Origin of the sequence: Modestobacter muralis, assembly GCF_010682105.1 — a bacterium.
GTDB lineage: Bacteria > Actinomycetota > Actinomycetes > Mycobacteriales > Geodermatophilaceae > Modestobacter > Modestobacter muralis.
Window position 1 is genome coordinate 1 of record NZ_JAAGWH010000014.1, and the last position, 115,343, is coordinate 115,343.

The following is a 115,343-nucleotide window of genomic DNA, read 5'->3' on the forward strand; positions in this document are numbered from 1 at the left end:
CGGGGGCACCAAGGGACAAGAACGGGTTGGAGCGAGTCACAACCCGCGCAGTGTGCGTTCGAGTCGCACGGGGGCACCAAGGGACGAGAGCGGGGTCGGAGCGAGTCACGACCCGCGCGGTGTGCGTTCGAGTCGCACCCGGGGCACCGGAAGACGACGCCCGCGCCCGCCGGCCCGCGGACGGCCGGCGTCCCGGCCGCCGGACCTGCGCCCCCCGCAGGCCGCCGGGCGACGACCCGCCGGCCGTCAGTGCTGCGTGTCCGTGGGCCACCGCACCCGGGAGTCCCGAGGACGCAGCACGCGCCGCGAGCGAGCCCACAGACGGCCACCGGGACCTCCGGACGACGTCCCCGGGTCAGATCTGCGAACTCGTGGCCACCGCACCCGGGATTCCCCGGGAACGCAGATCTCGCGGCGGACCGCGGGCGCCGCAGGCCCCTCCGGGACGCCGTCGCCGGGCAGCCAATACCGTGGCTGCGTGACCGGCCACATGACCCCCGAGGAGTTCCGCCAGCACGGCCACGAGGTCGTGGACTGGATCGCCGACTACTGGGGCCGCATCGGTGAGTTCCCGGTCCGGTCGCAGGTCTCCCCCGGCGACGTCCGGGCCGCGCTGCCGCCCTCGCCGCCGGAGCAGGGCGAGCCCTTCGCGGCGATCATGGCCGACCTCGACCGCGTGGTCCTGCCGGGCACCACCCACTGGCAGCACCCCGGGTTCTTCGGCTACTTCCCGGCCAACACCTCCGGGCCCTCCGTGCTCGGCGACCTGCTGTCGGCGGGCCTGGGCGTGCAGGGCATGTCCTGGGTGACCAGCCCGGCGGCCACCGAGGTCGAGCAGCACGTCATGGACTGGCTGGCCGAGCTGCTGGACCTCCCCGCCTCCTTCCGCTCCACCGGCACCGGCGGCGGCGTCGTCCAGGACTCCAGCTCCGGGGCCAACCTGATAGCCCTGCTGGCGGCGCTGCACCGGGTCAGCCGGGGCGCCACGCTGCGCCAGGGGGTCCGCCCCGACGAGTACACGGTCTACGTCTCCGCGCAGACGCACAGCTCGATGGAGAAGGCCGCCCGCATCGCCGGCCTGGGCACCGACGCCATCCGCGTGGTCGAGGTCGACGCGGAGCTGGCGATGAGCCCCCGGGCGCTGGCCGCCCGGATCGAGCGCGACGTCGCCCGGGGGTTCGTCCCCGTCCTGGTCTGCGCCACGGTCGGGACGACGTCGACGACGGCGATCGACCCACTGGCCGAGCTGGGCCCGATCTGCCAGCGGTACGGCGTGTGGCTGCACGTCGACGCCGCGTACGCCGGGGTCGCCGCCGTGGCCCCCGAGCTGCGGCCGTTGCAGGCCGGGGTGGAGTGGGCCGACAGCTACACCACCGACGCGCACAAGTGGCTGCTCACCGGCTTCGACGCCACGCTGTTCTGGGTCGCCGACCGGGCCGCCCTGACCGGCGCGCTGGCGATCCTGCCCGAGTACCTGCGCAACGCCGCGACCGACGCCGGCGCGGTCGTCGACTACCGCGACTGGCAGATCGAGCTGGGCCGCCGCTTCCGGGCGCTGAAGCTGTGGTTCGTCGTCCGCTGGTACGGCGCCGAGGGGCTGCGGGCCCACGTCCGCGAGCACGTGGCGCTGGCCCAGGAGCTGGCCGGCTGGGCCGAGGCCGACGAGCGGTTCGACGTCGCCGCCCCGCACCCGCTGTCGCTGGTGTGCCTGCGGCCCTGCTGGGCGCGCGGTGTCGACGCCGACGTCGCGACGATGACGCTGCTGGAGCGGCTCAACGACGGCGGCGAGGTGTTCCTGACCCACACGACGGTCGACGGCGCGGCGGTGCTGCGGGTGGCCATCGGCGCCCCGGCGACCACCCGAGGGCACGTCGAGCGACTGTGGACCCTGCTGCGCGAGGGCCACGACTGGCTGGCGAACGACTTCGAGGAGCAGGCCCGCGAGCAGCGGGAGGCCGAGGCGGCCCGGCGGGCGCAGGAGGAGCAGGCCCACGCCGAGCGCGAGCTGGCGGCCCGGCAGGCCGAGGCAGCCGCCGCGGCACCGGCCGAGGGCGAGGTGCCGGCGGCCGACGCGGCAGCTGGTGAGAGCGGGGTCGGGGTGCAGGACGGGGTCCCGGCCGAGCTCGACACCCCTGGCGAGGAGCACGCGCCTGTCGCGGTCGAGCAGCCAGCCCTGAGCGGGACGCCGGTGCACGCGGAGGTCGCCCTGCAGGACCAGACACCGGCCGAGACACCTGTCGAGACCCCGGCCGCCTGGGACGAGAGCGCGGCCCAGGCAGCGGCCCAGCCGCCGGCCGGGGGCACCGACGCGGACCAGCCCGAGGGGCGCCCGCAGGACTGAGGTGGTGGTGGCGGCCGGGGAACCCGGCCGCCGCTCACTCCAGGGAGCGGATGAGCCCCTCCTGGACGGCGGTGGCGACGTGCGTGCCGTCCGCGGCCCAGATCTGCCCGAAGCACAGCGCGCGGCCGCTGGCGGCTGCGGGGCTGTCGGTCTCGTAGAGGAACCACTCGTCGGCGCGCACCGGCCGGTGGAACCAGATGGCGTGGTCGAGGCTCGCGCCGACCGTCGTCCCGCTCCAGCCGCCACCGATCCGGGCCAGCCCGGCCGACAGCAGGGTCAGGTCGCTGACGAAGGTCAGCGCCGCGGCGTGCACGGCGTCGTCGTCGGGCAGCCGGCCGGCGACGCGGAACCACACGCGGGAGGCGGTGTGTGGCGGCAGCCGCGGCGTCGGGTCGAACGGGTCGACCAGGTAGCGCTGCTCGACCGCCCGCTCCAGGGCCCGCAGCACCGCGCCCTGCTCGGGGTGGGCGGCGGCGACCTCGGCCAGCCCGGGCAGCGCCTCGGGACCGGGCACCTCGGGCATCGGGAGCGAGTGCTCGACGAGCGGCCGCTCCCCCGCGGTGAAGTCCGCGGTCAGGGCGAAGATCGCGACATCGGCGCCCTTGCGGGTCTGCCGGGCGACGACCCGCCGGGTGCTGAACGACCGACCCTCGCGGATCCGGTCGACCTCGTAGCGGATCTCCTCGTGCGGGTCACCCGGCCGCAGGAAGTACGAGTGCAGCGAGTGCACCGCCCGATCGCCGGACACCGTGGCGTTGGCGGCGGTCAGCGCCTGGGCGGCGACCTGCCCGCCGAAGATCCGCTGCAGGGGCGTGCGGGGCGTGGTGCCGACGTAGAGGTCCTGACCCCGCTCCTCCAGGTCCAGCACCACCATCAGCCCGGCGGCCGGGGTCTCCCCCGGCCGCGCGCCGCCGTCCCGCACGTCCCCGGCGGTCACGCCTCGGTCCCCACCTCGTGCACGCGCACCAGGTTGGTGGAGCCGGCCATGTTGGGCGGGCTGCCGGCGATGATGACGACCTGGTCGCCCTCGTTGAGCCGGCCGATCGACAGCAGCGAGAAGTCGACCTGCCCGACCATGTCGTCGGTGTGGGTCACCTCGGGGACCAGGAAGGTCTCCACGCCCCACGACAGCGCCAGCCGGCTGCGCACCCGCGGGTCGGTGGTGAAGGCCAGGATCGGCAGCCGGGTCTTCACCGACGCCAGGCGCTGCGCGCTGCGGCCGGTGGAGGTGAACGCCGCCAGCGCCGCCACGTCGAGGGCCTCGCCGACGTCCTTGGCCGCGCGCACCATGGCACCCGGGCGGGAGTGCGAGGCGTGCTTGAGCGGCGGGGCGAGGATCTCGTCGGTCTCGACGGCGGCGATGATCCGCTCCATCGTCTTGACCGCCACGATCGGGAACTTGCCGACCGAGGTCTCCCCGGACAGCATCACCGCGTCGGCGCCGTCGAGGACGGCGTTGGCGACGTCGGAGGCCTCGGCGCGGGTGGGCCGGGAGTTCTCGATCATCGACTCGAGCATCTGCGTGGCCACGATGACCGGCTTGTTGCGCTCGCGGGCGGCCTGGACGGCGCGCTTCTGCACCATCGGGACCTGCTCCAGCGGCAGCTCCACGCCGAGGTCACCGCGGGCGACCATGACGCCGTCGAAGGCGTCGCAGATGGCCTCGAGGTTCTCGATCGCCTCGGGCTTCTCCAGCTTGGCGATCACCGGGACCTCGACGTCCTCCTGGCGCATGACCTCGCGCACCAGCTCGACGTCCTTGGCGTGCCGGACGAAGGACAGGGCGACGAAGTCCACGCCGAGGGAGAGGGCGAAGCGCAGGTCGGCGGTGTCCTTCTCGGACATGGCCGGGACGCTGACGGCGACGCCGGGCAGCGACAGGCCCTTGTTGTTCGAGACCGGACCGCCCTCGAGCACCAGGCAGAAGACGTCGGGACCGGCGACCTCGACGACGGTCAGGGCGATCTTGCCGTCGTCGACGAGCAGGCGGTCACCGACCCGGGCGTCGTTGGCGAGGTCCTTGTACGTGGTGGACACGCGCTCGGCGGTGCCCTCGACGTCCTCGACGGTGATGCAGACGCGGCTGCCGGTGGGCCACACGGCCTTGCCCTCGGCGAACGTGCCGAGCCGGATCTTGGGGCCCTGCAGGTCGGCGAGGACCGCCACCGCACGGCCGACCTTGTCACTGGCCTGACGGACGAGGCGGTAGGCCGTCTCGTGGTCGGCGTGCTTGCCGTGGCTGAAGTTGAGGCGGGCGACGTCCATGCCGGCCTCGACGAGGGCGGTGATCTGCTCCAGCGAACCGGTCGCCGGGCCCAGCGTGCAGACGATCTTCGCGCGACGTGACATGGGGCTGAAACTAGTCGCCCCTCGGGAGGACTCCACGGACCGGGTCCGTCGTGTCCCCCCGAGGGGGCGTAGTCGTCAGGGACGTCTCGTCCCGGGCGGTGACCAGCGCGTCAGGACAGCGGGACGGCCCGCGGGGTCACCGGACGCGGCAGCATCGAGTTGCCGGTGAGCCAGTTGTCGACCGCCCCGGCAGCCGCCCGGCCCTCGGCGATCGCCCACACGATGAGCGACTGGCCGCGGCCCATGTCACCGGCCACGAACACCCCCGGCGTGGTCGACATGTACTCGTCGTCCCGGGCGACCCGGCCGCGCTCGTCGACGCCGCAGCCCAGCTGCTCCACCAGGCCCGTGGTCTCCGGGCCGGTGTAGCCCAGCGCCAGCAGCACCAGGTCGGCCGGCAGCTCGCGGGTGCTGCCCGGCTTGGGCTGCCGTCGGCCGTCCACGACCTCGATCTCGACGACCTCCAGCGCGCGGACGTTGCCGTGCTCGTCGCCGAGGAACCGCTCGGTGTTGACCGCGAAGAGCCGGTCGCCGCCCTCCTCGTGGGCCGGGGAGACGCGCAGGATCATCTCGTAGGTCGGCCACGGGTTGTCCTGCGGACGGGTGCCGGCCGGGGCCGGCTTGTAGTCCAGCTGGGCCACCGACGCAGCACCCTGGCGCAGCGAGGTGCCCAGGCAGTCCGCGCCGGTGTCGCCGCCGCCGATGATGACCACGTTCTTGCCGCGGGCGTTGATCGGCGGGTCGTCGAGCTCGCCGAGCGCCTCGAGGTTGCCCCCGGGCAGGAACTCCATGGCGAAGTGGACGCCGGCCAGGTCGCGGCCCGGCAGCGGCAGGTCACGAGCCACCGGGGTGCCGATGGCCAGGACGACGGCGTCGAACTCCGCCTGCAGCTGCTCGGTGGTCACCGCGCCCTCGCCGGTGCCGCCGACGTGGACGTCGGTGACGAAGCGGGTGCCCTCGGCGCGCATCTGGTCCAGCCGCCGGTCCAGGTGGCGCTTCTCCATCTTGAACTCGGGGATGCCGTAGCGGATGAGCCCGCCGATCCGGTCGTCCCGCTCGTAGACGGTGACCTCGTGCCCGGCCCGGGTGAGCTGCTGCGCGGCGGCCAGCCCGGCGGGACCGGAGCCGACGACGGCGACCTTGCGGCCGGTGAGCTCCGCCGGCGGCTGCGGGGTGACCCAGCCGTTGGCGAAGGCCTGGTCGATGATCTCCCACTCGATGTTCTTGATCGTGACCGGCGCGTTGTCCAGGTTCAGCACGCACGCCGACTCGCACGGCGCCGGGCAGAGCTTCCCGGTGAACTCGGGGAAGTTGTTCGTCGCGTGCAGCCGCTCGATCGCCTCCTGCCAGTCGTCCCGGCGGGCGAGGTCGTTCCACTCCGGGATCAGGTTGCCCAGCGGGCAGCCGTGGTGGCAGAACGGGATGCCGCAGTCCATGCAGCGGGCGGCCTGCTCGCGGACGGCCTGCACCGGGAAGACGGCGTCCTCCCCCCGGTCGCGGGTGAGGTACACCTCCTTCCAGTCCAGCAGGCGCAGCTCGACCGGCCGCCGCGGCGGCGTCTGCCGGTCGTACTTGAGGAACCCCGTTGCATCAACCACGTGCCGCCTCCATCACTGCTCGGTCCACGTCGTGCCCGGCAGCCTCGGCGGCCCGTCGGGCCTCCAGGGCACGCCGGTAGTCGCGCGGCATGATCACGCTGAACCGCTCGGACCAGCGGCCCCAGTCGGCGAGCAGGCTGGTCGCCACGGCGGAGCCGGTGGCCGCGCGGTAGCGGACCAGGACCTCGCGCAACCACTGGGAGGCCTCGGCGTCGAGCTCCTCGACCTCCACCATCTCCCGGTTCACCCGGTGCCGGGCGAGGTCCAGGACGTAGGCCACCCCACCGGACATGCCGGCGGCGATGTTGCGCCCGGTCTCGCCCAGGATGACCGCCGTCCCGCCGGTCATGTACTCCAGGGCGTGGTCGCCCACGCCCTCGACGACGGCCAGGGCACCGGAGTTGCGGACGCAGAACCGCTCCCCGACCCGGCCGCGCAGGAACAGCTCACCGGACGTAGCGCCGTAGCCGATGACGTTGCCGGCGATGACGTTGTCCTCGGCGGCGAAGGTCGCCTCCGGTGCGGGGCGGACGACGATGTGCCCGCCGGACAGGCCCTTGCCGACGTAGTCGTTGGCGTCGCCGACCAGGGTCATGGTGATCCCGCGCGGCAGGAAGGCGCCGAAGGACTGACCGGCCGACCCGGTGAAGGTCAGGTCGATCGTGCCGTCGGGCAGCCCCTCGCCACCGAAGCGGCGGGTCACCATCGAGCCCAGCATCGTGCCGACGGTGCGGTTGACGTTGCGCACCGGCAGCTCCAGGTGCACCGGGCGGGCGTCCAGCAGCGCGCCCTCGCAGAGCTGGATGAGCGTCTGGTCCAGGGCGACGTCCAGGCCGTGGTCCTGGTCGCGCACCTTGTGCCGCGGGGTGCCCTCGGGCATGTCCGGGACGGCGACGATCGGGCTCAGGTCGATGCCCGCGGCCTTCCAGTGGTCGACCGCCGGGGTGACGTCGAGCAGCTCGGCGTGCCCGACGGCCTCGTCGATCGAGCGGAAGCCGAGGGCCGCCAGGTACTCGCGCACCTGCTGGGCGATGAACTCGAAGAACGTCACCACGAACTCCGGCTGCCCGGTGAAGCGCTTGCGCAGCTCCGGGTTCTGGGTCGCGACGCCGACCGGGCAGGTGTCGAGGTGGCAGACGCGCATCATCACGCAGCCCTCGACCACCAGCGGGGCGGTGGCGAAGCCGAACTCCTCGGCCCCGAGGAGCGCGGCGACGATGACGTCCCGGCCGGTCTTCATCTGCCCGTCGACCTGGACCACGATCCGGTCGCGCAGGCCGTTGGCCAGCAGCGTCTGCTGGGTCTCGGCCAAGCCGATCTCCCACGGGGTGCCGGCGTGCTTGAGCGAGGTCAGCGGTGCAGCACCGGTGCCCCCGTCGAAGCCGGAGACCAGGACGACGTCGGCCTTGGCCTTGCTGACCCCGGCCGCGACCGTGCCGATCCCGGACTCCGAGACCAGCTTGACGTGGATCCGCGCCTCGTTGTTCGCGTTCTTGAGGTCGTGGATGAGCTGCTTGAGGTCCTCGATGGAGTAGATGTCGTGGTGCGGCGGCGGGCTGATCAGGCCGACGCCGGGCGTGGAGTGCCGGGTGCGGGCGATCCAGGGGTAGACCTTGCTGCCGGGCAGCTGACCGCCCTCGCCGGGCTTGGCGCCCTGGGCCATCTTGATCTGGATGTCGTCGGCGTTGACCAGGAACTCGCTGGTCACCCCGAACCGGCCGCTGGCCACCTGCTTGATGCCCGAGCGGCGCAGGTCGCCGTTGGCGTCGGGGACGAACCGGTCGGCGTCCTCACCGCCCTCACCGCTGTTGGACCGCCCACCGAGCCGGTTCATCGCGATCGCCAGCGTCTCGTGCGCCTCGGCGGAGATCGAGCCGTAGCTCATCGCCCCGGTCTGGAAGCGCTTGACGATCTCGCTGATCGGCTGCACCTCCTCGATCGGCAGCGCCGGGCGCTCACCGGTCTTGAGGGTGAACAGCCCGCGCAGCGTCGCCGCCTTCGCTGACAGCCCGTCGACGGCCTCGGTGTAGCGCTGGAAGACGTCGTACTGCCGCGACCGGGTGGCGTGCTGGAGCAGGAACACCGTCTCGGGGTTGAACAGGTGCACCTCGCCCTCGCGGCGCCACTGGTACTCCCCCCCGGTCTCCAGCCGGCGGTGCGCGGTCTCGGTCGCGTTCGGCGGCCAGGCCCGGCGGTGGCGCATGGCCACCTCCTCGGCGAGCACGTCCAGGCCGACGCCGTCCAGGGTGGCCGGGGTGCCGGTGAAGTACTCCTCGACGACGGCCTTCGACAGGCCCACGGTCTCGAAGATCTGCGCCATCGTGTACGAGCCGACGGTGCTGATGCCCATCTTGCTCATCACCTTCAGCACGCCCTTGCCCATGGCCTTGACCACGTTGCGGACGGCCTGCGCCGGCTGCACGCCGGTGAGGGTGCCGGTGCGGATCAGGTCCTCGACGCTCTCGAAGGCCAGGTAGGGGTTCACCGCGGCGGCGCCGTAGCCCAGCAGGAGGGCGACGTGGTGCACCTCGCGGCAGTCACCGGTCTCCACGACCAGGCCGACCTGCATCCGGGTGCGCTCGCGCACCAGGTGGTGGTGGACGGCGGCGGTCATCAGCAGCGAGGGGATCGGCGCGCGCTTCTCGTCGCTGTCGCGGTCGGACAGCACGATGACCCGGGCGCCGGCGGCGATGGCCTTGCTGACCTTGGTCCGCAGGTCCTCGATCGCCTGGGCCAGCGCCGCACCGCCACCGGTGACGTCGAAGTGGCCGGTGATCCGGACGGCGGCGAAGCCGGGGAGGTCCCCGTCGTCGTCGATGTGCAGGATCTTGGCCAGCTCGTCGTTGTCGATGACCGGGTAGGGCAGGTGCACCTGACGACAGGACGCCGGGCTCGCGCCCAGCAGGCTCTGCTCCGGGCCGAACGTGCGGCCCAGGCTGGTCACCAGCTCCTCGCGGATGGCGTCCAGCGGCGGGTTGGTCACCTGGGCGAAGAGCTGGCTGAAGTAGTCGTAGAGCTGCCGGGAGCGGTCCGACAGCGACGCGATCGGGGTGTCGCTGCCCATCGAGCCGATCGGCTCGGCACCGCTGGCCGCCATCGGCTGCACCAGGATGCGCAGCTCCTCCTCGGTGTAGCCGAAGAGCTGCTGGCGGCGGACGACGGACTCGTGGCTGGGCCGCGCGCGGCGCCGGTCGGGCAGCGTCGGCAGGTGCACCAGCCCGGCGTGCAGCCAGTCCTCGTAGGGCTCGGCCGCGGCCAGGTCGCCCTTGACCTCCTCGTCGCTGACGATCCGCCCGGCGGCGGTGTCGACGAGGAACATCCGGCCCGGCTGCAGCCGGCCCTTGGCCACCACGTCGCCGGCCGGGATGTCGAGCACGCCGGCCTCGCTGGCCAGCACGATGAGGTCGTCCTTGGTGCGCCACCAGCGGCCCGGGCGCAGGCCGTTGCGGTCCAGGACAGCGCCGATGAGCGTGCCGTCGGTGAACGCGACGCAGGCCGGCCCGTCCCAGGGCTCCATGATCGAGGAGTGGAAGCGGTAGAACGCGCGGCGGGCGGCGTCCATCTCGGCGTGGTTCTCCCACGCCTCCGGGATCATCATCAGCACCGCGTGCGGCAGTGAGCGGCCCGACAGGTGCAGCAGCTCGAGCACCTCGTCGAAGGTCGCCGAGTCGCTGAAGTCGCTGGCGGTGACCGGGAAGATGCGCTCCAGGCCGAGCTCGCTGGCCGGGCCGGCCGGGCCGTCGAACAGCCCGGTCTCCAGCTTGGCCTCGCGGGCCCGCATCCGGTTGCGGTTGCCCTTGATCGTGTTGATCTCGCCGTTGTGCGCGATGAACCGGAACGGGTGGGCCAGCGGCCAGCTGGGGAAGGTGTTGGTGGAGAAGCGGCTGTGCACCAGGGCGATCGCGGACTCGTAGCGCTCGTCGCGCAGGTCGGGGAAGAACGCCGGCAGCTGGTCGGTGGTCAGCATGCCCTTGTAGGTGATCGTGCGGGAGGACAGCGAGGCGATGTAGCAGCTGCTGCCGGCCTCCCGGGCAGCCCGCTCGACGCGCTTGCGCACCACGAACGCCCGGCGCTCGAGCCGGGTCACCCCGTGCGGTGCGGTGGTGCCACCGAACGCGGCCACGTCGGCGCGGGCGCCGGTGGTCTCGGCGACGAAGAGCTGGGCGAAGTGCGGCATGACCGCGCGTGCGGTCGGGCCGAGGTCGGCACCGTCGGGGTCGACCGGGAGCTCGCGCCAGCCGAGGACCGTCAGGCCCTCCTCGGCGGCCAGGCCGGTGACGGTCTCCACGACGGCGGCGCGCTCGGCCTCGTCGGTGGGCAGGAAGGCGATGCCGACGGCGTACTCACCGGCCGGTGGCAGGTCGAAGCCGACGCTGGCGCGCAGCAGCGCGTCGGGCACCTGGGTGAGGATGCCTGCGCCGTCACCGGAGTTCGGCTCGGAGCCCGCGGCGCCGCGGTGGTCGAGGTTGTGCAGCGCGGTGAGGCCCGCGGCCACGATCGACCGGGAACGGCGGCCCTGGGCGTCGGCGACGAAGGCGACACCGCAGGCGTCGTGTTCCCGGGCCGGGTCGTAGAGACCGGAGGCCGCCGGGAGGGCGGAGAACGGGACCGGCGAGGGGGCAGCCGGGACCGGCTGTCCTGCGGAGGGGGCGGCGAGGTCGGACATGTCACTCCCGTCGTCGGCTGGCCGCGGCGCCCGGGTCCGCGCCGTCCGCGAGGACGGCCCGGGGGCGCTGGTGCGGGGGGTCACGTCGACCCCGCCGGGTGGTCAGAGCGGTGGGGTGGAACAGGGAGGGTCGATCGGTGCGGTCCGTCGGGGTGGGGCAGCGGGGCCGGCGCACACGGTACGTCCGGCCTCGTGGATCCGCGCAGCCCGCGGACTGGTGGCCGCGGGGTGGTCGTGCGCGGGGCAGCGCTGGCCCGGTTCCGACGTCGCCGGCCGGCCCAGGATCACTGGTCGGCCGCAAGTCAGCGTACACAGCCAGGACACGTGAGCGACATGTCGAACAGGTCTCAGCGCGGTCTCGGCGGCGCGTCGCGGACGACGGTCCGCCGACACCCGCCGGTCAGCCGGGCTGCGGCCCGCCCCGGTCCTCGGCGGTGCTGCCGGTACGGCGCTCCCCCGGCTCGTCGGCGGTGCCGTCGGCCGGCTCGGTCCCCGCTGCGGCGGGCGCCGGCGCGGCGACCTTCGCGGGCGTCGCGAGGCGGTCGGCGGCGGCCTTCTCCTGACCCCGGGTGACGACCTCGCGCGGCCGTCCGCGGTGGGCGATGAGGTAGGCCACGGCCAGCAGGCCGACGATGACCGAGGTGAAGACGTTGAGCCGCAGCCCGAGGAACTGCTCGGCGGTGTCGATGCGCAGCGCCTCGATCCAGACCCGGCCGGCGCAGTAGGCGGCCACGTACAGGGCGAAGGCACGACCGTGCGAGAGCCGGAAGCGGCGGTCGGCCCAGATGACCAGTGCGGCGACGCCGAGGTTCCACAGCAGCTCGTAGAGGAACGTCGGGTGGAAGGTGCCCAGCACCTCCGCCTGGCCGTCGGGGCCGGTCAGGGCGCGCCCGGCCGAGGAGTCCCAGCGGTGGATGGTCAGCGCCCAGGGCAGGTCGGTGGCCCGGCCGTAGAGCTCGTTGTTGAACCAGTTGCCCAACCGGCCGACGGCCTGGGCCAGCACGATGCCCGGGGCGATGGCGTCGGCGAAGGCAGGCAGCTTGATCCCGCGGCGGCGGCAGCCGATCCAGGCACCGACGGCGCCCAGGGCGATGGCCCCCCAGATGCCCAGCCCGCCCTCCCAGATGGCGAAGGCCCGGACCGGGTCGCCGTTCTCCCCGAAGTAGGGCTCGGGGGTGGTGATCACGTGGTAGATGCGGCCGCCGACGATGCCGAAGGGCACCATCCAGACGGCGATGTCCAGCACGTCGCCGGGGGCCCCGCCGCGGGCGACCCAGCGGCGCTCGCCCAGCCAGCAGGCGAGCACGATGCCGGCGATGATCGCCAGCGCGTAGCCACGCAGCGGGAACGGCCCGATCTCCCACACGCCCACGGTGGGGCTGGGGAGGGCCGCGAGCTGCTCCAGGGCACCGGTCATGCGCCCACCCTGGCACGCCGGACGCCGGCGGCGAGCTCCTCGGACAGGACACGCACGCCGTCGGCGCCCCGGCCGTCGAGCAGCTGGCGGACGTAGGCCGAGCCGACGATGACCCCGTCGGCGAAGCCGGCCACCTCGGCGGCCTGGTCGCCGGTGGACACGCCCAGCCCGACGCACACGGGCAGGTCGCCGCTGACCTCACGGCTACGGTCGACCAGGCGCTCGGCGGCGTCCCCGACCGTCGCCCGGGACCCGGTGACGCCCATGGTGGAGGCGGCGTAGACGAACCCGCGACAGGACGCGATCGTGGCGGCCAGCCGGGCGTCGGTGGACGACGGCGCGACCAGGAAGACCCGGTCCAGGCCGGTCCGCTCGCTCGCCGACAGCCAGGCGGCGGCCTCGTCGGGGATCAGGTCGGGGGTGATCGCGCCCGCTCCCCCGGCGGCGGCGAGGTCGTCGGCGAACCGGTCGACGCCGTAGCGCTCGATGGGGTTCCAGTAGCTCATCACGACCGGCACCGCCCCGGCCGCGGAGACGGCCGCGACGGCGCGGAGCACGTCGGTCATGCCCACGCCGGCGGAGACGGCGACCTCGACCGCCTCCTGGATGACCGGCCCGTCCATCCCGGGGTCGGAGTAGGGGACGCCGACCTCCACGACGTCGGCACCGCCCTCGACGGCGGCGACCATGGCCGCGATCGAGGTGTCGACGTCGGGGTAGCCCACCGGCAGGTAGGCGATCAGCGCGGCGCGGCCCTCGGCCCGGGCGCCCTCGATGACGGTCTGCAGCGCGCTCATGCCTGCTCCCCCGCGTCCTGGCCGGCGACGGCCTCGTGGTTGGCGACGGCACCCTCGGTGGCGTGCTGCTCCTCGTCCAGGCCCGGGCCCGGGTCGGCGCCCCGGCCTGCCTCGACGGCACGCGCGTCCTCATCGGTCGGGGCGCCGTGCTCGCCCAGCCCGAACCAGGCGCTGGCGGTCTCGACGTCCTTGTCACCGCGGCCGGAGAGGTTGACCAGCAGCAGCGCGTCGGGCCCGAGCTCCTGCCCGACCTTCATCGCCCCGGCCAGGGCGTGCGCGGACTCGATCGCCGGGATGATGCCCTCGGTGCGGCAGAGCAGGGCGAAGGCCTCCATGGCCTCGGAGTCGGTGATCGGCCGGTACTCCGCGCGCCCCATGTCGTGCAGGTAGGCGTGCTCGGGGCCGACCCCGGGGTAGTCCAGGCCGGCGGAGATGGAGTGCGACTCGATGGTCTGGCCGTTGGCGTCCTGCAGCAGGTAGGACCGGGCGCCGTGCAGCACGCCCGGGTCGCCACCGGTGATGGAGGAGGCGTGCCGGCCGGTCTCGACGCCGTCGCCGCCGGCCTCCAGGCCGATCAGCCGGACGTCGGCGTCGGGCACGAAGGCGGTGAAGATGCCGATCGCGTTCGAGCCACCGCCCACGCAGGCCAGGACGGCGTCGGGCAGCCGGCCCTCGCGCTCGAGGACCTGGGCGCGGGCCTCGTCACCGATCACCCGCTGGAAGTCCCGGACCATGGCCGGGAACGGGTGCGGCCCGGCGACGGTGCCGAAGACGTAGTTGGTGGTCTCGACGTTGGTGACCCAGTCGCGGAAGGCCTCGTTGATGGCGTCCTTGAGGGTGCGCGAGCCGGTGGTCACCGGGATGACCTCGGCGCCCAGCAGCCGCATGCGGGCGACGTTGAGCGCCTGGCGGCGGGTGTCCTCCTCGCCCATGTAGACGGTGCAGGACAGCCCCATCAGCGCGGCGGCCGTGGCGGTGGCGACGCCGTGCTGGCCGGCGCCGGTCTCGGCGATGACCCGGCTCTTGCCGATCCGCTTCGTCAGCAGCGCCTGGCCCAGCACGTTGTTGATCTTGTGCGAGCCGGTGTGGTTGAGGTCCTCGCGCTTGAGCAGCACCCGGGCGCCGCCGCAGTGCTCGGCGAACTTGGGCACCTCGGTGACCGGGTTGGGCCGGCCGGTGTAGTCGCGCTGCAGCCGGGCGTACTCGGCGATGAACTCCGGGTCGACGCGCATGGCCTCGTAGGCCTCGCTGAGCTCGTCGAGGGCGGCGATGAGGGCCTCGGGCACGAACCGGCCGCCGTAGGGGCCGAAGTGCCCGGTGGCGTCCGGCCACTCCGGACGCGCGGTGAGGTCGCGGACGTCAGGGGCGGCGGGGTGGAGTGCGGTCACCCCTACAGCGTAGGGACCGTGGCGTCCTCGACCGTCCCGCAGGGTCCCGCGGTCCTCGGCCCTCTCGAAGGGGCCCGCCGCGAGCTCGCGAGCGGTGACGGGCGAGAGGGTCCTCTCTCAGCGCGTGGTGCGCGGGGTGGCGGGGTGCGAACCCGCGGTGACCAGGTCGGCCACGGCCTGGCGCGGGTCGCCGGCGGTGACCAGCCCCTCGCCGACCAGGACCGCGTCGGCGCCCGCGCCGGCGTAGCTGATCAGGTCGTGCGGGCCGCGGACACCGGACTCGGCGATCTTGACCACCTCGCTGGGCAGCCCGGGGGCGATCCGCTCGAAGGTGCTGCGGTCGACCGACAGCGTGGTCAGGTCGCGGGCGTTGACCCCGATGACCGAGGCGCCCGCGGACAGCGCGCGGTCGGCCTCGGCCTCGCTGTGCACCTCGACCAGGGCGGTCATGCCCAGGGACTCGATCCGCTCGAGCAGCCCGGTGAGCACCGGCTGGTCGAGCGCGGCGACGATGAGCAGCACCAGGTCGGCGCCGTGCGCGCGGGCCTCGTGCACCTGGTAGCTGCTGACCACGAAGTCCTTGTTCAGCACCGGGACGTCGACGGCGGCGCGGACGGCGGCCAGGTCGGCGTGCGAGCCACCGAACCTGCGGCCCTCGGTGAGCACGCTGATGACCCGCGCCCCGCCGGCGGCGTACTGCACGGCGAGCGCGGCCGGGTCGGCGATGGCGGCCAGCGCGCCCTTGCTCGGGCTCTTGCGCTTCACCTCGGCGATCACACCGACGCCGGGGGCGCGGAGGGCGGCCAGAGCGTCCAGCGCGGGGCGGGTGTCGCGGGCGACGGCCTGCACCTCGGCCAGCGGGGTGGCGGCCTGGCGTGCTGCGACGTCCTCCCGGACGCCGGCGACGATGTCGTCGAGGACGCTCATGACCCCTCCTCCGTGTGCCAGGACCTGTGCCGCCGGACGTTCCTGGGCAGCTGCGGTCACTCTAGAGACGCCTCGGTTCCGCTCCGCCCGGGGGTCCACCAGGACACCGACAGCGCCCGGCCACGGCGCCCGGCCCCGTCGCAGGGGCCCACCGCGAGCGTGCGAGCGGTGGGGGGCGACGGGGTCCTTGTTCAGACCGTCGGGTCGTCGCCCCGGTCGAGGGCCTTCCACGCGGCCTGGTGCCGGTCCTCGGGGGTCTCGGGCCGGGCCCGGCGGGCCGGCGCGGGTGCCGGTGCAGGGCCGGCGGGGACGGGAGCGCGCTCGTAGCGGCGGCTCATCCCCGGCCAGCGCCGGCCGCGCAGGACGACCAGGGCCCCGGCGAGCACCCCCAGGACGCCGGCGAGCAGCGCCAGCAGCGGCCAGGTGACCGCAGCGTCGGTGCGCACCTGGGCATCGCCGAGCCCGACCGAGGAGGTCACGTCGGCGAGGTCGACGCCCAGCCGGCCGGTCAGCCCGCGCAGCCCCGACCAGGCCAGCACCCCGCCGGCGACGGCCACCAGCAGGCCGACGACGACCCGGCCGGCGCCACGGACGGCGAGGACGGCGAGGGCGGCGGCCAGCAGCAGCAGCCCGCAGGCGCCGACCAGCGGCGCGGCCTGCCCGCCGGTGAGCGCCTCGACCGTGGACGGCAGCGGCGGCTGCCGGGTGATGGTGACCTCGGCCCACGGCGAGGACGACGACGTGAGCGCCAGCCCCCCGGCCGCGGCGCAGGCCAGGACCGCGACGGTGAGCTCCCGGCGGGTGGACGCCGGGCCCACGGTGCCCGTCGGTCCGCTCACGGCAGCTCCCGCAACCCCTCGGCGGTGGCGATCGCCGAGAGCACGGCCCGCGCCTTGTGCCGGGTCTCGGCCTCCTCGCTGGCCGGGTCGCTGTCGGCCACGACGCCGGCGCCGGCCTGCACGTAGGCGCGGCCCCCGTGCAGCACCGCGGTGCGGATGGCGATGGCCATGTCCATGTCACCGCCGGCGTCGAGGTAGCCGACGGTGCCGGCGTAGAGCGCGCGCCGGGTGGGCTCGATGTCCTCGATGACCTCCATCGCCCGGGGCTTCGGCGCCCCGGAGACGGTGCCGGCGGGGAAGGTCGCGTCGAACACGTCCAGGGCGTCGCGGCCCGGGCTGACCTGGCCGGAGACGGTCGAGACCATGTGCATCACGTGGCTGTAGCGCTCGATCCGCATGAAGTCGGCGACCTCCACCGTGCCCGGGACGCTGACCCTGCCCAGGTCGTTGCGGGCCAGGTCGACCAGCATCACGTGCTCGGCGCGCTCCTTGGGGTCGGCGAGCAGCTCCTCGGTGAGCCGGACGTCGTCCTCCGGGGTCGCCCCGCGCGGGCGGGTGCCGGCCGGCGGGTGGACGACGGCCCGGTCGCCGGTGACGGTGACCAGCGCCTCGGGCGAGGAGCCGACGACGTCGAAGGGCGTCTGCCGCCCGGCGAAGCGCAGCAGGTACATGTACGGCGAGGGGTTGCTGGCCCGCAGCACCCGGTAGAGGTCCAGGGCCTCGACGTCGGTGGCCAGCTCGAACCGCTGGCTGAGCACGGTCTGGAACACGTCGCCGGCCCGCACGTGCTCGCGCACCCGCTCGACGCCGGCCTCGAAGACCCCCGGGCCCATGTTGCTGGTGACCGGCGGGGCGTCGCGGGTCTCCAGCGTGGCCACGCCCGGCGGCACCGCCTTGGTCAGGTCCGCAGCCATCGCGTCGAGCCGGGTGACCGCGTCGTCGTAGGCCGCCGGGCCCGCGGCCAGGGCGTTGGCGATGAGCAGCACCGTGCCGTCGGTGTGGTCGAGCACGGCCAGGTCGGTGACCAGCATGAGCGCGATCTCGGGCATGCCGAGGTCGTCGGTGGCGGTCTCCGGCAGCCGTTCCAGCCGCCGGACGACGTCGTAGCCGAGGTACCCGACCAGCCCACCGGTCAGCGGCGGCAGCCCCTGAGGGTCGGCGAGCGCGTTGCGGGGTGAGCGCATCCGCCGGGCCAGGGTGCGCACCGCGGCCAGCGGGTCGGTGGGCAGGTCGTCCGTCAGCCCGGGCAGCGGGTCGCCCAGCCACGCCGTCGTCCCGTCGATCTCGGTCAGCACCCCGGCGCTGCGGACGCCGACGAAGCTGTACCGCGACCACTGCTTGCCCTGCTCGGCGGACTCCAGCAGCACCGTGCCGGGGCGGTTGCCGGCGAGCTTGCGGTAGATCCCGACGGCGGTCTCGCTGTCGGCCAGCAGCCGGCGGGTGACCGGGACGACCGGTGCGTCGAGCGCCGCGAACTCCTGCGCCGAGGGGGTGGTCTCACCGAGTCGCACGGGAAGCCTCCAGCGGGCGGTGGAAGCAGCTGCGCTCGCCGGTGTGGCAGGCGGGCCCCTCCTGGTCGACGAGCAGCAGCAGGGCGTCGCCGTCGCAGTCGAGCCGGACGTCGCGCACCCACTGGCGGTGCCCGGAGGTCTCGCCCTTGACCCAGTACTCCTCGCGGCTGCGCGACCAGTAGGTGGCCCGGCCGCTGGTCAGCGTGCGGTGCAGCGCCTCGTCGTCCATCCAGGCGACCATGAGCACCTCACCGGTGTCGTGCTGCTGGACGACGGCGGCGACCAGGCCGGCCGGGTCGCGGCGCAGCAGTTCGGCGACGGCGGGGTCGAGCGGGGAGACGGGGGCGGACATGCCCCTGATCGTCCCACCCCGCACCGGCGCGGCTCAGGCCCAGGGCGGCCGGGTGGGCTCGGGCTGCTGCAGGGGCTGGGGTTCCCCCGCCGTCCGGCCGCTCCGCCGGTGCAGCCACCGCCGGAGCTCGGGCAGGAACGGCAGCCCGCCGGCGAGCAGGGCGAGGACGGCGAAGACCGCCGGCAGCACGAACACCCCCTCGCTGAGGGTGGCCGGCGCGACGTCGTCGAGGACGGCGACCCAGTACAGGCTCAGCGCGAGCTGCAGGGCGGCCGCGCCGAGCAGCCACCGTCGGCTGCCGCCCAGCACCCGCACGCCCCCGGCGACGAGCAGGCCGGCCAGCACGAGCTGGATCAGTGCCGTCCAGCCGCTGATGCCGGCCGAGGACCCGCGGGCCAGGCTGGACAGGGCGGAGAAGGCCATCGCCCAGATCGTGCCGACCACGACCAGCACGGTGGAGACGAAGGCGAGCACGGCGGCGGCGACGTGCAGTCCGGGCCGCTCCGCACGCGCCGGCGGTCCCCACGGCTGCGGCGGCCCCCAGGGAGCCGGACCCCACGGCGGCTGGCCCCCCTGTGGCTGGGGCCACTGCGGCTGACCCCACTGCGGCTGACCGCACGCCGGCGGGTCCCAGGGCTGCTGCCCGTACGGCTGCAGCGCCCCGTACGCCTGCTGCCCGTACGGCTGCGGCGGCGGCCAGGACGGCCCGGACTGCGGTGCGGTGGTCGGCGGGCCGGCGTAGGGCGGGACGGCGTCCCAGTCCTGGGTGCTCACAGTGCGGCTGCCACGGCCCGGCCGGCGACCCGGCCGGAGAACAGGCAGCCGCCGAGGAACGTGCCCTCCAGCGAGCGGTAGCCGTGCATGCCACCACCGCCGAAGCCGGCGATCTCCCCGGCCGCGTACAGCCCGGGGACGGGGGCGCCGCCGCCGCGCAGGACGCGCCCGGACAGGTCGGTCTCCAGCCCGCCGAGGGTCTTGCGGGTGAGCAGGTTGAGCCGGACGGCGATCAGCGGGCCGGCGTCGGGGTCGAGCAGCCGGTGCGGCCGGGCCACCCGGATGAGCTTGTCGCCGAGGTAGGTGCGGGCCTGACGCAGCGCCGTGACCTGCTGGTCCTTGCTGAACCGGTGGGCGATCTCCCGGTCGCGGGCGACGACCTCCCGCTCGACGGTGGCCAGGTCCAGGTGCGGGGTGTCGCCGGTGACCCGGTTCATCCCGGTGACCAGCTCGGGCAGGGTCGGGGCGACCACGAAGTCCTCGCCGTCGTCCATGAACCGCTGGACCGGGGCGGCGGCGCCGGCGCGGAGGCGGGTGAGCAGCAGCCGGAGGTCCTTGTCGGTGAGGTCGGGGTTCTGCTCGGAGCCCGAGAGCGTGAACTCCTTCTCGAGGATCTTCTGCGTCAGCACGAACCAGGTGTGCTCGTGGCCGGTCGTGCCGATGTGCGCCAGCGTGCCGAGGGTGTCGAAGCCGGGGAACAGCGGCGCGGGCAGGCGGGTGCCGGTGGCGTCGAGCCAGAGCGAGGAGGGCCCGGGCAGGATCCGGATGCCGTGCCGCTCCCACACCGGAGAGTGGTTGACGATGCCCTCGGTGTAGTGCCACATCCGGTCGGGGTTGATCACCCGGCCACCGGCGTCCTCGGTGATCTGGAGCATCCGCCCGTCGACGTGCGCCGGGACGCCGGACAGCAGCCGCTGCGGCACCGGGCCGAGCCGGGCGGGCCAGTTGCGGCGCACCAGGTCGTGGTTGCCGCCGATCCCGCCGGCGGTGACGACGACGGCCTGCGCGGACAGCTCGAACTCCCCGACCTCGGTGCGTGAGCTGGCGACCCCGCGGGCGACGTCGCTGGGTTCGAGGACCGCGCCGCGCACGCCGGTGACGACGCCGTCGGTCATCACCAGCCCGTCGACGCGGTGCCGGTGGCGGACCTCGACCAGGCCGGCCTCCACGGCCCGGGCGACCCGGGCGAGGAAGGGCGCGAGGACGCCGGGGCCGGTGCCCCAGGTGACGTGGAAGCGGGGCACGGAGTTGCCGTGACCGGTGGCCGTGTAGCCGCCGCGCTCGGCCCAGCCGACGACGGGGAAGAACCGGACGCCCTGGGCGTGCAGCCAGGCGCGCTTCTCCCCCGCGGCGAACTGCAGGTAGGCCTCGGCCCACTGCCCGGGCCAGTGGTCCTCGGGGCGGTCGAAGCCGGCGGTGCCGAACCAGTCCTGCCGGGCGAGCTCCAGGGAGTCGTGCACCCGCAGCCGGCGCTGTTCGGGGGTGTCGATGAGGAACAACCCACCGAAGGACCAGAAGGCCTGCCCGCCCAGGGAGGCGGCCGGTTCCTGGTCCAGCAGGACCACCCGCCTGCCGGCGTCGGCCAGCTCGGCGGTGGCGACCAGCCCGGCGAGGCCGGCCCCGACCACGATGACGTCAGCGTCCGCGTGCACTCCTGCCAGGTCCACGTCCCGACGCTAGCCGCCCCGGGGCCCGGTCGTCCCGCGCCCGGCCGCGTCGGGTCCACTCCCGCACCGGACGGCGCAGCGCCAGCACCAGCCCGCCGAGCGGTCCGACGACGAGCACCAGCGCCAGCCACGCCGCCTCGCCGTCGCCGAGGGCGGCGGTGAACAGCGCCAGTGCCAGCAGGCCGAGCAGCGGGAGGACGCAGCTCCAGGCCAGCACCGCCGACCCGCTGACCGGTCCGAGGCCCCGGCCGCGCAGCACCAGCACCGCGCCGGCGAGCGCACCGGCCGCGAGCAGCAGCGGGACGAGCAGGTACCAGCTCCAGCTGCGGTCGGCGTCCCAGAGCAGCCAGCCCAGGAAGCCGTCCTCGACGGCGACCAGCCCGCCGAAGAGTGCGGCGAACGGCGCCTGGACCGGCCGGACCAGCGCTGGCGGAGCCGCCGATGGACCACGGCCGAGGGGACGACGGGGACGGTGCCGGGTCGCCGCCGCGCCCGGGCGGCGGCTGGAGGTGGACGGCATGTCGTCCAGGGTGGGGCCCCGGGCCGGGAACCGGCTGGCGATCAGCTGGGAGCCGGCTGAGAGCCCTCCGTCACGACGCCAGGAGGGCCGTCAGGCTGGTCCCGTGGCCGGCGCAGACCTGTTGGGGTCGTCGCACGGCTCGTCGTGGGGACTGCCGGTGACCACCAGCACCGGCCGAGCGCGCACCCCGGAGGTCAGGCCCGGCCTCGGTCAGACCGCGGGTTCGGCCTGCCGCCCGGAGCTGCGCCGCCACGAGGCGTGCAGCCGGCCGTAGGGGCCCTCGGCATCGACGAGCTGGGCGTGCGTGCCGCGCTGGACGACCCGGCCGGCGTCGACGACCAGCACCTCGTCGGCCCGCTCGGCGGTGGAGAGCCGGTGGGCGATGGTCAGCGTGGTGCGCCCGTCGGTGAGGGCGTCCAGGGCGCGGGTCAGCCGCATCTCGGTGGCCGGGTCGACCGCGCTGGTGGCCTCGTCGAGCACCAGCAGGTCGGGGTCGGCGACGTAGGCGCGGGCGACGGCGACCAGCTGCCGCTCCCCGGCCGACAGCGACTCACCGCGCTGCCCGACCCCGGTGGCGACGCCGGCGGACAGGCTCTCCAGCCAGTCACCGAGGCCGAGCTCGTCGAAGGCCGCGGCGATGTGCGCGTCGGTCATCCCGGGCTTGCCGTACCGCACGTTGTCGGCCACGGAGGCGTCGAAGAGGAAGCCGTCCTGCGGGACCATCACCACCCGCTGGCGCAGCGAGGCGAAGGCGATCTCGGTCAGCGGCACGCCGCGGATGAGCACCCGCCCCTCGGTGGGGTCCATCAGCCGGGTGACGAGCTTGGCGAACGTGGTCTTGCCCGAGCCGGTCTCCCCCACGATGGCCACCCGGGTGCGGGCGGTGATCGTCAGGTCGACGTCCTCCAGCGCCTTGCGGCCACCCTCGGCGTAGGCGAAGCCGACGTGGTCGAAGCGGACGTCGAGCGGGCCGGGCGGCAGCGTGCGGCCGTCCTCCGGGTCGGAGACGTCGGGTGCGGTGTCGAGCACGTCGAGCACCCGGCGGAACCCGGCGACGGCGTTCTGCGCCTCGTTGAGCACCTCGCTGGCGGTCTGCACCGGCGCGACGAACAGGGTCACCAGGAACAGGAAGGCGACCAGGGTGCCGGCGGAGATCTGCCCGCCGATGCCCAGCAGCACCCCGACCACCACGACCGCGGCGTTGGCGACGGCGGCGACGAGCTCCCCGCTGACGAACACCGCGGCCGTCGTCCGCTGGGCCTGCACGGAGGCGCGGTAGTGCCGGTCGATGGCGGTGTCGATGCGCGCCGCCGTTCGGGCGCGGATGCCGTAGGCGCGCACGGTCGGGGCGCCGACGACGGACTCGGCGACGGCGCCGAGGACGTCACCGACCCGCTCCCGGACGACGCCGTAGACGGTGGCGAGCCGGCGGGAGAAGTACCTGATCGCCAGCGCCAGCGGGACGAAGCAGACCAGCACCAGCAGGGTCAGCTGCCAGGAGTAGACGGCCATCACGATCGTGGCCACGACCAGCTGGCCGACGCTGATCAGGCCCAGCACGCCGCCCCACTGCATGAACACCGACAGCTGGTCGACGTCGCTGGTCACCCGGGAGACCAGCGAGCCGCGGCGCTGGCCCTGCTGGTGCAGCACCGACAGGTCGTGCACGTGCCGGAACGCGCGCACCCGCAGGTTGGCGAGCGCGGTCTCGGTGGTCCGGAAAAGCCGGACGTTCATCCGGTAGACGGCGAGGCTGGTGACCAGCACGACCACCACGCTGATCGCGACGAGCACCCGGACCAGGTCGATGTCCGGGCCGGTCGGCGCACCCAGCCCCCGGTCCAGGGTCTGCTGCACCGCGATCGGGACGACGACCCGGCCGGCGGTGGCGATCAGGGCGAGGGCGAAGGTCGCGGGCAGGCCCTGGCGGAACTCCGGCATCATCCGCAGGCCGCGGCGCAGGGTCTGCAGGGCGCCCTCGTGCCGCTCGTCGGCGGGCAGCAGCGGCTCGTCGGTCACGCCGGCACCTCCACGGGGTCGGCGGCACGGTCGTCGGCGGCAGGGTCGGGCGGCTGGTAGGCCTGCACCAGGCGGCCGTAGCCGGGCACCTGGGCGAGCAGCTCGGCGTGCGTGCCGCGGGCCACGAGCCGGCCGCGCTCGATCCACACGACCTCGTCGGCGAGGGCGATCGTGGCCTGCCGGTAGGCGACCACCACGACGGTGGCCGGGCGGTCGCTGTCGCGCAGCGCGTCGAGGATCCGGGCCTCGACCGAGGGGTCGACGGCGCTGGTGGCGTCGTCGAGGACGAGCAGCCGCGGGTGCCGGACGACGGCCCGGGCCAGCGCGAGCCGCTGCCGCTGGCCGCCGGACAGCGAGGCGCCGCGCTCGCCGACCCGGGTGTCGAGGCCCTCGGGCAGCTGGGCGACGAAGTCCTCGGCCGCCGCGGTGCGCAGGGCGGCGTGCACCTGCTCGTCGCTGAAGTCCGCGCCCAGGGTGACGTTGTCGCGCACCGTGTCGTCGAAGAGGAACGTCGACTGCGGGACGAACGCGACCTGGCTGCTGACCTCGCCCTCGCGCAGGGTGCGCAGGTCGACGCCGTCGAGCAGCACCGACCCGTCGTGCGGGTCCACCAGCCGCACCAGCAGTCCGGCGAGGGTCGACTTGCCCGCACCCGTGGGGCCGACGACGGCGACGGTGCGCCCGGCGGCCACCTCGAAGGTGACCCCGGACAGGGTGGGGCGGGCGGACTCGTCGTGCCGGAAGTCGACGTCCCGGACGCCGACGGCGGCACCGCCGGTCCCGGCGGGGGCGGCGTCGGGGCCGTGCGGGGTCTCCCCCCGGGCCTCCAGCACGGGGGTGACCCGGTCGAAGCCGGCCATCGCCCGCGGCAGGTCGGCCAGCACCCAGCCGATCGCGCGGATGGGCAGCGTGAGCAGGGTGAACAGGTAGGCGATGGAGACCAGGGCACCGGCCGCGGTCTCGCCGGCGGCGACCCGCTCGGCACCGATGAGCAGGACGGCGAGGGTGCCCAGGTTGGGCAGCGCCTCCATCATCGGGTCGAACAGGCCGCGCACCCGGCCCACGGCGACCAGGCCGTCGCGGAGCTCGTCGGCCTTGACCGCGAAGCGGGTGGTCTCGGAGGTCTCCCGGCCCAGGGTCTTCACGACCAGGGCGGCGTCGAAGCTCTCGTGGGCGATCTCGCTGACCTCGGCGCGCAGCTGCTGCGCGCGGGCCATCCGCGGGCTCATCACCTGGCTGTAGACGGCGTTGAGCGCGAAGACCAGCGGGAAGACGACCAGCCCGACCACGGCCAGCAGCGGGTCGGTGAGGAACAGCGCGACGACGGTGATCGCCACCATCACCAGCGCGCCGCAGGCGAAGGGCAGCGGCATGACGAAGAACCAGGCGGACTCGACGTCGGAGTTGGCGTTGGACAGCAGCTGCCCGGTCGGGTGCCGCTGGTGCCAGGACAGCGGCAGCCGCAGGTACTGCCCGGTGACGCGGCGGCGGTAGTCGGCCTGCAGCCGGTAGGCCATGATCCCGGCGAACAGCCGCCGGCCGATGATGCCGACGGTCTTCAGGACCGCGACGCCGATGATCGCCAGGGCGGCCAGCGTGAGGGCGGCGGCGGTCGTGGCGCCCTGGTCGAAGGCCGGCAGCAGGACCCGGTCGGTGATGCCGCCGATGACGTAGGCGCTGGCGACGGTCATGCCGCCGTAGAGGCTGCTGCCCAGCACGGCCCAGGTGAAGATGCCGGGTTGCTCGCGGATCCCCCGGGCGACGTGCCGGAGGCCGCGCCGGACGACGGCGTCTCGCGGCACAGCTGTCCTCCAGGTCGTCGTGCGGTCGGTGGGCCGAGCGTACCCGCGCTCGTTACCCGCTCTAACGGATCGGCCGGGCGCCGCCGGACTGGCTAGCCTCGGGGCATGCCGACCGCAGCCCAGCCCGTGTCGCAGTCGGAGCGGGCGGCGCTGGCCGACCTGCTGGAGCAGCTGGGGCCCGACGAGCCCACCCGCTGCGAGGGCTGGACCACCCGCGACCTGGCCACGCACCTGGTGGTCCGCGACCGCCGCCCCGACGCGATGCCCGGGGTGGTGCTCGGCGGCCCGCTCGCCGGCTGGACGGCGAAGGTGTCGGCCCGCACGGCACAGCGGCCGTTCGGCGAGCTGGTCGCCGAGGTGCGCTCCGGGCCGCCGGCGTGGGTGCCCACCTCCTGGGCGGCGGTGGACCGGGTGTTCAACACCGTGGAGATGGTCGTCCACCACGAGGACGTCCGGCGGGCGCAGCCGGACTGGGCGCCGCGCGAGCTGCCGAGGCCGGTGCAGGACCAGCTGTGGGCGAGCGTGCCGCTGATGGCCCGCGGCGGCGGGGTGCCGCGGACCGCGGGCGGGCTGGTCGTGCGGCGCAGCGACGTGCCCGACGGGGCCGCGGGCAGCGAGCGCCGACTGCGCCGGGGCAGCCCGGCGACGACCGTGACCGGGGCGCCGCTGGAGGTGCTGCTCTGGGTGAGCGGCCGCCCCGACGTCGCCTGCGTCGACCTCACCGTGGACTGAGTCCTCGCTCCGGCGATGACTTCGGCGGGTCCGGCCGGTCGGAGCCGGCATGACCACCATCGCGAGCATCAGCGTCTCCCTGGACGGCTTCGTCACGGGCCCCGACGACCGGCCGGGCCAGGGCCTGGGGATCGGCGGCGAACGACTGCACCACTGGGTCTTCGGCGGGCCGTGGACCTACGACGGCGAACGCCCCGGCTCCCCGACGGGTGAGGACGCGGTCTTCCTCGACGGCCTGGTGGCGCGCATCGGGGCGAGCCTGGTCGGCCGTGGCATGTACGAGGCAGCGGGCGCGTGGGGCGGGCGCAACCCCTTCCCCGGCACGCTCGTGGTGCTCACCCACCGCACCGGCGACCCGCACGACGAGAGCTTCCTGTTCGTCGACGACCTCGCGGAGGCGCTCCGACTCGCGCGGGCACGGGCCGGGGCAGGGCGGTGGGCGTCGGGGGCGGGGCGGACGTCATCCGCCAGTGCCTCGCCGCCGGCGAGGTGGACGAGCTGTGCCTGTCCTTCGCCCCCGTGGTCCTCGGGGCGGGGAAGCCGCTGTTCGACGGCGACCTCGACCTGGACCTGGAACCGCTCGAGGTCCACCAGTCGCGGTGGGCGACGCACGTGCGGTACGCCGTGGTCCGGTGACGCGGCCCGGCACCGGGGCCGCGGTCAGCCGAGCGGGCGGTCCGCCTCGTGCCGGATCGGGACGCCGGCGGCGGTGAGCGCGTCCTTGACGTCGCCCACGCGCAGCTGGCCGAAGTGGAAGACGCTGGCCGCCAGCACCGCGTCGGCGCCGGCCGCGACCGCGGGGGCGAAGTGGTCGACCGCACCCGCTCCCCCACTGGCGATGAGCGGCACGGTGACCTCGCGGCGCACGGCCCGGATCAGCTCGGTGTCGAACCCGGCGCGTGTGCCGTCGGCGTCCATCGAGTTCAGCAGCACCTCGCCGACGCCCAGCGCCGCGGCCTGCACGACCCACTCGACGGCGTCCCGGCCGGTGCCCTGGCGTCCGCCGTGGGTGGTGATCTCGAAGCCGGAGTCGGTGTGCGCTCCGTCGCGGACCCGGCGGGCGTCGAGGCTCAGCACGAGCACCTGGTTGCCGAACCGGTCGGCGATCTCGGCGATGAGCTCGGGCCGGGCGACGGCGGCGGTGTTGACCGCGACCTTGTCCGCGCCGGCCCGCAGCAGCTTGTCGACGTCGGCGACGCTGCGCACGCCACCGCCGACGGTCAGCGGGATGAACACGCTCTCCGCGGTGCGCCGGACGACGTCGTAGGTGGTCTCCCGGCTGCCGGAGCTGGCGGTGATGTCGAGGAACGTCAGCTCGTCGGCGCCCTCGGCGTCGTAGACCCGGGCCATCTCCACCGGGTCACCGGCGTCGACGAGGTCGACGAAGTTGACGCCCTTGACCACCCGGCCGGCGTCGACGTCCAGGCACGGGATCACCCGCACGGCCAGGCTCATGCCCCTGCTCCGCGCACGGCGTCCGCCTCGATCTCCACCAGCATCGCCGGGTCGATCAGGGCGGCCACCTGGACCATCGTCGTGGCCGGCCGGACGTCGCCGAAGACCTCGCCGTGCGCCCGCCCGACCTGCTCCCAGGCGCTGATGTCGGTCACGTAGATGCGGGTGCGGACGACGTCGCCGACGGAGAACCCGGCGTCGGTCAGGGCCCGTTCGACCGTCTGCAGGGCCACCCGGGTCTGTCCCCCGGCGTCCCCGGGGTGCGCGACGGTGCCGTCGACGGTGGCGGCCGTGCAGCCGCTGACCCAGGCCTGGTCGCCGACGGCGACGACCCGGCTGTAGCCGACGATGCCCTCCCAGGGCCCGCCCGAGCCCAGCCGCACGGCCGTCACGCCAGCTCCTCGGTGACCCGCAGCGCCTCGGGCAGGGTGAACTGCCCGGCGTAGAGCGCCTTGCCGACGATCGCGCCCTCGACGCCGATGCCGGACAGGCCCGCCAGGGCGCGGATGTCGTCGAGCGAGCTGACCCCGCCGGAGGCGATCACCGGGCGCGGGGTGGCGGCGCAGACCTCGCGCAGCAGCTCCAGGTTCGGGCCGCGCAGCGTGCCGTCCTTGGTGATGTCGGTGACCACGTAGCGGGCGCAGCCCTCGTCGTCCAGGCGGGCGAGGGTCTCGTAGAGCTCCCCGCCCTCCTTGGTCCAGCCGCGGGCGGCGAGCCGGGTGCCGCGCACGTCCAGGCCGACGGCGATGCGGTCACCGTGCTCGGCGATCGCCCGCGCGCACCACTCCGGTGACTCGAGCGCGGCGGTGCCCAGGTTGACCCGGCGGCAGCCGGTGGACAGCGCGGCGGCCAGCGACTCGTCGTCCCGGATGCCGCCGGAGAGCTCCACGTCGACGTCGAGCTGCCCGACCACCGAGGCCAGCAGCTCGCGGTTGGACCCGCGCCCGAACGCGGCGTCGAGGTCGACCAGGTGCACCCACTCGGCGCCGTCGCGCTGCCAGGCCAGCGCGGCCTCCAGCGGGTCGCCGTAGGAGGTCTCGCTCCCGGCCTCACCCTGCACCAGGCGGACGGCGAGACCGTCGGCGACGTCGACGGCGGGCAGCAGCTGCAGCTTCGGCACGCCCTCAGCCTAGGGAACGCCCGCTGGCGGCCCCCGTCACGTCCCGGCGGCGTGCCGGTCGGCGAACTGGCGGGGCGTCATGCCGGTCACCTGGCCGAAGTCGCGGGTCAGGTGCGGCTGGTCGGCATAGCCCAGCTGCGCGGCCACCTCGGCCAGGTCGACCGGGCCGGTCCGCAGCCGCTCGGCGGCCTCCTGCAGCCGCCGGCGCTGGATCAGCCACTTGGGCGTGAGCCCGAGCCGGCGGTGGACCAGCCGCTGCAGCGCCCGCTCGGGCAGGTCGAACTCCTCGCAGACCTGGCTCACCCGGACGACGCCGCGGTCGGACTCGACGAACTCCACGACCCGGTTCACCAGCAGCCCCTCCTCGTCGACGGGCAGGAAGGGCCGCAGCGCGTCCCCGAAGGCGGCCATCGCCGTGGCGTGCGCGGCCGGGTCGGCCGGGTCGGGGACCATCGCGCTGCGGACGCGGGTGACCAGCTGCTCGCCCGCCGGGCCCAGCACCTCGCGCACGTCGACGTGCCGGTCCGTGAACCGGGTCATGGAGCCCCGCGCCAGGAGGGAGCCGGCGGCCGGGGCGCACATGACGCCGACCGCCCAGCCGGTGCCGGTCAGCGTGGTCGTCGACAGGCCGGAGACGACGCCGTAGAACCGGGCGTAGTCGTGGGCGACGACGATCAGCGACACCGGGTACTGCAGGACCCGCTGCGGGGCCTCGGTGCCCGGGGGCAGCGACCACACCGGGATCCAGAAGCGCTGCAGGAGGTCGGCGAACTCCGGGCCGGCCGGGTAGCGGTGCATCACGTGCGAGGCGTCGCCGGGGTCCTTGAGGTGCGCGCGCTCGATCGCGTCGATCGACGCCGGCGGGCGGCCGCTGTCGGGTTTCATCAAGACCCAGCCTGCCGCAGGCTCCTACGTTCCGGTCATGAACCCCACCGCCGCGTTGCACGCCGCCGCAGACGCCCCGCTGACCCGGCTCCTGGACGCCGTCCCGCCGTCGGGCTGGAGCGCACCGTCGCCGTGCGAGGGCTGGACGGCCGCGGACGTGGTCGCCCACCTGGTCGGCACGCAACGGGACTTCCTCGGCACGCACGGGGCGGACCTGGGCGCGGAGCCCGACGTCGCCGCCGGCCCAGCCGGCGCCTGGCGCGAGCACGCCGCCCGGGTGGCCGCCGCGCTGGCCGACGACGACGTGTCGGCCCGGCAGTTCCAGGGCTTCTTCGGGCCGACGACGGTGGGCGAGGCGTTCGCGCGGTTCTACGTCTGGGACATGGTCGTGCACCGGTGGGACCTCGCCCGGGCGGTCGGCGCCGACGGCGGGCTCACCGACGCCGAGCTGGACCTGGTCGAGGCCGGCGCCGACACCTTCGGACCGGCGCTGCACATGGAGGGCATCTGCCGGCCGGCGCTCCAGGTGCCGGACTCCGCCGACCGGCCCACCCGCGTGCTCGCCCGGCTCGGCCGCACCGGCTGACCCGTCACACCCGGGTGACAGGGTGGCGGCATGGAGTTCCGGGACGTCGTCCGCCGCCGGCGGATGGTGCGCGACTACGACCCCGACCGCCCGGTGCCGGCCGAGGTGCGCGAGCGGCTGCTGGAGCACGCGATCCGCGCCCCGTCGGCCGGGTTCAGCCAGGGCTGGGCCTTCCTGGTGCTGGAGACCGCCGAGGAGCGCGACCGCTTCTGGGCCGCGACCACCGACGGCGGCACCCCCGACGGCTGGCTGACCCGGATGCGCCGGGCGCCGCTGCTGGTCGTGCCGCTGTCGCACAAGGCCGCCTACCTGGACCGCTACGCCGAGCCGGACAAGGGCTGGACCGACCGTGACGAGGCCCGCTGGCCGGTGCCCTACTGGGACGTCGACACCGGCATGGCCTCCCTGCTGATGCTGCTCACCGCGGTCGACGAGGGGCTGGCCGCGGCCTTCTTCGGCGTGCCACCCGAGCGGCTGGACTCCTTCCGGGCGGCCTTCGGCGTGCCCGCCGCCTACTCCCCCGTGGGCTGCCTCTCCATCGGCTACGCGGGTGCGGAGGACCGGCGGTCGCCGTCGCTGAAGCGCGGGCGCCGGGGCGTCGAGGAGGTCGTGCACCGCGGCCGGTGGTGACTGGTTGACTCCCGGCGTGACCGAGATCCAGCAGTCCCCGACCTCCCGCGCCGTCCTGGTGACCGGAGCCTCCCGCGGCATCGGCCGCGCCATCGCACTCGCCTTCGCCGCGCGCGGCGACCGGGTGGCGGTGCACTTCGGCGGTTCACGGGAGCGGGCCGAGGCGGTGCTGGCGGAGCTGCCCGGCGAGGGGCACGTGCTCGTGCAGGCCGACCTGGCCGACGCCGAGGCCGTCGGGTCGATGGTGGACGAGGCGGCCGCCGGCCTGGGCGGGCTGCACGTGCTGGTCAACAACGCCGGCGTCTTCACCGCCCACCCGCCGCTGGAGACCGACTACGCCGACTGGCAGGCCGCCTGGCAGCAGACCCTGGCCGTCAACCTGCTGGGCCCGGCCAACGCGACGTTCCGGGCGCTGCCGCACCTGATCGCGGCCGGCGGCGGCGCGGTCGTCAACGTGTCCAGCCGGGGCGCCTTCCGCGGCGAGCCGAACAACCCCGCGTACGGGGCGAGCAAGGCCGGGCTGAACGCCTTCGGGCAGTCGATGGCCCTGGCACTGGCGCCGCACGGCATCTCGGTGGGCACCGTCGCGCCGGGGTTCGTGCAGACCGAGATGGCCCGCGAGGTGCTCGACGGCCCCGGTGGCGACGCCGTGCGCGCGCAGTCGCCCTACGGCCGGGTGGCCCGGCCGGAGGAGGTCGCCTCGGCGGTGCTGTGGCTCGCCTCGCCGGAGGCGGCGTTCTCCACCGGCGCGATCATCGACGTGAACGGCGCCAGCTACCTGCGCAGCTGACGGAGGACCCCGCTGCGGCGGCGGTGGACCGGGTCGAGCCACGCCGCCGACCGTTGAGCCGCCCTGCGACGCGGCTGGACCGTCGCTCAGGTGGCTGAACCCGGTCCGCCTGACCTCGGGCCGTGCCCACGGCACGGCCCGAGGTGAGGTCGTCGGGCCCGACGGGCCTCGCGGCCGAGTGGGCAGAGCCCATGCGCCGGAGGCCGGCTCAGTCGAGGCTGTTCAGCCAGTTGGTGAGCAGCTGGGCGCCGGCGTCGCCGCTCTTCTCCGGGTGGAACTGGGTCGCCGACAGCGGCCCGTTCTCGACCCCGGCGACGAACCGGTCGCCGTGCTCGGCCCAGGTGACCGCCGGCGGGGTCAGCCGGCCGGTGACGCCGGGCTCGGCGAGCGGGAACTGCCGCACGCCGTAGGAGTGCACGAAGTAGAAGCGCTGGTCCTCCAGGCCGGCGAACAGCGTCGACCCCTCGGGCGGCTCGACGGTGTTCCAGCCCATGTGCGGCAGCACCGGCGACTCGAGCTTCTCCACGACCCCGGGCCACTCGCCGCAGCCCTCGGTGTCCTGGCCGTGCTCGACGCCGCGCTCGAAGAGCACCTGCATGCCCACGCAGATGCCCAGCACCGGGCGCCCGCCGGCCAGCCGCCGGCCGATGACCTTGGGACCGTCGACCGCGCGCAGCCCGTCCATGCAGGCGGCGTAGGCGCCCACCCCGGGGACGACGAGACCGTCGGCCTCCATGGCGGCGTCGACGTCGGCGGTCACCGTGACGTCGGCACCCACCCGGGTCAGCGCACGCTCCGCCGACCGCAGGTTGCCCGATCCGTAGTCCAGCACGACGACCTTCTTCACAGCTGCCACGCTACCCATCAGCCGCGCGGGGCCCCGCTGTGTTCCCGGCTGCACGCTGTTCCCAGGGCAGGACCGTGAGCTGCGGCCACTCCCCCAGCCAGCGGGCCGCCTTGTCCTCGTAGACGTCGCGCGGCGCCGGACCGGCGTTGGGCCGCACGACCATGCCGAAGAGGTCGGCGTAGCCATGGGGGGCGTAGACCTCTGGCCCGTCCGCGGCCGCTGTCACCCCGTAGCTGCCCGCACCGAGGTGCTCGCCGGGCTCGTCGTCGCCCTGGCGCTGATCCCCGAGGCGATCTCCTTCTCGATCATCGCCGGGGTCGACCCGCGGGTGGGCTCCTTCGCCTCGTTCACGATGGCCGTCACGATCGCGTTCACCGGCGGCCGGCCGGCGATGATCTCCGCCGCCACCGGCGCGGTCGCGCTGGTCATCGCCCCGCTGGTGGCCAGCCACGGCCTGCAGTACCTGATCGCCGCGGTGCTGCTCGGCGGGGTGTTCCAGGTGGCCCTGGGCCTGCTGGCGGTCGCGAGGGTCATGCGGTTCGTGCCGCGCAGCGTGATGGTCGGCTTCGTCAACGCGCTGGCGATCCTCATCTTCACCGCGCAGCTGCCGCAGCTGGTCGACGTCCCGTGGCAGGTGTACCCGCTGGCCGCCGTCGGCCTGGCGATCGTCTTCGGGCTCCCCCGGCGGACCACCGCCGTCCCGGCGCCGCTGGTGGCGATCGTGCTGCTGACCGTGTTTACCGTGACGGTCGGGCTCGACGTCCCGACCGTCGGCGACGAGGGCGAGCTGCCCGACAGCCTGCCGGGCTCGGCCTGCCCGACGTCCCGTTCACCACCGAGACGCTGCGGGTCATCGCCCCCTACGCGCTGGCCATCGCCCTGGTCGGGCTGATGGAGTCGCTGATCACCGCGAAGCTGGTGGACGAGGTCACCGACACCCCCTCCAGCAAGACCCAGGAGTCCGTCGGCCAGGGCATCGCCAACCTGGTCACCGGCCTCCTCGGGGGCATGGGCGGCTGCGCGATGATCGGCCAGACGATGATCAACGTGCGCTCCGGCGCCCGGACCCGGCTGTCGACCTTCCTGGCCGGGGTCTTCCTGCTGGTCCTGGGGCTCGTGCTCAGCCCGGTGGTCGCCGTCATCCCGATGGCCGCGCTCGTCGCCGTCATGGTGTTCGTCTCGATCGTCACCTTCGACTGGCACAGCCCGCGCACGCTGCGCCGGATGCCCTACAGCGAGAGCGCCGTGATGCTGGTGACGGTGGCGGTCGTGCTGGCCACCGGCAACCTGGCGATCGGCGTGGGCATCGGCGTCCTGGTGGCCTGCGTGCTCTTCGCCCGCCGGGTCGCCCACCTGGTCACCGTCACGCCCTCCGACGAACCGGACGGCAGCCGCCGCTACGTCGTCTCCGGCGCCCTGTTCTTCGCCTCGACCAACGACATGGTCGGCCAGTTCGACTACGCCGGGGACCCCGACCGCGTGGTCGTCGACCTGTCCGGCGCGCACGTCCGGGACGCCAGCTCGGTCGCCGTCCTGGACACGATCGAGCACGAGCACGCCGTCCGCGGGAAGACCGTGCAGATCACCGGGCTCACCGACGTCACCGGCCACTACCACCAGCGACTGGCCGGGCAGCTCGGCGGCGGCGAGTGAACACTGCGGGGCGGATGCAGATCGGCGAGGTCGCCGAACGGATCGGGCTGTCGCTGCGCACGATCCGCTACTACGAGGAGGTCGGCCTGGCCGTCCCTTCGGCCCGCTCGGACGGCGGCTTCCGGCTCTACGTGGAGGACGACGTCGAGCGGCTGCGGGTGATCATGCACATGAAGCCGTTGGGCTTCTCCCTGGAGGAGATGCGCGAGTTGCTGGAGCTGCTCGACGCCGGACCGGACGCCGACCCCGCCCGGCTGACCGTCTTCCGCGAGCAGGCCGCCGAGCGGGTGGCGACCCTGCGCCGGCAGCTGCGCACCGCCGAGGAGTTCGCCGCCCGCCTCGGGTCAGGCGCTGCCTGACTCCGGCCCCGTCCAGAGGCTCGCCCCCATCTCGCGAGGGGTGAGGAGGACGAGGTCCTTCATCCGACCAGGTAGAGGATGCCGCTGGCCGTGGCCAGCAGGGCCGCCACCAGCAGGATCCCGGCGAAGACCAGTTGCCCGCCGGTGCGGCCCTTGGTGTCGGAGTCGGCCTTGGAGATGCTGTAGGCGCCGCCCAGGAGGAACCCGCCGACCACCAGCAGTGCGACGCCGAAGTTCACAGCGCGCCCTTGGTGGAGGGCACGTCGGTGACCCGCGGGTCCAGGGCGACGGCGGTGCGCAGCGCCCGGGCGAGCGCCTTGAACTGCCCCTCGACGATGTGGTGGGCGTCGCGGCCGGCGTAGAGCACTCGCACGTGCAGGCTGATCTTCGCGTTGAACGCGAAGGACTCCAGCACGTGCTTGGTCAGCGACGTCGGGTAGTCCGGCCCGATCATCGGGGTCATGTTCTCGGGCTCGGCGTGCACGAAGTACGGCCGGCCGGACAGGTCCACCGCGGCCTGCACCAGCACCTCGTCCATCGGGATGGTCGCGTCGCCGTAGCGGGTGATGCCGCGCTTGTCACCGAGGGCCTCGGCGAAGGCCTGGCCCAGGGCGATGGCGACGTCCTCGACGGTGTGGTGGGCGTCGATGTGCAGGTCGCCGTCGGCGCGCACGGTCAGGTCGATCCCGCTGTGCTTGCTCAGCGCGGTGAGCATGTGGTCGTAGAAGCCGACCCCGGTGGCGATGTCGGAGGCCCCGGTGCCGTCGAGGTCGACCTCGACGACGAGGGTGGTCTCCTTGGTGGCCCGCTCGATGCGTGCAGTGCGGCTCACGTGTCCTCCTCGCTGGCGCCCGTCGGCGCGTTCGCCAGCTCGCTCTGTCATGGCTCCGCTCGCGAGCTCGCTCGCGGTCAGTCTCCCAGGCGGTGGCTCGGGGCCACCTCACCCAGGGCGGTGAGGAAGGCGTCGGTCTCCTCCAGCGTGCCGGCGGTGACCCGCAGCCAGCCGGGCAGGCCGACGTCGCGGACCAGGACGCCGCGGTCCAGCAGCGCCTGCCACGCCGCGTGCGCGTCGCCGAAGTGGCCGAACAGCACGAAGTTGGCGTCGCTGGGCACGCTGGTCAGGCCCAGCGCCGGCAGCGCGGCGACGATCCGGTCCCGCTGGGCCTTGACCGCCTCGACGGTGGCCAGCAGCTCGTCGGTGTGCGCCAGCGCGGCCCGGGCGGCGGCCTGGGTCAGCGAGCTCAGGTGGTAGGGCAGGCGCACCAGCTGCACCGCCTCGACCACGGCCGGGTCGGCGGCCAGGTAGCCCAGCCGCAGCCCGGCCATCCCGAACGCCTTGCTCATCGTGCGGCTGACCACCAGCCGCGGGCGGCCCGGCAGCAGGGACAGCGCCGAGACGGTGCCCGTGCGGGCGAACTCGGTGTAGGCCTCGTCGACCACGAGCACGCCGTCGGTCGCGTCGTACAGCGCGGCGATGGTGTCCAGGTCGACGGCGGTGCCGGTCGGGTTGTTCGGGCTGGTGACGAAGACGACGTCCGGGCGCACCTCGCGCACCTGGGCGACCGCGGCGTCGACGTCGATGGTGAAGTCCGCGCGCCGGTGCCCGTCGACCCAGGCGGTGCTGGTGCTGCCGGCGATGATCGGGTGCATCGAGTACGACGGCGTGAAGCCCAGCGCCGTCCGGTCCGCGCCGCCGAAGGTCTGCAGCAGCTGCTGGAGCACCTCGTTGGAGCCGTTGGCCGCCCACACCTTTTCCACGACGACCTGCTCGCCGCTGGTGCGGGTCAGGTAGGTCGCCAGGTCCGTGCGCAGGGCCACGGCGTCGCGGTCGGGGTACCGGTTGAGCCCGGCGGCGACCCCGGCCAGCGCGGTGCCCAGGTCGGCCAGCAGCGACTTCGGCAGCGGGTAGGGGTTCTCGTTGGTGTTGAGCTGGTGGGCGACCGCGAGCTGCGGGGCCCCGTAGGGCGACTTGCCCCGCAGCTCGGGCCGCAGCGGCAGCTCCTCGAGCGAGGTCACGACCGCTGCCGCACCCGGACGGCCGCCGCGTGCCCGGGCAGGTCCTCGGCGTTGGCCAGGACGTCGATGTGCCCGGCGACCTCGGCGAGGGCCTGCTCGTCGTACTCGACCAGGTGGATGCCGCGCAGGAAGGTCTGCACGCTGAGCCCGCTGGAGTGCCGGGCGCACCCGCCGGTGGGCAGCACGTGGTTGGACCCGGCGATGTAGTCACCCAGCGACACCGGCGCCCACGGCCCGACGAACACCGCGCCGGCGTTGCGCACGCGCATCGCCACCGCACGCGGGTCACGGGTCTGGATCTCCAGGTGCTCGGCGGCGTAGGCGTCGACCACCGCGAGCCCCGCGTCGAGGTCGTCGACCAGCACGATGCCGGACTGCGTGCCGTTGAGGGCGGTGGTGATCCGCTCGGTGTGCTTGGTGGCCGCCACCTGGGCGAGCACCTGGGCGAGCACGGCGTCGGCGAGCTCCTCGCTGGTGGTGACCAGCACGGCGCCGGCCAGCGGGTCGTGCTCGGCCTGGCTGATCAGGTCCGCGGCCACGTGCCCGGCGTCGGCGGTGTCGTCGGCGAGGACGGCGACCTCGGTCGGGCCGGCCTCGGAGTCGATGCCGATCAGGCCGCGGAGCAGCCGCTTGGCCGCCGTCACGTAGACGTTGCCCGGCCCGGTGACGAGGTCGACCGGCTCACAGGAGCCCGCGCCGTAGCCGAAGACGGCGATCGCCTGCGCGCCACCGACGGCGTAGACCTCCGTCACGCCCAGCAGCGCGCACGCCGCCAGCACGCCGGGGTCGGGAAGGCCGCCGTTGTCGCGCTGCGGCGGGCTGGCCACGGCGATCGACTCGACGCCGGCGATCTGGGCCGGGACGACGTTCATCACCACCGAGCTCAGCAGCGGGGCGAGCCCACCGGGCACGTAGAGGCCGACGCGGCGCACCGGGACCCAGCGCTCGGTGACGGTGCCACCGGCGGAGACCTGGGTGGTGACGTCGGTGCGGCGCTGGTCGGCGTGCACGATCCGCACCCGGCGGATGGACTCCTCCAGCGCGGCGCGCACGGCCGGGTCGATGGAGGCCAGCGCCTCGTCGAGGGCGGCCTGCGGCACGGCCATGTCCGGGACGTCGACGCGGTCGAGGCGGGCGGTGATCTCCCGGACCGCCTCGGCACCCCGCAGTCTCACGTCCTCACAGATCGGCCGGACGGTCGCGAGCACCGCGTCGATGTCGGTACCGGCACGCGGGAGCAGGTGGGCCAGCTCACGCGGTCCGGGCAGAGCGGACCCTCGCAGGTCGATGCGGGACAGCACGGGGCACCTCCGGGTACGAGCAGCAGAACGACCAAACGGTAGACGCCCGGTACGACGGCCCTGCTGCCCGTAGGCTCCCGGCGTGCGGGCGAGCGGCAACGATGAGGGTGCGGGCGGCCGCGAGGTCATCGCGCTGTTCCCCCTGGGGAGCCCGCTCTTCCCCGGCGTGGTGCTGCCGCTGCAGATCTTCGAGCCCCGCTACCGCCAGCTGGTCGCCGACCTGGTCGCCCTGCCCGAGGGGGCACCGCGCCGCTTCGGCGTCGTCGCGATCCGGCAGGGCTGGGAGGTCGAGCGGGTCGCACCGGCCGAGGCGCTGTTCGACGTCGGCTGCACCGCCACCGTGCGGGTGATCGCGCCGCAGAGCGACGGCGGCTACCAGCTGGTCGCCGTCGGCGGCGACCGGTTCCGGCTGCTCGACGTCCTCGTGCCCGCCGGTCCCGACGACCCGCCCTACCTGCAGGCGCTGGTGGAGTGGCTGGGTGAGGAGGAGGCCGCCGAGGAGGCGGCCGGGGACGCCGAGGGGCTCACCGGGCCCGACCACGGCGCGGGGATCGTGCCCGAGGACGTGCTCAGCGAGGTCGCCCGCGGGTCGCTGGAGGTGCTCGCCGGCAACGTCCGCGACCTGTTCGCCCGGTACGTCGCCGACGTGGCCGTCCGCCAGTCCGGCGACGCCGGCGGCCTGCCCGACGAGGTGCTCGACGCGCTCACCCCCGACGAGCTGCTCGGGGACGACGACGAGGGCGGCGGGGAGCTGGGTGGCACCGCGGCACTGCTGCGCGAGGTGGCCGACGACGCCCGCGGGCTGTCCTACCTGGTCGCCTCCGCCGCGCTGCTGACCACCGAGGACCGGCAGGCACTGCTGGCCGAGTCCGCCACCCGTCGCCGGCTGGCCCTGGAGTCACGGCTGCTGCGCCGCGAGCTCACCCTGCTGCGCACGCTGGGCGCCGTCCCGGTGCCGCTGGTGCAGTTCGCCGCCCCGATGACCCCCAACTGAGGAAGGACCCCCTTGCCCCCCACCACTCGCACGCTCGCGGCGGGACCCTGCGAGGGGGCCTGACCTCCGGTGCCCGGGACCGGGCCGGTCAGGACGCCGGCGGCGGGACGGGCGGGAGCGGGAGCCGGGGAAGCAGGTCCTCGGGCTCGGGGCGGCCGAGGTCCTGGCGGGAGGAGTAGGTGGCCCCGACCAGGTAGACCAGCACCGCGAGGAACGGGCCGACCGCCAGCGCCGCGGTGGCCCGCAGACCCAGCCCGGTGGTGACCGTGCGGCCGACCTCGGTCAGCTCGGCCTCGGTCGGGCCCGTGCCCAACGCCGTCCCCAGCTGCCAGGCGACGATGCCCGCCGCCAGCATCCCGGTGGCCAGCGCGACCAGGACCAGGGCGCCGCGCCGGCTCCGCAACCGCCACAGCACCAGCCCGGCGAGCAGCCCGATCGCGGCGAGGAGCAGCACGAAGACGCTGTCGTCGGAGACGAAGAGCTCGGAGTTGGGCAGCCCGCTCACCGGCACGACGTCGGTCCCGGTGACCCGGTACTCCGCCCGCGGCGCCAGCCACAGCCACAGCGCACCGGCGGGCAGCCCGGACAGGGCCAGCACCAGCACGGTGAGCAGCCCGGTCCGCAGGTCCTCCCGCCTCCCCTGCAGACCCGGGGCGCCGGCCCGGCGGGCCTGAGCCCAGGGCGGCAACAACTCCCCCGGCTCGGCACCCGGGGCGGGCTGCGCCGTCGCGCCGGGCACCGGGAGGTACGCAGGCCGGGAGGCCGGGAACCGCTCCGTGTCGGTCCCGGGAGCCGCGTCCGGCCCCTCCACGGGGCCGGGCCGCGCCGGGAACGGGGGCAGCTGCCCGGCGGATCGGGGGTCGGTCACCGGCCCATTGTCGACACAGTCGCCGGGGAGCTCCCTGGCAGGTGGGCCAGGACACGCGCCGCCGACCCGTCCCGGACTCCCCGGGACGGGTCCCCCGGCTACAGGAGGGCGACGCTCGTGGGGCCCAGGAGCGCCTTGATGTCGCCCATCAGCGCGGTGCTGGGCCGTACCCGCAGGCCCTGGTCCAACCGCAGCACGGTCTCCCGCCCACCGTTGAGCAGCTTCAGCTGCACCTCGGTCGTGCCCGGGTGGCTGCCCAGCACCTCGCGCAGCCGCTCGACCACCGGCGGCGTGCAGCGGGCCGCGGGCATGGAGACCAGCACCGGCCCGCGCGGGCCCTCGGTGATCTCCGGGATGGTCACCTCGGCGGCGAACAGCGACGGGGTGTCGTCCCGGCGGCTGATCCGGCCCTTGACCACGACGATCTGGTCGCGGACCACCTTGTCCGACACCTGCGCCCAGGTCTTGGGGAAGAACAGCACCTCCAGGCCGGCCTCGAGGTCCTCCAGCGTGGCGATCGCCCAGGGCGCGCCCTGCTTGTTGGTGCGCGGGCCGACGGCGGTGAGGATGCCGGCGATCGTGACGTTGGCGCCGTCCTCCACCCCGCCGGAGATGATCTCGGCCAGCGAGGTGTCGGCGTGCGAGGTGAGCACGTGCTCGACGCCGTGCAGCGGGTGGTCGGACACGTAGAGGCCGAGCATGTCGCGCTCGAAGACCAGCTTCTCCGACTTCGACCAGTCCGCGGTCGGGATCGGGATGTCCAGCGCGGCGCTCAGCGGGTCACCGAGCTCACCGCCGCCGTCCTCGCCGAAGCTGCCGAAGAGGTCGAACTGGCCCTCGGCCTCCTTGCGCTTGAGGCTCATCGCGGAGTCGACGGCCTGGGCGTGGATCGCCGCGATGCCCTGCCGGGAGTGGCCCAGGGAGTCGAAGCCGCCGGCCTTGGCCAGGGACTCGATGACCTTCTTGTTGCAGGCCACCGTGTCGATCTTGCGCATGAAGTCGGCGAAGTCCTTGAACGCGCCCTTCTCCTCGCGCGCCCGGACGATCGAGTCGACGACGTTGTGCCCGACGTTGCGCACCGAGGCCAGGCCGAAGCGGATGTCGTTGCCGACGGCGGTGAAGTCCCAGGAGGACTCGTTGACGTCGGGCGGGAGCACCTTGATGCCCATCCGGCGGCACTCGGCCAGGTAGACCGGCCGGCGCTCCTTGTCATCGCCCACGCTGGTCAGCAGCCCGGCCATGTACTCGGCCGGGTAGTTGGCCTTGAGGTAGGCCGTCCAGTAGGAGATCAGGCCGTAGGCAGCCGAGTGCGCCTTGTTGAAGGCGTAGTCGGCGAAGGGCACGAGGATGTCCCACAGCGTCTTGACCGCCGCGGCGGAGAAGCCGTTGGCCTTCATGCCGGCCTCGAAGCCGACGTACTCGGCGTCCAGGACCGACTTCTTCTTCTTGCCCATCGCGCGGCGCAGCAGGTCGGCCTTGCCGAGGGAGTACCCGGCGACCTTCTGCGCGATCGACATGACCTGCTCCTGGTACACGATCAGGCCGTAGGTGCCGCCCAGGATCTCCGCGAGCGGCTCGGCCAGCTCCGGGTGGATCGGGGTGATCTCCTGCTGGCCGTTCTTGCGCAGCGCGTAGTTGGTGTGCGAGTTCGCACCCATGGGGCCGGGCCGGTAGAGGGCACCGACGGCGGAGATGTCCTCGAAGTTGTCCGGGCGCATCAGCCGCAGCAGTGACCGCATCGGGCCGCCGTCGAACTGGAAGACCCCGAGGGTGTCACCGCGGGAGAGAAGGGCGTAGGTCGCCGGGTCGGTGAGGTCCTTGCTGATCTCGTCGAGGTCGACCGGGTCCTTGCCGTTGATGACGATGTTGCGCAGCGCGTCGTCGAGGACGGTGAGGTTGCGCAGGCCCAGGAAGTCCATCTTGAGCAGGCCGAGGGTCTCGCAGGTCGGGTAGTCGAACTGCGTGATGATCGCGCCGTCGGCCTCGCGCCGCATGATCGGGATGCTGTCGATCAGCGGGTACCGGCCGATGATGACGCCGGCGGCGTGCACGCCCCACTGCCGCTTCAGGCCCTCGAGCTTGCGCGCCTGGTCGACGACCTCGGCGGCACCCGGGTCGGACTCGTAGCGGGCGCGGAACTCCGCGGCCTCCTTGTAGCGGTCGTGCTTGGGGTCGAAGATCCCCGACAGCGGGATGTCCTTGCCCATCACGCCCGGGGGCATGAGCTTGGTCAGCTCATCGCCCACCGAGTAGGGCCGGTCGAGCACCCGGGCGGCGTCCTTGATCGCGGCCTTGGCCTTGATCGTGCCGTAGGTCACGATCTGGCTGACCCGCTCCTCGCCGTACTTCTTCGACACGTACTGGATGACCTCGCCGCGGCGGCGGTCGTCGAAGTCGATGTCGACGTCGGGCATGGAGACGCGCTCGGGGTTGAGGAACCGCTCGAAGAACAGCCCGTGCGCCAGCGGGTCGAGGTCGGTGATGCCCATCGCGAAGGCGGCCATGGAGCCGGCGGCCGAGCCACGACCCGGGCCGACCCGGATGCCGTTGTCCTTGGCCCAGTTGATGAAGTCCGCGACCACGAGGAAGTACCCCGGGAAGCCCATCTGGGCGATGATCCCGACCTCGTAGTCGGCCTGCTTGCGCACGGCGTCCGGGATGCCGTTGGGGTACCGCTTGTTGAGACCGCGCTCGACCTCCTTGACGAACCAGGAGGTCTCGTCCTCCCCCTCCGGCAGGGGGAAGCGGGGCATGAGGTCCGCGCCCTCGGTGAACTGGACCTCGCACTGCTCGGCGATGACGAGGGTGTTGTCGCAGGCCTCGGGCAACTCGCTGAACAGCGCGCGCATCTCCGCGGAGGACTTCAGGTAGTAGCCGTCGCCGTTGAACTTGAAGCGGTTGGGCTCGTTGAGCCGCGACCCGGTCTGGATGCACAGCAGCGCGTCGTGGGCCTGGGCGTCCTCGCGGTGGGTGTAGTGCAGGTCGTTGGTGGCCAGCAGCGGGATGCCGAGGTCCTTGGCGATCTTGAGCAGGTCCGGCCGGGTCCTCTTCTCGATGTTCAGGCCGTGGTCCATGACCTCGGCGTAGAAGTTGTCCTTGCCGAAGATGTCCTGGAAGTCGGCGGCGGCGGCGCGGGCCTTGTCGTACTTGCCGGCGCGCAGCCACATGTTCACCTCACCCGACGGGCAGCCGGTGGTGGCGATCAGGCCCGTGCCGTGCTTCTCCAGCAGGTCGCGGTCGAAGCGCGGCTTGCGGTACTGGCCCTCGAGGCTGGCCATCGAGGAGATGCGGAAGAGGTTGTGCATGCCCTCGGTGGTGCGGGCCAGCATCGTCATGTGCGTGTAGGCGGCCTTGCCGCGGTTGTTGCCGCCGTCGCCCTCTTCGTCGATGAGCTTGTCGCCGAAGTCGAACGGCGCGCGGTCGAAGCGCGAGCCGGGCGTGTAGTAGCCCTCCATGCCGATGATCGGCTTGACCCCGGCGGCGTTGGCCTGCTTGTAGAAGTCGTAGGCGCCGAACACGTTGCCGTGGTCGGTCATCGCCAGCGCCGGCATGCCCTCGGCGGCCGCCGCCTTGGTCACCTCACCCAGCTTCGCCGCCCCGTCGAGCATCGAGTACTCGGTGTGCACGTGCAGGTGTGCGAACGAGTCGGACGAGGGGGTGCTGCTCACGGTGGGTGGTGCTCCTCACGGTCGTGCGGCCGCCTGGCCACCGGGAGGTGGTCAGGGGCGGCGGGTCGTTCTGGGGTGACCGGCGGGGAAGGCCGTTCGGTGCTGCGGCGCGGACCCGGGCGGTGCACACGAGGTGCCCGGCGCCTGTCGATCCTCGCACCTCCGCAGTCCTACGCCGAGGGTCCGACAGAACGTGTCTCCGCGATCCGGACCACTCCGTCACACCCGGCCCAGGCCTCCCTGCGCATGGTCACCGGAGCTCCTTGCGCATCGTCACGTGGACGATGCCGGCCTCCTCGTACTCCTCCCCCACGGCCGCGTATCCGGCGCGGTCGTAGAAGCCCCGGGCGCTCACCTGGGCGTGCAGCTCCACCACCCGCTGCCCCCGGACGGCGGCCTCGGCCTCCAGGACGGCGAGCACCGCCGACCCGTGCCCGCGCCCCCGGACGGCGGCGTCGGCGGCCATCCGGCCCACGAGCGCCCGGCCCGGCCCGGCAGCGTCGGGCAGCAGCCTCCCGGTGGCCACCACCCGGCCGGCGTCGTCCCGGCTCAGGGCGTGCACGGCGGTCGCGTCGCGGTCGTCGTGCTCCAGCTCGGCAGGCACGCCCTGTTCGGCGACGAAGACCCGCGTGCGCAGTGCGGAGACCTCCGGCCAGTCGGCGGGCGTGGCGAGGCGTGCGGAGGGTGCGACCACACCGGCCATTGTCATCGCCGCCGTTCGCGCACCGGCCGTGGGTCGTCGTCCTCGAAGTAGTGCACCGCGACGTCCCACAGCTCGTCCTGCAGCTCCCGGGCGAGGGCCAGCCCGGTGGCGCACCACGGCTCGTCCAGCCGCTCGGGCCCCGGGAACGCGGCGTTCCAGGCCCGGAGCCGGGCGACCAGCTCCGGGGTCACGGACAGCACCTCCGGGTCGATGGCGGCGCACCGACCGAAGGGGGTGGTGAACAGCGGGTCGCGGGCGGTGGGGGCCGCCATCACGGTGACCGCGGTCGGCCGGTCGGCGTCCAGGGCATGGTCCTGCTCGGGCAGGCCCTCGTCCCGGAACGGGCGCGTCCCGGCTCCGGCGAACACGACGACGTCGACGTCGGGCAGCACGGCCTGCAGCTCGCGCGCCAGCCGGCCGACCTCCCGTTCCCACCCCGGCTCGACGCGGCGGGGAGACGGGTCGGCGGGGTCGAAGTCCTGCCAGCACCAGTCGTTCCAGGCGACCAACCGCTGGACGAGCTGCTCCGGCACCCCGAGGTCGACCAGATCGGCGACGGGCAGCGGGTAGCCGGTGCCGTACGGCCGGTCCCAGACCGGGGTCTCGACCAGGATCTCGTTCATCACGGTCAGCGCCCGCGGTCGCTCCCCCGGCTCGAGGACCTGGCGCGGCGAGGTCACCGGACCGGGACGACCGAGGCCGACGGGAGCGCGGAGGAGGGCACCAGCAGGAAGCGCAGGTCGATGGCGGCGTGCAGCAGCACCGGCAGCAGCAGCGACCCGGTGGACAGGTAGACCCCGGCCAGCAGCGCCCCGAGCACGCCGGTGGTGAGCACCCCGGTCAGCCCCTGGTAGGCGTGCGCCAGGCCGAAGGCGACGCCGGCCACCACCACCAGGGCCAGCGCGGGCAGCCCCGGGACCAGGGCGGCGACCACGGCCAGCAGGAACCCGCGGTAGAGCCACTCCTCGCACACCCCGGCGGTGACCCCGACCAGCGCGAACAGCCGGCGCTCGCCGGGGCTGCGCGGCAGCAGCGCGAGGGCGGCGTGCCCGGGCTGCTCGGCGTGCCGGGCGTCGCCGGGCCGGGTGCGGCGCAGCACCTCCGGCGGCGGACCGGCCAGTGCCCCGGACCGCAGCGCCCGGACCGACAGCGCGGCCAGCGCGAGCAGCGCGACCACGACGACCGAGGCGAGTGGACCGGGCCAGCTGCCCGGCAGGTCCAGGCCGACCTGGGCGGCGCCGACGTCCGGCGCGGCCAGCCAGACCACCAGCGTCACCGCCGCCAGCCCCCACTCCAGGACGAGCAGCCGCTGGTAGAACGACCGCCGCGCGGCCGGGTCGGCGCGCAGCCGGCCCTCGAAGCGGCGGTGCAGCACGTACCCGACGAACGGCTCACCGACGACCAGGTAGACGGCGATGATCGCCGCCGCCAGCTGCGCCGGACCGAAGTCGGCGAAGGAGGTGAGGTCGGGGCCGGTCACGAGGGGCGCGGCTCAGTTCTCGGCGCGCAGCACGGCCAGGGCGCCGGCCAGGTCGGCCGGGTAGTCGCTGTGGAACTCCACCCAGCGGCCGTCGGCCGGGTGGGCGAAACCGAGCCGGACGGCGTGCAGCCACTGCCGGGTCATCCCCAGCCGGGCCGCCAGCGTCGGGTCGGCGCCGTAGGTCAGGTCGCCCACGCACGGGTGGCGCAGCGCGGAGAAGTGCACCCGGATCTGGTGGGTGCGCCCGGTCTCCAGGTGGACGTCGACGAGGCTGGCCGAGGGGAACGCCTCGACGACCTCGTAGTGGGTCACCGAGGGACGGCCGCCGCTGACCACGGCGAACCGCCAGTCGTGCTTGGGGTGCCGGTCGATCGGGGCGTCGATGGTGCCCTTGGACGGGTCGGGGTGGCCCTGCACCAGCGCGTGGTAGCCCTTGTCGACGGTGCGCTCCTTGAACGCGGCCTTGAGCAGCGTGTAGGCGCGTTCGCTCTTGGCGACCACCATCAGCCCGGTGGTGGCGGCGTCCAGCCGGTGCACGACGCCCTGCCGCTCGGCCGCCCCGCTGGTGGAGATCCGGTAGCCGGCCGCGGCCAGCCCGCCGGTGACCGTGGGGCCGGTCCAGCCCGGGCTCCCGTGCGCGGCCACGCCGACGGGCTTGTCGATCACGACCACGTCGTCGTCGTCGTACACGACGGTCATCCCGGACACCGGCTGCGGCGGGGCCGGCTCACCCGGGGGCGGGGGCAGCTCCACCTCCAGCCAGCTGCCGCCGGTCAGCCGGTCGCCCTTGCCGCGCGGCCTGCCGTCGACGACCACGACCCCGGCGTCGGCCAGGTCCGCGGCCACCCCCCGGCTGATGCCGAACATCCGGGCCAGCGCCTGGTCGACGCGCTGGCCCTCGAGGCCGTCGGGCACCGGCACCGAGCGCAGCTCACCGCGCCGCCCGCCGGTGGAGGGCCCGTCGGGAGGGGTCGGGCCGGGACTGCTGGTCACCGGTCCATTGTGACGGGTGGGGCCGACGGGACAACGCCGCCGGGCCGGTCCCGGTCAGCCGGCGGCGGTCCCGGCGTCCCGGTCGGCGTCCCGGTCGGCGTCCCGGTCGGCGTCCCGGTCGGCGTCCCGGTCGGCCTTCGCGGCGGCCTCCTTGTCCTTGGTCCGGCTGCCGTCGAACTCGATGCCGCGGAAGGCCAGCAGCGCACCGAGCACGCCGCCGCAGACGATCGCGGAGTCGGCCACGTTGAAGATCGGGTAGTGCTCGCCGTTCGGCCCGAACACCGAGATCCAGTCGACGACGCCGCCGCGCAGGAACCCCGGGTCGCGGAACAGCCGGTCGACCAGGTTGCCCACCGCACCGCCCAGGACCAGCGCCAGCGCCACCGCCCAGCCCGTCGAGAACAACCGCCGGGCGCTGCGGATGATGACCGCCGCCACGACCAGCGCGATGAGGGTGAACACCACGGTCGCGCCCTCGGCGAAGGCGAAGGCCGCACCCGTGTTGCGCGCCTGGGTCAGGTAGACCGCCCCGCCCAGCGTGCGGATGTTCTCGCCGCGGTCGATGGTGGCGACGACCAGCAGCTTGGTGGCCAGGTCGAGGGCGAACACGACCAGCGCCAGGCCCAGCAGCAGCCGGGCCCGCGAACGGCGCCGCGGCGCGGGGCTGGCGCCGTCGCCGTCGCCGGACGGCGGGGTCGCCGGCCCGGAGGTGGGGTGGGACTGCTCGGGCACCGCGCCGTCCTCCTGTCCGCGACCCGGGCGGCCACGTCGGCGACGACGATAGCGGCGGGCCCTGCGGACCCGGTCTGGCACGCTGGTGACCCGTCCTGCGGCCGTGTCGTGCGGCCGTGTCTCGCGGCCACGCTGCGGCCGGGGTGACCACGGGGGACCCTCCACAGCGGCCACTGTGAGCCAAGTCATCCCCTCAGTTCGGGGAGACTGCCCGGTCCGGGACGTACGGCTCCTCGACTGGGGCGACCATGGGATGCAGCAGACAATCGATGCACGGAGGCACAACGTGACCAGCGACGCTCACAACCCCGACGTCGTCCTCGTCGGCGGCGGCATCATGAGCGCCACGCTCGCCGCCCTGCTGGGCATCGTCGCCCCGGACTGGACCGTCCAGGTCTTCGAGTCCGGCGCCGAGGTCGCCGGGGAGAGCTCCGGGCCGTGGAACAACGCAGGCACCGGGCACTCCGCGCTGTGCGAGCTGAACTACACCCCGGCCCGCCCCGACGGCACCGTCGACCCGGCCAAGGCGGTGGCGATCAACGAGCAGTTCCAGGTCTCCCGGCAGTTCTGGTCGCACCTGGTGCGCAGCGGGCTGACCGACTCGCCGAAGTCGTTCATCACCTCGGTGCCGCACATCAGCTTCGTCACCGGCCCCGACGGCCACCGGTACATGCGCAACCGGTACGACGCGCTGGCCCCGCTGCCGCTGTTCGCCGGCCTGGAGCACACCGACTCCCCCGGCGAGCTCACCGACTGGGTCCCGCTGATGATGGACCGTCGCGACCCCACCGAGGCCGTCGCCGCCACCCGCTCGCTGGCCGGCACCGACGTCAACTTCGGCGCCCTCACCGGGCTGCTCGTCGACGCCGCCGTCACCCGCGGCGTCGAGCTGCACCTGCGCCACCGGGTCACCCGGGTGCGCCGGGAGACCGACGGCCGCTGGGCGACCACGGTCACCGACCTCGCCTCCGGCGCCAAGCGCACGGTGCGCAGCCGGTTCCTCTTCGTCGGGGCCGGCGGTGGCGCGCTGCCGCTGCTGCAGGGCGCCGGCATCCCGGAGATCCGCGGTTTCGGCGGCTTCCCGGTCAGCGGGCAGTTCCTGCGCAGCCGCAACGCCGCGCTGGTCGCCCGCCACCAGGCCAAGGTCTACGGCCAGGCGAAGGTCGGGGCCCCGCCGATGTCGGTGCCGCACCTGGACCTGCGGCTCATCGACGGCGAGCAGTCGCTGCTGTTCGGCCCCTACGCCGGCTTCTCCCCCAAGTTCCTCAAGTCCGGCTCGATGTGGGACCTGCCGCGCTCGGTGCGCAGCGGCAACCTCGGCTCCATGGTGGGTGCCGGCATCGCCAACATCCCGCTGACGAAGTACCTCATCGGCCAGGTGCTGCAGTCGACCAGCTCGCGGTTCCGTGCGCTGGAGGAGTTCGTGCCCACCGCCGAGTCCGGCGACTGGGAGCTGATCACCGCCGGCCAGCGGGTCCAGGTCATCAAGCAGGACCCCAACACCAAGCGCGGCGTCCTGCAGTTCGGCACCGAGCTCATCGTCGGCGCCGACGGCACCATCGCCGGTCTGCTGGGCGCCTCCCCCGGCGCCTCGACGGCTACCGCGGCGATGCTCACGCTGCTGGAGCGCGCCTTCCCGGACCGGATCGACGGCTGGCGCCCGCTGCTGCAGGAGGCCATCCCCTCTTACGGCCACCAACTGTCGGAGAACCCGGACCTGCTGGCCGAGGTCCGCGCCGACACGACCAAGACCCTGGAGCTCCAGGGCTGACGCCGGCCCCCGCGTCCCCCGGCCCCCTGCAGGGGCCCGCCGCGAGCTCGCGAGTGGTGGGGGCAGGGGGCCTTCATCAATCGGTCTGGCTCGGGGCGCCGTCCTCGCCGCGCCAGGTGGCGAGGCGGCCGCCGCGGCTGACCGCGCGCAGCCGCCGCTCGGCCTCCAGCCGGGACCCGCGGGCGGTGACCAGCAGCGCCTGGTCCCCGCGCATCAGCCGGGTCGACCGGTCGGGCACGAAGGGCTGCCCGCCCCGGACGACGAGCACGACCGCGGCGTTCTCCGGCAGCCGCAGCTCGGGCAGGTAGACGCCGTGCAGCCGGGAGGTGTCCGGCACCCGCAGCTGCATCAGCTCCGCGCCCAGCTCGTCCAGCGGCGCGGACTCGACGTCGATGTCGCTCGGGGTGACCGGGGTGGCTATCCGCAGCCAGCGGGCGACGGTGGGCAGCGACCAGCCCTGCACCAGCGTGAAGACCACCACGAGCACGAACACGGTGTCGAAGACCCGGGTCGCGCCGGGCACCTGGGCGGCGACCGGGAAGGTCGCCAGCACGATCGGGACGGCGCCGCGCAGGCCCGCCCAGGAGACGAACAGCTGCTGCGACACCGGCATCCGGAACGGCGCCAGGCTCACGGCCACCGACAGCGGGCGGGCCACCAGCAGCAGCACGCCCCCGATCAGCAGCGCCGGCAGCAGCGCCTCGGGCAGCCGGGACGGTGAGACCAGCAGCCCCAGGAGGACGAAGAGCCCGATCTGGGCGAGCGAGGCAAGGCCCTCGGCGAAGCCGATCGTGCCGGCGCGGTGCGGCAGCGCGGCGTTGCCCAGCACCAGCCCGCACAGGTAGACCGCCACGAACCCCGAGGTGTGCAGCAGGTCGGCCGAGGAGAAGGCCAGCACGCACAGCGCGAGGGTGGCCAGCGGGTAGAACCCGGCCAGCGGCAGCGCGGCCCGGCGCAGCAGCCAGGCCCCGCCGAAGCCCAGCCCCACCCCGATCACCGCGCCTCCGGCCAGCTCGCCGACCACCTCGGCCAGCACCAGGTACCAGGGGTAGGTGTGGCCGCCGGTCAGCTGCTCGGACAGCGCCAGCACCAGCAGGATCACCGGGGCGTCGTTGAGCCCCGACTCCAGCTCCAGGGACGCCACCATCCGCCGGGGCAGCGGCAGCCGGCGCAGCGTGGAGAAGACCGCGGCGGCGTCGGTGGAGGTCACGACGGCGCCCAGCAGCAGCGCGAAGGGCCAGCTGGAGTCCAGCAACCAGACCGCGACCGCCGCGACCACGGCGACGCTGACCACCACCCCGACGGTGGACAGCGCGACGCCCGGGCCGACCGCGCGGCGGACGTCGGCCCAGCGGGTGGTCAGCCCGCCCTCGGCCAGGATGACCACGAGCGCGGCGACGCCCAGGGTCTGGGTGAGGGCGACGTCCTCGAACTCCACGCCCGCGCCGCTCTCCCCCAGGGCGATGCCGAGGGCCAGGTAGATCAGCAGCGACGGCAGGCCGATCCGGTCGGCCAGCCGCAGCGCGACGGCCGCGACGAGGACGACCAGCGCACCGACGGCCAGGGCGGCCGTGACCGTGGTGTTCATCGCCGGACCCCCATGGCGCGCAGTCTCCCGTACCCGCGTCTCCAGCAGATGACGGCGCTTGCGCGGCCGCCGCGGCGGGTCGGGGATGATGGAGCACGTGAGTGCACCCTCCGGGCCGTTCCAGGCCCTCCCGCCCCAGGTCGACCTGCCGGCGCTCGAGCACGAGGTGCTGGAGCAGTGGGCGACCGACAAGGTCTTCGCCCGCACGCTGGAGGGCTCCGCCGACCGCCCGCAGTGGGTGTTCTACGAGGGCCCGCCCACGGCCAACGGGCGCCCGGGCACGCACCACATCGAGGCGCGGGCGTTCAAGGACGTCTTCCCCCGCTTCAAGACCATGCAGGGCTACCACGTGCCCCGCCGGGCCGGCTGGGACTGCCACGGCCTGCCGGTGGAGATCGCCGTGGAGCAGGAGCTGGGCTTCGCCGGCAAGCCCGACATCGAGGCCTACGGGATCGCTGCGTTCAACGCCCGCTGCCGTGAGTCCGTCGAGCGGCACGTCGGCGCCTTCGCCGAGCTCACCGAGCGGATGGGCTACTGGGTCGACATGTCGACCGCCTACCGCACGATGGACGCCAGCTACATCGAGAGCGTCTGGTGGTCGCTGAAGCAGGTCTTCGACAAGGGTCTGCTCGTCGAGTCCCACCGCGTCGCCCCCTACTGCCCGCGCTGCGGCACGGGCCTGTCCGACCACGAGGTCGCCCAGGGCTACGAGACGCTCGTCGACCCGTCGGTCTACGTCCGGATGCCGGTCACCACCGGCGAGTGGGCCGACAAGGCCGACCTGCTGGTCTGGACGACGACGCCCTGGACGCTGCCGAGCAACACCGCGGTCGCCGTCCACCCCGACGTCACCTACGTCGTCGCCCGCCCGGCCGGGGACGACGACGCTCGCCCGCTCGTCGTGGCCGAGCCGCTGCTGACCGCCGCGCTCGGCGAGGGCGCGCAGGTGCTGGCCCGCACGCAGGGCCGGGACTGGGAGCGCACCCACTACCAGCGGCCCTTCGAGCTGGTGGACTTCCCGGACGACGTGGAGACGCACTACGTCGTCCTGGCCGAGTACGTCACCACCGAGGACGGCACCGGGCTGGTGCACCAGTCCCCCGCGTTCGGCGCCGACGACTTCGCCGTGGGCCGCGCCTACGGCCTCCCCGTCGTCAACCCGATCGACCCGACCGGGCACTTCACCGCCGACGTCCCGCTGGTCGGGGGGCACTTCTTCAAGGCCGCCGACCCGACGCTGGTGCAGGACATGGTCGACCGCGGCGTGCTCTACCGGGAGATGCGGTACGAGCACAGCTACCCGCACTGCTGGCGCTGCCACACCCCGCTCATGTACTACGCGCAGCCCTCCTGGTACATCCGCACCAGCGAGGTCAAGGGCCAGCTGCTGGCGCAGAACGAGCGCACGAACTGGTACCCGGAGAACATCAAGGAGGGTCGCTTCGGCGACTGGCTGAACAACAACGTCGACTGGGCGCTGTCCCGCGACCGGTACTGGGGCACGCCGCTGCCGATCTGGCGCAACGACGTCGACCCGTCCCGGATGGTCGTCGTCGGGTCGCTGGCCGAGCTGTCGGAGCTGACCGGCCGCGACCTGTCCGACCTGGACCCGCACCGGCCCTTCATCGACGACGTCACCTTCACCGTGGCCGGCGAGGAGGGCACCTACCGCCGGGTCCGTCAGGTCATCGACGCCTGGTACGACTCCGGCTCGATGCCCTTCGCCCAGTGGGGCGCCCCGCACCGCAACAACGCCGAGTTCCAGGCCGCCTACCCGGCGCAGTTCATCGCCGAGGCGATCGACCAGACCCGCGGCTGGTTCTACACGCTGATGGCCGTCGGCACGCTGGTGTTCGAGCAGAGCTCCTACGAGAACGTGCTGTGCCTGGGGCACATCCTGGCCGAGGACGGCCGGAAGATGAGCAAGCACCTGGGCAACATCCTCGAGCCCATGCCGCTGATGGACCGGCACGGCGCCGACGCCGTCCGCTGGTTCATGCTCGCCGGCGGCTCGCCGTGGTCGGCCCGCCGGGTCGGGCACGAGACGCTGTCCGAGGTCGTCCGCAAGGTGCTGCTGACCTACTGGAACACCGCCAGCTTCTTCACCCTCTACGCCGAGACCAACGGCTGGGACCCGGCCACCACCCCGGCTCCCCCGCGGGCGGAGCGCCCGCTGCTGGACCGCTGGGCGCTGGCCGAGCTGGCCTCGGTCACCGACGGGGTCACCCGGGCGCTGGAGGACTTCGACACCCAGACCGCCGGCCGGCTGATCGCCGAGTTCGTCGACGACCTGTCCAACTGGTACGTCCGGCGCAGCCGCCGCCGCTTCTGGGACGGCGACCCCTCGGCACTGGGCACGCTGCACGAGGTGCTCGACGGCCTGACCCGGCTGATGGCGCCGTTCACCCCGTTCGTCACCGAGCGGGTGTGGCGCACCGTCGTCGCCCCGGGCCTGCCCGACGCCGTCGACTCGGTGCACCTGGCGACCTGGCCGACCGTCGACACCGACGCCCGGGACGACGCCCTGGTCGAGCAGATGACACTGGTGCGCCGGCTGGTGGAGCTGGGCCGCTCGGCCCGGACGTCGGCGAAGTCGCGCACCCGGCAGCCGCTGGCCCGTGCCCTGGTCGCGGCGCCGGGCTGGAGCCAGCTGCCCCGCGACCTGGTCGCCGAGGTCGCCGACGAGCTGAACGTCGCCGAACTGACCGAGCTCGCCGCGGTCGGCGGCTCGCTGGTCGACGTGTCGGTCAAGGTCGACTTCCGGGCGGTGGGCCGACGGCTGGGCAAGCAGGTGCAGGCCGTCGCCGCGGCCGTGGCCGCCACCGACGCCGCCGGGCTGGTCGCCGCCTACCGGGCGGGGACGGCGACGGTGCCGGTCGACGGCGCCGACGTCCCGCTGGCCGAGGGCGACCTGATCGTCACCGAGACCCCGCGCGAGGGCTGGACCGTGGCCTCCGCCGGCGGGCTCACCGTGGCACTGGACCTCACCCTCACCCCGGAGCTCGAGCGCGCCGGGCTGGTGCGCGAGGTGGTCCGGCTGGTGCAGGAGGCCCGCAAGACCACCGGCCTGGCGGTCAGCGACCGGATCGAGCTGTGGTGGACCGGCGAGGACACCGTGGCCCAGGCGCTGACCGAGCACGGCGAGCAGGTGGCCGGCGAGGTGCTCGCGACGTCGGTGCACCCGCAGACCGCCGGGGACGGCGAGGGCCTCGAGGGCCCGGCCGGCTCCCGGGTCTGGATCGCCCGCGCGTGAGCCGCGGCCCGACCTCCCGGCGCACGCAGGCGGGGAGGTCGGGAGGGCTCAGGTCGCCCGGCGGGCCCGTTCCCGGGCGGCGAGCACCCGATCGGGCGTGCAGGTCGCGCACGGCGTCCACCCGTGGGCGCGCGCCTCGTTGACCGGCAGCAGGATCGAGGGCAGGCCGCTCAGGTGCGGACAGCGTTCGAGGTGGTACCGCGGGCGCGTGTCGACGACGAGGACGTCGTCCACGAGGTCCAGCACCAGCAGCAGGTCGACCAGCTCGACCTCCTCGACGTCCGGCTCCCCGGCTGCCTGGGGCGGTCGTCCCGCGGTCTCCTCCCAGGCGACCGGCGGGGTGTGCCGCGGCACCGGGTCGAGGTCGGGTGCGCTGTGCAGCCCGCCGGTCCGGGCCGGGCGCCCGTACGGCGATCCGCCGTCGCCGGGCGACCGCGTGGACCCCGGCCAGCCGCCCGGGTCGGCGAGGTCGCCCAGGCCGCTGCCGGTCGTCGGGCCCACCCGCGGCAGGAACGGCGAGCTGGGCGGCACGGGTGGGGGCGCCACCCGGCGCACCGGCTCGTCGTCGGCACCGGGCTCGGTCGGGGCTGCTGCGATCGGACCGGTCGCCGGGGCGCCCCACGGGTCACCGGCCGCCCGCGCGGCGGGACCAGGTGCGTCCCGACGGCGCCGCCGCTGCGCGGCGCTGACCAGCTGGAGCACCCCGGCGAGGACGCTGGCAGCGAAGGAGGCCCACTGGAGCGTGGGCGAGTCCTGCAGCAGGCCGACGCCGAACAGGCCGACGGCGACCACCAGCAGCAGTGCCGCAGTCAGGAGCACAGCCGCATGGTAGCGGCGCCGGCTCCGGCAGACTTCCGGAACGCCGGACAGCCCCTCCGGACCGGGGTCCGGAGGGGCTGTCCTGCGTCGGCCCGTGCGGGCCGGCGATCAGGCGCTGACGTGCTGGTTCTGCCGGTTGTTCGAGGCCGGCTCGGCGGAGCCGCGGCTGTCGAGGTCGCGCAGGTGGGACTCGAGGTAGGAGCGCAGCCGGGTGCGGTACTCGCGCTCGAAGGTGCGCAGCTCGTCGACCTTGCGCTCCAGGCTCGCCCGCTTCTCCTCCAGCGAGCCCATGGCCTCGACGTGCTTGCGCTCGGCGTCCTGGGCGAGGGCGGTGGCCTTGGCGCGGGCCTCGCGCTCCATCGTGTCGGCGCGGGTGCGGGCGTCGCCGAGCATGGCGTCGGCGCGGTTCTTGGCCTCACCGACCATCTGCTCGCTCTTGGCGCGGGCCTCGCTCATCATGCGGTCACTGGAGCTCTTGGCGCTGCCGACCATCTGGTCGGCCTGGGCCTTGGCCTCGTTGACGTGCCGCTCGGCGGTCTCGGTGGCCAGCGCGAGCATGCGGGAGGCGCGGATGCTGTCGTCCTCGCGGACCTGTGGCGAGGTCTGGGCCGGCGGGGGCGGCGGGGCCGCCACCGTCATCGGCGCGGACTCGGGGCGAGAGCCGGAGCTGCGCAGGTCGTTGTTCTCCTCGATGAGGCGGGCCAGCTCGGCCTCGACCACGTCCAGGAAGGCGTCGACCTCGTCCTCGTCGTAACCGCGCTTGCCGATCGGCGGCTTCTTGAAGACGACGTTGTGCACGTCGGCGGGAGTCAGTGGCATGCGGCTCACCTCAGGTGGGACGGGGGACGGGGACGGACTCAGACCGGCGGCGACCCGCACGGGGTCCCCACTCCGCTCCGGGGTGGATCAGAGCGAGAGCGCCAGGTTGCGCAGCAGGACCACGGCGATCAAGAGCACCATAAACCCCAGGTCCAGCCTGATGGACCCCAGGTTCAACGGCGGGATGACCTTCCGCACCGCCTTCAACGGCGGGTCGGTGGTGGAGTAGACGACCTCGAGCCCGGCGGCGACGAGACCCTGCGGACGCCAGCTGCGCGCGAGCACCATCACCCAGTCCACGACGAACCGGGCGAACAGCAGGATCAGGAAGACGAGCAGGACCGAGGCGACGATGTCCAGCAGTACGTTCACGGTCCTCGTTCGTTGAAGGGCACGTCGTGCGCGGTGGACGGGACGTGCAGTGGATCAGGGCTGCTGGAAGAACCCGCCCTCACGGATGCGGGCCTTGTCCTCAGCCGTCACGTCCACGTCCTGCGGGCTGAGCAGGAAGACCTTGGCCGTGACGCGCTCGATACTACCGTGCAGACCGAACGTCAGACCGATGGCGAAGTCCACCAGGCGCTTCGCGTCGGCGTGCTCCATCTCGGTCAGGTTCATGATCACCGGCATGCCGTCGCGGAACCGCTCACCGATGGTGCGCGCCTCGTTGTAGTCCTTGGGGTGCACCGTGGTGATGCGGTAGTTCGGGGTCTTGGGCGCCGGGGTCGGGGCCGGGGCGGGCTCCGGTGCCGCCTGCACCGTCAGCGGCTCGCTCATCGCGAGGCCGGCCGAGCCGGACACGCCTCCGCTCATGCGGCTGCGCGCGGGGCTGCCGGAGCCGCCCGCGCCGATGCCGGCCCCGCCGACCAGTCGCGCCGAGGTGCTGCCCAGGGTCGGGGCCGGCGCCGGGGCCAGACCCAGGGTGCGCGGCGCCGGGCTGCGGCGACCCAGGGACACCTCGGGCTCCGGCACGCGCTCGGGGCCCCGGTCGTCGAACCGGTCGCCGGCGTAGCGGTCCGCGGCGTGCTCGGTGTCGTAGCCCGGCGCACCGTAGCCGGAGGCGCCGTAGCCGGCCTCACCGAACTGGCCGGCGCCGTAGCGGCTCTCGGCCACCGCGGGCTCCGGCTCGCCGTAGGCGTCGTCGTGGTCGGCCGCGTAGCGGTCGTAGCCGCCCCGGTCGTACCCGCGCTCGTCGCGCTCGTAGTCGCCCTGCCGCGACGCGTAGCGGTCGTAGCCGCCCCGGGTGTCGTCGTCCTCGACGAGGCCGAGGTAGACCCCCATCTTTCGCATGGCTCCGGCCATCGGACGTCTCCTCAGTTCTCGTCGGCGCCGGCGGCTCGCGCTGGCCGGGCGGGTCGTACGGGGCGGGTCGGTGGTGCGCGTGGTGCTGGTGTGACTCAGGAGCGCGCAGTGGTGCCGCGCGGGTCCTCCGCATCGGAGGCTAGGGGCCGGGCACCGAACAACGCGGTACCGACACGCACCACGGTGGCACCGGCGGTCACGGCGGCCTCGAGGTCGCCGCTCATGCCCGCCGACAGCTCCGAGGCACCCGGGTGGTCGGCCCGCACCCGCGCGGCGAGCGCGGCCAGCCGCCCGAACGCCGGAGCCGGGTCACCGCCGCGCGGCGCCACCGCCATCAGCCCGCGCAGCCGCAGCCCGGGTGCCGCGCCGACGGCGTCGGCCAGCCGGGGGACGTCCTCGGGCGGGGCGCCGCCCCGCTCCCCCAGCTCGCCCTCGGGCCCGCCGAGGTCGACCTGGACCAGGACGTCGACGACGCGTCCCTGGGTGCCCGCGGCCCGGGCCAGGGCCTGGGCCAGCTGCTCGCGGTCGACCGAGTGCACGGTGGCCCCCAGCCGGACGACGGCGGCGGCCTTGTTGCGCTGGAGCTGGCCGACCAGGTGCCAGCGCAGCGCGGGGACCGCCGGGTCCTGCGCAAGGGCGGCCGCCTTGCCCGAGAGCTCCTGCACGCGGTTCTCGGCGAAGTCCAGCTGGCCGAGCGCGGCGAGGACCGCCACGGCCTCGGCGGGGTGGGTCTTGCTGACCGCGAGGAGGGCGACCGCGGCCGGGTCGCGGCCGGCGGCCCGGGCCGCGGCGTCGATCCGCGCCCGCACGTCCCGCAGGTTCGCGGCCAACCGCTCGGCCTCGGCACGAGGCTCGCCCCGAGCCTGCGAGGGGTGAGGAGGACGAGGTCCTTCCACCGTCATCCGAGCCAGACGACGCCGGCCTGACGGCCGGTCACACCGTCCCGCCGGTGGCTGAACAGCCGCGGGTCCTCGACGGTGCACCGCGGGTCGTGCACGACCTGGCGGACACCGGCGCCGCGCAGCACCTCGGCGAGGCCCGCCCGCAGGTCGAGCCCGGGCGTGCCCTGCCGGGTGCGGACCGCGCTGGCCGGGGCGACCCGGGCGACCTCGGCCTGCATGGCCGCGGGCACCTCGTAGTCCAGCCCGCAGACCGCCGGGCCCAGCAGCGCCTCGACGTCGGCCGGGCGGGCACCCAGCCGGGTCATCGCCGCCAGCGCCGCCGGGACGACGCCACGACGGACGCCCTCGCGCCCGGCGTGCACCGCGGCGACCACCCCGGCGACCGGGTCGGCCAGCAGCACCGGCACGCAGTCGGCGACCAGCACGCAGAGCACCAGGCCTGGCGTCGCGGTGACCAGGGCGTCGACGTCGGCGACCGGGTTCTCCTCGGCGTCCTCGACGATGGCGACCCCGGTGCCGTGCACCTGCGTCATCCAGACGACCTGCTCGCCGGGCACGCCCAGCTCACCGGCCAGCCGCGCGCGGTTGGCCGCGACGTCGGCCGGGTCGTCCCCGACGTGACCGCCGAGGTTGAAGGAGTCGTAGGGAGCGACGGAACGGCCGCCCCGACGGTCGGTGACGACCCGTCGGGGTCGCACCGCCGCCGGGACGGCCGGTCCAGCGCTCACTCGGCCCCCGTGCAGGGACCCGCTGCGAGCGTGCGAGGAGTGGGGGGCACGGGGGTCCTTCTACTGGGAGCGGAGGAACTCGGGGATGTCGAGCTCCTCCTCGAAGTCCTCGGAGCCCAGCGGACGACGGGCGGCGCTGTTCGGGCCGGGGACGGGCGGCAGCGGCGGGACGGTGATCCCACCGCCCTGCGCCGGGGCGGCGGGCTGGCCCGGCCGCGGCGCACTGGCCGCCGCTGCCTGGGCCGGCACCGCCTGGGTGGCCGGGACCGCGGGTGCTGCGGCCGGGGCCTGGCTCACCGGGCGCTCGCCGGTCTGCACGGGCGCGGCGGCCCGGGCAGGCGCGGGAGTGGTGACCGGCGTGCTGGGTGCGGCCGGCGCCACGGGGGCGGCGGTCGCGAGCAGGGTCGTGCCGGCGTCCTTGCGGTTGCTCGGCCGGCCGCTGTCGAACCCGGCGGCGATCACCGTCACCCGCACCTCGTCGCCGAGGGCGTCGTCGATGACGGCCCCGAAGATGATGTTGGCGTCGGGGTGGGCGGCGTCGCTGACCAGCGAGGCGGCCTCGTTGATCTCGAACAGGCCGAGGTCCGAGCCACCGGAGATCGACAGCAGGACGCCGTGGGCGCCCTCCATCGAGGCCTCCAGCAGCGGGGAGGCGATGGCCTGCTCGGCGGCCAGCAGCGCCCGGTTGTCACCGCGCGCGCTGCCGATGCCCATCAGCGCCGAGCCCGCACCGGACATGACCGACTTGACGTCGGCGAAGTCCAGGTTGATCAGGCCGGGGGTGGTGATGAGGTCGGTGATGCCCTGGACACCGGACAGCAGCACCTGGTCGGCGGTGCGGAAGGCGTCCATGACGCTCACGTTCCGGTCGCCCAGCTGCAGCAGCCGGTCGTTCGGGATCACGATGAGCGTGTCGCACTCGTTGCGCAGTTCTTCGATGCCCGACTCGGCCTGGACCGCCCGCCGCTTCCCCTCGAAGGAGAACGGACGGGTGACCACGCCGATGGTGAGGGCACCGAGCTTGCGGGCGATGGAGGCGACGACCGGCGCACCACCGGTGCCCGTGCCACCACCCTCGCCCGCCGTCACGAAGACCATGTCGGCGCCCTTGAGCACTTCTTCGATCTCCTCGCGGTGGTCCTCGGCGGCCTGGCGACCGACGTCGGGCTGGGCGCCGGCGCCCAGGCCACGGGTGAGCTCGCGGCCGACGTCGAGCTTGACGTCGGCGTCGCTCATCAGCAGCGCCTGCGCGTCGGTGTTGATCGCGATGAACTCGACGCCCTTGAGGCCGACCTCGATCATGCGATTGACCGCGTTCACGCCGCCGCCGCCGATGCCGACGACCTTGATGACCGCGAGGTAGTTGTGCGGAGGTGTCATGCCGCGCTCCCCAACTGGACCTTCATCCTCAGGTTAAGCCTTATAGTTATGTCAACTGGTGGGTGTGTGGTCGAAGTTAGGTGTGCCCTCGACTGCCAGCAAGCACCTCCCCGGCGTCGGCGTGTCCTGACTGTGATGTCGCACGGGGAACGGGCGACCCGCCTGTCACATCTGACTCACTCGGCGTGACGACCCGCGCCTGGATGTCTCACGCAGGGGTTCAGACGTCCGCTCGGTGCCCGCCGACCGGACGGTCGCGGAAATCCCAGAACCCGTTCGGGGCCCGGGCGTGTCGTCCGGCCCGTCGCGCCCCGGCCGTGCCCGTGGTCGAGGTCGAGGGTCAGCGGAGGACGACGGCGTCGGGGGTGCTGACGTCCAGCAGGGCACCGGGCTCGATCGCGCCGGCGTCGATCTGCTGCAGCAGCGCCCCGAGCACCTCGGCCTTGCGATCGGTGAGGTCCGCGCTCCCCCACCGCACGGTCCGCCCGTCGGTGAGAGTGAGCGTCACGTCGTCGGCGGTGCGCGCCGCGACCCCGGTGAGCTCCGCCCGCACCGCCGCCGGCAGCGCCGTGACCGCTCCGAGCGCCGCCCGGGTCGCGTCGTCGTCCGGCCCGGGTGCGGACACCTCGAGCGGGACGACGCCGTCGGGCGTGCTGCCGGTGATCGTCTCGAACACCACTCCCCCGGCGTCGACCAGCCGGCGGGCGCCGTCGGACCGCACGACCGCGACCGGCACCCGCTCCTGCACGGTCACCACCACCGTCCCCGGCCAGCCCCGGGTGACCTCGACCGAGGCGACCTGCGCCAGCCGGCCGACGCGGAGGGCGGCCGCGTCGGTGTCCACCCGCGCCAGTGGGGTGCCGACCTCGACGCCGGCGACGCCGACGACCTCCTCGGCGGCCAGCCGCGCGGCGCCGTCCACCTGCACCGTGCGCACGGCCAGCAGCGGGCTGGCCAGCAGCACCCAGCCGGCGACCGCGAGCAGGAGGACGGCCACGCAGAACCCCACGACCAGCCGGCGGCGCCGGGCCAGGGTGGCGCGGGCGCCACGGCGGCGGCGCCGGGGACCCAGTGGGGTGACCGGCGCCGACTGCTCCTGCGGGACCTGCCGCCGGGACGACCCGCTCCTCCGCCGGGGCGAGCCCGCCCGGTCGTTGGTGGTCGTCCCGACCCGGCTCACCGCGACGGCCCCGTCCCGTCCGCGGCCGCGTCGACCACCTCCGGGTCGCCGGCCGCGGGGTCCTCCAGTGCGGCGAGCACCTCCGGGCCGACCATCGACACGTCACCGGCGCCCATGGTGACCACGAGGTCACCGGGCCGGGCCAGGGCCGCCACCCGCGGCGCGGCCGCCGACCAGGACGGCTCGAACCACACGCGGTCGGGGCCCGGGACCGCGTCGGCGACCAGCCGGCCGGTCACGCCGGGCACCGGGTCCTCACGGGCGCCGTAGACGTCCATCACGACGACCAGGTCGGCCAGGCCCAGGGCCTCGCCGAAGCCCGCGGCGAACTGCGCCGTCCGGCTGTAGAGGTGCGGCTGGAAGAGCACGACGAGCCGGCCGGACCCGACCACCGCGCGCGCGGCGTGCAACTGGGCGGCGACCTCGGTCGGGTGGTGGGCGTAGTCGTCGTAGACGCGCACGCCGGCCACGGTGCCCTTGAGCTCGAACCGCCGGTGCACGCCGCCGAAGCGCTCGAGCCCGCTGATCAGCCCGGACGCCGGCAGGCCCAGCTCCAGCCCGGCCAGCAGGGCGGCGGCACTGTTGAGCGCCATGTGCGCACCGGGCAGCTGGATGTGCACCTCGCCGAGCTCGCGGCCGTCGAGGACGGCGGTGTAGCGGGTGCCGTCGGCGGCCACGCGCAGGTCGACCAGCCGCAGGTCGGCGTCCGGGCCCTGGCCGTAGGTGCGCACCCGCGCGACCCCGCCCACGCCGGCGAGTCTGGCCGCGCCCGGGTCGTCGGCGCAGAGGACCAGGAAGCCCTCGGCCGGCACGGTGTGCACGAAGGTGTCGAAGGCCGCCTCGACCGCGGCCAGGTCGCCGTAGTTGTCCAGGTGGTCGGCCTCGACGTTGGTGACGATGGCCCCGAGCGGGGCCAGCAGCAGGAACGACCGGTCGCTCTCGTCGGCCTCGGCCAGGAAGACGTCGCCCTGCCCGGCGTGGGCGTTGGACCCGGACTCGTTCAGCGTGCCGCCGATGGCGAAGGACGGGTCGACCCCGCACGCCTGCACCGCGACGGTGAGCATCGAGGTGGTCGAGGTCTTGCCGTGCGTGCCGGCCACCGCGACGCTGCGCCGCCCGGCCATGACCGCGGCCAGCGCGACGGCCCGGGGCAGCACCCGCAGGCCGCGCTCCCGGGCGGTGACGAGCTCGGGGTTCTCGTCGCGGATGGCGGTGGAGACCACCACGGTCGCGGCGTCGCCGAGGTGCGCGCCCTCGTGGCCGACCTCGACCCGCGCCCCGAGGGCGGCCAGGGCCCGCAGTGTGGAGGAGTCGCGGCGGTCGCTGCCGGAGACGGGCACGCCGCGGGCCAGCATGATCCGCGCGATGCCGCTCATCCCGGCGCCGCCGATGCCGATGAAGTGGACCGCGCCCAGCTCGTCCAGCGCCGGGATGGGGCCGGTCCAGGCGGCGACGTCGTCGGCGCTCATCGGGTTCCTCTCCGGGTGGCGACGTCCAGCACCAGGTCGGCCAGCCGTTCGTCGGCGTCGGGGGTGCCCGCGGCGGCGGCGTGCGCGGCCAGCGCGGACAGCGCGGTGGGGTCGGTGAGCAGCGGGACCAGCTCGGCGGTGATCCACGCCGGGTCCAGGTCGGCGTCGGCCACCAGCAGCCCGCCCCCGGCCTCGACCACCGGCAGCGCGTTGAGCCGCTGCTCGCCGTTGCCGATGGGCAGGGGCACGAAGGCGGCCGGCAGCCCGACCGCGGACAGCTCGGCGACGGTCACCGCGCCGGACCGGCACAGCGCCAGGTCGGCGGCGGCGTAGGCGAGGTCCATCCGCTCCAGGTAGTCCACGACGACGTAGGGCGCCGACCCGGCCGGGCGGGCGGGGACGGCGACGTCGGTGTTCTTCGGGCCGCGGGCGTGCAGCACCTGCACCCCGGCGGCGGTCAGCGCGTCGGCGGCACCGACCGCGGCCCGGTTGAGCGAGGCCGCCCCCTGCGAGCCGCCGAAGACCAGCAGCGTCGGCCGGTCGGCGTGCAGGCCGAAGGCTGCGCGGGCCTCGGCCCGGCGCGCGGCCCGGTCCAGGCCGGTGATCGAGGTGCGCAGCGGCATGCCCACGTGCACCCCGCCGTGCAGCGGCGTGCCGGGCACGGTCAGCGCGACCCGCGCCGCGACCCGGGCACCGATCCGGTTGGCGAGCCCGGGCAGCGCGTTCTGCTCGTGCACGACGACCGGGACGCCTGCCCGGCGGGCGGCGAGGTAGGCCGGCAGCGCCACGTAGCCACCGAAGCCCACGACCACGTCGGCGCCCAGCTCGGTGAGCAGCGCGCGCGTCTCGGACACGGCGCGGACGATCCGGCCGGGCACCCGGAGCAGGTCCGGCGTGGGCTTGCGGGGCAGCGGCACCGGCGGGATGAGCCTCAGGTCGTACCCGCGGGCGGGCACCAGCCGGGTCTCCATGCCGCGGGAGGTGCCCAGGCAGGTCACCCGGGGGGTGCCACCGGGGGCGGTGCTGCGGCGGGTGAGGGCGTCGGCGAGGGCGAGCATGGGCTCGATGTGCCCACCGGTGCCACCGCCCGCGAGCACCACGTGCACGCGGCGGTGGGCCGGGCGGGTCGGCCCGGCGTCGTTCGAGGAGGAGGTCACTGCAGGCGTCCTGGCCGTTCCGTTCGCGGGGGGTGGGACCGCGGCGTCGGCCGGACCCGCGCGGACGGGGGCTCGGTGCGCTCGCGGGGGACGTCGCGCGGGGCGGGTCCTGCAGCCGACGACGGCCGGCGGAGCGCGGACGGGCGGTCACCGGCGGGCTGCCGGCCGCGCACAGTCTCCCGGTCCCCCGCGCCCCAGCGCTCCTCCGGGGTCGGTGCCCAGCCCTCGGCCCGGCGGGCCCGCGCGGGTGCACCGCCCGGCGTCCGGCGCGCGGCGCGCAGGTCACGAGAGGCGGCAGGCTCCGGGCGCACGCCACGCAGCGGCTCGCCCCGGCGCTCGGACCGCCCGGGGCGCTCGACCGGCCGGGCGGTGGTGCGACTGCCCGACCGGCGCCGGGAGGGCAGCGGGTCGACTGCGGTGGACGGCGCCGGGGAGAGCAGCCGGGCCAGCCGGCCGCGAGGCTGGGCCTGCAGGTGGGCGACCGCGGCGGGCTCGGCACGGGCGAAGCGGACCAGCAGCCCGACGATGACGAGGGTGAGCACCAGCGAGGTGCCGCCGGCGGAGATCAGCGGCAGGGTCACCCCGGTGACCGGCAGCAGGCCGACGACGTAGCCCATGTTCATGGTGGCCTGGCCGATCAGCCACACGGTGATCGCGGTGCTGGCCAGCTGCACGAACCGGTCGGCCGAGCGGCGGGCGATCCGGAACCCGGCCCAGGCCAGGACGGCGTAGAGGCTGATCACCACCAGGCAGCCGAGGAAGCCCATCTCCTCGCCGATGATGGCGAAGATGTAGTCGGACTCGGCCTGCGGCAGCAGGTTCCACTTCATCGCGCTGTTGCCCAGCCCGACCCCGGCGACGCCGCCCGAGGCCAGCGCGTAGAACCCGCGAATGGCCTGGTATCCACCGTCGGAGGGGTCGGCGAAGGGGTTCATGAACGAGGTGATCCGGGCCATCCGGTAGGGAGCGGTCACGATCATGAGGGCCACCAGGACAGCTGCGAGACCAACAGCCCCGACGATGTAACGGCGGGCGAGTCCACCTGCCCACATCAGCCCGGCCACGACCAGGGAGAGGCTGACCACCGCGCCCATGTCCGGCTCCTTGAGCAACAAGAGCGACATGAGCACGAAGGTCGGCAGCACCGGCACCAGCAGCGCCCGGGTGGTCAGGTAGCGCTCGCGCAGCGCGATGACGTGCGCGCCCCACAGCGCGAAGACCAGCTTGGCGAGCTCGGAGGGCTGGAAGTTGGTCACCTTGAGGTCGAACCAGGCGCGGGAGCCGTTGAGCTCCAGCCCGATGCCCGGGACGAGCACCAGGGCGAGCAGGGCGAAGGAGACCAGCATGCCCCAGCCGGCGAACTGCCGGATCCGGCTGATCGGCAGGTGCATCGCCACCAGCATCGCGACCAGGCCGAGCCCCGCGAAGACGATCTGGCGCACGCCCGGGAGCCAGGCCGGCTGATCGTCCAGGACGGCCTCGATCGAGGAGGCGGAGAAGACCATGACCAGCCCGATGGCCAGCAACATGCCGGCCGAGCCGAGGACCAGGTGTGAGCTGGTCATCGGCGCGTCGAGCCACTCGGGCCCACGCAGCCGGAAGCCGCCGCCGGTGCGGGCGACCGGGGGCGTGCGTGGCTCGCGGACGGTGGCCGAGCTCCGGCGTTCCCGGGTGCTCGCGGTCATCGTCGGCTCAGCCCAGCGCGCGGACGGCGTCGGCGAAGGCGCGGCCCCGGTGGGCGTAGTCGGTGAAGACGTCCATCGACGCCGCGGCCGGGGCCAGCAGGACGGTGTCACCGGGACCCGCCAGCGCGGCGGCGGCGGCCACGACCTGCGCCATCACGGTCTCCCCGTACGTCCCATCCGCACCCATGGCCCCATCGTCGCCGCTGGGGACCACCGTGCGCGGGACCGACGGGGCGTGTCGCGCCAGTGACCGGGCCAGCTCCTCCCGGTCCCGGCCCAGCAGCACGACCCCGGCCAGCCGCGGCGCGACAGCGGCGACCAGCGGGTCGACGTCGGCGCCCTTGAGCAGGCCACCGGCGATCCAGACCACCCGCGGGTAGGCCGCCAGCGAGGCGCCGGCCGCGTGCGGGTTGGTGGCCTTGCTGTCGTCGACGAAGTCCACTCCCCCGACCCGGCCGACCAGCACGTTGCGGTGGGCCCCGCCGGTGAAGGCGGTCAGCCCCCGGCGCACGCCGTCGGCGTCGACCCCGGCGACCCGGGCGAGGGCCGCCGCGGCCATCGCGTTGACCAGGTTGTGCGGGCCGCTGACCTGCAGCTCACCGGTGCCGACGAGGACGTCGCCGGCCGGGTCGGTGCTGAACGCACGGTCGACCAGGTCGCTCCCCCGCACCCCGAACTGGCCGGTCGCGGGCTCGTCCAGCGTCACGGTCACCGGGTGCGGGTGGGCGGCGACCAGCGCGGCGGCGACCAGGTCACCGGCGTCGGCGACCGCGACCGGGGCCAGCCGCAGCAGCCGGGCCTTGGCGTCGCGGTAGGCGGTGAAGGAGCCGTGCCAGTCGACGTGGTCGTCGGCGACGTTGAGCACGCACGCCGCGGCCGGGGCGATCGAGCTCGACCAGTGCAGCTGGAAGCTGGACAGCTCCACGGCGATCGCGTCGAAGCTGGGCCGGCCGTCGGCGTCGCGGGCGGTGACGACCTCGACCAGCGGACGGCCGACGTTGCCGGCGGCCACCGCGCGCAGGCCACCGGCCAGCAGCACCTGCTCGAGCATCGTCACGGTGGTGGTCTTGCCGTTGGTGCCGGTCACCGCGTACCAGGGCGCCGGCTGGCCTCCCGGGGCCGCGATGCGCAGCCGCCAGGCCAGCTCGGGCTCACCGATCACCTCGATGCCGCGCTCGGCGGCCGCGACCAGGAGGGGGTTGTCCGGCCGCCAGCCCGGGGAGGTGACCACCAGGTCGACGTCCTCGGGCGGGGTGGAGACCGCGCCCAGCCAGTGGGCCCCGGCGGCGACCAGCTCGGCGAGCACCACCGGCTCCCGCGCGTCGGTGAGCGCGACGTCGTCCCCGCGGGCCAGCAGCACCCGCGCAGCAGCGACCCCGGAGACGCCGAGCCCGGCGACGAGGACGGCCATCACAGGCCCGCGAAGGAGAGCCAGTCGGCGTAGAACAGCCCCAGCCCGAAGGCCACGGCCATCCCGGTGACCAGCCAGAACCGGACGATGACGGTGTTCTCCGCCCAGCCGGCCAGCTCGAAGTGGTGGTGCAGCGGCGCCATCCGGAACACCCGCCGCCGGGTGGCCCGGAAGAAGGCGACCTGGATGACCACCGACAGGGTCACCGCGACGAAGAGCCCCCCGAGGACGACCAGCAGCAGCTCGGTGCGGGTGACGATCGCCAGACCCGCCATCAGCCCGCCCAGGGCCAGCGATCCGGTGTCGCCCATGAAGATCCGCGCCGGTGAGGTGTTCCACCACAGGAAGCCCAGACAGGCGCCCATCGCCGACGCGGCGATCAGGGTGACGTCCAGGGGGTCGCGCACGGTGTAGCAGCCCTCGATGGCCAGAGCCGAGCTGCAGTCGTGGCCGAACTGCCAGAACGAGATGATCACGTAGGAGGCGAACACCATCGCCGAGCAGCCGGCGGCCAGCCCGTCGAGGCCGTCGGTCAGGTTCACCGCGTTGGAGAACCCGGCGATGAACAGGTAGGCCACCGCGCAGAACAGGAACGCCGGCATGGTCAGCGGAGCGATGTCCCGGACGAAGGACACGGTCGTGGTCGCCACCGCGGTGCCGTCGGCGCCGTCCTCGATGAGCGCCAGGACGGCGAAGGTCAGCCCGATCACCAGCTGGCCGACCAGCTTGGCCGTCTTGTTCAGCCCCAGGCTGCGCCGGTAGCGGATCTTGAGGTAGTCGTCGAGGAACCCGACGGTGCCCATGCCGATGAGCAGGAACAGCAGCAGCAGGCCGGTGGCGGTGACGCCCCGGCCCTCCTGGTTGATCAGGAACAGGTGGGCGACCAGGTAGCCGAGCACGGTGGCCAGCACCATGACGGTGCCGCCCATGGTGGGCGTGCCCTTCTTGGCCAGGTGGCTCTCCGGGCCGTCGTCCCGGATCTCCTGACCGAAGCCCTGACGCCGGAAGGCCTTGATGGCCAGCGGGGTCATCAGGATCGACACGATCAGCCCCACGGCGGCGGCGACCAGGACCGACTTCACGCGGTCACCCCCGAAACGGTGCGGAGCAGCTCGCGCAGCACCGCGCGGTCGTCGAAGGGCAGCACGGAACCTCCCACCTCCTGGCCGGTCTCGTGGCCCTTGCCGGCCACCAGCAGCGTGTCACCCGGTCGCGCGAGGCCGACGGCCGCGGCCAGCGCGGCCCGCCGGTCGCCGATCTCGAGCACCTCGGCCCGCTGCGGGGCCGGCACCTCCTCCGCCCCGGCGCGCATCGCGGACCGGATGGCCCCGGGGTCCTCCGAGCGCGGGTTGTCGTCGGTGATCACGAGCACGTCGCTGCCGGCGGCCGCGGCCGCGCCCATCGCGGGGCGCTTGCCGGCGTCGCGGTCACCGCCGCAGCCCAGCACGGTGACCAGCCGGCCCGTGGTCGACCCGCGCAGCGCCGTGAGCGCGGTGGCGACCGCGTCCGGGGTGTGCGCGTAGTCGACGACGGCGACGAAGGGCTGGCCGGCGTCCACCGGCTCCATCCGCCCGGGGACGACGGTGTCGGCGAGCCCGGCCAGCGCGGTCTCCACCGGCACCCCCACGGCGTCCAGCAGGGCCACGGCCAGCACCGCGTTCGCCACGTTGAAGTCGCCGGGCAGCCGCAGCCGGGCCGGCCAGGTGCGCCCACCGGGGCCGCGCAGGGTGAACGTCGAGCCGCCCGCGGGGGCGGGGGCCACGTCGGTGGCCGACCAGTCGGCAGCTGCGCCCGCGGTGCTCACGGTGACCGTGCGGGGTCCGACCAGCCGGCGTCCGTGCTCGTCGTCGACGTCGACGACCTCGACCTCGGCGCGCCCGTCGAACAGCAGCGCCTTGGCCTGGAAGTAGCTCTCGACGTCGCCGTGGAAGTCCAGGTGGTCGCGGGAGAGGTTGGTGAACCCGGCGGCGGCGAAGCCCACGCCACCGACCCGGCCCTGCACCAGCGCGTGGCTGGAGACCTCCATGACCACCGCCTGCACGCCCGAGTCGACCATCGTCGCCAGCAGCGCGTGCAGGTCGGGCGCCTCGGGGGTGGTGCGGACGCTGGGCAGCTCGGTGGTGACCGGCTCGCCGTCGGCGCCGCGCCCCCGGGTACGGGTCTGCACGGTGCCGATCAGGCCGCTGGGCCGGCCGGCGGCGGCCAGCCCGGCCTCGACCAGGTAGCTCGTCGTCGTCTTGCCGTTGGTGCCGGTGATGCCCAGCACGGTCAGCTGCTCGCTGGGCCGGCCGTACACCCGGGAGGCGACCGGGCCGAGCACCGCGCGCGGGTCCTCGACCACGCAGACGGCGACGTCCGGGTCGGTGATCGCGGCACGGCCGGCGGCGTCGGTCAGCACCGCGACCGCCCCCTGGGCCAGCGCCTCGGGGACGTACGCGGCGCCGTGCGTGCGGGCGCCGGGGAGCGCGGCGTAGAGGTCGCCGGGCCGGACGGCGCCGGAGGCGAGGGTGACGCCGGAGACGGTCACCGTGACCTCTCCCTGCACGGGGGTGCCGGTCAGGTCGGCCAGGTCGGCGAGCGGGACAGGGCGGTTCCCCGCAGGTCGGGGAGCCGACCCGGAGGCGGTCGGGGTCACGACCGCCCAATCTACCGGCGCGGCACCCCGGCGCCCCTCCACCGGGCCACCTCGTGTCGCCCGGGGCGGCCGGTCGGCGGTCGGGACGGGGATCAGTCGGCCAGGAGGGTGAAGTCGGGCCGCGGGGAGCCCGAGGGGACGACGCCACCGGCGGTCAGCGCGAACCGCATGACGTCCTTGAACACCGGCGCGGCGACCTGGCCGCCCTCGGCGTCGCTGGTGGGCCGCTCGAGGTCGACGGCGACGACGTACTGCGGGTCGTCGGCCGGGGCGTAGCCGACGAAGGTGGTGAAGTAGCCGCCGCCGGTGTAGCAGCTGCAGTCGGGGTTGGCGCGCTGCGCGGTGCCGGTCTTGCCCACCACCCGGAAGCCGTCGACCGCGCCCAGCGGCGCGGTGCCGCCCTTGCCGACGACGGCCTCCAGCATGTACGTCAGCTGGTCGGCGGTGTCCTCGCTGACCACCCGGACGCCCTCCGGGCGCGGGGCGGTGGTGACGGTGCCGTCGGGGGCGGTGACCGAGGAGACCACCCGCGGCGGGATGCGCACGCCCCCGTTGGCCAGGGTCTGGTAGACCGACGCCATCTGCAGCGTGGTCACCGACACGCCCTGCCCGATCGGCACGTTGGCCGCCCGGCTCTGGGTCCACTCCGCGGAGCCCTCCAGGATGCCGGCGCTCTCCCCCGGCAGCTCGACGCCGGTCTGCGCGCCGATGCCGAAGGCCCGCAGGTACTCCTCGAGCTTCCCGTCGCCCACCTCGCGGGCGAGCATGATCGCGCCGACGTTGCTGGACTTGGCCAGGATGCCGGTGAGCGTGTAGCCGCGCGGCGGGTGCCGGCCGGCGTCCCGGACGGTGACGTCGCCGGCCTCGATCGAGTCCGGGACGGTGAGCACGGTGTCCTTGGTGGCCTTGCCCTGGTCGATGGCGGCGGCCAGGGTGACCGCCTTCATCACCGAGCCGGGCTCGTACACGTCGGAGACCACCGGGTTGCCCAGCAGCTCGGGGTCGGTCTCGTTGTAGCGACCGGGGTCGTAGCCGGGGCACGCGGCCATCGCGACGACCTCGCCGGTGTGCACGTCCTGGACGACGGCCGAGCCGGAGGTGGTCGCCCCGTCGGCGCAGGCGGCGTCCAGCCGCTGCTGCACGACGTACTGCAGGTCCTCGTCGATGGTCAGCGCGACCGTGCTGCCGTCGACGGCCGGGGTCGTGTCGTCGATGCCCGAGGGGATCGGGTTGCCGCTGCCGTCGACCTCGGTGCGCTCCTCGCCGTCGGTGCCGGTCAGCTGGTCCTCGAAGGTCCGCTCGACGCCGGCCAGCCCGGCGCCGTCGGTGCCCACGAAGCCGACGACCTGCCCGCCCACGGCGCCGGCGGGGTAGAGCCGGACCGGGTCGGGCTCGAAGACGATGCCGGTCCGGTCCTCCCGCGGCAGCTCGCGGATGCGGTCGGTGACGTCGGTGGGCACCTTGGGCTTGAGCACCACGTAGCGACTGTCCCGGGAGAGCTTCTCGGTCAGCTCCCCGGCCGGGACGTCGAGCAGCGTGGTCAGCGCCAGCGCGGTGCGGGTCGGGTCGGTGACCGCCTCCGGGTCGGCGACGACCCGCTCGGCGGCGACCGAGTAGGCCAGCACCCGGCCGGTGCGGTCGGTGATCTGGCCGCGGACGGCCTCGATCGGCGAGACCGACATCCGGTCGGCCTCGGCGGCCTTGGCGTAGGCGGCACCGTCGACGCCCTGCAGCAGGACGAGCTTGCCGACGACCACCACCAGCAGTGTGATCAGCAGTGCCAGGCCCCACCGGTTGCGCTTGTCCCGCTGGTGCAGCCCCAGCGTCGGGCGGCGCCGGCGCGCACCGGGCTCCCGGCCGGGTGCCGAGGACCCCGAGCGGCGGGCCGGGCCGGACGCCCGGTCGCCGTCGCGGCGCGCGGCGGCGGGGCGGATCGGCGGCAGCTGGCCTGCAGGGGGCACGGATCAGTTCCCGGGGGTCGGTGCGGCGGGGTCGGTGGTGGCGGGGTCGGCCTGGGGCGGTGTCGTGTCGGTCGGTGTCGTGTCGGTGGGTGCCGGCCCGCCGGCTGCGGGCGGGATGTCCGCCGGCTGCGTCGCTGCGGGCGGGGTGGTCGCGGGCGGGGCCGGCGCGGCCGGTGCCGGCGCGTTGGGGTCGGGGGCGTTCGGGTCGGGCGCCGGGACGGCCGTGCCCAGCAGCACCGAGGTGCCGTCGGGCTGCAGCACCAGGTGTGCCGGGGAGCCCGGCTGGACCAGCCCGGCCGCTGCGGCGGCGCGGGCCAGCTCGGTCGCAGTGTCGGCAGCGACGACCTGCTGCTCCAGCCGAGAGACCTCCTCGGCCTGCTGCGCGTTGGCGGTGCGCTGCTGGTTGGCCTTGAGCGAGTCGACCGCGATGGCGGTGTTCAGCGCGAGCAGCCCCAGCGTGGTGGCGACCAGCAGGGCCACGAGCAGCGCGACGAAGGGCGCGCGACGACGGCGGCCGGCGGTGTCGCGTCCCGGGGTCCTGGTGCCTGCGGGCACCAGCCGCAGCTGTGGCCCGGTGGTCACCGGGCCGGTCCGGCGGCTGGGCGCGCTGCGCGGCACGTGCACCGGGCCGGTGGTGGTCCGCGGCGCGCCGGCCCGGGCGACCGGGGCGCTGCGCGCGGGGGTGCCCCCGACCGGCCTGCGGGCGGCCGGCGGCCGGGGGCTGCTGGAGCCGGCGGTGGCGGTCACGGGGGGCGTCGTGGTCCGCGCCAGCGGCGTCCGGGGCAGCGGCGGGTGCGGGGTGGTCCCCCGCGTCGTGCGGGCCGGCTGGCTCACGACGACGCCTCGCCGGGGCTCGTCCGCGTCGTCCGCCGGGCGGCGGTGCCCGCAGGGGAGCCGACCCGCGCGCTCACGAGGCCCGCCGGACGCGCTCGGCGGCGCGCACCCGAGCCGAGGCGGCCCGGGGGTTGACGGTCAGCTCGGCCTCGCCGGGGGCCTCTCCCCCGCGGGTGACCAGCTTCAGCACCGGGGCGTGCTCGGGCATCGGGACCGGCATCCCGGGCGGGGTGCGGTCGGTCGCCTCGGCGGCCAGGGTCTGCTTCACGATGCGGTCCTCGAGGGAGTGGAAGCTGATGACGGCGATCCGGCCACCGACGGCGAGGGCCTCGATGGCCGCCGGCAGTGCCCGGGTGAGCACGCCGAGCTCGTCGTTGACCTCGATGCGCAGGGCCTGGAAGGTCCGCTTGGCGGGGTGGCCGCCGGTGCGGCGGGTGGCGGCGGGGATGGCGTCGCGGACCAGCTCGGCCAGCCGCGCCGTGCCGGTGAACGGCTCCCGGGTGCGCTCGCGCTCGATGGCCGAGGCGATCCGGCCGGCGAAGCGCTCCTCGCCGTAGACCCGCAGCACCCGGGCGAGCTCGCCGTGGGTGTAGGTGTTGACCACGTCGGCGGCGGTGCGCGGGCCGCTGGGGTCCATCCGCATGTCCAGCGGGGCGTCGGTGGAGTAGCTGAACCCGCGGGTGGGCCGGTCCAGCTGCAGCGAGGAGACGCCCAGGTCGAACAGCACGCCCTGCACCTCGGGGACGCCCAGGCGATCCAGGACGTAGGGCAGCTCGTCGAAGACGGCGGGCACGAGGGTGGCCCGGTCGGTGTGGCCGGCGGCGGCGATCCGGGCGGCGGCCTCGGCGCGGGCGTCGGGGTCACGGTCCAGGCCGATCAGCCGCAGCCGGGGGTGGGCGGCCAGCAGCGCCAGGGAGTGGCCGGCCAGGCCCAACGTGCAGTCGACGAACACCGCACCGGGGGCACGCAGCGCGGGGGCCAGCAGCTCGGTGACCCGGTCGAGCAGGACGGGGACGTGCAGCGCGGGCCCGGTGGGCTCGGGGCTGCTCATCGACGGGTCCTCTCCGGGGCGGCTCGGTGGCGCAGGGTGCTGCGGACCCGGGGTGGGGTGCAGTGGGGGCGGTGGTGGGAGGTGGCGCCCCCGTGGGGCGCCGACCCTGGCCCGCCGCCCCGCAGGGTCGCCTGGCGCCGGGGAAGCGGTACCAGGTGGTGCCCTGCTGGGGCGGCCGGGCAGGTGGGGCGGTCGTGCCGGTGGGGCGGTCGTGCGGCGGCGTCGAGCCGGGGGGAAGTCGGCTCGCTGCCGCGGGGTGCCGTCGAGCCGCGGGGAAGCAGGCTCGAAGGCGACAGGTGCGTCAGGGGTGGGCAGAGGCGGTGGAGCTCAGGAGAGGGTCGGCATCCCCTCGCTCTCCATCGCGGCGAACACGGCCTCCTGCTCGGCCACGTAGGCCTCCCAGGTGCCGGAGTCCCAGATCTCGAAGCGGGTGTCGACACCGACCACGACCACGTCGCGGTCGAGGCCGGCGTACTCGCGCAGGCTGGCCGGGATGGTGATGCGGCCGGTCTTGTCGGCCTCCACCTCGACCATCGAGCCGAAGCTCATGCGGGCGTGCATGCGGGCGCCGTTGGTGTCCGAGGGCGCCATGGCCTTGAGGGCGGCGCTCTGCTCGGCGACCCGGGCCATGGTCAGCCCGTAGATGCAGCGCTCCTGACCCTTCTTGATCACCATGCCGTCGGCCACGAGGTCGCGGTACCGGACAGGGAGGGCGAGCCGGCCCTTCTCGTCGAGGCGCAGGGGGTAGCTGCCGACGAACACCGGATCACCCCCTGCATCTGTCCTCCTGTGGTGTCGCCGGACACCATCCGTGGGCCCGGCCTCCCCATTCCGCGACACAGTAACCCACTGGCCCCCACCGAACACCACTCCGGCACGTGTCGCCCCCTGTCCTCCACACGGCCCCACAGGCACCCCACAGCAGGCTCCCGACCAGCGCGGCAGCCCCGGCAGCACCCCGCCGCGGGGACGGCGACGGCGACCGCGCGACCACCCCCCCGCGGTTGCCATCTGCACGTACCGTGGGCCGGGTGAGCGAGAGCACGGCAGGGCTGCGTCCGGACCGGGGCACGACGGAGCTGCGCTCCGCGCCACGGCACGGTGCCGACCCCGACGCCGCACCGGGTCCCGATCTCGACGTCGCGGCCGAGGGGGCCCGGCTCGCCGAGGCGATCGGCCGGGTCGTGGAGGGCAAGCCCGACGTCGTCCGGCTGGCGCTGGTCGTGCTGCTCGCCGAGGGGCACCTGTTGATCGAGGACGTGCCCGGCGTCGGGAAGACGACGCTGGCCAAGGCGCTGGCCCGCACGATCGACGGCACGGTGCGCCGGATCCAGTTCACCCCGGACCTGCTGCCCAGCGACGTGACCGGGGTGGCCGTGTACGACCGCGACTCCCGGGCCTTCGAGTTCAAGCCCGGGGCGATCTTCGCCAACGTGGTGGTGGCCGACGAGATCAACCGCGCTTCGCCCAAGACGCAGTCCGCCCTGCTGGAGTGCATGGAGGAGCGGCAGGTGACCGTCGACGGCGTCAGCTACGAGCTGGCCCGCCCCTTCATGGTCGTGGCCACCCAGAACCCGCTGGAGATGGAGGGCACCTACCCCCTCCCCGAGGCCCAGCGCGACCGCTTCACGGCCCGGGTGTCGATGGGCTACCCCGACCGGGACGCCGAGCTGGCGATGCTCGACGAGCGCGCCACCGTCGACCCGCTCACCGCCCTGACCCCGGTGGTGGACGCCGCCCAGGTGCGCGCCCTGGTCGCCGCCGTGGGCCGGCTGCACGTGGCCGAGCCGCTGCGCCGCTACGTCGTCTCGCTGGTCGAGGCCACCCGCCGCTCCCCCGAGCTGCGCCTGGGCGCCTCGCCCCGGGCCGGGCTGCAGCTGCTGCGGGCCGCCCGCGCCGCCGCCGCGCTGGCCGGGCGCGACCACGTGCTGCCCGACGACGTCCAGGCCATGGCGGTGCCGGTGCTGGCGCACCGGCTGCTGCTCACCCCCGACGCCGCCCTCGCCCGCCGCGACACCCAGCGCGTGGTGGCCGACCTGCTGACCTCCGTCCCCGTCCAGCGCGGGCACTGAGCGACCGCACCGGACGTCTGCGACCCATGGCCCGTACCCGGCTGGCCGACGCCGCCTCCTCACTCACCCTGCGCGGGCGCTGCCTGGTCGCCGCGGGGGTGACCCTGCTGGCGCTGGGCGCGGTGCTCGGTGAGCGCGCGCTGGTGCAGCTGGCGCTGTTCGTCCTCGCGCTGCCGGTCGTCTCCGCCGTCGGCGTCGCCCGGCAGCGCTTCCGGGTCGCCACCCGGCGCACGGTCACCCCGGCCCGGCTCCCGCGCGGCGAGAGCGCCGAGGTCCTGGTCGAGGTGGCCAACACCGACCGCCGGGCGGGCGGGTTGTGGCTGCTGACCGAGCAGCTGCCGGCCGAGCTGGGCCGCCGTCCGCAGTTCGTCGTCGAGCGGCTCTCCCCCGGCGCCACCGCCCCGCTGCGCTACCGGCTGCACGGTGCCCGGCGCGGCCGGTTCGCCCTCGGTCCGCTGCGGCTGCGGCTGGTCGACCCCTTCGGCCTGGTGCTGCGCACGGCCGCCGGCACCGACACCGCCGCCCTGCTGGTGGTGCCGCGGGTCCGGCCGCTGCAGGGCACCGGCGGGCTCAGCGGGGCCGGCGGCACCGGCGGGGAGGGCGCGCGCCGCTCGATCGCCGTCCACGGCGAGGACGACGTCAGCACCCGCGAGTACCGCTACGGCGACGACCTGCGACTGGTGCACTGGCGGGCGACCGCGCGCACCGGCGAGCTCATGGTCCGTCTGGAGGAGACCCCCTGGCAGTCCGCGGCCACCCTCTTCCTGGACACCCGGGCCAGCGCGCACCTGGCCGGGAGCCGGACCCGGGGCACCGCACCGTCGCCGGACTCCCTGGAGTGGGCGGTGGAGGCCGCGGCCAGCATCGGGGTGCACCTGCTGCAGCGCGGCGCCGCCCTGCGGGTGGTCACCGACGCCGGTGAGCTGACCACTGCGCTGGGCCGGGGCACCCTGGGCCCCGACGAGCTGCTGGACCGGTTCGCCGAGCTGGAGCCCTCCCGGTACCCCGGCCTGCAGGTCGGCGTGGAGACGCTGCGCCGCGCCGCCGTCGACGGGCCGGCGATCTGCCTGCTCGGGCTGGTCGGCCCCGAGGACGTCACCGCACTGGCCCGCGCCCGCTCCGGCCCGGGCAGCGACGTCGCGGTGGTCCTCGACGCCGGCGCCTGGCTGGACGCCGGGTCCACCCGCAGCCGCCGTCCGCTGGCGGCCGGCGCCCGCACCCAGTTGGTCGAGCGGCAGGCGCAGGCGGTGGCGCTGCTGCGGTCGGCCGGGTGGCAGGTCCTGCCCGTGCGCCCGGATCAGACGGTCGACCAGGTGTGGGCCCGGCTGGGCGGCCAGCCGACCGCCGTCGGGGCCGCCACCGGCTCGGTGCACCCCGCCCCGACGTCCACCCTGTCGACAGGAGCACCAGCATGACCTCCGACACCGACGAGCTGGCCCGACCGGGGCGGAGCCGGGCCGGCACCGCCGTCGCCGCGACCGGCGCCGTCCTGCTGGGCTCGCTGGCGCTGCAGCCGGTGTTCGCCACGCTGGCCTGGGTCCCGCCCGTCGCCCTCGCGGTGCTCGCCGTGGGGTTCGGTGGGGTGGCACTGCGCACCGGCGCCGCGCGGTTGACCGAGCGGGCGCCAGGGCTGAACGCACCGGCGCGGGTGCTCGTGCCGATCGGCCAGCTGGTGCTCGTGCTGGTGGTCCTGACCACCGTCTTCGCCCCCACCGATGCCTTCGCCGGCCTGGTGCCCACCCCGTCCAGCCTCGGCGACCTGGCCGGGCTGCTGGGCGACGGCGCCGACGAGGTCCAGGAGCAGGGCACCCCCGCGCTGCCGCTGACCGGGCTGGTCGCGCTGACCACCGTCTTCGTGGCGTTGATCGCCCTGGCCGTCGACCTGCTCGCCGTGGCCGCCCGCCAGCCCGCGCTCGGCGGCCTGGGCCTGTTGGTCCTCTACTGCGTGCCGGTCAGCACCGTCACCGGCGACGTCGCGCCGATCTCCTTCGCTGCCCCCGCCGCCGGGTTCGCCGTCCTCCTGTGGGCCGACCAGCGCGGTCGGCTGGTCGAGGGCGCCCGGGCCGGCAGCGGCTCGGCGCTGGGCACCGGCACCCTGCCCGCGCTGCGCACCGGCGTCGTCGCGCTGGTGGCCGGCCTGCTGCTCCCGGTGGTCGTGCCCACGCTGTCGGAGGGGTCGCTGGCCGCGGGGCTGGGCGGCTCGGGCACCGGCAACGGCCTGGGGACGGCGCTGGACCCGGTCGCGGAGATGGCCGGGCAGCTCACCCGCCCCGACCCCATCGACCTGTTCCGGCTGGACGCCTCGGTCCCCGACCCCGGTTACCTGCGGTCGGTCGCGCTGGACCAGTACACCGCCGACCGCGGCTGGGGGCTGACCAACCTCAACGGCACGGAGTCGATCGCCGACGACGCCACCCTGGCGCCGCTGACCGGCGGGCAGACCGCCCGGCCGGTGACCGCCACCGTCACCGTCCTGGAGCACGACGACGTCTTCATGCCGGTGCTGTACTCGCCGCTGGCGGTGCAGCTGGACGACGGCGACGCTGAGGACTGGCGCTTCGACGCCGACGCCCGCACGGTCTTCGGCCGCGACACGACCACCGCCGGGCTCACCTACCGGATCAGCGCGCAGCAGCCCGAGCCCTCGGTCGAGCAGCTGGACGCCGCCCCGGACTCCCCCGCCGACGCCGACGCGATGGAGCGCTACACCCAGCTGCCCGACCTGGACCCCAGCGTCACCGACCTGGCCCGTGAGCTGACCGACCCCGACCAGGCGCCCTACCAGCGAGCCCTGGCCGTCCAGCGGTACTTCACCGACGACGCCAACGACTTCATCTACAGCCTGTCCACCACCCCGGGCACCACCGGCGACGACCTGGTCGACTTCCTGCGGCTCAAGCGCGGCTACTGCGAGCAGTACGCCGGCGCGATGGCGGTGCTGGTGCGGGCCGCCGGGGTGCCGGCGCGGGTCGTGCTCGGCTACACCCCGGGCCAGGAGCAGGAGGACGGCACGCGACTGGTCACCACCGACGACGCGCACGCCTGGGTCGAGGCCTGGTTCAGCGGCCTGGGCTGGATCCCCTTCGACCCCACCCCGATCGCGGCCAACCGGGCCGTCGACCTGCCCTGGGCGCCGCGCACCGACGCCACCGAGGACACCACCGTCGACCCGGTCACCCCTCAGGTCGAGGCCCCCGTGCCCGCCGCCCCGACCGCCGAGCTGGACCGGGACGACGAGGCGGTCCCCTCCGCGGCACCGCTGACCCGGTCGGGCCCGGACCTGCGGCCGTGGCTGACCGGGGGCGTGGGCGCCCTGCTGCTGCTCGGCCTGGCCGCTCTGCCGTTCGCGGCACGCCGGCGGCGGCGCTCGGCCCGGCTGGCCGACGGGCGGCCGGGGGCGCTGTGGGACGAGCTGCTGGACACCGCCACCGACCTGCGGATCGACCTGCCCGGGACGACGACCTCCCGTCAGCTCTCCCGGCAGCTGGCCGAGCGGCTCTCCGGCGCCGAGCCCGCCGCGGTGGCCGCCGTCCGCTCGCTGGCCCTGGCCCAGGAGCGCGCGGTCTACGGGCCGCCCGGTGCCGGCGCGGAGCGGGACCCGGCGCTGGCCGGGGCACTGCAGACCGTGCGGCGGGCGATGCTGCGGTCGGTGTCCCGGTCGCAGCGGCTGCAGGCAGCGGTGTGGCCGGCGTCGACGCTGGGCGCGGCGCTCCGGTGGCTGGCCGAGCACACGCCCGGCAGGCCCCGTCCCGCCTGAGCCTGCGGGGCGCGCGCCCGCCCCGCAGGTGGCGACCGGGCCTGACTACGGTTGCCCCGCCGGTGACCGTGGCGCTGCCGGCGTCCCCGATCAGCACCCGGAGTGCCCCTGTGCGTGAGATAGCCGTCTTCGCCGGCAGCTCCCATCCCGAGCTCGCCGCAGAGCTGTGCGCCCAGCTGGGCGTCCCGCTGCAGCCCGTGCGCGTCACCCGGTTCGCCAACGACTGCCTCGAGGTGCAGCTGCAGGCCAACTGCCGGGAGCGTGACGTCTACCTGGTGCAGTCGCTGGTGACCCCGGTGCAGGAGAACCTGGTCGAGCTGCTGCTGATGATCGACGCGGCCCGGGGCGCCTCGGCCGCCCGGATCACCGTCGTGATGCCGCACTACGCGTACGCGCGGTCGGACAAGAAGGACGCCCCGCGGATCTCCATCGGCGGGCGGCTGGTCGCCGACCTGATGGTCGCTGCGGGCGCGAGCCGGGTGCTGGCGATGACGCTGCACTCACCGCAGGTGCACGGGTTCTTCAGCGTCCCGGTCGACCACCTGCACGCGCTGCGCGAGCTGGCCGACCACTTCCGTGCCCTGGACCTGTCCCGCACCACGGTGGTCTCCCCCGACCTGGGCAACGCCAAGGAGGCCGCCGCGTTCGCCCGGCGGCTCGGGGTGCCGGTGGCCGCCGGGGCCAAGCAGCGCTACGCCGACGACCGGGTGCAGATCAACGCGATCATCGGTGACGTCGCCGACCGGGACGTGATCGTGCTCGACGACGAGATCGCCAAGGGCAGCACGGTGCTCGAGCTCATCGACCGGCTGCGCGACGCCGGTGCCCGCTCGATCCGGGTGGCCTGCACGCACGGGCTGTTCGCCGCCGGCGCGCTGGAGCGGATCGGCGCCCAGCCCGACGTGCTGGAGATCGTCTGCACCAACACGGTGCCGGCCCCGGTCGACCCCTCGGGGAAGCTGACGGTGCTCTCGGTGGCCCCGGCGCTGGCCCAGGCGGTGCAGCGGATCCACGACGGGGAGTCCGTCAGCGCCCTGTTCGACACCCTCCCCACCGCCTGAGCGCCGACAGCCGCCGTCCGGGTGCGGACGGCGGCTGTCGCGAGGTGCTCGTTCGGTGGGGAGCCCGATGGCTGCTACTGGTCGTAGCGGCGGCGGAAGCGCTCCTCGAGCCGGTTCTTCATCGGCTGGCGGCGGGCCTTGCCGACCCGGCTCGAACCACCGGGGCCGGGGCGGCCACCGCTGACCGGACCGGTCTCGACGGCGCCGGTGGCGCCCTTGTAGTTGAGCAGTGCCAGCGTGGCGCCGCCGAAGGCGATCAGGAAGCCCAGGACGCCGACGACCACCTGGGCCACCGAGGCCGAGGGGATCGCGACGCCGGCCACGACGATCGCCAGGCCGACGACGACCATCAGGACGCCCAGCTGCAGCTTGCGGCGGGCCTTCTGTCGCCGGTCGCCGGTTCGGACCGTCGAGGCGAACTTGGGATCGTCGTCGACGAGGGCGCGCTCGATCTGCTCCAGCAGACGCTGCTCGTGCTCGGAGAGCGGCACGTCGACCTCCAGGTGCGCAGTGCAATCAGCCACTGGCGGCAGTCCGCCCGCGGAACACCGAGGATACGAGGCGATCGCGGGCTGCGAAAGGTGAGTTGTCCGCGACACACCGTCCGGGGCTGTTCTCATGAGCACAGGCGCGACTCGCCCGGGACGGGAACTCCTCCGCGGCGGGGATCGCAGCAGGTCAGCGGCCTGCTGCGGGACGGGGTCCGCGGCCGGCCGGACCGGTGCCCGGGGTGCGCCCGCGACCCAGCAGCGTGGCCGGCCGGACCGCGCCGGCACCGAAACGCCGGGCGGCGGCGTCGGCGGCCAGCTCGGCGTCCCGGCGGCCGTGCTCGCGGGCACCGAGCTCGAGCTGGCGGGCGGTGGCGTCGGCGTCGACCAGACCCTCGGCGCGCACCCCCACCAGCCGGATCCGCGCCCGGTCCAGACCCAGGGCGTCGAACAGCGCGCGGGCGGTGTCGTAGAGCTCCTGGCCGACGTCGGTGGGGACCTTGAGGGTGCGCGAGCGGGTGATGGTGGTGAAGTCGGCGAAACGGACCTTGATGCTCACCGTGCGGGTCAGGGAGCCGGTGGAGCGCAGCCGCCCGGCCGTGCGCTCGGCCAGGTGCAGCAGCTCGCGGTGGATGACCTGCGGGTCGTCGACGTCGGTGCCGAAGGTCTCCTCCGCCCCGGTGGAGCGGTCGGGCTCGTCGGGCACCACCCGGCGCGGGTCGCGCCCCCAGGCCAGCTCGTGCAGGTGCGCCCCCGCGGCCTGGCCCACCGCGCGCTGCAGGGTGCGGGCCGGCACGTGCGCCAGGTCGCCGACGGTGCGCAGTCCCAGCCGGAGCAGCACCTCCTCGGTCTTGGCCCCGACCCCCCACAGCGCGCCGACCGGCAGCGGGTGGAGGAAGTCCATGACCTCGGCCGGGCGCACCACCATCAGCCCGTCGGGCTTGGAGCGGGTGGAGGCCAGCTTGGCCACGAACTTGCTCCCGGCCACCCCCACCGAGCAGGTGATGCCCTGCTCGTCGAAGACCCGGGCCCGGATGTGCTCCCCGATGGCCACCGGGTCGCCCAGCCGCCGCCCGGAGCCGGAGACGTCCAGGAACGCCTCGTCCAGGCTCAGCGGCTCCACCAGCGGGGTGATGGTGCGGAACAGCGCCATCACCGACCGGGAGACCTCGGTGTAGAGCGCGAGGTCGCCGGGGAGCACGGTGGCCGTCGGGCACAGCCGCAGGGCCCGGGAGGTGGGCATGGCGCTGTGCACCCCGTACGCGCGGGCCTCGTAGGTGGCCGAGGTGACCACCCCCCGGTTGCCCGCCCCGCCGACGATGACCGGCGTCCCGGCCAGCTCGGGGTGACGGCGCACCTCGACGCTGGCGAAGAAGGCGTCCATGTCGACGTGCAGCACCGTGCAACCGGCAGCCCGATCGGGCACGCGCGTCCCCTCTCCCGAGCCGCACCGGCTTCCCCCGGCGCGGCTCCCCCGTCAGCGGCCGTCCCCACGGCCGTCGAACACCTGTTCGAGAGGTTAGCGGGTCGTGTCCGGCAGGACCGCACCGCCGGCAGGCCGTCCCGAGACGGCTCCTCGGAGGGCCGGACGCCGTCCGGCGCGGCGGGCGCCGGCGGACCCCCGGCCGGATGTGTAGCGCACGACCGATCGCACCACCACCGGATGTGTGCCGAGTGGATCACTGCGGTAGGAAGTGCCGGACGGCCGCCTCCCGGCGACCGCCACCAGCGACGAGCGGAGCAGCCCCATGGCACTCGACGACGACGACATGACCAGCACCGAGGGCCCGGCCGACTCCGGTGCCGGCGAGGGCACCCCGGGTCAGCACGACGGCGGTGCCGACGGTGGCGCCGAGGGCCCGGCCGACTCCGGTGCCGGCGGCGGCACCCCCGGCCAGCACGACGGTGGCGCCGAGGGCCCGGCCGACTCCGGTGCCGGCGGCGGCACCCCCGGCCAGCAGGACGGTGGCGCCGATGGCGGCGCGGACGGCGGCGCGGACGGCGGTGCCGACGGTGGGGCTGACGGCGGTGCCGACGGTGGCGCCGAGGGCCCGGCCGACTCCGGTGCCGGCGGCGGCACCCCCGGCCAGCACGACGGCGGCGCGGACGGCTCGGCCTGACCGTGCCCGACCCTGATCTGCAGGACCGGGCGTCGTCCTCCTCCGAGGGCGACGCCCGGTCCCGGGCCGATGACACCGCCCGTCCGGCGCTGCAGCGCTGCATCCGCGTCGACCCACAGTTCTTCGCCGACGAGCACTGGTCCCGCCGGCCGCTGCTGTCCACCGCGGCGGAGCTGGGCGGCACCTTCACCGACCTGCTCGACCTGGCCGCGGTCGACGAGCTGCTGAGCACCCGCGGGCTGCGCACCCCGTTCCTGCGGATCGCCAAGGACGGCGCCGTCGTCGACCCCTCGCGCTTCACCAGCCCGCAGGGCGCCGGCGCCGAGATCGGCGACCAGGTCTCCTCCGACGCGGTGCTCCGGCTCTTCGCCGAGGGCAGCACCGTCGTCCTGCAGGGCCTGCACCGGCTGTGGCCGCCGCTGATCGCCTTCGCCAACCAGCTCGCCGCCGACCTCGGGCACCCCACGCAGGTCAACGCCTACGTCACCCCGCCGTCCTCGCGCGGGTTCTCCCCGCACTACGACGTGCACGACGTGTTCGTGCTGCAGGTCGCCGGGGAGAAGCACTGGACCATCCACTCCCCGGTGCTCACCGACCCGCTGCGCACCCACCCCTGGACCGACCGCCCGGCCGAGGTCGCCGCCGCCGCGGCGCGCCCGCCGGTGATCGACACGGTGCTGCGCCCCGGGGACGCCCTCTACCTCCCGCGCGGCTACATCCACTCGGCGGTCGCGCTGGGCGAGATCAGCGCCCACCTGACCATCGGCGTCCACCCGGTGACCCGCTGGGGCGCGGTGGAGTCGGCGCTGGACCTGGTGCGCGTGCTCGCCGCCGAGGACCAGACGCTGCGCAGCTCGCTGCCGCTGGGCATCGACCTGGCCGACCCCTCGACCACCACCGAGGACGTCGCCGCGGTGATCACCGGCCTGCAGCGTGCGCTCGCCGAGGTCGACCCGGCCGCGGTGGCCGACTCGCTGCGGTCCCGCGCCTGGGCGCAGGTGCGCCCGGCGCCGGTGTCACCGCTGGCGCAGTCCACCGCGCTCGCCGCGCTGGACGCCGGCACCGTGCTGCGGGTGCGTCCGCTGCTGCGCGCCCAGCTGCGCGAGCCGGTGGGCGACCGGGTCGCACTGGTCGCCGGTCGCCGGACCCACGACCTGCCCGCCGACACGCACCCCGCGCTGGCCGCACTGCTGGCCGCCGGTGAGCTGGAGGTGGGCGACCTGCCCGGCCTGGACGCCGCCGGCCAGCTCACCCTGGCCCGCCGGCTGGTCACCCAGTCGATCGCGATCGTGCCCGACGCCCGGCCCGGCGGAACGGCGCATCATGGGGACAGTGACGACCGCACCGGAGCCTGAGACCACGGGCGCCGACCCCCAGTTCTGCCAGGACACCGGGGAGGTCGCGCCGCCGCGCTCCACCCCGGCGGGGCGGCTCGCACCGGACCGCTGCTCGGTGCAGGCACTGCTGCGCGGCGACTCCCCTGTGGCCACCGCGCCGCCGGCCCGGCGCTGGCTGCTGGTCGAGCAGCCCGGGCCGTGGGGGCGGGACGCGCTGCTGGAGTCCCGCTTCGACCGGCACGTGGCCTCCCGGCTGGCGACCCGCGCCCGCGAGCTGGGCATGCGGATCCAGATGGTCCGGCGTCCCGGCGAGCGGCTGTCGGACTCCGGCATGCGCTGGGCGGTGGCCGACACGACCCCGGGCGTGGAGACCGTGCACTGGTCGACCCGCACCTCCGACGCCGAGCTGCTGCAGCTGCCCTGGGACGGCTCGGTCGGCGAGGCCAGCACGCTGCCCACCTACCTGGTCTGCACGCACGGCGCGCACGACGCGTGCTGCGCGGTGCGCGGACGGCCGCTGGCCCGGGCACTGCCGCTGAGCGGGGCACCGGTCGACGTGTGGGAGACCAGCCACCTGGGCGGTGACCGGTTCGCCGCGAACGTCGTCGTCCTGCCGTGGGGGTTCGTCTACGGCCAGGTGCCGCAGGACGGCGCCGAGCTGGTCGCCGCGCACGCGGCCGGTGAGGTCGCGCTGCCGTGGCTGCGCGGCAAGGCCGGGCTGACGCCCGCGGCGCAGGCCGCGCAGCACCACGCCCGCAGCGAGCTCGGGCTGCTCGGCGTGGCCGACCTCCCGGTCCAGCGGGTGCGCACCCTGGAGTCGGCCACCGCCGGGGTGGAGTGCTTCGAGGTCACGCTGGCCGGCCCGGACGGCGATGTGGTGGTCACCGTGGAGAGCCGGCTGTCCGGCGAGGCCCAGCGACTGACCTGCGCCGCGGCCCGCCCGGGACACTGGCGGACCTGGCACCCACTGTCGCTGCAGGTGGCCGCGCGCGCCTGAGTCATGCTGGCCCGGTGCAGGACCACGGATGGGTGCTCGAGGCGTTCCCGTCCACCTTGCGAGCCGAGGCGGCAGCGGTGTCGCGGCGGCTGCCCCTGTTCACCTCAGCCTCCCCCGAGGCCGGGGTCGTGACCGTGGCCGGCGAGCCGCTCCGGATCCCGTATCGCCTCTACAGCCGCGGCATCCGCCCCGACCCGTCCCGGGACACCCCTGTCGAGCAGCGGATGCTGCACTGCCTGGGCACCCGACACCACGACGGCCACACCCGGGAGCGTCACCTGCGGGCCGTCGTCCGGGACCTCTCGCCCTGGGTCGTGCCGTACGTGGTGGCGCTGGTCGGCGAGTACGTCGTCGAGATCGTCCAGGTCGTCGAGCAGTCGCTGACCGAGCTGACGGTCGCCGGCTCGGCCCAGCAGCGGGCGTACGGGAGCTACCTGGCGCCCAACCCCCGGGTGCTGCAGGTGACCCGCTCGCGAGTGGTCAGCTACTGGGACTCCTCCCACCGGTCGAGCTGGCCCACGCTGGCCGAGTACCCGGGGCAGCGGCTGGCCAAGGCCCTGCAGGTCGCCGCGCAGGCCTGAGTCAGCGCAGCGCGCGGCCGCGGGCGGCCAGCAGCGGGATGTCCAGCTCGGCCGGGGTGAGCGAGCCGTGGAAGGCGCGCAGGCCCGCGGCGTGCGGCTCGGTCCCGGAGTCCAGCAGCGCCCAGCTGCCGCGGGCCAGGGCGAGGACGTCGCCGACCCGGTCGGCCAGGCCCGCGTCCACGGCCCCGAAGAGCCCGGCGTCGAACGCCTCGGCCCGGCTGAGGACCCACGCGCGGTCGCCGAGCACCGCGCGCCAGGTGGCCAGGACGTCGTCGGCGGCGCCCGGCTCGGCGTGCACGTAGCGGGCCCGCGGCTCGCCGGTGAGCAACCGGACGCCGTCGGCGAGCCCGTCGATCGTGCTGGTGTCCAGCCGGGTGGCGGCGGGGACGTCGACCATCCCGTGGTCGGCGGTGACCAGCAGGACGCCGTCAGCGGGCAGGCCGGCGACCAGCTGCTCGACGAGCCGGTCGACCTGACGCAGCTGCGCCCGCCAGGCCGCCGAGTCGACGCCGCGGACGTGCCCGGTCAGGTCCAGGTCGGCGGTGTAGCCGTAGACCAGGCTGCGGCGGCCCTCCCACAGCCGGTCGAGCATCCCGGCGACCAGGTCACCGGCGCTGACGGCGGGCACGTACTCCGCACCCCGGTAGGCGGCGCGGGTGAGGCCGGAGGTCGCGAAGGCGTGCGGGGCGACCACGCTGCAGGTCACGCCCGCGGCGGCGGCCTGCTCGAACACGGTGGGCCGCGCCTGCCACAGCTCCGGGTCGGGGTCGTCGCGCCACTGCACGTGGTTGAGCGTGCGGCCGGTACCGGGCACCTCGGTGACGAAGCCGAGCACGCCGTGGCTGCCCGGCGGCAGCCCGGTGCCCAGCGTGGTCAGACTGACCGGCGTGGTGCTGGGGAACGGCGCGGAGAGCACACCGGCCGGGCTGTCGAGCGCGGTGAGCACGGGGGCCTGCGCGGGATGGCCGGCCACCAGCTGCGCGCCGAGACCGTCGACCAGCAGGACGGCGACCCGGCGGGCCCCGGCGAGCGCGGCGACCAGGTCGAGCGGGTCGGCCGGGAGGTCGCCGCGGCGGACCGGCACGCCCAGGGCGACGGCCACACCGGGCAGGACGTCGGCGAGGCCGGCGGCACCGTGGGCCGGCAGCGCAAGGCCGGCGGGGAGGCGGGCCCCGTCCGCCACAGGCTCGGTACGGGGCCGGGAGGTCACGGCCGGGTGGCCAGCACGTGCAGGCCGATGGCGACGTCCCGGTAGGGCGAGGCCTCGGCCAGCGCCAGCTCGAGGGTGCGCAGTGCGGCCTGGTCGGCGCCGCTGGAGGCACCGAGCAGGTCGGCCACCACCGACACCCCGCGCCACTCCCCCGGCTCCAGCCCGGTGGCGGCCAGCAGCGAGAGCAGCTCCTCGGGGCTGAACCGCCGCCGCGCCGGGCCGGACCGGGCGGGCGCCGGGTCGCGGTCGGCGAGCAGCGCGCGGGCCTCCACCGGGTGGCCGCCGACGGCCCGGGCCAGGACCGCGCCGGCCCGGTTGGCCGAGGCGATGGACAGCTGGCCGCCCGAGCGGAGCACCCCGGCGATCTGGGTGAGCGTGCTGGCCGGGTCGTCGACCACCTCGAGCACGAAGTGGCACAGCACCAGGTCGAAGAGGTCGCCCTCGGGCAGCGCGGTGAGCATCCGGTCGCCGTCGCCCTGGATGCCGCGCACCTGCTCGCCCGCGCCGGCGGCCGCGGCCCGGCGGTGCAGCGTGGCGAGGGCGTCGGCGCTGGGGTCGACGACGGTCAGCTGGTGGCCGAGCTGGGCCAGCGGGACGGCGAACATGCCGCTGCCGCCGCCCAGGTCGAGCACGCGCAGCGAGGGGCCGGAGGTGACCAGCGGGTCGAGGGCGGCCCAGATCGCCGCCGTCCGGGCCGGAGCCTGCGCGGTGACGGCGGAAGGGTTCGACACCCCGGGGAGCCTAGTGCCGCCGCGGGCGCGCAGCAGAGCGCCGTCGCGGAACGACACCGTCCGTCGCGAGTGGTGCGAGTGGCGGATGGGGTGCCGGAGGTGCGGGCCGCGCGCGTGTCCCTTCCGGGGTGGGCTGCTGCTGCCTAGGTTGCCGCCATGCCGAGTTACCGCCTGCTGGACGGGGACGGACGCCCGACCGACCTCTTCACCGCCTCGTGCGACGACGAGGCGCGGACCTTCGGGGTGCTGCGCGCCCACGAGCTCCCGCGTCCCGAACCCCGGTTCGGGTCCCGCCGCGACTTCCAGGTGCAGCGCCAGGACGGCGAACGCTGGCAGCTGCTCGTCGCCTTCGCCCCGGTCTGAGGGAGGACCCCGTCCCCCTCGTCCCTCGCACGCTCGGGACGAGGCCCTGGACGGGGCCGGCGGGACCGGCCAGGGTGACCAGATGGTGCGGCGCGTAGCGGTCCTGTCCGACGTCCACGGGGTGCTGCCCGTGCTGGAGGCGGTGCTCGCCGAGCCGGACGTCGCCGGGGCGGACCTGGTGGTGGTGACCGGTGACCACGCGGCCGGGCCCCAGCCGGTGGAGGTGCTGGACCGGCTGACGGCGCTGGGCGACCGGGTGCTGCTGGTGCGCGGCAACGCCGACCGCGAACTGGTGGCGCTGGCCGGCGGGGCGGACGTCGAGGTGCCCGACCCGGTGAGCAGGTGGGCGGCGGCACAGCTGCGCCCCGACCAGGTCGAGCTGCTGGCCGGCCTGCCGCACCCGGTGACGCTGGACGTCGAGGGCTTCGGGCCGACCGTCTTCTGCCACGGCACACCCCGGGACGACGAGGAGGTCGTGCTGGTCGACACCCGGCTGGAGCGGTGGGCCGAGGTGTTCGCCGACCTGCCGGCGGAGGTCGCGACGGTGGTCTGTGGCCACACCCACATGCCGTTCCTGCGGCTGGTGGACCGGCGGCTGGTGGTCAACCCCGGCAGCGTCGGGATGCCCTACGGGCGCGCGGGCGGGCACTGGGCGCTGCTGGCCGACGGGGCCGTCACCCTGCACCGGACGCCGCTCGACGTGGACGCCGCGGTGGCCCGGGTGGTCGCCGAGTCCGGCTACCCGGACCGGCAGGAGTGGGCCGACTACTTCCTCCGCTCGGCCGCCAGCGACGCCGAGGCGCTCACCGTCTTCGGCCCCCGCGACGGCCGCGCGGCCGGCTGAGCCGGCACCGGTCAGCGCACCCGCTGGCCCCCGGTCCGGCGGCCGTCGACATCGGGACCGTGTCGGGCAGCCGTCACCGCTGCCAGCGATGAACCCGCACGGCCCAGGACTCGGCGGGTCCTGGGCCGTGCGGGTTCAGAGCCCTCGACCCCGAGGTCAGTGGCCGGAGCTGCCGGGGCTGGAGTGCCAGAGCTTGCGCGGGGGTTCGGCCGCCGCGCGGCGGACAGCGGTCGCTGCATCGTCACCGGCGGGCTTGACGTCGGCGTAGGGCGACATCCGGAAGCCGGTCGGGTGCACCAGCACCGGGCGCACCACCACCGGACGCGGACCGTAGGAGGCAGCCGCGCCGCTGATCGCCTGGTCGGTGCACTGCCCGGGGGTGGCCATCAGGTCGGCGACCGCGGCCAGCCCGCCGGTCTCCCACGCCTCGTGCAGCGCCGGCAGCTCCCAGGCGCCGGTGGCCCGCATCGACACCCCGCGCGGCCCGGTGCGGCGCATGACCCCGCGGACCACCAGCAGCCAGGAGTGGAAGACGGTGGAGGCGTAGGTGCCCTGGACGTCCTCGAAGAAGGTCGAGTCCGCGCACCCGGTGCCGTCGTCGAGGGTCACGAACACCACCCGCTTGCCGGACCGGACCGGCGGGGTCTGGGTGGCCACCTTCACCCCGGCCACCAGCACCTCCGCACCGCTGCGGCACTGCAGCAGCTCCCCGGCCGGCACCGCACCGAGCGCAGCCAGGAACGGCCGGTAGAACTCGATGACGTGCCTGCTGGCGTCCAGCCCGAGCACCTCGAGCTCGGCGCGCACCCGCTCGGCGTCGGTGAACTCCGGCAGCCCGGAGCTGACGAACTCCGGCTGGCCGGTGTCCCCGCCGCCCTCATCGACGTCGAACAGCCCAGGCTCGGGCCCACCGTCGGCTCCGGCCCCACCGTCGGATCCGGCCCCGAAGAGGTCGAGCCCGAGCTGCCCGGTGCTGCTGGCCCGCGCCCCGCTGCGGCTCCACCGGTTGAGTTCGCCGATCTGCAGCAGCAGGTCGCGGCGGGTCAGCTGCTCGCGCCGCCGGGCCGGCCGGCCGCCCTCGCTGTCGCGGACCCCGAACCCGTAGATCGAGTCGAACCCCCCGGCCAGCACCAGCCGCTCCACCACCGGCCGGGACACCTTCGCCCGGTTCCAGAAGTCGGTGAGCGACCGGTAGGGCTGCCCGTCGACGATCCGGGCGACCTCCTCGTCGTTGATCCCCTTCACGTCGGCCAGCGACAGCCGGATGCCGTACCGCCCGGGCTCGGGCATCGCCGCGGGCATCCACGGTGGCCGGGGCACGAGCTCCACCCCGCCGTCCTCGTCGGGCCCGCCGTCGTCCAGGCCGCCGTCGTGCGAGCCCTTGTCGCCCGGGTCACCGTCGTGCGAGCCCTCGTCGTGCGAGCCCTCGTCGTGCGAGCCACCGTCGTACGAGCCACCGTCGTCCGGACCGCTGTCGTCCGGGCCGGCGTCGACCCGCTCGATCCGGTAGCTGCCGGCCGAGGCGTTCACGTCGAGCCCCAGCACGGCCACCCCGAAGTTCCGGGCGTCGTCGAGGATCAGCCGCTTGGGGTACATGCCCGGGTCGTGGGTGAGCACCCCGGACAGGAACGCCGCGGTGTGGTGGGTCTTGAGCCAGGCCGACTGGTAGGTGGGCAGCGCGAACGCCGCGGCGTGGGCCTTGCAGAAGCCGAACGAGCCGAAGGCGACCAGCACCTCCCACACCTTCTCGACCACCGCGACGTCGAAGCCCTCCTCCAGTGCCCGCGGGGCGAACCAGGCCTTGACCTCGGCGTGGGCGTCCTTCTCCCCCAGCGCGCGGCGCACCTCGTCGGCGCTGGCCAGGTCGCAGCCGGTCATCACCGACACGATCTGCAGCACCTGCTCGTGGAAGACCACCACCCCGGCGGTCTCCTCCAGCGCCGGCTGCAGCGCCGGGTGCAGATAGACCGGGTCACGCCAGCCGTTCCGGGCCATCAGGAACGGGGTGACCATGTCGCTCTTCACCGGGCCGGGCCGGAACAGGGAGATGTCGACGATGAGGTCCTCGAAGGTCTGCGGACCGAACTTGCCGACCAGCTCCCGCTGCCCCGGTGACTCGATCTGGAACATGCCCAGCGTGCGGGTGCTGCGGATCAGCTCGAACGTCGTCGGGTCGTCGCGGGGCACCGCGTCGATGTCGAGCTCCTCGCCATCGACCCGGGCCACCTCGTCCATGGCGTGGGCGATGGCCGACTGCATCCGGATGCCGAGCAGGTCGAGCTTGAGCAGCCCCAGCTCCTCGACGTCGTCCTTGTCGAACTGGCTCATCGGGTAGCCGAGGTAGCTGCTCTCGACCGGGGTGCGGTCGAGCAGCGTGGCGTCGGACAGCAGCACGCCGCACGGGTGCAGCGCGATGTGCCGGGGCAGCCCGTCGAGCCGGGCGACCAGGTCGAACATCAGGTCGAGGTCACCGCTGCCGCCCCCACGCCGGGAGCCCATCCGGCTGGCCCGCAGCTCCGGCAGGTCGCGCAGCGCGGCGTGCACCTGGTTGGCCCGGATGTGCGGGAACGCCTTGGCCACCGCGTCGATCTCGGCCGGCGGCAGGCCGAGCGCGGCGCCGACGTCGCGGATGGCGTGCCGCACGCGGTAGGTGTCCATCATCGAGATGCAGCTGACCCGGTGGGCCCCGAAGCGGTCGATCACCGCGTCGTAGACCTCCATCCGCCGGGCGGACTCCACGTCGATGTCGATGTCGGGCAGCTGGTGGCGCAGCGGGGAGAGGAAGCGCTCCATCAGCAGGCCGTAGCGGATCGGGTCGACGTCGGAGATGCCCAGCAGGTAGGTGACCAGGCTGCCGGCGCCCGAGCCGCGGGCGGCCGCCCGCACCCGCAGCTCCTTGATCAGGGCGACCACGTCGGCGACGGTGAGGAAGTAGGAGGGGTAGCCCAGCTGCTCGATCACCGCCAGCTCGGACTCCAACCGCTCGCGCACCGGACCCGACGGGGTCATCCCCCGCCGGCCGAACCCGGCCTCGCAGCGGGCCCGCAGCACCTGCGCCGGGCCCATGCCCCGCTCGGCGTCGGTGGTGACCACGTCGAGCTCGGGGTAGCGCACGGTCCCGATGCCCAGGTCCTCGCGGACGTCGACGGCGCACTGCTCGGCGATGCGGGCGGTGGTCTCCAGCAGCCGGAGCGCGACGTCCCGGTCGGGGCCGGCGATGTCCTCGGCGACCTCGGCCATCTCCTTGCCCGACTTCAGGTGCCCCTCGGCGGTGCGCCGGTCGACGTGCCGCTCCCCCAGCGGCACCAGCCGGCGGGCGGCGTCCAGGACGTCGGCGGTGGGGGCGTCGAAGGCATCGACGTAACGGACCGCGTTGGTCAGCACCGCCGGGACACCGGCCTCGGTGGCCAGTGCCAGCAGCGCCTGCGCGCGGGACCGGTCGCCCTGCCCGCGGTGGTGCACGATCTCGACCACCAGCTGGCCGGGGCCGAACACCGACCGCCAGGCGGCCAGCCGGGCACGGGCGAGGTCACCGTGGCCGTCGGCCAGCGCCCGGCCGACCGAGGAGCCCGGGCCGAGCACCGCCAGCAGGCCGGTCGCGTGCTCCCCGGCCAGGGTCAGCGAGCTGACCGGCTCACCGCGGGTGCCTCCGAGGTGGGTGGCGCTGGTGAGCCGGCACAGCGACCGCCAGCCGGCGCCGTCCTTGGCGAGGAAGGTGACCCGCGGCAGCCGCGGGTCGACCCCGGCCCCGCCCCGCGCCGGTGCCCGGCGACCGGAGGGGTGGCGCGCCCGGTGCAGGTCGGCGGCGCGGACGCGGCCGGGCTCACCGCCGGCGACCGGGTCGACGGCCAGGTCGACGCCGAACAGCGGCCGGATGCCCGCCGACCGGGCGGCGAGGGCGAACTTGACCGCGCCGTAGAGACCGTCACGGTCGGTCAGCGCCAGCGCCCCCATGCCGTGGTCGGCCGCCCGGGTGACCAGGTCGGCCGGGTGGTTGGCGCCGTGCCGCATCGAGTAGCCCGAGGCGACGTGCAGGTGGACGAAGGGGTCACTCACGAGCCGGGCTCGCTGGCGTTCACCCGGCGCGTTCGCGCCACTGCTGTGCTCATGCGTGAGCTCGCACGCTCGCTCACGAGGCGGCAGGACGGCGACGGCCGCCGTCCATCGACCGCAGCCGGACGGGGGCCGGCGGGGAGGCCGGCCGGCTGATCGTGGTCTCCACGACGCCGAGGAAGGTGCGCACGTCGCGGACGAGGTCGTCGGCCTCCCGCTCGGTGACCGCGTGCGAGAGCCCGGCCTCGGCCGCGGCCCGCTTGGCCGCGCCGGCGGCGAAGAACGCCGCCCACTCACCCAGCTCGGGGGCGACGCGGGTGATCAGCACCCAGGCGCTGCGCGGCCGGTGCCGGCCGGCCTCGGGCTGGGTGCGGGCGGCCAGCACCGCCGCGGCGGCGCGCAGGGCGGCCAGGTGCGCGGTGGCGTACCGCCAGCCGGCGTCGGGACTGCCGGTCGCCTCGGCCAGCCCGCGGTGGGCCTGGCCGAGCAGCTGGGCGGCGGCGGACGGCAGGGCCGGGGGCAACGGGAGCTCCTCCTGCTCGGGGGCCGGCAGGGCCCGGACGGCGCCCATCAGTCGTGCGCCCGCACGAGCAGCCACTGCCCGGCCGTCGGCTCCCAGGACAGGTCGAAGACCCCTGCGAAGCTCATCCGGGACCGCCCGGCCCGCGAGGCCTCCACCCGCCAGACCTGCCGGGTCGCGACCAGGTCGGCCGAGGCGCCACGACCGGCGGGGTCGGGCTGCCACCACGGGGCGGTCTCGAGCCAGGAGTCGAGCAGCTCGCCCACCACGTAGCGGGTCTGGCCGCGCCAGAACTGGGCCGGCCCCGTCGGCCCCTGCTCGACCTGCACCTCTTCACCGACGCGGCCACCGGCCCCGACGAGCACTCGGCTCATGACAGACTCCCCAACTCCTCGCCCCACCGGCCGACCCGCACCCCCGGCCCGGCGGGGAAGCGCATGCGGGGAAGGCATGACGGCCCGGGCCGGTGAGCGGACCCACCGGTGTTCGAACACGTGTTCGAACACGTCGAGTAGACCGGAGACGGAGCGGGGACGTCAAGCTGGGACGGGCGCGTCCACGAGCGTGTCCTTGCAGCCACTGCACCGACGGTCGGGGACAACTCGTTTGCACCGCGCCCCACCGCCGGTGTCGACTGGACCGGTGCCTGCCCTGCCCCGTGCGCTGACGCCCCTCCGGCGTCCGGGCTACCGCTGGCTGGCCGTCTCACTGGTGCTCACGCTGACCTCCTCGGGCCTCTACCTGCTGGCCGTGGTCTGGCAGGTGATCGAGCTCGGTGGCGGTCCGGCGGCGCTGTCCCTGGTCAGCGCCGGCACGGCCGTGGGCATGCTGCTGACCACGCTGCTCGGTGGCGCCCTGGCCGACCGGGTGCCGCAGCGGCGCCTGCTGCTGGTCGTCGCCGTCGCCGAGCTGGGCGCGACGGGCGTGGTCGCCGGGCTCTCGCTGGCCGGGCTGCTGCAGCTGTGGCACCTGGCCGCGGCGTCGCTGCTCATCGGGCTGGCCCAGGGCCTCTACTACCCGGCCTATTCCGCGCTGGTGCCCGCCCTGCTGCCCGCCGACGAGCTGCTGGCGGCCAACGGGCTGGAGGGCGTGCTCCGGCCGCTGCTCACGCAGGCCGCCGGCCCGGCCGCGGCCGGGGCGATCGTCGCGGCCGCCTCACCCGGCGCGGCCCTGCTCGTCACCGCGGTGGCCGCGCTGGGCGCGGTCCTGGCGCTGCTGCGGCTGCCGGCCACGCCGCTGCGCCGCGACCTGGACGCCGAGGCCGCGGCCGCCGGCGGGCCGGCCCGGCACCCGGTCGCCGCGCTGCTGCACGACGTCCGGGTCGGCTTCTCCTACATGGTCGCCACCCCGTGGCTGCTCGCGACGCTGGTCTTCGCCTCGCTGCTGGTCCTCGTGGTGCTCGGCCCGCTGGAGGTGCTCACCCCCTTCGCGCTGCGCGAGCAGACCGGCGGCGGGCCCTCGGAGCACTCGCTGGTGCTGGCCTCGTTCGGGATCGCGGGGGCGGTGGGCTCCCTCGCCGTTGCCTCGCGCCCGCTGCCGCGCCGCTACCTGACGTTGATGATCATGCTGTGGGGCGCCGGGTGCCTGCCGCTGGCGGTCTTCGGCGTGGCCACCGAGCTGTGGCTGTTCGTGCTCGCCGCCGCGGTCGCCGGCGCGGCCTTCCAGGGCGCCACCGTCATCTGGGGCACGCTGCTGCAGCGCCGGGTGCCCCCGGCGATGCTCGGCCGGGTGTCCAGCCTGGACTTCTTCGTCTCGCTGGCCTTCCTGCCGGTGTCGATGGCACTGGCCGGCCCGGTGAGCGGGGCGATCGGGGTGCCGGCCACCTTCGCCCTCGCCGGGCTGGTGCCCCCGGTGCTGGCGGTGGCCGCGATCGTGGTGGCCCGGCTGCCCGCCGACGAGATCGCCCACCCGCTCGACACCCCGGCCCGCACGACGGACGGGACGACGGACGGCACGACCGGGGAGACGACCGAGGACACGGCCGCCCTCGGTCGGAGGTGAGCACCGGGCGGTGCGGCGGGCTCCCCCGGCCGGTGGCAGGATCGCGCGCATGACCTCAGCGGAGATCCCGCAGCACCCCCGGGTCGCCGAGGTCGTGCAGCTGCTGCGCGCCGCCGGCGTCCCCGGTGAGGTGCGCGTGCTGCCCGACAGCGCCCGGACGGCGGCCGAGGCGGCCGCCGGGCTCGACGTGCCGGTCGGCGCCATCGCCAACAGCCTGGTGTTCGACGTGGGCGGCCAGCCGCTGCTGGTGCTGACCAGCGGCGCGCACCGGGTGTCCGAGCCGCTGGTGGCCGAGCTGCTCGGCGTCCCGGCGGTCGTCCGGGCCACCCCAGAGTTCGTCCGGCAGCACACCGGGCAGGCCATCGGCGGCGTCGCCCCGGTCGGGCACCCCGAGCCCATCGGCACGCTGGTCGACGTCGAGCTGGCCCGGCACACGCAGGTCTGGGCGGCCGCCGGTCACCCGCACACCGTCTTCCCGACCAGCTACACCGAGCTGCTGCGGCTGACCGACGGCACCCCCGCCGAGGTCGGTCCCGGCCCGTCGGTCGAGCTCGGCACGGCGCCGCACCCCGAGGCGGTGGCCTCGTGACCGGCACGACCCCGGCGACCCGGGTCGTCGAGCTGCCCACCCCCTGGATGCGCGAGCACCTGCACGATGCGCTGGCCATCTACGGCGCGGCGATGGGCTACGGCGACGCCGTCGTCGCCGGTCGCTACGGCTACGCCGTCCAGCACACCGAGCGCACCGGCTTCCGCGCGGTCGGGGCGTTCGTGGAGACGCCGGACGGCGAGCGGCTGGTCGGCTTCGGCTACGGCTACCTGGTCGCGCCCGGCCAGTGGTGGCACGACCAGGTGCGCAACGCCCTGGACCGGCGGACGGCGAAGCAGTGGCTGCCCGGCGCCTTCGAGGTCTGCGAGCTGCACGTGCACCCAGACCACCAGAGCCGCGGGCTGGGCCGGCAGCTGCTGCACGCCCTGGTCGCCGACGCCGACTCCCCGGTGGCGCTGCTGAGCACGCCCGACACCGACACCAAGGCGTTCCGGCTCTACCACGCCGACGGCTTCGTCGACCTCGCCCGGGGCCACCACTTCCCCGGCGACTCCCGCCCCTTCGCCATCCTGGGTGCCCGCCTGCCGCTGGCCCCGCCTGTCCGGAAGGACTGATCGCCGTTCCCAGCTCGCCGCAGGACACCGCCGTCCCCGCGCCGCCCGGCGACACCACCGTCGACGCCGTCGTCATCGGCTCCGGGCACAACGGCATGGTCGCCGCCGCCCACCTGGCGAAGGCCGGGCTGCGGGTGGAGGTGGTGGAGTCCGACGAGGTGCTGGGCGGCGCGGTCTCCACGGTCGAGCGGTGGCCCGGCGTCCGGGTCGACCGCGGGTCCAGCGCGCACGTGATCATCCGGCACAGCGGGGTGGTCGAGGAGCTGGAGCTCGACCGGTTCGGGCTGCGCTACATCGACTGCGACCCATGGGCCTTCGCGCCCGCCCCGGTGCCCGGCGACCCCGGCCCGGACGGGCAGCCGCTGGTGTTCTCCGTCGACCTGGACGCCACCTGCGCCTCCATCGCCGCTGCGTGCGGGGAGGCCGACGCCACGGCCTACCGCCGCTTCGTCGAGGTGTGGGGCCCGCGCAGCGCCGCCGTCGTCAAGGCCTTCGGCGACCGGCCCGGCCCGGTCCAGCTGGTTCGGCACCTGTGGCCGGTGGGCGCCCCCCGCCGCGGCCAGCCGCGCACCCCGGGCGGCGAGATCGCCACCGACTTCATCGGCTCCGGCGACGCCCTGCTCGACCGCTGGTTCACCCACGAGCGGCTCAAGGCCGCCCTGGCCTGGTTCGGCGCGCAGTCCGGCCCGCCGATGTCCGAGCCCGGCACCGCGGCGATGGTCGGCTGGGTGGCGCTGCTGCACGACGTCCCGCCCGGCCACCCGGTGGGCGGCTCCGGCGGGCTCACCCAGGCCCTCGCAGCCCGGCTGACCGCCGATGGCGGCCGGGTCACCCTCGGCGACGGCGCGGCCCGGCTGCTGGTCGAGGGCCCGGACGGCGCCCGGCGGGTGACCGGTGTGCAGACGGTGTCCGGACGGCGGATCACCGCCCGCGTCGTCGTCGCCGCCTGCCACGTGCTCGCCACGAAGGCCCTCGCCGGGGACGACGCCCCGCCGGCGCTGGCCGACGCGGACCCGCCGCTGGGCAACGGCTTCGGCCTGGTGCTGCGCTGCCAGACCGACGCCCTGCCCGACTACCCCGGCGTCGGCGAGGAGGCCCTGCAGGGCCTGCAGCTGCTGTGCACCGACCGCGCCCAGCTGGCCCGGGCGCACGGTGACTACCTCGCCGGGGAGCTCCCCCGCGAGCCGGTGCCGCTGGCCATGTCGTTCTCCGCGAGCGACCCGACGCTGGCCCCCGAGGGGCAGCACGTGGTCACCATCTGGGGCCAGTGGTACCCCTACGCCCTCGCCGACGGCAGCCACTGGGACGACCTGGCCGAGGACGCCGCCCAGCAGCTCGTCGCCGCGGTCGACCGGTACGCCCCCGGCTTCGCCGGCTCGGTGCAGCGGATGTACGTCCAGACCCCGCTGAAGCTGGAGCGGGAGCTGTCGCTGCTGCGCGGCAACGTCATGCACGTGGAGATGAGCCTGGCCAGCATGTTCGGCTTCCGGCCCACCCCCGCGCTGTCCGGCCACCGGGTCCCCGGGCTGGACGGGCTGTACCTGGCCGGTGCCTCCACCCACCCCGGCGGCGGGGTCTCGGGCAACTCCGGGCGTACCGCCGCGCGGATCGTGCTGGCCGACCGCCGTCCCGCCGCGCGGCTGCGCGCCGGGCTGCGGGCGGGGGTGCGGAGCCGGCTGGCGGCCAGGACGGGGCGGTGACGGCCACCGCCGTCCCCGGGCGCACCCGGCCGGCGCCGGGCTGGCTGCCGCTGGCGCTGACCGTGGCGCTGCTGGCCACCGCGATCGCCTACCCGCTGTCCGGCGGCTCGGCCCGCACCGGCATCAGCTGGGTGATCGTGCTGCTGGGCTCCGCGGCCGCGATCAGCCACGCCTGGGTCAGCCGCGGCGCCCGGACCGGCCTGGGGGTGCTGGTGCTCGTCGCCGTGGTCGCCGTCGGGTTCGAGGCGCTGGGGCTGTCGACCGGCTTCCCGTACGGCACCTACGACTACAGCGACGTGCTGGGCCCCACGCTGCTCGGCGTCCCGTTCCTGGTGCCGCTGGCCTGGCTGATGATGGCCTGGCCGAGCTGGGTCCTCGCCCGGCGGCTGGCCCCGGGGTCGCGCCCGCTGCGGGTGCTCGTGGCCGCCTACGTCTTCGCCGCCTGGGACGTCGTGCTGGACCCGCAGCTGGTGCAGGCCGGCTTCTGGCGCTGGGCGCACCCCACGCCGGGGCTGCCCGGCATCGACACGGTGCCGCTGACCAACCTGGCCGGCTGGCTGGTCGCCGGGCTGGTGCTGATGACGCTGCTGGACCTGCTCGTGGCCCGCACCGCGACCTCGCCCCGCATCGGCGACACCGCACCGCTGCTCACGCTGGCCTGGATGGTGCTGGGCGGGGCGCTGGCGCACGCGGTCTGGCTCGACCTCCCCGGGTCGGCCGTGTGGGGCGTCGCCCTGGCGGCGCCGGTGATCGTCGCGCTGGTCCGCCGACGGTGAGTCCGGCGGCGCACCGGCTGGTGCAGGCGTGCGCCGGGCTGTCGGTGCTCGCTGCCGCGCACGCGGCGGTCAACACCGCGCTGCTGCGCCGTCCCCCGCTCGCGCCGCGGGCGGTCGACCGCCGGGTCACCGTGGTCGTGCCGGCCCGGGACGAGGCCGACCAGATCGAGGGGTGCCTGGCCGCGCTGCTGGACCAGCGCGGTGTGCCGGGACTGCGCGTGGTGGTGGTCGACGACGGCTCCACCGACGGCACCCCCGACCGGGTCCCGGTCGACCCCCGGGTGCAGGTGCGCACCGCCCGGCCGCCGGGTCCGGGGTGGCTGGGCAAGCCGAACGCCTGCGCCCAGGGCGCGGCCGCCGCCGGGGACGCCGACCTGCTGGTGTTCCTCGACGCCGACGTCCGGCTGATGCCCGACGCGATCGCCTCGGCCGTCGCCGTGCTGGACGACGCCGGCCTCGACCTCGTCTCACCCTGGCCGCGGCAGCTCACCGGCACTGCGGCCGAGCGGCTGGTGCAGCCGCTCCAGCAGTGGCTGTGGGCCACCCTGCTGCCGCTGCGGCCGGCCGAGCGCTCGCCCCGGCCCTCGCTGGCCGCGGCCAACGGCCAGTTCCTGGTGGTGCGGCGCGCGGCGTACGAGCGGGCCGGCGGGCACACGGCGGTGCGCGGTGAGGTCCTGGAGGACATCGCCCTGCTGCGTGCGGTCAAGGCCGCCGGCGGGCGCGGGGTCGTCGTCGACGGGTCGACGCTGGCCACCTGCCGGATGTACGACGGCTGGCCGGCGGTCCGCGACGGCTACACGAAGTCGCTGTGGTCGGCGCTGGGCGGGCACCCGGCGGCGTCGGCCGGGGCCGCCGTGGCGCTGGGCGCCGTCTGGGTGCTCCCCCCGCTGGCGGCCCTGACCGGGTCGCGGGCCGGACTGGTCGGCTACGCGGCCGGCGTGCTGAACCGGGCGGTCGTCGCGGCCGGCACCGGCGGGCGGGTGTGGCCCGACGCGCTGGCCCACCCGGTGTCGGTGGCGCTGTTGGACCTGCTGGTGGCCCGCTCGCTGCGCGCCCACCGCCGCGGTGAGCTGACCTGGCGGGGCCGCACGCTGACCGTCCCGCGCTGAGCGCGACGATGGGGCGGTGACCGAGCCCAGCAGTCCCCCGCGCACCGGCTTCGACCCCGGGCAGATGGAGACGGGCGCCTTCTACCGGGTGCTCAACTCCGTCGTCGTCCCCCGCCCGATCGCCTGGGTCGTGACCCGTTCGGCCGAGGGTGTGCACAACCTGGCGCCGCACTCGTTCTACACGGTGGCCTGCGTCGACCCGCCGATCGTGCAGTTCACCTCGGTGGGCCGCAAGGACTCCCTGGTCAACGCCGAGGCGACCGGGGACTTCACGGTCAACCTCACCCCGGAGTCGATGTTCGAGCAGGCCAACGCCACCGGCACCGACTTCCCGCCCGAGGAGAGCGAGGCCGAGCACACCGGCGTCCGCCTGGAGCCCAGCGAGACCGTCGCGGCGATGCGGGTGGCGCAGTCACCGGTGTCGCTGGAGTGCACGCTGCACTCGACGCTGCGGCTGGGCGACAGCACCGTGGTGTTCGGGCAGGTGCGGCACATCGCCGTCCACACCGCCGCCGTCCGCGACGGCCGCCCGCGGATCGAGCACCTGCGCCCGCTCGCCCGCCTGGGCGGCAACGAGTGGGCGACGATCGGCGAGGTGAAGGAGATCCGCCGCATCCCCTACGCCACCTGGACCGAGGACCCCTCGATCGGCGAGCAGCTCCGCGGCGACTGACGGCGGAAGTGGCCACTTCCGCCCTCGAGGACCCGTCGAGGGGCCATCTTCGCGAACATGGCCCCTCCTCGACGGGCCGTCAGGACGGCAGGTGCGGGGCGACCTCGTCGGCGGCGTCGGCGCCGAAGGCGGCGGCGAAGCGTTCGAGGAACAGCTCGCGGGGCAGCGAGTACTCCTGGGTGCCGACGACCTCGACGGCGGCGGTGGCGACCGCCGAGCCGACCTGGGTGGCGCGCTCGAGGCCCAGCCCCCACTGCCGGGCGGCGACGAAGCCGGCGCGCAGCGCGTCGCCACCGCCGGTGGGCTCGACCGGCTTGGTCTCCGGGACGGCGATGACGTGGACCGGCTCGGTCCCGGCCTGCTCGACGACCACGCCGTCCGCGGCCCGGGTGGTGACCCAGGTGCCGACCCGGGCGAGCACCTCGGCGTCGTCCCAGCCGGTCTTCTGCAGCAGCAGGGCGTGCTCGTACTCGTTGGTGAAGAGCAGGTCTGCGCCGTCGACCAGGTCGCGGATCATCTCCCCGTCGGCCCAGGCCAGCTGCTGGCTGGGGTCGGCGAGGAAGGGGTAGCCGCGCTCCCGGCACTCGGCGGTGTGCTGCACCATCGCGGTCGGGTCGTTCGGCCCGATGATCACCAGGTCCAGGCCGCCGACCCGGTGCTCGACCGGGGCCAGCTCGATCATCGAGGCCTCGCTCATGGCGCCCGAGTAGAACGAGGCGATCTGGTTGTTGGCCACGTCGGTGGTGCAGGTGAACCGGGCGGTGTGCTTCATCTCCGACCACCGGACGCTGCTGGTGTCAACGCCGTGCCGGGTCAGCCAGGCGTCGTAGTCGGCGAAGTCGCTGCCCACCGCCCCGACCAGCACCGGGGAGAGGCCGAGCAGCCCCAGCCCGTAGGCCATGTTCGCGCCCGCGCCGCCGCGGTGCTGCACCAGGTCGTCGACCAGGAAGGAGAGCGAGACGTTCTCCATCTTGCCCTCGACGAACTGGTCGGTGAACTTCCCGGGGAAGGTCATCAGGTGGTCGGTGGCGATCGAACCGGTCACGACGACGGGCATGAGGGGCTGCTCTCTCCGGGGGGACAACGGCCATCGAGCGGCCGGTCGAGCCCCGGCCGGGACCGGGCGCGGGACCGCTCCAGGGTAGGAGCCGCCCCGGCCGGCCGCGCGGGGCGGTCAGCCGGCCGGGGTCTCCTCGCCCAGCGCGCGGCGCAGCTGGACGCCGAGCTGGGTGGTGCCGACGACGCCCAGCAGGCAGCCGACGGCCGCCCCGGCGGTGACCAGCACGGCCACCACGTCGTGCCCGCCGACCTCGATGCCCAGCAGCGCGACCACCCCCGCACCGCCCAGCCCGAACGCGGACATGACCACCCGGGTGGGGCGCTCCCACACCGAGATGGCCCCGGTCTCGCTCACCCCGGCCTGCCCGGCGCGGGCGCGCAGGTAGTCCGGCAGCCAGCACAGCGCGCCGAAGGCCACGGCCAGCCAGCCCGGCGCCCCGGCCACCCAGAAGGCGAGCGCGTAGGCGACCTCGGTGAGCCGGTCGACCGCGGAGTCCAGCACGAACCCGCGCCGGGACGCCCGGCCGCCGGCGATGGCCAGCGCGCCGTCCAGGGAGTCCAGCAAGCCCGACAACCCGATCAGCAGGCCGCACACGACCAGCCAGCCACCCCCGGCCGCCGCCGGCCCCACCGCGGCCCCGGCCACCACCAGGCCCAGCGCGGTGGCCACCAGCGGGGAGAGCCGCGCCAGCGGGACGGCGAGGGTGTAGGCCAGGGTCAGCCAGCCGTGCACCCACCGGCTGTCGGCCGGGTCGGTGTCGCCGTGCCACCGCGACCAGGCCGCCAGGTACTCGTCACGGCTCAGCACCGGGTCAGTCCACCACGTCGCGGGCACGTCCCGGCACGGGCAGGGACAGTGGGGTGGTGCTCGCCGGCCTCTCCCCCGCCCGCCGCCGCCTGGTGGTGGCGCTGCTCGCCGTCCTCGTCGTCGCCGCGGCCGGCATCGCCGCCGTCCTCGTCGTCCCGCGGCTGACCGGTCCCGAGGCCGACCGGACGGCGCCGGCCGCCGAGCAGACGCCGGGGCCGGTCCTCCTGGTGCCCGGGTACGGCGGCTCGACCGGTTCGCTGCAGGTGCTCGCCGACCGGCTCACCGCCACCGGCCGGGACGCCACCGTCGTCGCGGTGCCCGACGGCGGCACCGGCGACATGACCGCCTCCGCCGAGGCGCTTGGCACGGCCGTGGACGACGCGCTGGCCCGCACCGGCGCCGGCAGCGTGGACGTCGTGGGCTACTCCGCCGGCGGGGTGATCGCCCGCCTGTGGGCCGCCGACGGCGGCGCCGACCAGGCCCGGCGGGTGGTCACCCTGGGCTCGCCGCACCACGGCACGACGCTGGCCGACCTGGCCGCCGGCGTGCTGCCCGCCGAGTGCCCGCAGGCCTGCCAGCAGCTGACCACCACCAGCGACCTGCTCGCCGGGCTCAACGCCGGCGACGAGACGCCCGAGGGCCCGGACTGGGTGTCGGTGTGGACCACCGCCGACCAGACCGTCACCCCGCCGGACTCCGCGGAGCTGGCCGGCGCGCTCGACCTCACCGTGCAGTCGGTGTGCGCCGATTCCCGGGTGACGCACGGGCAGCTGCCCACCGACGCCGTCGTCCAGGGCATCGTGCTCGCCCAGCTCGCCACCGGGCCCCCGGTGCCGCTGGGCCCGGGCGACTGCGCCCGGCTGCGGCAGGGCTGACCCGCCCCGAGGAGCCGACCGGGGTCCGGGCGGTCGCCCGCAGCGGTCCGAGCGACGGCCCGGGCGACGTCCCCCTGCACCAGCAGCTGTCCCCCTGCACCAGCGTTGGTGCGGGGGGACGCACGGTGATCAGGTCACCTGATCAACGCTGCACAGCCGGAGGACGGCGGCGGGACCGCTAGGAGGTGATGTCCTTGGTGGTGAAGTTGGCCCAGGCCGCGCTGACGAGCACCACGACGTAGACGGCCTGCAGCCCGATACCGCGCACGATGTCGCGCCACAGCACCGGCTCGCGGAACAGGTCGACGAAGGCCAGCCAGTAGCGGGTGGGCAGGTAGGGCGCGAAGGACGACGCCGCGTCGAGGGTGAACAGCAGCGACGAGGCGATGAGCACCGCCAGCGCACCGAGCGCCGCGGCCAGCGGCGAGTCGGTGAGGGTGGAGAAGAACAGCGCGAACGCGGCCACCCCCAGCATCGAGACGGTGATGTAGCCGATCGCCAGCACCGTCCGCCAGGCGATCTGCTCGGGGGTGATGGTGGTGCCCGACAGCGTCGTCCCACCGATCGGCTGGACGTCGAAGAGCAGCTGCCCGACCACGTAGCCCACCGCTGCCACCACCACCACGGTGACCAACACGAACGCGATGACCGAGACCAGCTTGGCCACCAGCAGCCGGGTGCGCCCGGCCGGGCGGGCCAGCAGGTACCGCAGCGTGCCGGCCTGGGCCTCCCCGGCGATCGCCTCTCCGGCGACGACGGAGACCGCGATCGGCAGGAACAGCGGCAGCACGATGGCCAGCGCGGCCAGCGGGTAGAGCGTGCCGTTGGTGAGCACGGCGGAGAGGAACACCGGCCCCTCCCCCGGCCGCGGCGCGAGGTCGGTGACCGCCAGCAGCACGGCCACCAGCACCGGCAGGGCGTTGAGCATGCCGATCGTCACCCAGGTGCGAGGACGGCGGAACAGCTTGCGCAGCTCGACGGCGATCACCGGCGCGACCGCTCGCCCGGCGCGTCGACCCGGTCGGCGCTGGTGCTCGCCGCGGCCAGCACCACCTCCTCCAGGGTCGGGCGCTCCAGCGCCAGCCCGGTCACCGGCACCCCGGCGGCGACCAGCGCGGCGTTGACCTCGGCCGGGTCGGCGCCGCGCACCACGGCCCGCCCGACGGAGGTCCGCAGCACCCGGCCGTCGAGCGCGGCGCGCACCCGGTCGGCGTCGGGGGTCTCCACGACGGTGGCGCCGGTGGGCGCGGTGAGGGTGGCCAGCTGGTCCTGCAGCACCAGCCGCCCGCGGTCGAGCACGCCGACCCGGGTGCACAGCTGCTCGACCTCGGCCAGCAGGTGGCTGGAGAGGAACACCGTCGTCCCGGCCCGGTTGAGCTCCAGCAGCAGGTCGCGGATCTCGTGGATGCCCTGCGGGTCCAGCCCGTTGGTCGGCTCGTCGAGCACCAACAGCTCGGGGCGGCGCAGCAGCGCGGCACCCAGGCCCAGCCGCTGGCGCATCCCGAGGGAGAAGTCCTTCACCGGCCGCCGGCCCACCCCGGCCAGGCCGACCTGCTCCAGCACCGTGTCGATCCGCGCGGTCCGGGTGCGGCGGGACCCCCCGGGCCCGGCGGCGTCCAGGAGCGACAGGTTGGCCCGGGCGGACAGGTGGCCGTAGTGCGCCGGGCCCTCGATCAGCGCGCCCACCCGGGGCAGCACCCGGCGCGCCCGCGTCGGCATCGGCTCGCCGAGCAGCTGCACCTCCCCCTCGGTGGGCAGCACGAGGCCGAGCAGCATCCGCACGGTCGTGGTCTTGCCCGAGCCGTTCGCGCCGAGGAAGCCGTAGACGTCGCCGGCGCGGACGTCGAGGTCGATGCCGTCGACCGCGCGCAGCCGGCCGTAGCGCTTGACCAGGCCGGTGGTGCCGATGACGGTGCTCAGGGTGCCTCTCCGGTGAGCTCGGTGGCCGCAGCGGCCAGCGCGTCGAGGGTGACGGTGCCGGTGAGCAGCACCGCGCCGTCGGGGCCGTCGGCCAGCATCAGCCCCAGCGGCCCGGCGGCGATCCGGACGCCGAGGTCGTCCACCACCGCGCCGGGCGCACCGGCCAGCGCGGTGCGCAGCCCGTCCGACGCGCGGCCGGGCAGGGCGCCGACGGTGAGCAGGGTGACCCCGCGGCCGTAGACGCCGACCCGGGCGGGCGCGCCCTCGATCGTGCGGCGGTCCAGGCCGGCCAGGGCGGCGGGCAGCACCAGGGTGCTGTCGCGGGTGCCGCGGGTGGCCGCCAGCAGCAGCTGCGGGGCCTGGCCCTCGCGGATCCCCGCGGCGGCCGGGACGGCGAAGTCGACGACCTCGGCGGGCGGGGTGGTGAGGTCCAGCTCCAGGAAGGACGTGTCGACGGCGGGCTCGCCACCGGCCGCGCCGAACACCTGCACCCGCAGTGGCAGCCCGCTGGCCGCGTCCACCCACACGTCGACCCGGCCGACCGACGCCGACTCCTCGGCCGGCACGACCCGCAGCCCCAGCGCGTCCCGGCCGGCGACCCGGTCGGCGCCGAAGCGGCTGAGCTCGGCGTCCCCGGCCTCCGACAGCAGCCGGCGGCCCAGCGCGCTGGGCAGCAGGTCCGGGGCGCTGGGCAGGGCCAGCGCGGTGTCCGCGGTGCGGGTCGCCGCGTTGGCCACGTAGTCCCAGGTCCAGGTGCCGCTGGCGTCGGCGTGCACGCCGGTCTCCCCGGTGGGCGAGACGACGTCCACCCGCCAGTCGCCCACGCCGCGGTACCAGGTGCGCATCGTCGTCCGGTCGCTGAGCAGGTCCGCGACGCCGGTCAGCTGCTCCCCCACCGGCAGCGCCAGCCCGCCGGCGGCCTGCGCGTAGCCGGCGAAGGCCACGCCCGTGGAGTCCAGCGCGGCCCGGCGCAGGTCGGCGGCCGAGGTGCCGGCGTCCGACGCCGGCAGCGCCCCGATCAGCGGGGGCAGGGCCAGCAGCACCGCGACACCGCCGCCGACGGCCGCCCACCGGCGGGCTGCACCGGTCCGCCGTCGCCCCACGCGGGCCACGGTACGTCGGCATCCTGTGCCCGGCCGGGCGCTCAGCCCAGCGCGACGACCAGGCAGCACCCGGCGAGGACCTCCGGGGAGGACGACGTGCGACGGCCCGCCCGGCCCCCTACGGTCGGTGCCCATGGCCGCCCCGATCAGCGACGCCGTGGTCGTCGACGTCCTCCGCCGGGTCGACCGCAGGCTCACCCCGCTGGCCGAGCGCCTCGGCCGCCCGCCCCGGGTGCACATCGCCCGGCGCGCCGCCTGGTGGGCCGAGCGGGTCAGCCGGGTCGCCGCCGGGGTCTCGGCCGCACCGCGGTTGGCCGGCAAGCTCGCCGACCTGCTGCCGCTGCAGAACACCGTCGGCTCGGCGGTGCAGGCCCTCGTCGTCCTCGGGGTGGCCGGCGAGCACGACGTCCTCGACCCGCCCGCGCGCATCTCGCTGCTGGCCCGGGTGCTGCTGGACCGCGACCTGCCCGCCGACCGGGTCGCCCCGCTGCTGACCCGGGCGAGGGGCAGCTACGTCGACGAGGCGCTGGGCACCGACCGGTCCGGCCTGGACGGCGCGGCCCGCAGCCTGTGGCGGGCCGCCCGGCTGCTGAGCCGGATCGACGACGCCCTCGACGCCCGTCCCAAGGGCAAGCTGCGGCACCGCGCGCTGGCCCAGCTGCCGGTGGTCGGCGTCGTCGGTGGCTACGCCGCCGAACGGGAGGGCCTGCGCCGGGCGGCGGAGGAGGCCGAGCAGCTGCTCAGCAGCTGAGCGCCGGGTGCGGGCTCAGACCGCCAGCACCGCGGCCGGCGCCCCGGTGTCGACGCCCTCCCCGGCCAGGCTCGCGTACACCTCGCGGGTGGCCGTGGAGCGGTTCATGGTGATGAAGTGGATGCCGGGCACGCCCTCGGCGAGCAGCCGCTGGCACATCTGGGTGGCCACCTCGACGCCGTAGGCACGCATCGCCCGCTTGTCCTGGGCGGTGTCGCCGTCCAGCTCGGCGAACCGCTCGCCCAGCTCGTCGGGGAACGCCTGCCCGGACAGCTGCACGATCCGCGTGATCTGCTTGGCGCTGGTCACCGGCATGACCCCGGCGATGATCGGCACGTCGCAGCCGCGTGCGGCGACCCGGTCACGCAGCCGCAGGTAGTCCTCCACCCGGAAGAACATCTGGGTGATCGCGAAGTCGGCGCCGGCCCGGGCCTTGGCGACGAACATGTCGGTGTCGGACTCCAGGTCCGGCGAGCGCGGGTGCTGCTCGGGGAAGGCGGCCACGCCCACGGAGAAGTCGCCGATGTCCTTGATCAGCTCGACCAGCTCGGCGGCGTACCGCAGCCCCTGGGGATGGGCGACCCACTCCGCCTGCGGGTCGGCACCGGGCGGGTCGCCCCGCAGCGCCAGCAGGTTGCGCACCCCGGACGCGGCCAGCCGGCTGATCACGTGCCGCAGCTCGGCGACGCTGTGGTCGACGGCGGTCAGGTGGGCCAGCGGCAGCATCGTGGTGTCGGTGGCGATCCGCTCGGTCACCGAGACGGTGCCCTCGCGGGTGGAGCCGCCGGCGCCGTAGGTGACGGAGACGAACGAGGGCTGCAGGCGCTCGAGTTCACGCAGCGCCGTCCACAGCTGCCCCTCCCCGGCGTCGTCCTTCGGGGGGAAGAACTCGAAGGACCAGGTCGGCCGCCCCTGGTCGAGCAGCTCGCGCACGGTGCCGGTCACGGGAGTCGATCGTACGGGCGTCGGGCCCCCGATCGGCACCCTGTCGTGCCCGGGAGCGATCGCGCCACGCCGAGTTGGGCGATACTCGCCTGGTGACAGTCGGGACGCAGCAGCGCGAACCCTCCACGGGGAGCCCCACCGAGACCGCCGGAACGCCCGCTTTCGCGGTCGCCGACCTCGGCCGGCTGCGGGCCGCCGTCGAGCGGGCCCTCTCCACCTTCCTCGTCGAGCAGCGCGAGACGCTGGCCGGCATGGCCGAGGAGCTGGTGCCGGTCGCCGACGAGGTCGTCGCGGTCGCCAGCGGCGGCAAGCGGCTACGCCCGGCCTTCGCCTACTGGGGCTGGCGCGGCTTCGCCGGCGCCTCGGGTGCCGAGGTCGAGGCCGACGACGCCGTGCTGCGGGCGGTGGCCGCCCTGGAGCTGGTGCACAGCTCCGCCCTCGTGCACGACGACGTCATGGACGCCGCGGACACCCGTCGCGGCCGCCCGGCCACGCACGTCGGGTTCGCCGACCGGCACGGCGACGGCGCCCTGCACGGCGACGGCGCCGCGTTCGGCATCGGTGCCGCCATCCTGGTCGGTGACCTGGCCCTGGTCTGGTCCGACGAGCTGCTGCGCCGCTCGGGCATCTCCACCGCCGCCCTGGCCCGGGTCCGCCCGGTCTGGGACACCATGCGCACCGAGGTCACCGCCGGGCAGTACCTGGACCTGCTGCGCGCCGCCGGCGGTCTGCCCGGCCCGGCCGGTGCGCTGAAGGTCGCCCGCTTCAAGAGCGCCGGCTACACGGTGCAGCGCCCGCTCCAGCTGGGGGCGGCGCTGGCCTGCGCCGGGCCCGCGGCCATGGACGCCTGCAGCGCGATCGGCCTGCCCCTGGGCGAGGCCTTCCAGCTGCGGGACGACGTCCTGGGCGTGTTCGGCGACCCCGCGGTCACCGGCAAGTCCGTGGACGACGACCTGCGCGAGGGCAAGCGCACGCTGCTGGTCGCCCTCACCGAGGAGGCCACCGACGACGCCGGCCGCGCGCTGCTGGCCGCGACCCTGGGCGACAGCGGCGCCGACCACGCCGAGCTCGACGGCGTCCGCGCGCTGATGACCCGCAGCGGCGCCCTGTCCCGGGTGGAGGAACGGATCGCCGAGCAGACCCAGGCCGCCCGCGCGGCCATCGCCCGCGCACCGATCGCCGACGACGCCCGCCAGGCGCTGGACGCCCTGGCCGTCGCCGCCACCACCCGCACGGCATGAGCACCTTCCTGAACCGTCCGCTGCGCACCGTCCCGGGCCGCACCGACCGGGTCGTCGTCATCGGCGCCGGCCTGGCCGGGCTGTCGGCGGCCATGCGGCTGCGCGGGGCCGGCCGCGAGGTCACCGTCGTCGACCGCTGCCCCGGCCCCGGCGGCCGTGCCGGCCGCGTGGAGCGCCGGGGGTACGCCCTGGACACCGGGCCCTCGGTCTTCACCGCACCCGAGGTCGTCTCCGACGCGTTCGCCGCCCTCGGCGCGCGGATGGAGGACACCCTCACCCTCACCCCGCTGGACACCACCTACCGGGCGCAGTTCGCCGACGGCTCGCACCTGGACGTGCACGCCGACCGGACCGCCTTCGCCGCGGAGGTCGAGGCGCTGTGCGGGCCGGGTGAGGCCGCGGCCCTGCTGCGCTACCTCGACGACCTGGCCGAGCTCTACGAGCTGCAGCTGCGCACCTTCATCGACCGCAACCTCGACTCCCCGCTGGACCTGGTGGGCCCCGAGCTGCTCCAGCTGGTCCGCCGGGGCGGCTTCCGCCGGCTGTCGAACCACGTCGAGGGCTTCTTCACCGACGACCGGCTGCGCCGGCTGTTCAGCTTCCAGGCCCTCTACGCCGGCGTCTCGCCGTTCAAGGCGATCGCGGCCTACGCCGTCATCGCCCAGCTCGACATCGGCGCCGGGGTCTGGCACCCCCGGGGCGGGATCGGCGCCGTCCCCCGGGCGATGGCCGCCGCCGCGGCCGCGGCCGGGGTCGAGTTCCGCTACGGCACCGAGGTCGACCGGCTGGAGACCTCCGGCAGCCGGGTCACCGGCGTCGCGCTGGCCGGCGGCGACCTGCTGCCCGCCGATGCCGTCGTCGTCACCGCCGACGCCCCGCACCGGCTGGTGCCGGGGCTGCGCGGCCCGCGCCGGCCGGTCTACTCGCCGTCCTGCGTGGCCCTGCACCTGGGCGTCAGGGCCGAGCTGCCCGGCCAGGCGCACCACACGATCAGCTTCGGCGAGTCCTGGCAGCAGGTGTTCGACGAGCTGACCCGTGACGGGCGGCCGATGAGCGACCCGAGCCTGTTGATCAGCATGCCGTCGGTGACCGACCGTTCGCTGGCCCCCGAGGGCGGGCAGGTGCTCAGCGTCGTGGCGCCCACCCCGAACCTGGACCCGCGCAGCGGCGGCAACCCAGACATCGACTGGCCCCGGCTGCGCGGCCCCTACCGCGACGAGCTGCTGGCCACCCTGGAGGCCCGCGGCTGGACCGGCATCGGCGACGCGATCGAGGTGGAGGAGCTGCTGGACCCCCGCGACTGGGAGGCCCAGGGCATGGTCGCCGGGACGCCGTTCGCGCTGGCCCACACCTTCGGTCAGACCGGCCCGTTCCGGCCCTCGACGCTGCCCCGCAGCGGCCCGGAGAACGTCGTCCTGGCCGGCTCGTCGGTGCAGCCGGGCGTCGGGGTGCCGATGGTGGTCATCAGCGGGCGGCTGGCCGCGGAGCGGATCACCGGCCCGGTGCCGGCGTGACCATGGCTCCTCCGGCCACCCGCGCCGCCCAGCAGGAGCAGTTGGACGCCGCCTACGCGGTGTGCCGCGGGATCGCCGCCGAGCACGGCAAGTCCTACTTCCTGGCCACCCGGCTGCTCACCCCCGACCGCCGGGCAGCCGTCCACGCGCTCTACGCCGCGGCCCGGGTGGCCGACGACATCGTCGACGTCGGCGCCGACGAGCCCGGCCGGGACCCCCAGGGCGAGCTGCTGGCCTGGTCGCGGGCTGCGCTCGCCGAGGTCGAAGCCGGCTGGTCCGACGACCCGGTGCGGCTGGCGCTGGCACACACCTACCGCCGCTACGACATCCCGCTGGAGCACCTGGTCGACTTCCTGGCCGCGATGACCAGCGACCTCGACGTCACCGGCTACCCGGACCTGGCCGCGCTGGACCGGTACATGTGGGGCTCGGCGTCGGTGATCGGGCTGCAGGTGCTGCCCGTGCTGGGCACCGCCCCCGGCGTGCCCCGCGAGGAGGCCGCCCCGCACGCGATCGCGCTCGGCGAGGCGTTCCAGCTGACCAACTTCCTCCGCGACGTCGCCGAGGACGTCGACCGCGGGCGGGTCTACCTGCCCGAGGACATGATGGCCGCGCACGGGGTGACCCGCGAGCAGCTGGCCGCCCGGGAGCACACCCCCGGCTTCACCGCGCTGATGCGGGAGATGGTCGACGTCACCCGCCGCCGCTACGACGACGCCGCGCTGGGCACGCCGATGCTGGCCCGGGAGTCGCGGGACTGCGTGCGCGCCGCGACCGACCTCTACGGCGGCATCCTCACCGAGATCGAGCGGGCGGGGTACCGGGTGCTCGACGGCCGGGTGCGGGTGTCGAGGCCGCGCCGGCTCGCCGTCTTCGCCCGCCGGCTGTCCGCCGCCCAGCTCGCCCGGGTGGTCAGCAGGTCCCCGGCCGCGACCCGGCCGTAGCCGCGGCCGGGGAGCAGGTCAGAGCGCGAGCGCCTGGGCCCGGCGGGTGACCTCGGTGTGCCGGTCGCCCCGCAGCGCCTCGATCGGGGTGCCCGGCAGCGAGTCGTCGACGCGGAACAGCCACTCGAAGGCCTCCTCGTCGGAGAACCGGCCGTCGTAGAGGACGGTGAGCAGGCCCGGCAGGTGCCTGAGGACGGCGCCGTCCTGGATGAAGTCGGCGGGGATCTTGCTGTTGCCGCTGCCGGGCACGGCCATCAGCTTCCGCTCGGCGATCAGCTGGCGGACCTTGTTGGTCGAGACGCCGAGCTGCGCGGCGACCTCAGCGGGGGTGAGCGTGTCCATGACCGCCGAGCCTATGGCGCCGGGCGGGCCGGCGAACGGGCGGCCGGTCACCCGGCGCCCCGCCGGGCGCCGGCAACGGTCCTGACGGCGTGGCGCGCCCCACCGGCAGCCTGCTGCCAGGGTCAGCGCACACCATGGGTGCGTGTGGACCGGACACCTCGCGCGCACGGCGACCAGCCGCCGTCCCCAGGCCGTCCCGCACCCGGTGCCGGAGCTGGACACGCGGGTGGCGCACCGTCGTCCCCCAGCCGTCCCACTGACCACCCGGGGCACTCCCCGACCACGCTCGGTCGTCCCACGCGTCCGCCTGGTCACTCCTGTCGACGGGTGTCCGTCCCGTGACGTGGCGACCCGCGTCGGCGCGTCCCGGACGCGGTCGGCGCTCCTAGACTCGCCCTCGTGGAGACCGTCGTGACCGACCCCGTGGTCGGCCTCGTCCTCGAGGGGCGCTACCGCCTCGAGGAGCGCCTGGCCCGCGGCGGCATGTCCACCGTCTACGCCGCCACCGACCTGCGCCTGCACCGCACCGTCGCGGTCAAGGTGATGGCCGAGCACCTGGCCCACGACCCGGCGTTCGTCGACCGGTTCACCCGCGAGGCCCGGGCCACCGCGATGCTCAGCCACGTCAACGTCGTCTCCGTCAGCGACCAGGGCTCCGACCAGGGGCTGGTCTTCCTGGTCATGGAGCTGGTCCGCGGCCGCACGCTGCGCGACCTGCTCCAGGCCCGCGGCCGGCTGACCGTCGGTGAGGCGTTCGCCGTGCTGGAGCCGGTGCTGGCCGGGCTGACCGCCGCCCACCGGGCCGGCATCGCCCACCGCGACGTCAAGCCCGAGAACGTCCTGATCGCCACCGACGGACAGGTCAAGGTCGCCGACTTCGGCCTGGCCCGCGCGGTGGCCGGCACCGGTCAGACCAGCCACACCGGCGGCGTGCTGATCGGCACCGTCGCCTACCTGTCCCCCGAGCAGCTCGAGCGCGGTCGCAGCGATGCCCGCAGCGACGTCTACGCCGCCGGCGTGATGTTCTACGAGCTGCTCACCGGGCACCCGCCCTACGTCGGCGACAGCGCGCTGGCCGTGGCCTACCAGCACGTGCACCACGACGTCCCCGCACCGTCGGCCGAGGTGCCCGGCGTGCCGTGGCAGGTCGACGAGCTGGTCGCCCGCACCACCCGCCGCGACCCGGGCGGCCGGCCGCTGGATGCCGGCGCGTTCCTCGCCGAGCTCACCGACCTGCGCGCCGACCTCGGCCTGGCCCGGGTGCCGGTGCCCACCGGCCGCCCGGCCGGCGACCCCACCGCCACGCTGCGGCCGATCAACCGGCCGACCGCGCCCCGCCCGCGCCACCCCAGCTCGCCCGGTGGGCGGCACAGCAACCCCGTCGGCGACCCGCGCACCGAGGTGTTCGCCGGAGTGCGCGACGACCGCGGCCGCGGCACCACCGTGCTGCCCGGCATGGGCGGTGGCCCGACCACCGCCGTCGGCCGGGCACGCCCCTCCCCCGTGCGCCCCGGCGTGCCGCAGCACATCCGGCGGCGCCGGGCCCGGCTCGCCGTCGCCCTGGTGCTGCTGCTGGCCGTCACCATCGGCGCGGTGGCGTGGTGGCTGGGCACCGGGCGCTGGACCGACGTCCCCGACCTGGTCGGCAAGGACCGGGACACCGCCATCGGCCTGCTCCAGGAGGCCGGGCTGGACCCCGAGCTCGGCCCACAGGAGTTCAGCGAGGAGCTCCCCGAGGGCGCGGTCATCTCCGCCGACCCCGCGCAGGGCGAGGCGATCCGCGGCACCGACGTGCAGCTGGTGACCTCCAAGGGCCCCGAGCGCTTCACCGTCGCCGGGGAGCTGGTCGGCCAGCCCGTCGACCAGGTGCTGGCCCGGCTGTCCACCGACCTGCCCGGGGTGACGGTCGCCCGCACCGACGACTCCAGCGCCGACGTGCCGCGCGACGACGTCATCGCCTTCCAGCCCGCCCCCGGCACCGAGCTCAAGCGCGGCGACACCGTCACCGTCGTCGTGTCCTCCGGACCGGCGCCGGTCGACGTGCCCGACGTCGTCGGCCAGTCGCCGGAGGCCGCGCAGTCGACGCTGGAGCAGCTCGGCTTCACCGTGGAGAGCGACACCGGCCGGACCGCCTCGGTGCCCGTCGGCACGGTCATGGCGGTCAGCCCCGGTCCCGCGGACGACCCGCAGCCCTACGGCAGCGCGGTCACCATCATCGTCTCCGAGGGCCTGCCGCAGGTCGCCGTGCCCGACGTGATCGGCCAGAGCCGGGAGGATGCGCAGCGCGTCCTGGAGGAGGCCGGCCTGGTCGTCGAGGTGCAGCAGTTCTTCGGCAACCGGGTCATCCGGCAGACCCCCGGCGCCGGCGAGACCGTCGACCTGGGCACCACCGTGACCATCCTCGCGACGTTCGGCTGACCCGCGTACCCGTGACCTCCGCCGCACACCCCGCCGCCGGTCGGCGCGCGGGTCCAGGTCACGGGCGGTCTCGCCCGCGGACCGACGCCGGCTCGATCGGCGCCGCACCCCTCGCCGAGCTGCTGACCCACCCGGCGGTCTCCGGAGTCCCGGTGGTGGTCGAGGCGCCCAGCGAGGACGACGGCCACGCCCGCGACATCTCCCTGCTGTGCGCCCTGCGGGACGGTGTCCTCGCAGGTCGGGCCACGGTCGCCGGCTGACACGCCCAACGCCGGCGACGCGCCCGGCGCAAACGATCCCACCGGCCCGGGGCTTCCACCGCGAAGACCGGCGGGTTTCACTCGACGTGTCCGTGTCGCACCAGAGAGTGCGGCCTCACCGCATCGAGGAGAGCCTCCGCCCATGCGCACCCGTCTGACCACGCTGGCCTTCAGCGCCCTGTCCGTCACCGCCCTGACGGTGACCGGGGTCGGGGCCGGCACCGCGTCCGCCGCCCCGCAGGCACGGGAGACCTACATCGTCACTCTCACCCCCGGCTCCCCCGCGGCGGCCGTCGCGGCCCAGGCCGTGCAGCGGCTCGGCGGCGAGGTCGACCACGTGTACACCGCGGCGCTGACCGGGTTCGCCGTCACGCTGCCCACCACCGTGGCCTCGCGGCTGTCGACGCTGCCCGGGGTGGCGTCGGTGGAGCTCGACCAGCCGGTGCAGCTGGCCGCGACCCAGACCGGCGCGACCTGGGGCCTGGACCGGGTCGACCAGCGGGCCCTGCCGCTGAGCAGCAGCTACAACTACACCGCCACCGGCGCCGGGGTCACCGCCTACGTCATCGACACCGGCGTCCGGCTCGACCACGCCGACCTGGCCGGCCGCGCGGTGTCCGGCTACGACGCCGTGGACGGCGGCCCCGCCGACGACTGCAACGGCCACGGCACCCACGTCGCCGGCACCGTGGGTGGGGCGAAGTACGGCGTCGCCAAGGGCGTGCGCCTGGTGGGGGTCCGGGTGCTGGACTGCGCGGGCAGCGGCACCAACGCCGGGGTGATCGCCGGCATCGACTGGGTCACCGCCGACCACCAGGCCGGCGCCCCCGCCGTGGCGAACATGAGCCTGGGTGGCGGGGCCAGCACCGCGGTCGACGCGGC

At 75.1% G+C, this 115,343-nt stretch carries 103 protein-coding genes (1 of these 103 running past the window's edge); 37 read left to right on the forward strand and 66 right to left on the reverse strand.

The features are described 5' to 3' along the window. Positions 1–478 precede the first annotated feature (478 nt). A complete protein-coding gene (locus GCU67_RS07095) occupies positions 479–2,341 on the forward strand; it encodes a pyridoxal-dependent decarboxylase (protein ID WP_170311018.1) in 1,863 nt (620 codons plus the stop codon). Positions 2,342–2,375: 34 nt separating this feature from the next. Here the strand turns inward: GCU67_RS07095 and GCU67_RS07100 are convergent, their stop codons facing one another. The 16 genes from GCU67_RS07100 to GCU67_RS07175 all read right to left on the reverse strand — a co-directional run bounded on the left by GCU67_RS07100 (position 2,376) and on the right by GCU67_RS07175 (position 24,967). Further along, positions 2,376–3,278 carry an acyl-CoA thioesterase gene (locus GCU67_RS07100; protein WP_338104838.1) on the reverse strand — a complete coding sequence of 301 codons (903 nt, stop codon included), beginning with the start codon at positions 3,276–3,278 and terminating at the stop codon, positions 2,376–2,378. After that, a complete protein-coding gene (pyk, locus tag GCU67_RS07105; protein WP_163610403.1) occupies positions 3,275–4,690 on the reverse strand; it encodes a pyruvate kinase in 1,416 nt (471 codons plus the stop codon). The genes GCU67_RS07100 and pyk overlap by 4 nt, the downstream gene beginning before the upstream one ends. Before the next feature lie 110 nt (positions 4,691–4,800). Further along, positions 4,801–6,288, reverse strand: a complete 1,488-nt coding sequence (locus GCU67_RS07110; RefSeq protein ID WP_163610404.1) for a glutamate synthase small subunit — start codon at positions 6,286–6,288, stop codon at positions 4,801–4,803. Then, positions 6,281–10,954, reverse strand: a complete 4,674-nt coding sequence (gltB, locus tag GCU67_RS07115) for a glutamate synthase large subunit (RefSeq protein ID WP_163610405.1) — start codon at positions 10,952–10,954, stop codon at positions 6,281–6,283. Before gltB ends, GCU67_RS07110 begins: the two co-directional genes overlap by 8 nt. A 400-nt stretch (positions 10,955–11,354) precedes the next feature. Then, entirely contained in the window at positions 11,355–12,371 is a 1,017-nt protein-coding gene (lgt, locus tag GCU67_RS07120; protein WP_163610406.1) for a prolipoprotein diacylglyceryl transferase, read from the reverse strand. Then, entirely contained in the window at positions 12,368–13,168 is an 801-nt protein-coding gene (trpA, locus tag GCU67_RS07125; protein ID WP_163610407.1) for a tryptophan synthase subunit alpha, read from the reverse strand. Before trpA ends, lgt begins: the two co-directional genes overlap by 4 nt. Beyond that, positions 13,165–14,556: a tryptophan synthase subunit beta gene (gene trpB / locus GCU67_RS07130; RefSeq protein ID WP_163610408.1), complete on the reverse strand. Its 1,392-nt coding sequence runs from the start codon at positions 14,554–14,556 to the stop codon at positions 13,165–13,167. Before trpB ends, trpA begins: the two co-directional genes overlap by 4 nt. Before the next feature lie 117 nt (positions 14,557–14,673). Next, complete coding sequence (trpC, locus tag GCU67_RS07135) at positions 14,674–15,483, reverse strand: indole-3-glycerol phosphate synthase TrpC (protein ID WP_163610409.1); 810 nt, start codon at positions 15,481–15,483, stop codon at positions 14,674–14,676. Positions 15,484–15,674: 191 nt separating this feature from the next. Next, positions 15,675–16,322 carry a Trp biosynthesis-associated membrane protein gene (locus GCU67_RS07140; protein ID WP_338104839.1) on the reverse strand — a complete coding sequence of 216 codons (648 nt, stop codon included), beginning with the start codon at positions 16,320–16,322 and terminating at the stop codon, positions 15,675–15,677. Continuing rightward, a complete protein-coding gene (locus tag GCU67_RS07145; protein ID WP_163610410.1) occupies positions 16,319–17,833 on the reverse strand; it encodes an anthranilate synthase component I in 1,515 nt (504 codons plus the stop codon). The genes GCU67_RS07140 and GCU67_RS07145 overlap by 4 nt, the downstream gene beginning before the upstream one ends. Further along, complete coding sequence (gene hisI, locus GCU67_RS07150) at positions 17,820–18,185, reverse strand: phosphoribosyl-AMP cyclohydrolase (RefSeq protein WP_163610411.1); 366 nt, start codon at positions 18,183–18,185, stop codon at positions 17,820–17,822. The genes GCU67_RS07145 and hisI overlap by 14 nt, the downstream gene beginning before the upstream one ends. A gap of 33 nt (positions 18,186–18,218) precedes the next feature. Next, positions 18,219–18,959: a hypothetical protein gene (locus GCU67_RS07155; protein ID WP_163610412.1), complete on the reverse strand. Its 741-nt coding sequence runs from the start codon at positions 18,957–18,959 to the stop codon at positions 18,219–18,221. Then, positions 18,956–20,626, reverse strand: a complete 1,671-nt coding sequence (locus tag GCU67_RS07160) for an FAD-binding dehydrogenase (protein ID WP_338104840.1) — start codon at positions 20,624–20,626, stop codon at positions 18,956–18,958. Before GCU67_RS07160 ends, GCU67_RS07155 begins: the two co-directional genes overlap by 4 nt. Further along, positions 20,595–21,146: a hypothetical protein gene (locus tag GCU67_RS07165; protein ID WP_163610413.1), complete on the reverse strand. Its 552-nt coding sequence runs from the start codon at positions 21,144–21,146 to the stop codon at positions 20,595–20,597. The genes GCU67_RS07160 and GCU67_RS07165 overlap by 32 nt, the downstream gene beginning before the upstream one ends. A 210-nt stretch (positions 21,147–21,356) precedes the next feature. Next, complete coding sequence (locus GCU67_RS07170) at positions 21,357–23,165, reverse strand: ABC transporter ATP-binding protein (RefSeq protein ID WP_338104841.1); 1,809 nt, start codon at positions 23,163–23,165, stop codon at positions 21,357–21,359. Next, complete coding sequence (locus GCU67_RS07175; RefSeq protein ID WP_163610414.1) at positions 23,162–24,967, reverse strand: ABC transporter transmembrane domain-containing protein; 1,806 nt, start codon at positions 24,965–24,967, stop codon at positions 23,162–23,164. Before GCU67_RS07175 ends, GCU67_RS07170 begins: the two co-directional genes overlap by 4 nt. Before the next feature lie 105 nt (positions 24,968–25,072). On the opposite strand from GCU67_RS07175, the gene GCU67_RS07180 reads away from it, so the two are divergent. Beyond that, positions 25,073–25,699, forward strand: a complete 627-nt coding sequence (locus GCU67_RS07180) for a TIGR03085 family metal-binding protein (RefSeq protein WP_163610415.1) — start codon at positions 25,073–25,075, stop codon at positions 25,697–25,699. Positions 25,700–26,134: 435 nt separating this feature from the next. Then, entirely contained in the window at positions 26,135–26,335 is a 201-nt protein-coding gene (locus GCU67_RS21685) for a dihydrofolate reductase family protein (protein ID WP_338104842.1), read from the forward strand. Between the two features lie 24 nt (positions 26,336–26,359). Here GCU67_RS21685 and hisF read toward each other — a convergent pair whose 3' ends face one another. From hisF to GCU67_RS07205, 4 genes are read right to left on the reverse strand one after another with little or no spacing between them, the layout of a single operon-like run. Next, positions 26,360–27,154 (reverse strand): imidazole glycerol phosphate synthase subunit HisF, encoded by a 795-nt coding sequence (gene hisF / locus GCU67_RS07190; RefSeq protein WP_163610416.1) that lies wholly within the window; start codon positions 27,152–27,154, stop codon positions 26,360–26,362. After that, complete coding sequence (locus GCU67_RS07195; protein ID WP_163610417.1) at positions 27,151–27,546, reverse strand: Rid family hydrolase; 396 nt, start codon at positions 27,544–27,546, stop codon at positions 27,151–27,153. Before GCU67_RS07195 ends, hisF begins: the two co-directional genes overlap by 4 nt. Further along, positions 27,543–28,274 carry a bifunctional 1-(5-phosphoribosyl)-5-((5-phosphoribosylamino)methylideneamino)imidazole-4-carboxamide isomerase/phosphoribosylanthranilate isomerase PriA gene (gene priA / locus GCU67_RS07200; protein ID WP_163610418.1) on the reverse strand — a complete coding sequence of 244 codons (732 nt, stop codon included), beginning with the start codon at positions 28,272–28,274 and terminating at the stop codon, positions 27,543–27,545. The genes GCU67_RS07195 and priA overlap by 4 nt, the downstream gene beginning before the upstream one ends. Positions 28,275–28,310: 36 nt before the next feature. Next, a complete protein-coding gene (locus tag GCU67_RS07205) occupies positions 28,311–29,159 on the reverse strand; it encodes a helix-turn-helix domain-containing protein (protein WP_163610419.1) in 849 nt (282 codons plus the stop codon). A gap of 37 nt (positions 29,160–29,196) precedes the next feature. Here GCU67_RS07205 and GCU67_RS07210 point away from each other — a divergent pair, with 37 nt between their 5' ends. Genes GCU67_RS07210 through GCU67_RS07220 form a run of 3 tightly spaced genes read left to right on the forward strand, consistent with a single transcriptional unit; the run spans position 29,197 to position 31,165 of the window. Further along, complete coding sequence (locus GCU67_RS07210) at positions 29,197–29,745, forward strand: TIGR03086 family metal-binding protein (RefSeq protein ID WP_163610420.1); 549 nt, start codon at positions 29,197–29,199, stop codon at positions 29,743–29,745. A 30-nt stretch (positions 29,746–29,775) separates the two neighbouring features. Continuing rightward, positions 29,776–30,375: a nitroreductase family protein gene (locus tag GCU67_RS07215; RefSeq protein WP_163610421.1), complete on the forward strand. Its 600-nt coding sequence runs from the start codon at positions 29,776–29,778 to the stop codon at positions 30,373–30,375. Between the two features lie 16 nt (positions 30,376–30,391). Further along, positions 30,392–31,165 (forward strand): SDR family NAD(P)-dependent oxidoreductase, encoded by a 774-nt coding sequence (locus GCU67_RS07220; RefSeq protein WP_338104843.1) that lies wholly within the window; start codon positions 30,392–30,394, stop codon positions 31,163–31,165. Positions 31,166–31,373: 208 nt separating this feature from the next. Here GCU67_RS07220 and hisH read toward each other — a convergent pair whose 3' ends face one another. Together hisH and GCU67_RS07230 are read right to left on the reverse strand one after the other, a co-directional pair. Continuing rightward, entirely contained in the window at positions 31,374–32,012 is a 639-nt protein-coding gene (hisH, locus tag GCU67_RS07225) for an imidazole glycerol phosphate synthase subunit HisH (protein ID WP_163610422.1), read from the reverse strand. 10 nt (positions 32,013–32,022) lie between these two features. Further along, on the reverse strand, positions 32,023–32,238 hold the full coding sequence (locus GCU67_RS07230; RefSeq protein ID WP_163610423.1) for a nucleotidyltransferase family protein: 216 nt from the start codon (positions 32,236–32,238) through the stop codon (positions 32,023–32,025). 21 nt (positions 32,239–32,259) lie between these two features. Between GCU67_RS07230 and GCU67_RS21690 the strand changes: the two genes are divergently transcribed. From GCU67_RS21690 to GCU67_RS07240, 3 genes are read left to right on the forward strand one after another with little or no spacing between them, the layout of a single operon-like run. Beyond that, positions 32,260–32,904: a SulP family inorganic anion transporter gene (locus tag GCU67_RS21690; protein WP_338104844.1), complete on the forward strand. Its 645-nt coding sequence runs from the start codon at positions 32,260–32,262 to the stop codon at positions 32,902–32,904. Then, positions 32,865–33,665: a SulP family inorganic anion transporter gene (locus GCU67_RS21695; protein WP_338104860.1), complete on the forward strand. Its 801-nt coding sequence runs from the start codon at positions 32,865–32,867 to the stop codon at positions 33,663–33,665. Before GCU67_RS21690 ends, GCU67_RS21695 begins: the two co-directional genes overlap by 40 nt. Before the next feature lie 14 nt (positions 33,666–33,679). After that, the gene (locus GCU67_RS07240) at positions 33,680–34,024 is read left to right on the forward strand and encodes a MerR family transcriptional regulator (RefSeq protein ID WP_163610493.1); all 345 of its coding nucleotides are present in this window, start codon (positions 33,680–33,682) and stop codon (positions 34,022–34,024) included. Positions 34,025–34,083: 59 nt separating this feature from the next. Here the strand turns inward: GCU67_RS07240 and GCU67_RS07245 are convergent, their stop codons facing one another. From GCU67_RS07245 to hisD, 4 genes are all read right to left on the reverse strand, one after another. Continuing rightward, positions 34,084–34,263 carry a hypothetical protein gene (locus GCU67_RS07245; RefSeq protein ID WP_163610424.1) on the reverse strand — a complete coding sequence of 60 codons (180 nt, stop codon included), beginning with the start codon at positions 34,261–34,263 and terminating at the stop codon, positions 34,084–34,086. After that, positions 34,260–34,856 (reverse strand): imidazoleglycerol-phosphate dehydratase HisB, encoded by a 597-nt coding sequence (gene hisB / locus GCU67_RS07250; RefSeq protein ID WP_163610425.1) that lies wholly within the window; start codon positions 34,854–34,856, stop codon positions 34,260–34,262. Before hisB ends, GCU67_RS07245 begins: the two co-directional genes overlap by 4 nt. 77 nt (positions 34,857–34,933) lie before the next feature. Then, complete coding sequence (locus GCU67_RS07255) at positions 34,934–36,040, reverse strand: histidinol-phosphate transaminase (RefSeq protein WP_163610426.1); 1,107 nt, start codon at positions 36,038–36,040, stop codon at positions 34,934–34,936. Beyond that, positions 36,037–37,341 (reverse strand): histidinol dehydrogenase, encoded by a 1,305-nt coding sequence (gene hisD / locus GCU67_RS07260; protein ID WP_163610427.1) that lies wholly within the window; start codon positions 37,339–37,341, stop codon positions 36,037–36,039. The genes GCU67_RS07255 and hisD overlap by 4 nt, the downstream gene beginning before the upstream one ends. Before the next feature lie 82 nt (positions 37,342–37,423). Here hisD and GCU67_RS07265 point away from each other — a divergent pair, with 82 nt between their 5' ends. Continuing rightward, on the forward strand, positions 37,424–38,335 hold the full coding sequence (locus tag GCU67_RS07265) for an LON peptidase substrate-binding domain-containing protein (RefSeq protein ID WP_163610428.1): 912 nt from the start codon (positions 37,424–37,426) through the stop codon (positions 38,333–38,335). Positions 38,336–38,423: 88 nt separating this feature from the next. On the opposite strand, the gene GCU67_RS07270 is transcribed toward GCU67_RS07265, so the two are convergent. The 7 genes from GCU67_RS07270 to lspA form a co-directional block, all read right to left on the reverse strand. Continuing rightward, complete coding sequence (locus GCU67_RS07270; protein WP_163610429.1) at positions 38,424–39,203, reverse strand: DUF2567 domain-containing protein; 780 nt, start codon at positions 39,201–39,203, stop codon at positions 38,424–38,426. Positions 39,204–39,301: 98 nt separating this feature from the next. Further along, positions 39,302–42,871, reverse strand: a complete 3,570-nt coding sequence (gene dnaE / locus GCU67_RS07275; protein ID WP_163610430.1) for a DNA polymerase III subunit alpha — start codon at positions 42,869–42,871, stop codon at positions 39,302–39,304. A gap of 250 nt (positions 42,872–43,121) precedes the next feature. Continuing rightward, positions 43,122–43,565: a GNAT family N-acetyltransferase gene (locus GCU67_RS07280; RefSeq protein ID WP_338104845.1), complete on the reverse strand. Its 444-nt coding sequence runs from the start codon at positions 43,563–43,565 to the stop codon at positions 43,122–43,124. An 11-nt stretch (positions 43,566–43,576) separates the two neighbouring features. Next, positions 43,577–44,254 carry a hypothetical protein gene (locus tag GCU67_RS07285; protein ID WP_163610431.1) on the reverse strand — a complete coding sequence of 226 codons (678 nt, stop codon included), beginning with the start codon at positions 44,252–44,254 and terminating at the stop codon, positions 43,577–43,579. Beyond that, positions 44,251–45,054, reverse strand: coding sequence for a CPBP family glutamic-type intramembrane protease (locus GCU67_RS07290; RefSeq protein WP_163610432.1), 804 nt, complete (start codon positions 45,052–45,054; stop codon positions 44,251–44,253). The genes GCU67_RS07285 and GCU67_RS07290 overlap by 4 nt, the downstream gene beginning before the upstream one ends. Positions 45,055–45,066: 12 nt before the next feature. After that, positions 45,067–46,047 carry an RluA family pseudouridine synthase gene (locus GCU67_RS07295; protein WP_338104846.1) on the reverse strand — a complete coding sequence of 327 codons (981 nt, stop codon included), beginning with the start codon at positions 46,045–46,047 and terminating at the stop codon, positions 45,067–45,069. A gap of 54 nt (positions 46,048–46,101) precedes the next feature. Further along, positions 46,102–46,779: a signal peptidase II gene (gene lspA, locus GCU67_RS07300; RefSeq protein WP_163610433.1), complete on the reverse strand. Its 678-nt coding sequence runs from the start codon at positions 46,777–46,779 to the stop codon at positions 46,102–46,104. A 286-nt stretch (positions 46,780–47,065) separates the two neighbouring features. On the opposite strand from lspA, the gene mqo reads away from it, so the two are divergent. Continuing rightward, positions 47,066–48,550: a malate dehydrogenase (quinone) gene (mqo, locus tag GCU67_RS07305; protein WP_338104847.1), complete on the forward strand. Its 1,485-nt coding sequence runs from the start codon at positions 47,066–47,068 to the stop codon at positions 48,548–48,550. 76 nt (positions 48,551–48,626) lie between these two features. On the opposite strand, the gene GCU67_RS07310 is transcribed toward mqo, so the two are convergent. Then, on the reverse strand, positions 48,627–50,138 hold the full coding sequence (locus GCU67_RS07310; RefSeq protein WP_163610435.1) for a potassium/proton antiporter: 1,512 nt from the start codon (positions 50,136–50,138) through the stop codon (positions 48,627–48,629). A gap of 88 nt (positions 50,139–50,226) precedes the next feature. Here GCU67_RS07310 and ileS point away from each other — a divergent pair, with 88 nt between their 5' ends. Next, a complete protein-coding gene (gene ileS / locus GCU67_RS07315; RefSeq protein ID WP_211660960.1) occupies positions 50,227–53,391 on the forward strand; it encodes an isoleucine--tRNA ligase in 3,165 nt (1,054 codons plus the stop codon). A 48-nt stretch (positions 53,392–53,439) separates the two neighbouring features. On the opposite strand, the gene GCU67_RS07320 is transcribed toward ileS, so the two are convergent. The 18 genes from GCU67_RS07320 to mraZ all read right to left on the reverse strand — a co-directional run bounded on the left by GCU67_RS07320 (position 53,440) and on the right by mraZ (position 73,486). After that, entirely contained in the window at positions 53,440–54,210 is a 771-nt protein-coding gene (locus GCU67_RS07320) for a hypothetical protein (protein ID WP_163610437.1), read from the reverse strand. A 108-nt stretch (positions 54,211–54,318) separates the two neighbouring features. Beyond that, positions 54,319–55,029 carry a DivIVA domain-containing protein gene (locus GCU67_RS07325; protein WP_163610438.1) on the reverse strand — a complete coding sequence of 237 codons (711 nt, stop codon included), beginning with the start codon at positions 55,027–55,029 and terminating at the stop codon, positions 54,319–54,321. 87 nt (positions 55,030–55,116) lie between these two features. Further along, on the reverse strand, positions 55,117–55,401 hold the full coding sequence (locus GCU67_RS07330) for a YggT family protein (protein ID WP_163610439.1): 285 nt from the start codon (positions 55,399–55,401) through the stop codon (positions 55,117–55,119). 54 nt (positions 55,402–55,455) lie between these two features. Then, positions 55,456–56,331 (reverse strand): cell division protein SepF, encoded by an 876-nt coding sequence (locus GCU67_RS22325; protein ID WP_170311020.1) that lies wholly within the window; start codon positions 56,329–56,331, stop codon positions 55,456–55,458. Positions 56,332–56,426: 95 nt separating this feature from the next. After that, entirely contained in the window at positions 56,427–57,161 is a 735-nt protein-coding gene (locus tag GCU67_RS07340) for a YggS family pyridoxal phosphate-dependent enzyme (protein ID WP_246214754.1), read from the reverse strand. Between the two features lie 68 nt (positions 57,162–57,229). Then, complete coding sequence (gene pgeF, locus GCU67_RS07345) at positions 57,230–57,961, reverse strand: peptidoglycan editing factor PgeF (RefSeq protein WP_338104848.1); 732 nt, start codon at positions 57,959–57,961, stop codon at positions 57,230–57,232. A 60-nt stretch (positions 57,962–58,021) separates the two neighbouring features. Continuing rightward, entirely contained in the window at positions 58,022–59,341 is a 1,320-nt protein-coding gene (gene ftsZ, locus GCU67_RS07350) for a cell division protein FtsZ (protein ID WP_163610441.1), read from the reverse strand. A gap of 340 nt (positions 59,342–59,681) precedes the next feature. Then, on the reverse strand, positions 59,682–60,521 hold the full coding sequence (locus GCU67_RS07355; protein ID WP_163610442.1) for a cell division protein FtsQ/DivIB: 840 nt from the start codon (positions 60,519–60,521) through the stop codon (positions 59,682–59,684). Next, complete coding sequence (murC, locus tag GCU67_RS07360; RefSeq protein ID WP_163610443.1) at positions 60,518–61,990, reverse strand: UDP-N-acetylmuramate--L-alanine ligase; 1,473 nt, start codon at positions 61,988–61,990, stop codon at positions 60,518–60,520. Before murC ends, GCU67_RS07355 begins: the two co-directional genes overlap by 4 nt. Beyond that, on the reverse strand, positions 61,987–63,147 hold the full coding sequence (murG, locus tag GCU67_RS07365) for an undecaprenyldiphospho-muramoylpentapeptide beta-N-acetylglucosaminyltransferase (RefSeq protein WP_338104849.1): 1,161 nt from the start codon (positions 63,145–63,147) through the stop codon (positions 61,987–61,989). Before murG ends, murC begins: the two co-directional genes overlap by 4 nt. Then, on the reverse strand, positions 63,144–64,832 hold the full coding sequence (ftsW, locus tag GCU67_RS07370; protein ID WP_163610444.1) for a putative lipid II flippase FtsW: 1,689 nt from the start codon (positions 64,830–64,832) through the stop codon (positions 63,144–63,146). The genes murG and ftsW overlap by 4 nt, the downstream gene beginning before the upstream one ends. 7 nt (positions 64,833–64,839) lie before the next feature. Next, complete coding sequence (gene murD, locus GCU67_RS07375; protein ID WP_163610445.1) at positions 64,840–66,243, reverse strand: UDP-N-acetylmuramoyl-L-alanine--D-glutamate ligase; 1,404 nt, start codon at positions 66,241–66,243, stop codon at positions 64,840–64,842. Continuing rightward, entirely contained in the window at positions 66,243–67,325 is a 1,083-nt protein-coding gene (gene mraY, locus GCU67_RS07380) for a phospho-N-acetylmuramoyl-pentapeptide-transferase (protein ID WP_163610446.1), read from the reverse strand. The genes murD and mraY overlap by 1 nt, the downstream gene beginning before the upstream one ends. Further along, on the reverse strand, positions 67,322–68,878 hold the full coding sequence (locus GCU67_RS07385; protein ID WP_163610447.1) for a UDP-N-acetylmuramoyl-L-alanyl-D-glutamate--2,6-diaminopimelate ligase: 1,557 nt from the start codon (positions 68,876–68,878) through the stop codon (positions 67,322–67,324). The genes mraY and GCU67_RS07385 overlap by 4 nt, the downstream gene beginning before the upstream one ends. A gap of 92 nt (positions 68,879–68,970) precedes the next feature. After that, on the reverse strand, positions 68,971–70,839 hold the full coding sequence (locus tag GCU67_RS07390; RefSeq protein ID WP_338104850.1) for a peptidoglycan D,D-transpeptidase FtsI family protein: 1,869 nt from the start codon (positions 70,837–70,839) through the stop codon (positions 68,971–68,973). A 3-nt stretch (positions 70,840–70,842) separates the two neighbouring features. Continuing rightward, complete coding sequence (gene ftsL / locus GCU67_RS07395) at positions 70,843–71,586, reverse strand: cell division protein FtsL (RefSeq protein ID WP_163610448.1); 744 nt, start codon at positions 71,584–71,586, stop codon at positions 70,843–70,845. Between the two features lie 160 nt (positions 71,587–71,746). After that, positions 71,747–72,724, reverse strand: a complete 978-nt coding sequence (gene rsmH / locus GCU67_RS07400; RefSeq protein WP_163610449.1) for a 16S rRNA (cytosine(1402)-N(4))-methyltransferase RsmH — start codon at positions 72,722–72,724, stop codon at positions 71,747–71,749. 327 nt (positions 72,725–73,051) lie between these two features. Further along, positions 73,052–73,486: a division/cell wall cluster transcriptional repressor MraZ gene (mraZ, locus tag GCU67_RS22735; RefSeq protein WP_163610450.1), complete on the reverse strand. Its 435-nt coding sequence runs from the start codon at positions 73,484–73,486 to the stop codon at positions 73,052–73,054. A gap of 269 nt (positions 73,487–73,755) precedes the next feature. Between mraZ and GCU67_RS07410 the strand changes: the two genes are divergently transcribed. From GCU67_RS07410 to GCU67_RS07425, 4 genes are all read left to right on the forward strand, one after another. Beyond that, entirely contained in the window at positions 73,756–74,796 is a 1,041-nt protein-coding gene (locus tag GCU67_RS07410; protein WP_338104852.1) for an AAA family ATPase, read from the forward strand. Between the two features lie 26 nt (positions 74,797–74,822). Further along, complete coding sequence (locus tag GCU67_RS07415) at positions 74,823–76,211, forward strand: DUF58 domain-containing protein (RefSeq protein ID WP_163610451.1); 1,389 nt, start codon at positions 74,823–74,825, stop codon at positions 76,209–76,211. Beyond that, a complete protein-coding gene (locus GCU67_RS07420) occupies positions 76,208–78,553 on the forward strand; it encodes a transglutaminase TgpA family protein (protein ID WP_163610452.1) in 2,346 nt (781 codons plus the stop codon). The genes GCU67_RS07415 and GCU67_RS07420 overlap by 4 nt, the downstream gene beginning before the upstream one ends. A 110-nt stretch (positions 78,554–78,663) precedes the next feature. Then, on the forward strand, positions 78,664–79,614 hold the full coding sequence (locus GCU67_RS07425) for a ribose-phosphate diphosphokinase (RefSeq protein WP_163610453.1): 951 nt from the start codon (positions 78,664–78,666) through the stop codon (positions 79,612–79,614). A gap of 74 nt (positions 79,615–79,688) precedes the next feature. Here the strand turns inward: GCU67_RS07425 and GCU67_RS07430 are convergent, their stop codons facing one another. Both GCU67_RS07430 and dinB read right to left on the reverse strand, forming a co-directional pair. After that, positions 79,689–80,138: a DUF3040 domain-containing protein gene (locus tag GCU67_RS07430; protein ID WP_338104853.1), complete on the reverse strand. Its 450-nt coding sequence runs from the start codon at positions 80,136–80,138 to the stop codon at positions 79,689–79,691. 154 nt (positions 80,139–80,292) lie between these two features. After that, the gene (gene dinB, locus GCU67_RS07435) at positions 80,293–81,528 is read right to left on the reverse strand and encodes a DNA polymerase IV (RefSeq protein ID WP_163610454.1); all 1,236 of its coding nucleotides are present in this window, start codon (positions 81,526–81,528) and stop codon (positions 80,293–80,295) included. A gap of 322 nt (positions 81,529–81,850) precedes the next feature. Between dinB and GCU67_RS07440 the strand changes: the two genes are divergently transcribed. The 4 genes from GCU67_RS07440 to GCU67_RS07455 are packed head-to-tail and all read left to right on the forward strand — an operon-like array spanning position 81,851 to position 85,137. Continuing rightward, complete coding sequence (locus GCU67_RS07440; protein ID WP_163610455.1) at positions 81,851–82,222, forward strand: BatC protein; 372 nt, start codon at positions 81,851–81,853, stop codon at positions 82,220–82,222. Positions 82,223–82,224: 2 nt separating this feature from the next. Continuing rightward, on the forward strand, positions 82,225–83,577 hold the full coding sequence (locus GCU67_RS07445) for a JmjC domain-containing protein (RefSeq protein ID WP_163610456.1): 1,353 nt from the start codon (positions 82,225–82,227) through the stop codon (positions 83,575–83,577). Continuing rightward, positions 83,546–84,556: a sucrase ferredoxin gene (locus tag GCU67_RS07450; protein WP_163610457.1), complete on the forward strand. Its 1,011-nt coding sequence runs from the start codon at positions 83,546–83,548 to the stop codon at positions 84,554–84,556. The genes GCU67_RS07445 and GCU67_RS07450 overlap by 32 nt, the downstream gene beginning before the upstream one ends. A 14-nt stretch (positions 84,557–84,570) precedes the next feature. After that, positions 84,571–85,137, forward strand: coding sequence for a hypothetical protein (locus GCU67_RS07455; protein ID WP_163610458.1), 567 nt, complete (start codon positions 84,571–84,573; stop codon positions 85,135–85,137). A gap of 1 nt (position 85,138) precedes the next feature. Here the strand turns inward: GCU67_RS07455 and GCU67_RS07460 are convergent, their stop codons facing one another. After that, positions 85,139–86,320, reverse strand: coding sequence for an alkaline phosphatase family protein (locus tag GCU67_RS07460; protein WP_338104855.1), 1,182 nt, complete (start codon positions 86,318–86,320; stop codon positions 85,139–85,141). A gap of 23 nt (positions 86,321–86,343) precedes the next feature. After that, positions 86,344–87,078: a methyltransferase domain-containing protein gene (locus GCU67_RS07465; RefSeq protein ID WP_163610460.1), complete on the reverse strand. Its 735-nt coding sequence runs from the start codon at positions 87,076–87,078 to the stop codon at positions 86,344–86,346. A 156-nt stretch (positions 87,079–87,234) separates the two neighbouring features. On the opposite strand from GCU67_RS07465, the gene GCU67_RS07470 reads away from it, so the two are divergent. Beyond that, complete coding sequence (locus tag GCU67_RS07470; RefSeq protein ID WP_163610461.1) at positions 87,235–87,441, forward strand: hypothetical protein; 207 nt, start codon at positions 87,235–87,237, stop codon at positions 87,439–87,441. Positions 87,442–87,523: 82 nt separating this feature from the next. After that, a complete protein-coding gene (locus GCU67_RS07475; RefSeq protein ID WP_163610462.1) occupies positions 87,524–88,285 on the forward strand; it encodes a metallophosphoesterase family protein in 762 nt (253 codons plus the stop codon). Positions 88,286–88,441: 156 nt separating this feature from the next. Here the strand turns inward: GCU67_RS07475 and GCU67_RS07480 are convergent, their stop codons facing one another. The 3 genes from GCU67_RS07480 to GCU67_RS07490 form a co-directional block, all read right to left on the reverse strand. Beyond that, positions 88,442–92,341 (reverse strand): DNA polymerase III subunit alpha, encoded by a 3,900-nt coding sequence (locus tag GCU67_RS07480; protein WP_163610463.1) that lies wholly within the window; start codon positions 92,339–92,341, stop codon positions 88,442–88,444. Positions 92,342–92,414: 73 nt separating this feature from the next. Further along, complete coding sequence (locus GCU67_RS07485; RefSeq protein WP_163610464.1) at positions 92,415–92,909, reverse strand: SAV_6107 family HEPN domain-containing protein; 495 nt, start codon at positions 92,907–92,909, stop codon at positions 92,415–92,417. Beyond that, positions 92,909–93,232 (reverse strand): DUF6504 family protein, encoded by a 324-nt coding sequence (locus GCU67_RS07490; RefSeq protein WP_163610465.1) that lies wholly within the window; start codon positions 93,230–93,232, stop codon positions 92,909–92,911. The genes GCU67_RS07485 and GCU67_RS07490 overlap by 1 nt, the downstream gene beginning before the upstream one ends. Before the next feature lie 268 nt (positions 93,233–93,500). On the opposite strand from GCU67_RS07490, the gene GCU67_RS07495 reads away from it, so the two are divergent. From GCU67_RS07495 to GCU67_RS07525, 7 genes are all read left to right on the forward strand, one after another. Further along, positions 93,501–94,859, forward strand: a complete 1,359-nt coding sequence (locus GCU67_RS07495) for an MFS transporter (protein ID WP_163610466.1) — start codon at positions 93,501–93,503, stop codon at positions 94,857–94,859. Between the two features lie 49 nt (positions 94,860–94,908). Beyond that, positions 94,909–95,448 (forward strand): YbaK/EbsC family protein, encoded by a 540-nt coding sequence (locus GCU67_RS07500; RefSeq protein ID WP_163610467.1) that lies wholly within the window; start codon positions 94,909–94,911, stop codon positions 95,446–95,448. After that, positions 95,445–96,023 carry a GNAT family N-acetyltransferase gene (locus GCU67_RS07505; RefSeq protein ID WP_163610468.1) on the forward strand — a complete coding sequence of 193 codons (579 nt, stop codon included), beginning with the start codon at positions 95,445–95,447 and terminating at the stop codon, positions 96,021–96,023. Before GCU67_RS07500 ends, GCU67_RS07505 begins: the two co-directional genes overlap by 4 nt. Before the next feature lie 74 nt (positions 96,024–96,097). After that, positions 96,098–97,723, forward strand: a complete 1,626-nt coding sequence (locus GCU67_RS07510) for a phytoene desaturase family protein (RefSeq protein ID WP_338104861.1) — start codon at positions 96,098–96,100, stop codon at positions 97,721–97,723. Then, positions 97,720–98,499 (forward strand): carotenoid biosynthesis protein, encoded by a 780-nt coding sequence (locus GCU67_RS07515; RefSeq protein ID WP_163610469.1) that lies wholly within the window; start codon positions 97,720–97,722, stop codon positions 98,497–98,499. Before GCU67_RS07510 ends, GCU67_RS07515 begins: the two co-directional genes overlap by 4 nt. Beyond that, positions 98,496–99,608 (forward strand): glycosyltransferase family 2 protein, encoded by a 1,113-nt coding sequence (locus GCU67_RS07520; protein ID WP_338104856.1) that lies wholly within the window; start codon positions 98,496–98,498, stop codon positions 99,606–99,608. Before GCU67_RS07515 ends, GCU67_RS07520 begins: the two co-directional genes overlap by 4 nt. A 16-nt stretch (positions 99,609–99,624) precedes the next feature. Beyond that, entirely contained in the window at positions 99,625–100,281 is a 657-nt protein-coding gene (locus GCU67_RS07525) for a flavin reductase family protein (protein ID WP_338104857.1), read from the forward strand. A gap of 79 nt (positions 100,282–100,360) precedes the next feature. On the opposite strand, the gene GCU67_RS07530 is transcribed toward GCU67_RS07525, so the two are convergent. Beyond that, positions 100,361–101,338: a carbohydrate kinase family protein gene (locus GCU67_RS07530; RefSeq protein WP_163610470.1), complete on the reverse strand. Its 978-nt coding sequence runs from the start codon at positions 101,336–101,338 to the stop codon at positions 100,361–100,363. A gap of 117 nt (positions 101,339–101,455) precedes the next feature. After that, positions 101,456–102,148: a CDP-alcohol phosphatidyltransferase family protein gene (locus tag GCU67_RS07535; protein ID WP_163610471.1), complete on the reverse strand. Its 693-nt coding sequence runs from the start codon at positions 102,146–102,148 to the stop codon at positions 101,456–101,458. Positions 102,149–102,201: 53 nt separating this feature from the next. Here GCU67_RS07535 and GCU67_RS07540 point away from each other — a divergent pair, with 53 nt between their 5' ends. Further along, positions 102,202–103,023 (forward strand): lipase family alpha/beta hydrolase, encoded by an 822-nt coding sequence (locus GCU67_RS07540; protein WP_338104858.1) that lies wholly within the window; start codon positions 102,202–102,204, stop codon positions 103,021–103,023. A gap of 178 nt (positions 103,024–103,201) precedes the next feature. Here the strand turns inward: GCU67_RS07540 and GCU67_RS07545 are convergent, their stop codons facing one another. Genes GCU67_RS07545 through GCU67_RS07555 form a run of 3 tightly spaced genes read right to left on the reverse strand, consistent with a single transcriptional unit; the run spans position 103,202 to position 106,046 of the window. Continuing rightward, the gene (locus GCU67_RS07545) at positions 103,202–104,011 is read right to left on the reverse strand and encodes an ABC transporter permease (RefSeq protein ID WP_163610472.1); all 810 of its coding nucleotides are present in this window, start codon (positions 104,009–104,011) and stop codon (positions 103,202–103,204) included. Next, positions 104,008–104,943, reverse strand: a complete 936-nt coding sequence (locus GCU67_RS07550) for an ABC transporter ATP-binding protein (RefSeq protein ID WP_163610505.1) — start codon at positions 104,941–104,943, stop codon at positions 104,008–104,010. The genes GCU67_RS07545 and GCU67_RS07550 overlap by 4 nt, the downstream gene beginning before the upstream one ends. After that, the gene (locus tag GCU67_RS07555; protein ID WP_338104859.1) at positions 104,940–106,046 is read right to left on the reverse strand and encodes a sigma-E factor regulatory protein RseB domain-containing protein; all 1,107 of its coding nucleotides are present in this window, start codon (positions 106,044–106,046) and stop codon (positions 104,940–104,942) included. Before GCU67_RS07555 ends, GCU67_RS07550 begins: the two co-directional genes overlap by 4 nt. A gap of 133 nt (positions 106,047–106,179) precedes the next feature. Here GCU67_RS07555 and GCU67_RS07560 point away from each other — a divergent pair, with 133 nt between their 5' ends. Then, the gene (locus GCU67_RS07560) at positions 106,180–106,797 is read left to right on the forward strand and encodes a hypothetical protein (RefSeq protein WP_163610474.1); all 618 of its coding nucleotides are present in this window, start codon (positions 106,180–106,182) and stop codon (positions 106,795–106,797) included. Positions 106,798–106,812: 15 nt separating this feature from the next. On the opposite strand, the gene metF is transcribed toward GCU67_RS07560, so the two are convergent. Continuing rightward, on the reverse strand, positions 106,813–107,742 hold the full coding sequence (metF, locus tag GCU67_RS07565; RefSeq protein WP_163610475.1) for a methylenetetrahydrofolate reductase [NAD(P)H]: 930 nt from the start codon (positions 107,740–107,742) through the stop codon (positions 106,813–106,815). Positions 107,743–107,834: 92 nt separating this feature from the next. Between metF and GCU67_RS07570 the strand changes: the two genes are divergently transcribed. From GCU67_RS07570 to GCU67_RS07580, 3 genes are read left to right on the forward strand one after another with little or no spacing between them, the layout of a single operon-like run. Continuing rightward, entirely contained in the window at positions 107,835–108,983 is a 1,149-nt protein-coding gene (locus GCU67_RS07570) for a polyprenyl synthetase family protein (RefSeq protein ID WP_163610476.1), read from the forward strand. Then, positions 108,980–110,497, forward strand: a complete 1,518-nt coding sequence (crtI, locus tag GCU67_RS07575; RefSeq protein WP_163610477.1) for a phytoene desaturase family protein — start codon at positions 108,980–108,982, stop codon at positions 110,495–110,497. The genes GCU67_RS07570 and crtI overlap by 4 nt, the downstream gene beginning before the upstream one ends. A 2-nt stretch (positions 110,498–110,499) precedes the next feature. Further along, positions 110,500–111,441 (forward strand): phytoene/squalene synthase family protein, encoded by a 942-nt coding sequence (locus GCU67_RS07580; RefSeq protein WP_163610506.1) that lies wholly within the window; start codon positions 110,500–110,502, stop codon positions 111,439–111,441. A gap of 18 nt (positions 111,442–111,459) precedes the next feature. On the opposite strand, the gene GCU67_RS07585 is transcribed toward GCU67_RS07580, so the two are convergent. Then, a complete protein-coding gene (locus tag GCU67_RS07585; protein WP_163610478.1) occupies positions 111,460–111,783 on the reverse strand; it encodes an Rv2175c family DNA-binding protein in 324 nt (107 codons plus the stop codon). A gap of 399 nt (positions 111,784–112,182) precedes the next feature. Here GCU67_RS07585 and pknB point away from each other — a divergent pair, with 399 nt between their 5' ends. From pknB to GCU67_RS07600, 3 genes are all read left to right on the forward strand, one after another. Next, positions 112,183–114,201 carry a Stk1 family PASTA domain-containing Ser/Thr kinase gene (gene pknB, locus GCU67_RS07590; protein WP_163610479.1) on the forward strand — a complete coding sequence of 673 codons (2,019 nt, stop codon included), beginning with the start codon at positions 112,183–112,185 and terminating at the stop codon, positions 114,199–114,201. An 11-nt stretch (positions 114,202–114,212) separates the two neighbouring features. Beyond that, positions 114,213–114,461, forward strand: a complete 249-nt coding sequence (locus tag GCU67_RS07595; protein WP_163610480.1) for a hypothetical protein — start codon at positions 114,213–114,215, stop codon at positions 114,459–114,461. 142 nt (positions 114,462–114,603) lie between these two features. After that, positions 114,604–115,343, forward strand: the 5' portion of a protein-coding gene (locus tag GCU67_RS07600; protein WP_163610481.1) for a S8 family peptidase. 424 nt of this gene lie beyond the right edge of the window; 740 of the gene's 1,164 nt are visible here — the first part of the coding sequence; it begins with the start codon at positions 114,604–114,606; its stop codon lies beyond the right edge, outside the window.

What these genes read in the sequence shown, in the direction of transcription:
- hisF (WP_163610416.1), bottom strand. Translation starts at nt 27,154, where the DNA reads ATGAGCCTGGCCGTGCGGGTGATCCCGTGCCTGGACGTCGACGCCGGC.
- GCU67_RS07240 (WP_163610493.1), top strand. Translation starts at nt 33,680, where the DNA reads ATGCAGATCGGCGAGGTCGCCGAACGGATCGGGCTGTCGCTGCGCACG.
- ftsW (WP_163610444.1), bottom strand. Translation starts at nt 64,832, where the DNA reads ATGACCGCGAGCACCCGGGAACGCCGGAGCTCGGCCACCGTCCGCGAG.
- murC (WP_163610443.1), bottom strand. Translation starts at nt 61,990, where the DNA reads ATGAGCGCCGACGACGTCGCCGCCTGGACCGGCCCCATCCCGGCGCTG.
- ileS (WP_211660960.1), top strand. Translation starts at nt 50,227, where the DNA reads ATGGAGCACGTGAGTGCACCCTCCGGGCCGTTCCAGGCCCTCCCGCCC.
- trpC (WP_163610409.1), bottom strand. Translation starts at nt 15,483, where the DNA reads ATGAGCGTCCTCGACGACATCGTCGCCGGCGTCCGGGAGGACGTCGCA.
- GCU67_RS07530 (WP_163610470.1), bottom strand. Translation starts at nt 101,338, where the DNA reads ATGCCCGTCGTCGTGACCGGTTCGATCGCCACCGACCACCTGATGACC.
- GCU67_RS07205 (WP_163610419.1), bottom strand. Translation starts at nt 29,159, where the DNA reads ATGAAACCCGACAGCGGCCGCCCGCCGGCGTCGATCGACGCGATCGAG.
- GCU67_RS07180 (WP_163610415.1), top strand. Translation starts at nt 25,073, where the DNA reads ATGCCGACCGCAGCCCAGCCCGTGTCGCAGTCGGAGCGGGCGGCGCTG.
- crtI (WP_163610477.1), top strand. Translation starts at nt 108,980, where the DNA reads ATGAGCACCTTCCTGAACCGTCCGCTGCGCACCGTCCCGGGCCGCACC.
- GCU67_RS07450 (WP_163610457.1), top strand. Translation starts at nt 83,546, where the DNA reads ATGGGGACAGTGACGACCGCACCGGAGCCTGAGACCACGGGCGCCGAC.
- GCU67_RS07325 (WP_163610438.1), bottom strand. Translation starts at nt 55,029, where the DNA reads ATGCCACTGACTCCCGCCGACGTGCACAACGTCGTCTTCAAGAAGCCG.
- GCU67_RS07485 (WP_163610464.1), bottom strand. Translation starts at nt 92,909, where the DNA reads ATGGGCGCCGTCCGGGCCCTGCCGGCCCCCGAGCAGGAGGAGCTCCCG.
- GCU67_RS07580 (WP_163610506.1), top strand. Translation starts at nt 110,500, where the DNA reads ATGGCTCCTCCGGCCACCCGCGCCGCCCAGCAGGAGCAGTTGGACGCC.
- GCU67_RS07585 (WP_163610478.1), bottom strand. Translation starts at nt 111,783, where the DNA reads ATGGACACGCTCACCCCCGCTGAGGTCGCCGCGCAGCTCGGCGTCTCG.
- GCU67_RS07215 (WP_163610421.1), top strand. Translation starts at nt 29,776, where the DNA reads ATGGAGTTCCGGGACGTCGTCCGCCGCCGGCGGATGGTGCGCGACTAC.
- rsmH (WP_163610449.1), bottom strand. Translation starts at nt 72,724, where the DNA reads ATGAGCAGCCCCGAGCCCACCGGGCCCGCGCTGCACGTCCCCGTCCTG.
- GCU67_RS07415 (WP_163610451.1), top strand. Translation starts at nt 74,823, where the DNA reads ATGGCCCGTACCCGGCTGGCCGACGCCGCCTCCTCACTCACCCTGCGC.
- pyk (WP_163610403.1), bottom strand. Translation starts at nt 4,690, where the DNA reads ATGTCACGTCGCGCGAAGATCGTCTGCACGCTGGGCCCGGCGACCGGT.
- GCU67_RS07420 (WP_163610452.1), top strand. Translation starts at nt 76,208, where the DNA reads ATGACCTCCGACACCGACGAGCTGGCCCGACCGGGGCGGAGCCGGGCC.
- trpA (WP_163610407.1), bottom strand. Translation starts at nt 13,168, where the DNA reads ATGAGCGCGCTGCAGACCGTCATCGAGGGCGCCCGGGCCGAGGGCCGC.
- GCU67_RS07490 (WP_163610465.1), bottom strand. Translation starts at nt 93,232, where the DNA reads ATGAGCCGAGTGCTCGTCGGGGCCGGTGGCCGCGTCGGTGAAGAGGTG.
- hisI (WP_163610411.1), bottom strand. Translation starts at nt 18,185, where the DNA reads ATGTCCGCCCCCGTCTCCCCGCTCGACCCCGCCGTCGCCGAACTGCTG.
- lgt (WP_163610406.1), bottom strand. Translation starts at nt 12,371, where the DNA reads ATGACCGGTGCCCTGGAGCAGCTCGCGGCCCTCCCCAGCCCCACCGTG.
- gltB (WP_163610405.1), bottom strand. Translation starts at nt 10,954, where the DNA reads ATGTCCGACCTCGCCGCCCCCTCCGCAGGACAGCCGGTCCCGGCTGCC.
- GCU67_RS07210 (WP_163610420.1), top strand. Translation starts at nt 29,197, where the DNA reads ATGAACCCCACCGCCGCGTTGCACGCCGCCGCAGACGCCCCGCTGACC.
- GCU67_RS07470 (WP_163610461.1), top strand. Translation starts at nt 87,235, where the DNA reads ATGCCGAGTTACCGCCTGCTGGACGGGGACGGACGCCCGACCGACCTC.
- GCU67_RS07500 (WP_163610467.1), top strand. Translation starts at nt 94,909, where the DNA reads ATGACCTCAGCGGAGATCCCGCAGCACCCCCGGGTCGCCGAGGTCGTG.
- GCU67_RS07475 (WP_163610462.1), top strand. Translation starts at nt 87,524, where the DNA reads ATGGTGCGGCGCGTAGCGGTCCTGTCCGACGTCCACGGGGTGCTGCCC.
- GCU67_RS07560 (WP_163610474.1), top strand. Translation starts at nt 106,180, where the DNA reads ATGGCCGCCCCGATCAGCGACGCCGTGGTCGTCGACGTCCTCCGCCGG.
- GCU67_RS07165 (WP_163610413.1), bottom strand. Translation starts at nt 21,146, where the DNA reads ATGCCGTCCACCTCCAGCCGCCGCCCGGGCGCGGCGGCGACCCGGCAC.
- ftsZ (WP_163610441.1), bottom strand. Translation starts at nt 59,341, where the DNA reads ATGACACCTCCGCACAACTACCTCGCGGTCATCAAGGTCGTCGGCATC.
- murD (WP_163610445.1), bottom strand. Translation starts at nt 66,243, where the DNA reads ATGGCCGTCCTCGTCGCCGGGCTCGGCGTCTCCGGGGTCGCTGCTGCG.
- GCU67_RS22325 (WP_170311020.1), bottom strand. Translation starts at nt 56,331, where the DNA reads ATGGCCGGAGCCATGCGAAAGATGGGGGTCTACCTCGGCCTCGTCGAG.
- GCU67_RS07440 (WP_163610455.1), top strand. Translation starts at nt 81,851, where the DNA reads ATGGCACTCGACGACGACGACATGACCAGCACCGAGGGCCCGGCCGAC.
- GCU67_RS07310 (WP_163610435.1), bottom strand. Translation starts at nt 50,138, where the DNA reads ATGAACACCACGGTCACGGCCGCCCTGGCCGTCGGTGCGCTGGTCGTC.